Here is a 112,505-nt window from a genome sequence, read left to right as displayed (position 1 = left end):
ACGACCAGCACCCGGGCGCCCGGGGCGAGCTGACCGACCTCGAGCTCAAGGCAGGCGGAGCCGTATTCCAGGTCATACTCCTCGCTCAACACGGTGCCGGGGAGCTTGCCGCCCTTGCGCACGGCCAGAACGGCGACATCCGCCGCGTAGCCGATGGCCGCGGCCAGCAGGAACCCGCGCGCTTCGATGCCCGCCACGGCGTCGAACTCACCCCGGAACCGCCCGGTGAGCTCATCGATCAGCGAGCGGAATGCGCTCGCGTCGGCGAACACCGGGTTGAGGTCGCGGAACAGGATGCCCGCTTGCGGGAAGTCCGGGTAGGACGCGAGGAGAGAGTTGACATGGGCTGCAGCGGGTGTTGGCACCCCTTGAGTTTAAGCGCTCGACCGAGGGCTGCCGGACGAGCCTCCCGAAGGGCGGGAATGGACGGTTCGGACAGGCCTCCGTGCTAGCCTCGATTTAGCTAATAAGGTTAGGTACTTTATCCGGTATCGTGACTGCATCACCGAAGGGATGGCTAATGCGGCCGGTCGAAGTGCTCGAAGAACTGGTGGTCCTGCTGGACGAGTCCGGCCGCGAAATCGGCACGGCCCCGAAGCTCAGCGTGCACGATACGGACACCGCGCTGCACCTCGCTTTCTCCTGCCACGTGCTGAACTCGGCCGGCGAGGTTCTCGTCACCCGACGTGCCCTCGCGAAGAAGACCTGGCCGGGCGTTTGGACCAATTCCTTCTGCGGACATCCGCTGCCCGGTGAGTCGTTCACGGACGCCATCGAACGCCGCGCCCGGTACGAGCTGGGCCTTCAGATCACGAACCTCCGCGTCACTCTGCCGGACTTCCGCTATCGCGCCGTCGACAGCAGCGGCATCGTCGAGAACGAGATCTGCCCGGTGTACGTCGCCAACGCCGCCACTGACCCGCAGCCCAATCCAAACGAGGTCATGGAGTTCGCCTGGGTCGAGCCTGCCGCCCTGCAACGGTCCGTGCGAGACGCCCCGTGGGCATTCAGCCCCTGGCTGGGGCTGCAGCTCCAGGAATTGACCAGCTTCAATGCATGAAATCCAGACGGTCGGGGTAGGGACGGAGCTGCAGCGTTTCTTTGCTGCCGCCCGCCTGCGTGCCAGTGACTACGGCGATCACTATGTCGCGCTCTGGGACTCCCTCGAGCACGCCAGCAGTGGCGGCAAGCGCGTGCGCCCAGCGCTGGTCCTGGCTGCGTTCACCGGCCTTGGCGGCACCGATCTCACTCTGGCCACCCCGGTCGCAGTCAGCTTCGAGCTGCTGCACACGGCCTTCGTGATTCACGACGACGTGATCGACCACGATCTCGCCCGCCGCGGCGTGGCCAACATCGCCGGGCGGTTCGCCGAGCGAGCCCTCGCCCACGGCGCCGGCGACCAGGCCGGGGCGTGGGCCGCGACGGCCGCGATCCTGGCCGGAGACCTCGCGCTGAGCGAGGCCCACCGCGCCCTCGCGATGCTCCCCGTCGAGCTCGAACTGCGCGGCCGACTGCTCGACCTCCTCGACCGCGCCGTCTTCATCTCGGCCGCAGGGGAACTGGCCGACGTCACCAATGCCGCATCGAAGCATCCGCTCACGGTGGCCCAGGTCGTCTCCACCCTGGAGCAGAAGACCGCGGTCTACTCGTTCGAGGCGCCCCTGCAGGCCGGAGCCATCCTGGCCGGCGGCTCGGACGAGGCGATCGGCGTGCTCGGCTCTTACGGCCGCCTGATCGGCGTGGCCTTCCAGCTGACCGACGACATCCTCGGAGTGTTCGGCGACCCGGAGAAGACCGGCAAGAGCGTGCTCACCGACCTCCGCGAGGGCAAGCAGACCACCCTGATCGCCCACGCGGGCACCACCACCGGCTGGCCCGAAATCGCACCCTACATCGGCAAGCCCGACCTCACCGAGGCGGAGGCGGCAACCGTGCGGGGCCTGCTGCGGGCCTGCGGCGCCCTGCAAGCAGCGGATGAGCTGGCCACCGACCACCTCAATCGCGCCGTGGCCGCGCTCGACACGGCCGCCGTGCCGGCTCCACTGCGCGAGATGCTCACCGTTCTGGCCGGCACCGCCGTGAATCGCACCCGATGAAGCGCGACCGCCCAACCGATCACACCGGAATCGCCAAGTACAACGCCGCGGCGCGCGCCAGCTCCGCCACGGTCATCGGTCACTACTCCACCTCCTTCGGTCTCGCCGCCCGGCTCCTCGAGCCGCGCGTGCGCAGCCAGGTGCGCACGATCTATGCCCTTGTCAGGGTGGCCGACGAGATCGTCGACGGTGCCGCCAGCCAGGCCGGGGTCAGTCTTGACGGCCAACGGGAACTCCTCGACGGCCTCGAACGGGAGACCGTCCAGGCCATCGTCACCGGTTTCAGTACCAACCTGGTCGTGCACGCCTTCGCAGCGACCGCCCGGGAAGCCGGAATCGACACCAGCCTGACCGCCCCTTTCTTCGCCTCGATGCGCCGGGACCTCGACCCGGCACCGTTCGACGCGGCCGGCGTGGCCGAGTACATCTACGGTTCGGCCGAGGTCATCGGGCTGATGTGCCTGCGCTGCTTCGTGCAGGACACGCACCGCAGCGCCGACGAACTCCAGGTGTTGGAAACCGGCGCGCGGAGCCTCGGCGCGGCCTTTCAGAAGGTCAATTTTTTGCGCGACCTCGCCGCCGACCGCGACGCCCTCGGCCGCAACTACTTTCCCGGCGTGAACCTGCTGACCATGACCGAGACCCAGAAGAACGAGCTCCTCGACGACATGGACGCCGACCTCGACGCGGCCGCCCGCGTGCTGCCCATGCTTCCGGTGGGGAGCCGCCGCGCGGTCACCGCCGCACACCACCTCTTCGCCCGACTGTCGGCGAAGCTGCGAGTCACCCCTGCACGAGCATTGATGAGCGCCCGGGTACGGGTGCCGGATCCGGAGAAAATCATGATTGCACTCACCGCGTCGTTCGGTCCCGGAGCGTGGAAGCGATGAGCACCCCCGCCAAGCACACCGTCGTCATCGGCGGCGGCATCGCGGGGCTGGCCAGCGCCGCCCTGCTGGCGCGGGACGGCCACCAGGTCACCCTGCTCGAGAAGCATGCCACCCTCGGCGGCCGCGCCGGCTTCTGGGAGGTCGACGGGTTCCGGTTCGAGACCGGGCCGTCCTGGTACCTGATGCCGCAGGTCTTCGACCACTTCTACCGCCTGTTCGGCACGTCCTCCGCGGAGCAGCTCGACCTGACCCGCCTCGACCCCGGCTACCGCGTGTTCTTCGAGGGCATCACGGCGCCGGTGGACGTGGCGGCCGAGCGGGCCGACAACATCCGTCTGTTCGAAAGCCTCGAGCCCGGTGCGGGCGCGGCCCTGGACCGCTACCTCGTCTCGGCCAAAGAGACCTACGACATGGCCGTCAAGCGGTTCCTCTACACCAGCTTCGCCTCCTTCAAGCCGTTGCTGGTTCCGGATGTCCTCAAGCGGCTCGGCCGGCTGGCCCGCCTGCTGCTGCAGCCGCTCGACAAGTTCGTGGCCGGCTACGTCAAGGACCACCGGCTGCGCCAGATCCTCGGCTACCCGGCGGTTTTCCTGGGCTCCTCCCCCGACCAGACCCCGTCGATGTACCACCTGATGAGCCACCTCGACATGGCCGACGGCGTGCTCTACCCGCAGGGCGGGTTCACCCGGCTGATCGACAGCATCGCCGACATCGCGAAGGCCCAGGGCGTGACCGTGATCACCGAGGCGAGCGTCACGGCGATCCACACCACTCCGGGCGCCGCGACCGCCGTCGCCGGCGTCAGCTACCGCACCGCAGACGGCACCATCGTCACCCTTGACGCCGACACGGTCGTCTCGGCCGCCGACCTGCACCACACGGAGACCGAACTTCTGCCGGCATCCGCGCAGACCTACCCGGAGAGCTACTGGCAGAAGCGCGTGTCCGGCCCCGGCGCCGTGCTCGTGCTGCTCGGCATCAAGGGCGACCTGCCCGCGCTGCAGCACCACAGCCTGTTCTTCACGAAGGACTGGTCCGAGAACTTCGGCCGCATCTTCGGCAAGAAGACCAGTGTGCCCTCCCCGGCCTCCTTCTACGCCTGCATGCCCAGTGCCACCGACCCGGGCGTCGCCCCCGACGGCTACACGAACATGTTCCTGCTGGTGCCGATCCCCGCCGATCCGGGCCTCGGCCACGGCGGCATCAATGGGACGGGCTCGGCCGCGATCGAGAAGGTCGCGGACGACACCATCAAGCAGCTCAGCGACTGGGCCGGCATCCCCGACCTCGCCGAGCGGATCGTGGTGCGCCGCACCGTGGGACCCGGCGACTTCGCCGACGGCCTGAACTCCTGGCGCGGCGGGGCCCTCGGCCCCGCACACACCCTGCGTCAGAGCGCGTTCCTGCGCGGCTCCAACGCCTCCGCGAAGGTCGACGGCCTGTTCTACGCCGGTGGCACCACGATCCCGGGCATCGGCCTGCCGATGTGCCTGATCAGCGCTGAAATCCTGCTGAAGCGCATCAACGGTGACACCTCCACCGGCCCGCTGGCGGAACCATTGCCGAACTCCGTGCGGGCACCGCTGCCGGAAGCACTGTGACGTTCGCCTACCTGCTGACGCTGCTATTGAGCCTGGGGGCGATGGTTCTGCTCGACCATCGCTTCCGGCTGTTCTTTTGGCGGAACCCCGGGCGGGGTGCCATCGTGCTCGCCGCCGGGCTCGTGTTCTTCCTGGCCTGGGACCTCTTCGGTATCGGCCTGGGCATCTTCTACCGCGGCGAGACCACGCTGATGACCGGACTGCTGCTGGCCCCGGAGCTGCCCGTGGAGGAGTTCTTCTTCCTCACCTTCCTCTGCTATCTCACAATGAATGCCGTGCAGGGAGCGCACCTCCTCCTCGCGGCCAGGGCAACCCGGGGCGGCGTCGACGAGGGGAGCGACGGATGACGTACCTGCTCCTGAACACCGTCTTTCTCGTGCTCGCCGGGGGCGTGTTCCTCGTGGCCGTGCGCCGCGGCCGGCTGTCCCGGCGCCGTATCGCCGCCGCCGCGATCGCCCTGGCTGCCGTGCTGGTGCTCACAGCTGTTTTCGACAGCATTATGATCGGGGTCGGGCTGGTCGACTACGACCCGAGTCGCATCTTCGGACTGCGGATCGGGCTGGCCCCGATCGAAGACTTCGCCTATCCCGTTGCGGCGGCGCTCCTGCTGCCGGCGCTCTGGGCACTGTTAGGAAAGAAAACCGAATGACTGAGACCCGCACCCCGCCGTTCTGGAAGACCCGGCAGGTGCTGCTCTCGTCGCGGCCGCTGAGCTGGATCAACACGGCCTTCCCCTTCGCCGCCGCGTATGTGGTGACCACCGGACGAGTGGACGCCCTGCTCGTGGTGGGCACCCTGTTCTTCCTGATCCCGTACAACCTCCTGATGTACGGCATCAACGACGTCTTCGACTACGAATCCGACCTGCGCAACCCGCGCAAGGGCGGCGTCGAGGGAGCCATGCTCGACCCGGGCCTGCACCGCACGGTGCTGGTCTCCGGGATCGTGACGGCACTTCCCCTGCTGGTGGCGATGCTCGTGCTGGCCGGCGCGGAGCATCCGTCGTCGTGGTTCATCCTGGCGGTGAGCCTGTTCGCCGTGGCTGCGTATTCGGTTCCGGGACTGCGGTTCAAGGAACGCCCGATCGTGGACTCGATCACCTCGAGCACGCACTTCGTGAGCCCCGCCGTCTACGGGCTCGCGGTGGCCGGTGCCGTCGTCACCCCCGGCCTGGCGGCCCTGCTCGCCGCCTTCTTCCTGTGGGGCATGGCCAGCCACGCGTTCGGTGCGGTGCAGGATGTCGTGCCCGACCGGGAAGGCGGCATCGCCTCGATCGCGACCGCCCTCGGTGCCGCCCGCACCGTGCGCCTCGCGATCACGTTCTGGGCTCTGGCCGGCGTGCTCATGCTCTTCACCGGCTGGCCCGGGTTGCTGGCCTCGGTGCTCGCGGTACCGTACATCCTGGCAGCCTGGCCATTCCGATCGGTCAGCGACGAGCTGGCCGAGACCGCCAACGCCGGTTGGAAGCGCTTTCTGTGGCTCAACTTCCTGACCGGCTTCCTGGTCACCATGCTGCTGATCGCCTGGGTGCTGCTCGGACCGTTCTAGCCTGCGGGCCGTTCCCGCCAGCGGGCCGTAGAGTCGAGGGATGGAACCGTTGACCTCCGCCCGCGTCGACAGCTGGACCTGGGCCGTGCGGATGTTCAAGACCCGCTCCCAGGCCACCGCCGCCTGCCGGGCCGGTCACGTGAAGGTGAACGGCGAGCGGGCCAAGTCCGCGCAGACCGTGCGGATCGGCGACGAGGTGCGGGTGCGGATCAGCGGTTTCGACCGCATCCTGATCGTGGCGAAGATCATGGTCAAGCGGGTCAGCGCGCCCGTCGCCGCGGAGTGCTTCGTTGACAAGACTCCCCCGCCGCCGCCGCGCGAGGAGGTTGCACTGCTTCCGATGCGGGACCGCGGCGCCGGCCGCCCCACCAAACGCGAACGCCGCGAGATCGACAAGCTTCGGGCGCCCGCGGCGCTGCCGCCGGACCCCGACGAGGAGTAGCCGGTCGGGCCGCCCTGACGTCCGTGGGTCCGCGTTGGCCGCCCAGGGGGGTGCATTGGCCGCCCACCGGCGTGCATAACTCCTGCACATTCTGCCGGTGCCATCGGACTCCCCCGTGATTCCGGGCCTAACACGGCCGCCGTCGGCGAATTGCAGGAGTTATGCACAAGGCGGGGCCCCAACCTGGCCAGATCGCCGGCTCCTGCGTTCGGCACTGGCTGGGCAGCGCGGGACGGTCAGGCCAGCGCGGCGTCGGGCGCGGGACGGTCAGGCCAGCGCGGCGTCGGGCGCGAGGCTCGGCAGCGACTCGATGCCGAACTCGTCGCGCAGGACCAGGGTGGCGGCGTACCAGCCGTTCATGCCGTGCACCGCCGGCCCCGGGGGCGTCGACGCGGAGCACAGGTAGAGTCCCGTGACCGGGGTCTTCCAGGGAGTCGGCGACAGCACCGGTCGCTTGACCAGCTGGCGCAGCGTGACGGCACCACCGAGGATGTCGCCGCCGACGAGGTTCGGATCGAGAGCCGCCAGACCGCGCGCGCTCTGCGCCGAGCTGGCCAGCACGGTCTGCCGGAAGCCCGGCGCGAAGCGTTCGATCTGCCGCACGACTGCCTCGGTCGGGTCCTGGTCGGAACCGGCGGGCACGTGGATGTACGCCCAGAGCGTCTGCCGTCCGTGTGGCGCCCGGCTGAGGTCGAGCACGCCGGGCTGAGTCAGGAGCACGAACGGATACGGCGCCAGACGGCCCCGGGCCACCAGGCGCTCCGCCGCGCGCACCTCGGCCCGGCTGCCGCCGAGGTGCACCGTGGGAGCGAGGCCCACCTCCGGGTTCGCCCACGGCACCGGCCCGGACAGTGCGAAATCGACCTTCGCCGCGCCGCTGCCGTAGCGGTAGCGGCGGAGGCCCCGGCGGTAACGGGCCGGCAGGGACGCCCCCGCGAACCGCTCGAGGAACACCGGGGAGGTGTCGAGCACGGTGACCCGGGACGGCTCCAGATCGGTCGGGGACTGTACCTCCGTGCCCAGCCGCAGGGTTCCGCCGTGGGCGAGCAGGTCGGCGACGAGGGCGTCAGCGATGGCCTGCGACCCGCCGACCGGGTACGCCCAGCCGCCGGCGTGGGCGTGCGCGGCGAGCAGAAGACCGGCGCCGGCCGTGGCGAGGGAGGGCTGCCGGCCGGGTGCGTGGGCCGCCACGCCCGCGAAGAGGGCTGCGGCCTCCTCGCCGCGGAAGACCAGGCGCCCCAGCGCGGTGCCGAGGGCGACCGCCCGGGTGCCGTAATCGAGCACCGCGCGCGGGTCGTCCGGCCAGCGCAGCAGCTGGTTGCCGGTGAACGCCACGACGCCGTCGAGCCGGTTCAGCAGCGGCTGGAACACCTCGGCCCAGGCCCGGGAGTCCCGGCCCAGCCCGTCGGCCGTGCGGTCGACGCTGCGCCAGGCGAGAACGGCGCGTCCGTCGTCGAGCGGATGCGCATAGGAGATGTCCGGGGTGATGAACTGCACCCTGCTCGCGAGGCCGAACGCCTGGAAGAACGGGGACGCGAGGGCCGCCGGATGCACCGCGGAGCCCACGTCGTGCCGGAACCCGGGCAGGGTCAGCTGCTCGGTGCGCAGAGCGCCGCCGGCCCGGCTCTCCCGCTCGGTGACGTGCACGCTCAGACCGGCCCGGGCCAGCACGACCGCCGCCGCGAGCCCGTTGGGTCCCGCTCCGACCACATTCACATCAGGCACGGGACCTCCAGGACAGGGTGATCGGGGCCACGAGCAGGCCCACGTCCGTGCGCACCCACCACTCGCCGGTCTCGCGGCGCTCGGCCGGAGTGGAGAAGCGGTAGCGGTAGAGCCGGGCACGCACGTACCGGGGAGGAGCCTGCGGGAACGGATTGGCCCGCAGCATCCGGAGCGTGGGCCGGTCACCCTCGAGGAGGCGGACCAGGAGCATTTCGAACCACCGGGTGTCGCGGGCGCCGAGAGCCAGGAACCACATCAGCCAGTCGAGCCGCAGGTGGTACGGCGCGAACTGGCGGGGCCGGCGCACAGGGTCGCCCGGCTTGCCGCGGAACTCGTAGGCGCGCCAGCCCGTCTCATCGGCCGGGTCGGCGGCGTCGCTTCCCTCGACGACCACCTCGTGACGCTGCCGGGTGACCGTGCCGAAGGCGCCGTAGGCGTTCACCAGGTGGTACCGGTTGAAGCTCGCATTCATCAGCTGCCGGCGGGCGAACAGGTTGCGCAGCGGCCAGTAGCTGAGCACGACCAGCAGCCCCGTGGCCAGGCTGACCACGAGAACGAACCAGAGGGGGGCATCCGGTGCGGCCTGCCCGGCCGGGAGCCACGTCAGTAGGGCGCGCAGCGCGCCGTCGTCGACCGCCGAGAAGGCCAGCACGATGGTGACCGCGTTCAGCCAGGCGAAGTTGCCGGTGAGCACCAGCCAGAACTGGCTCAGGATCACGATCAGGGCGGCGACGGATGCGATGGGCTGGGGTGCGAAGAGGAAGAACGGCACGACCAGCTGTGCGAAGTGGTTGCCGACGACCTCGGACCGATGGAACCAGCGGGGCAGGTGGTGAGCGAACCAACTGAGCGGATTCGGCATCGGCTGCGTCTCGTGATGGTAATAGAGGGCGGTCAGGTCGCGCCACTCCCGTCCGCCGCGGATCTTGATCAGGCCGGCGCCGAATTCCAGCCGGAAGAGCAGCCAGCGGCAGAACAGGATCACGAACAGTGGCGGGGCCACCTGCTCGGAGCCGAGGAAGGCCACCACGAACCCTGCCTCCAGCAGCAGGCTCTCCCAGCCGAACGAGTAGAAGGTCTGACCGACGTTGACGATGGAGAGGTAACCCGCGAAGAGCAGGAGGAAGGCCAGCATCGGCAGCCAGGGCGGGCCCTGCTGGGGCAGTCCGGCCACAAGGGCGGCAGCGAGGGTGGCGCCGGTCCAGGCGAGGATGCGGAGTACCCGGTCGGAGTAGTACCAGTGGAAGACGCTCGGTGACTGACGGAAACGTACGTGCGCGGTGAAGCGGGAAACCGGAAGCAGCCCGTGGTCGCCCAGCAGGACCGGGAATTGATTGACCGCCGAGATGAAGGCGATCAGGTAGCAGGCTGCCACCCCGCGCTGCAGCACCTGCCGCGCAAACTCGTAGTCTGCGGCCCCGAACCACTCCATTCCGCTCAATCTAGGCCTCCCCCGGCTCGCCTTCAATCAGCGTGCCCGATCAGGTGCCCCGAGAAGTCCAGGGTCCGCTTGACGGCGGGGACTAAACCGGTATAGCCTTTTCTAAACCGGTTCAGTGGGAATCGGCTGTCAATGAGGAGGCCCGGTGAACATTCCCGCGAATTTTCCTGCCAGCACCGCCATGAAGTCCACCGCCCCGAAGGTCACCATCGAGGTGGTCGCGAAGAAAGCGGGCGTCAGCAAGGGTCTGGTCTCCTTCGCCCTGAACAACCGCCCCGGCGTCTCCCCGGAGACCAGGGTGCGCATCCTCGAGGTCGCGAAAGAACTCGGCTGGAAGCCGTCTCTTCGCGCTCGGTCACTCAGCACTCAGCGGTCCTACGCGCTCGGCCTCGTGATCGCCCGCAACCCGGATGTCCTCGCGTCCGACCCGTTCTTCCCCTCTTTCATCGCGGGCGTCGAAAGCATCCTCGCCCCGGAGGGCCGCGCCCTCGTGCTCAGCGTCGTCCCCGACGAGGAAACCGAGCTTCACACCTACCGCTCGCTCGTGGCCGACGGCCGGGTCGACGGGGTCTTCGTCAGCGACCTCCGCCACAATGACGCGCGCATCCCGCTCCTCGCCGAGCTGGGCCTGCCGGCGGTCACACTCGGACGCCCTGACGGCCCCAGCCCCTTCCCGGCGGTGACCGTGGACGACACCCCGGGCGTGATGGCATCCGTCACCCACCTGGCCACCTTGGGTCACCGCCGCATCGCGCATGTCGCGGGCAGCTCAACCCTCCTGCACGGTCTGCGTCGCCGGGCGGCCTTCGCCGCCGCCCTCGAGGCAGCCGGCCTGCCCGCAGGCCAGACCGTCGAGACGGACTTCTCCGTGGCCGCCGGATCGGACGCCACCCGCCGCCTGCTCACCCAGGACCACCCGCCGACCGCAATCGTCTATGCCAACGACCCGATGGCCATCGCCGGCCTCGGCATGGCGCACGAGCTGGGCGTTCGGGTGCCCGACGAGCTCTCCATCACCGGCTACGACGACATCGACTTCTGCCGGTACGTCTACCCGCCCCTGACCACGGTCAGCGCCGCCCCCATGGTGTGGGGCCGCTCGGCGGCGAGCACGCTCCTGACTCTGATGGAGAACGGCTCGGCGGACGACGTGGACCTCCCGGCCGCCCGCCTCGTGGTGCGCGGCTCGACCGCCCCGCCGAGCGACAGGTAACAGTCTTACCGCGGCAAAGCTGCTGCGGGTTTCAAGGAAATGGAGTACAACATGCACACAAACGGATTGGCGAGGCGCCTTCTCGTCGTCACGGCGGCATCCGCCACCGTCGTCCTGGCCCTCAGTGCCTGCGCGTCCGGCGGGACCTCAGGGGATGCCGCCACCAAGCGCGGGCCGATCACCATCTGGTACTCGAACAATGAGACCGAGATCGCCTGGGGCAAGCAGATGGTGGAAGCCTGGAACGCCGAGAACCCGGATGAAAAGGTGAAGGCCCAGGAGATCCCCGCCGGTAAGAGCAGCGAGGAAGTCATCGGAGCCGCCATCACGGCCGGCAACGCACCGTGCCTCGTCTTCAACACGGCTCCCGTCGCCGTGCCGCAGTTCGAGAAGCAGGGCGGTCTCGTCGACCTGTCCAGCTTCGAAGACGGCACCGCCTACATCGAAGAGCGCAGCGGAGCCACGGCCGAGCAGTACCAGAGCGCCGACGGCAAGTACTTCCAGATGCCGTGGAAGTCCAACCCCGTGATGATCTTCTACAACAAAGACATGTTCACCGCCGCCGGACTCGACGCCGAGAACCCGCAGCTCGCCACCTATGACGAATTCCTCGCCACCTCGCGCACCCTCGTCGAGAGCGGCGCAGCGCCGAACGCCATCTACCCGGCGCCCACCAGCCAGTTCTTCCAGAGCTGGTTCGACTTCTACCCGCTCTACGCCGCCGAAACCGGTGGCACGCAGCTGATCGAAGACGGCGAATCCACCTTCAACGACGAAAACGGCGAAAAGGTCGCCGAATTCTGGAAGACCCTCTACGCCGAGGGTCTCGCCGGCAAGGAGCAGTACCAGGGTGACTCGTTCGCCGATGGCCAGGCCGCCATGTCCATCGTCGGCCCGTGGGCCGTGTCGGTGTACAAGGACGCCGTCAACTGGGGTGCGGTTCCCGTTCCCACCAGCGATGGAATCGCCGCCGAGGAGACCTACACGTTCAGCGACGCCAAGAACGTCGGAATGTTCACGGCCTGCGAGAACCAGGCCACGGCCTGGGACGTGCTGAAATTCGCCACCAGCGAGGAGCAGGACGGCCAGCTGCTCGACCTGACCGGGCAGATGCCGCTCCGCCAGGACCTCCCCACGGTCTACTCGGAGTACTTCGCGGCGAACCCCGCCTACGAACAGTTCGGCGACCAGGCATCCCGCATGGTCGAGGTGCCGAACGTCTCCAGCTCGGTCGCCGCCTGGCAGGCATTCCGTGATGCGTACACGAAGGCGGTCATCACCGGCGAGGGTGACATCCCCGCCGCCCTCGACTCCGCCGCCGAGAAGATCAACACCCTGATCGCCAAGCCGTAACCAATGGCTTTCGCAACCAAGAGCCGGACCGCCGCCGGGAGGAGCACGACTCCTCCCGGCGGGGGCTCCCCCCGACGCAAACGACCGCTTCTGGGCAAGAACCCGTTCGGGCTCCTGCTCAGCGCCCCGTACCTCATCTTCGTCCTGGCGGTCTTCGCCTACCCGCTGGTCTTCGCCTTCTGGATGTCGTTCCACGACTACTTCTTCGCCGCCCCCGGCGCAGACGTGGACCGGCCCTTCGTCGGCCTGGACAATTTCCGGGAAGTGCTGGCCGACCCGGCCATCATCCGTTCGTTCGGCAATGTGGGAATCTTCCTGCTGATCAACGTGCCTCTGACCGTCGTGCTCTCGCTCGTGCTCGCGACGGCTCTGAACAAGGCCGTCCGGTTCCGCACCTTCCTTCGCGTGGCCTACTACGTGCCGTATGTGACCGCGAGTGTCGCCGTCGTCGGCGTCTGGATCTTCCTGTTCAGCGGCAACGGCCTCGTGAACCAGATTCTCGGGCCGCTCGCCCCCGATCCGGCCTGGTTGATCAACGAGGACTGGGCCATGCCCACCATCGCGATCTTCGTCACCTGGAAGGGCCTCGGATTCTTCATCCTGCTCTATCTGGCCGCCCTGCAGAACGTCTCGGAGGAGCTCTACGAGGCTGCGTCGACGGATGGCGCGGGCAAGATCCGCAGTTTCTTCTCGGTCACCGTTCCGGGCGTGCGCCCGGCGACCGTGCTCGTGCTGCTGCTCTCAACGGTCACCGGCGCCAACCTCTTCACGGAGCCGTACCTGCTCACCGGCGGCGGCGGCCCCAACGGGGCATCCTCATCGCCCGTGCTGATGATGTATCAGCGCGGGATCGAACAGGGTTCCCCCGACACGGCGGCCGCGATCGGCGTCATCCTCGTGATCGGAGTCCTGATTCTCGCGTTCATCCAGCGGAAGCTTGCGGGCGGTGACGAATCATGAGCCGCGGGCAGAACATCCTGCGGGGCGTGGTGCTCACGGTCGGGGCCCTCGTGTTCCTTTTCCCCTTCTACTACATGGTCATCGGCTCGCTGCAGGCGACACCGGACCCGACCGTCGCCGGCGCGTTCCCGAACCCCGCCAACCTGACGCTCGACAACTACGGTGACATCAACAGCCGGATCAACCTGCTGCAGGGGCTGCTCAACTCCGGGATCTTCACGGGCGGCGTCATCCTCTGCACCGTGGTCTTCGGTGTTCTGGTGGGCTACGCCCTCGCCCAGCTGCAGTGGCGCGGACGCGGAGTCACCTTCGCTCTCGCCCTGCTGGTGCAGGTCGTGCCGTTCCAGCTGCTGATGATCCCGCTCTACGTGATGATCGCCAGGGACTACGGCCTCGCCGACAACTACCTGGGCATGATCCTGCCGTTCGCCATCAACTCGACGGCCGTCATCATCTTCCGGCAGTACTTCCTGCAGATCCCCAAGGAGCTGTTCGACGCCGCCCGCATCGACGGTGCCGGTGAACTGCGGATCCTGCGGCGGATCGCCCTCCCGCTCGTGCGGCCGGCCCTGCTGACCGTCGTACTGCTGACCTTCATCGGCCCGTGGAACGAGTTCCTCTGGCCGTTCCTGATCACCAAGGAGGCGTCCCTCCAGCCGCTCGCGGTGTCCCTGGCCAACTACCTCAGCAACGTCGCGGCCACCGCGGCGAACCCGTTCGGGGCGGTCCTTGCCGGGGCCTGCGTCCTGGCCGGTCCTGCTGTGATCCTGTTCATCCTCTTCCAGCGACACTTCGTGTCGAACAATATCGGTTCCGGCGTGAAAGGTTAGAAATGCCCAACCCCACCGAATTCCCGTACACCCTGACCCGAATGGGCGTCATCATGACACCCGAAGAGGGCAACGACCTCGAGGCCGAAGGGGTGCTGAACCCCGGCACCGGCCACACTGCGGATGGGACGCTGTATCTGCTTCCGCGCCTCGTCGCCACCGGCAACGTCTCCCGCGTCGGAATCGCGAAGGTCATCATCACCGACGGTGTTCCCACCGGCGTCGAACGCGAGGGAATCGTGCTCGAGCCCGACCGCGGCTGGGAACGCGGCGCCAACAACGCCGGTGTCGAAGACCCCCGGGTGACCTTCATCCCCCGGCTCGGACTGCACGTGATGACGTACGTCGCGTACGGACCCCTCGGCCCCCGCACGGCCGTGGCCGTGTCCTCGGACCTGCGCGAGTGGCGCCGGCTCGGCCCGGCGCTGTTCGCCTTCGACGACGCCCTGGACATGGACCTGAACCTGTTCCACAACAAGGACACCGTGTTCTTCCCCGAGCCGGTCGCCGGCCCGAACGGAGTGGAGAGCTTCGCCGTGCTGCACCGTCCGATGTGGGATCTGGGCGAGGTCAAGCCGGGTGAGGGCATCCGTGTTCCCGCCGGCGTGACCGACACCCGGCAGAGCATCTGGATCAGCTACGTGCCGGTCGCCGATGTGCTCGCCGACATCACGAAGCTCACCTTCTGGAGCGGCCACCGCTTCTTCGCGGGGCCGGAATTCCCCTTCGAGGAGCTGAAGATCGGCGGCGGCCCTGCACCGCTGCGCGTACCGGAGGGCTGGCTGCTGATGCATCACGGCGTCACCGGAACCATCAACGGTGCGTTCTCTCAGCAGCAGAAGGTGAACTACTCGGCCGGGGCGATGATCCTGGACGCGAACGACCCCACCATCGTGCTGCAGCGCACCTCGGAGCCCCTGTTGAAGGCGGAGACGCCCGACGAGATCAGCGGAATCGTGCCGAACGTGGTGTTCCCGACCGCGATCGAGGAGATCGAGGGGCAGCTCTTCGTGTTCTACGGCATGGCTGACTCGAAGATCGGTGTCGCGCGCCTGGATCGCGTGGGAGCGTAGGCCCTCGGGCCTTCTCGTTGCACGGGCGGTCGTGCCGGGGTCGTTCCCGGCGGGACCGCCTCGTGCGTTCGCGGCGCAGGCCGTGGAAGCGGGCGCACGCTAGAACGTGCGCCCGCTTCCACTCACTGCGCCGCGAGGACGGGCCCAGCTGAGGCGCTCGATCCGAGCGAGGTGTACTCGCATATGTCTTCGATAATCCTTCGACAATTAGGTGACCAACTCTCGACTACGCGTACTAGTTCTGGTATCCTCGACGCATGACCAACACCGCAGACGACCTCAGAACGGCAACGGATGCCGTCGCCCGCCTGGGCTCCTCCTGCGCCGACTACGAGGCCCTGCCCGACGCCGAGGTGCTGGCCGGTCAGAGGCAGATCGCGGCCGCGCGCCGCCTCTTGGATACCCGCTCCGCCTGGATGGCGGCAACCATCGCCCATCGCTCCCGGCCCGAGCTCGGCCACTCCGGTCTCGCCGCGCAGCAGGGGTTCCTCTCGCCCGAGGCTCTCATCCAGACCGTGACCGGCTCGACCAAGAACGACGCGTTCAAGCTCGTCGCGGTCGGCACGATGATGGCTGACGCCGAGGCGGCGGAGAAGCTGGTCGAGGCGGCCGTGGAGTCGCCCGACACCGATCCCGGTCTTGTCGCGGCGTTCGTGGCGAAGGTTCCGTGGCAGGCGCCGATCGCCCGGGCCGTCACCGACGGCACCCTCTCGGTCGATGCGGCCGAGTCGATCCGCGCGGGTTTGGGCGAGATCGACGCCGCGGTCACCGCCGAGAAACTCGGTACCGCCCTCGAGGCGCTCCTCGTTGAGGCGGCGTCACTGAACGCAGATCAGGTCTTCAAGCTCGCCCGCCGCTTCCGTGACCAGCTCGACGAGGCCGGTATCGCCGCCCGGGAGAAGCAGGCCCACGATGACCGGTTCCTGCGGGTCTACCGGCTGGGAAACGGCAAGGTTCGCCTGAATGGCCTCTTCGCTCCCGAAGACGGCGAGTTCGTGCTCTCTGTGTTCGACTCCGTGACCAGCCCCCGCCGCGGCGGGGTGCGCTTCGTCGACAAAGACAAGGCCGCCTGGGCGAAACGTGTGCAGGACGACCCGCGCACCACGGAGCAGATCGCCGCCGACGCCCTCGTGCAGCTGCTGAAGATCGCCGGTGAGGCCGACCAGGGCCGCGTCTTCGGCGGCCGCCGCCCCTCGGTGCGGGTCATCGTCACCGAGAAGGCCCTGAAGTCGGGCCAGCCGGGCCAGCCGGCCGGTCAGACGGGCCAGCCGGCCCCCGGCCAGGCTGCCCAGGGTGGCCCGGTTTCCCCCGAATCCGCCGCCCACGGGCAGATCGAGGGCAACCCTGTTCCCATCTCACAGGAAACCATCGACCGGTTGCTCTGCGATACCGGAACCCGCGGCTTCCAGGTCGACGACACCGGGCAGATCATCAACGTCGGCCGTGACCAACGCCTCTTCACCGAGGCACAACGCGCCGCGATGGGAGTGCGGGACGGCGGCTGCCGTTGGGTCGACTGCGATAGATCACCCGCCTGGTCAGAAGCCCACCACATCAACGAATGGCTCGCGGACAACGGCTACACCGACCTCGCCGACGGGGTGTTGCTGTGCCATCCGCATCACCTGTTGCTGCATAACCAGCACTGGAGCATCATTCGCACCGGAAACGACTATTGGCTCCGGCCACCGGTCGACGTCGACCCGGAACAAACCCTGATCGCGCTGCCCAGCAAGCGGGCCACTTCGTAGGCGTGGCCCCTGGTCTCGACAGGCTCGACCAGCGTCGTGGGTGCCTCTGGAGGGCGGTCGCCGGGTCTCGACAGGCTCGACCACCGGGGCGGGAAACCTCGGGCGGGTGGGTTGCCGGGTCTCGACAGGCTCGACCACCGTCGCGGGAGCCTCTGGAGGGCGGGTCACCGGGTCTCGACAGGCTCGACCACCGCGGGTCTCGACAGGCTCGACCACCGGGGCTCGACCGCCGTGGCTCGACCGCCGTGGGCTTTGCTGTTGAGGGGCTACGGGGCGGGCGTTGGCGGAACGGGAAGAAGACCCAGGGTGGCCTTGAGGCGGGCCTCGGCATCGTCGTGACCCTGACCGGACTCGCTCGCCGCGATATTCGCCTCGGTCACGGCGCGGAGCACTTCATCACGCTGGATGCGCACTCCTCGCGGAGCGTCGACGCCGATCCGGATACTGTCGCCACGCACGTCGAGGACGGTGATGACGATGTCGTCACCAATGAGGATCTTCTCCCCCTGCTTCCGCGTTAGTACCAGCACCCGTTCAGCCTAGCTTGAGGCTCTGCCGCATTGCGGCCACCGTGCCGGCCGGCGCCGGGACACCGTCGACCCACCCCACCGGGATGCCCAGCTCGTCAACGGTCTCCGGTGAACCGGTCGTGGCATACCCGGTGACCGCCAGCGCATCGATGTCCAGGCTCCGCGCGACTTCGGCGACCCAGCGTGCGGTATCCGCGGGCTTGCGGCCGGCATCCACAACGACCCAGACCTGATCCGGGCGAATCAACCCGAGAAGAGACGCGTGAATGGCGGCCGTCGCCGGATTCTTGTCAAACCCGAAGGCGACGAAACTGGTCTGGCCGAGCTCCACTCCCCTGGCCCGGGCCTCGAGCGCGGTACGTCGATCCAGGACGCGGTCCAGCCCGGCCTCCGCGGCCAGCCCGCCATCGATGGCGCCGGCCACGAGAACCACGGCCGTACCGTTTGCCGGGGCGAGTTCCCGCGTCACGGGCAGCGCGGCATCCTGCCAGCCGACGACGATGACAAGATCCCCCGCGCCGGTGAGCGCACGGGGGACGGCGGCGTCCGCGCCCGCTCGGGTCATTTGCCTGCGGGCGGCTCGGCGCCCACTCGCCCGCGGGGCAGCTGTGCCCTCGGACAGCAAATCCGCGGCCCGTTCAGTGAAGGTCGGCGCGGCAGAGACGCCAGCCATGGCCGGGGTCTGCTCCTCGGCCGTCGTCTCGCCGCCCATGGGAGCAGCCGGGGACGCGACCGTCGGCGCGACGGGGGTGAGCAGCACCGGGTCCGGCATTTCGCGCGTTGCGAAGGTGAGTTCATCCATCAGATCGGCGAACCCCTCGGACACGGTCGACATGCGCGGCTCGGCCGCGGTGTACAGGCTGGCCTCCTCCGCGTCGGCGTCGTCGAGAAGCGCGGCGATGCCGAGCCGCACCTGCACATCGCTCCGGGAGTGGGCCGCTCGCCTCCGACGGGCGGGCACCTCCACGGTGACCTCGATGTGCCGCCTCGCGAAGAAACCCCGGATGCCACCGACGGTCACCTGCTCCGCGGCGACGATGCGCGCCTCCGCGCCGTGCTCGGCCAGGATGCGCGCCTTCAGCTCCGGCAGCGACGAACCCTCAAGCAGAAATCGATTCGGTTCCACGCACCACCCCCACCGTCTCGATGGCCACGTTCGCGGACGTGACCTCCTGATAGGACAACACGGCGATGCCGCCGGACTGCGCGGAGACCAGGCGGCGGACGGCAGGGCGAAGCGCCGGCGCGCAGACCAGCACCGCGCTCAACCCGGCCGCCTCGACGTTCGCGAGAGCCTCCTTGAGCGAACCCAGGATGGCCTCGACCCGATTCGGATCCAGCATGATCTGCGTGCCCTGGTCGGACGGACGCATCCCCTCGAGCATGGACTGCTCGAGGCCGGGCTCGATCATGATGACCCGGAGCAGCCCCTCGTCGAGGTACTGGGCGGTGAGGGCCGGGCCCAGAGCCTGACGGGCCGCCTCGATCAGTCCCTCCGGGTCGTTGGACACCTTCGCCCGCAGCGAGAGCGACTCGTAGATGCGGGGCAGGTCGTTGATCGGGATCATCTCCACCAGCAGACCCTGCAGCACGCGCTGCACCTCGGCGAGGGACAACAGTCCGGGGATGAGGTCCTCGACGGCCGACGGGTTGACCAGCCGCACGCCGTCGGTGAGCACGCGCACATCCTCCCGGGTGAGCAGCCGCGCCGCATTTCCGGTGATGATCGAGGACAGGTGGGTGACCAGAACGGAAACCCGGTCGATGACCGTGGCCCCGGTCATCTCCGCGCTGTGCCGCATCTCGCTCGGCACCCATTTGCCGACGAGGCCGAACACGGGCTCCACCGTGGCCTGACCCGGCAGCGAATCGAGCGCGTCACCAAGCGCGAGCACCTTGCCGGACGGCGCCATCCCGCGGCCGGCCTCCACCCCGGCGATCCGGATCGAATACGTCGACGAGGGCAGGTCGACGCTGTCCCGGGTGCGCACGGGCGGAACGACCACACCGAGGTCCACGGCCACCTTGCGACGCAGGGCGCGCACGCGGGCCAGGAGGTCGTCCTGCACCCCGGAGACGAGATCCACGAGGTCGGGAGCGAGAAGGATCTCCAGCGCGTGCACCCGCATGGTCTCGATCAGGTCTTCCGGGGTATCGGAGCGGGGTGCCATCGCCTCGGCGGCGACGCCGGCATCCCGACCGGCCTGGTCCCGGGTCTCCCCCGCCTTGATCCGGCGGGCGAAGAGGATCAGGCCCAGCCCGATCACCACGAACGGCAGGATCGGCATACCCGGGATCAGCGCCATCAGGAGGGCGGCACTGCCGGCGATGGTCAGGGCCATGCGGGACTGGGTGAGCTGACCCGAGGCGGCCGCACCGATGTCGGACTCCGCGTTGGAACGGGTCACGATCATGCCCGTTGAGACCGCCATCAGCAGGGCCGGGATCTGCGTCACGAGGCCGTCGCCGATGGTCAGCAGCGAGTAGGTGGTCATGGCCTCGGAGACCGACAGCCCGCGCTGGATCATGCCGATCGCGATACCGCCGACCAGGTTGATGATGATGATGATGATCCCGGCGATCGCGTCACCCTTGACGAACTTCGACGCGCCGTCCATGGCACCGTAGAAGTCCGCCTCGGCGGACACCTCGGCACGGCGCTCCCTGGCCTGCACATCGGTGATCAGGCCGGCGTTCAGGTCGGCGTCGATTGCCATCTGCTTGCCGGGCATGGCATCCAGGGTGAACCGCGCGCCCACCTCGGCGACACGCTCGGCACCCTTGGTGACCACCACGAACTGGATCACGACCAGGATCAGGAAGATGACGGCGCCGATGATGATCGACCCACCGACGGCCACGTGGCCGAACGCGGCGATCACCTGCCCGGCATAGCCCTCGCCCAGCACGAGCCGGGTCGACGCGACGTTCAGGCCCAGCCGGAACAGGGTGGCGACGAGCAGCAGCGACGGGAACACCGAGAAGTCGAGGGGCTTCTTGACGAACATCGTGGTCAGCAGCGTGACCAGCGCCAAAAGGATGTTCACGATGATCAGCACATCGAGCATCACGGCGGGCACCGGCACGACGAGCAGCAGGATGATGCCGACCACTCCGACCGGCACCGCGAGTTTGGCGAGATTGCTGTTCATCGGTGGCCTCCGGCCGTCAGGACGCGATCGTTCATGATGTGCACACCCGAGCCGGCACCGGAGCCGCGGGTCTTCAGGGCGAGCACGAAGGCGAGCACCTGGGCCACGGCGTTGTACAGCTCGACCGGGATCTCGTCGCCCAGCTTGCAGGCGCTGTGCAGGGCACGGGTGAGCGGAATGTCGCGCACGATCGGCACCCGGTCGGTCTCGGCCTGTTCCCGGATGCGCGCCGCGATCACGCCGGCCCCCGTGGCCACCACCCGCGGTGCGGACTTGCCCGGCTCGTAGCGCAGCGCGACGGCGAAGTGCGTGGGGTTGACCATGACCACGTCGGCGGTGGCGACGGCGGCGATCATCCGGTTGCGGCTCATCGCGAGCTGCCGGGCCCGGCGCTGCTGCTTCACCATCGGGTCGCCCTCGGAACTCTTGTTCTCGTCGGTGACTTCCTTCTTCGTCATGCGCGTGCGCTTGCGGTTGCGCCGCATCACCACGAACACGTCTGCGGCGGCGAGCACCAGGCCGGCGATCACCGCCGACTGCACCAGCGCGGTCGCCCCTCCGCTGGCCGCACCGATCAGCACGGAGACGGGCAGCCCCCCGGCCGTCATCAGCAGGGGCGTGAGCCCCTGCACCACGAGCACCAGAACGAGCCCCACGGCGATGGTCTTGAGCAGGGCCTTGACGCCCTGCCACACGGCCTGGCCGCCGAAGGTGCGGCCGAGACCGGTCACGAGGTTGAACTGATCGTATTTGCCGGCGACCTTCTTGAAGTGAACCCCACCCTGCACGACGGCGCCCACCAGAACAACGACGAAGACGGTGGCGAGCATGGGGGTCAGGATGGCACCCATCGAGGCCAGTGAGTCCACCAGCATTTGCACGGCCAGGTCCGGCTGCGGGTTGGCGACCAGTGAACGGATGCTGATCATCTGGTCGGTTCCGGCCTTCGCGGCCAGTCCGATCGTGACCGGGGTCATCGCGGCGGCGGCGCCGATGCCGATCCACGCCGTCAGGTCCTGGGACTTGGAGAGCTGGCCCTTGGACCGCACCTCGCGCATCCGTTTATCGGTCGCCTGTTCGGTCTTCTCACCGGAGTCGGACATCTATTTCACCCCCAGCATGGTGGCGACGGCGTCATCGGTCAGTGACGCGACGATGCGCGGCAGCGCAACGAAGCCGGCTGCGCCGAGCGTGAAGGTGATCAGGATCTTGAGCGGGAAGCCGAGCGCGAAGGCGTTCAGGGCCGGGGCCACCCGGGTGAGGAGGCCGAGGCCCGCGTCGGCGAGGAACAACACGACGATCAATGGGCCGGCGATCTGCACAGCCGCGAGCAGCATCTGGCCGACCGCCGCCGTGACGGTCTGCATCGGTATGGCGAGATCGATCCCCCCGCCGATCGGCAGGGCCGAGAATGCGCGCGTCACGCCGCCGATGATCAGCTGGTAGCCGCCGGAGGCGAACAGGAGGGCCAACGCGGTCATCTGGTAGAGCCGGGTGAACTGGGCGCCGTTGACCATGGCCTGCGGGTCGAAGCCCTGGGCGAGCTGGAAGCCGCCGAACATGTCGATCAGGTTGCCGGCGGACTGGATGGCGGAGAACACCACGAGCACCAGGAAACCCAGCAACCCGCCGACCACGATCTCGAGGATCAGGACCGTGATGAAGCCGCCCGTGTCGGGCGAGAGGTAGCCGGGCGTGACCCGCGGGGAGACCGCGAGGGCCAGGCCGAGGGCGAGCATGCCTTTGATCCGCAGCGGGAACGCGTTGTAGGAGAACGGCGGCGCCACGACAAGGAACGCCACCATGCGCACGCCGGCCAGCATTGTTGCTTCGATCCAGGCGAAATCGAGGGTGATATTCATGTCAGCCGCCGCCGATGAGGCCGGGGATCTTGTCGAACAGCATGTGCGTGAAGGAGACCATCTCGGAGATCATCCAGTGTCCGGAGATGATCATGGCCACGGCCACGGCGATCGCCTTGGGCACGAACGACAGCGTGACCTCCTGGATCTGGGTGATCGACTGCAGCAGGGAGATCGCGAAACCGACGACCAGGGCCGTGATCAGGATGGGTGCGGAGAGTTTGCCGGCGATCAGGATGCCCTGCAGCCCGATGTCGAGGACGGCGTTGGTATCCATCAGCCACCCCGGTAACTGGAGACGAGGGTCGTGATGATCAGACCCCAGCCGTCGACGAGCACGAACAGGAGGATTTTGAACGGCAGCGAGATCATCACCGGGGGAAGCATCATCATGCCCATCGACATCAGGGCCGCGGACACGACGAGGTCGATCACGAGGAACGGCACGAAGATCACGAAGCCGATGATGAACGCGGCGCGAAGCTCGGAGATCATGAACGCGGGGATCAGGGTGAGCAGCGACACCGCGTCACGGGTTTCCGGGTTCGCCTGGTCCGCGGCCCGGGTCATCAGGGCCAGGTCCTCCTCCCGGGTGTGCGCGAGCATGAAGGTGCGGAGCGGCGCGGAGCCGAGCGTGACCGCGTCGTCGAAGTTCATCGTTCCGTTCAGGTACGGCTGCAGGGCGCCGTCGTTGATCTCGGTCAGGATGGGCGCCATGATGAACAGCGACAGGAACAGGGCCAGCCCGGCCAGAACCTGGTTCGGCGGGATCGACGGCAGTGCGAGCGCGTTCCGGGTCATCGCGAGAACGACGAAGATCTTCGTGAAGCTCGTCATCATGAGCAGCAGGGCCGGCGCCACCGAGAGCAGGGTGATCCCGATCAGGGTCACGATCGCCGAGGACGGCTCGCCGTTCGGGCCGTTGATCTGCACGTTGAGCCCGCCGCCGCCCGGATCCGTCGGCGTGACCGGGTCGGTCGGACCGACCGGATCGGTCGGTGCGGCATGGCCGGCAGGCGCCACCAGCATCAGAACGGCGATGACGATCACCAGCACGAGGGCCGCCATCACCAGGTACCGGGCCAGCTCTCGCCGCCGATCCGGGCGCACGGCCGGGCGCACGGCCGACGTGGTCACCGGCCCTGCCGCAGTGCGGCGGCGGTCTGCTGCCAGGTGGCGGGCGAGAGGATCGACCCGCCGATCCGGCCCGACGTGGTCCGGTCCCGCCGCGGCCGGAGGATGAGGGGCGGCGTGAGCACCTCGCCGCCGGTGCCGGAATCGGCGTGCACGGCCTCGTCGAGCTCGCGGGCGAAGTCGTCCCCGGCGTGCGGGGCCGCTGCATCCGTGGGTGCGTCGCCACCGTGCAGAACGCTGACGGACTGCTCGGTCACGCCGAGCACGAAGCGCCGGCCGTCGATGTCGACGACGACGACGGATGCCTTCTGACCCACACCCTGCCGGCCCACCACGGTGACCAGGTTCGGGGTGCGCGCGCCGAGGGAGCCCTTCGTCAGCTTGCGCTGCAGCACCCAGAGCAGCCCCAGCACGGCGGCCAGGGACAGCGCCACCCGGAGCGCGACGAGGACGGTGTCCACCTAGGTCAGGCTCTCGGCCACGTCGAGGATCTGGGTGATCCGCACCCCGTAGTCCTGGTCCACCACGACGATCTCGCCGTGCGCGATCAGCCGGCCGTTCAGCAGCACATCGGCGGGAGCCCCGGCGGAACGGTCGAGTTCGATGACGGCACCCGGTTCGAGGGTGAGCACGTCGCGCACGGACATCCGGGTGCGCCCGATCTCCACGGTCAGGGCCATCTGCACGCTGTTGATCCGTCCGAGTTTGCCGGCCACGGACTTCGGAGAGCGCGGCGCGCCGGCAGACACGCCGTTGTCGCGCAGCCGCACGGCGAACCAGCCCGTGACGTGTCCGTCACCGGTCAGCTCGAAAACGCTGGTGGCGTCATCCGCGAACAGGGCCGTGGCATCGCCCGACCGCGTCTCCCCGAGGACCCCGACGCCGAACACGCTCGCGGCGCTCTCCAGGGCGGGGCGCAGCACATCCTGGCGGGAGACGAGGGCGGAATCAGTGCCGGAGGCGGAATCCAGTGAAGCCGGGTCGGCGAGCACCAGGGCCAGATCGGCGGAGGAGACCCCCACGAAGGACGCCAGCGCGGCATCCCCGACCCGACCGGCGAGGGCGGCCCCGGAGCAGACCTGCGCGCGGAGGCGGGTCGTGGTGGGGAGAAGATCCAGCAGGGCCTCGACGGCGGCGGTCTGCGCGGCGGTGGGGGTGGTGATCATGGGGAGGACTCCTCGGTGTCGGTGACGATGCAGGCCAGGCGGGAGCCGTTGGAACCGACGGCGGCCCGAGCGAGAGTGTGGCCGTCGACCACCACGTCGAGAGGCCGGTGCTGAGGGTGCGGCAGGGGCAGAACGTCGCCGACGGCCAGACCCAGCACGACGCTGGGCAGCACGAGTGCCGGCGTCAGGCGAACGGACACGTCCACCGGCACCTGGGACAGCTGGGCGCGCAGCAGGTCGGCAGAATCGGCGCTCCCGGTCGGCGGAACGGCCTCGACCAGCTGCGGCAGGAGCGCCTCCGCCGGGAGAGCGACGGTGGCGGCGGCGGTGCCCTCACCGATACGCAGGGTGAAGCTGGCGACGATCATCAGGTCGGCGGTGGCCGCGGCCTGGGCGAACTGCGAGTTGTACTGGATCGCGCCGACGGCAATGGAATGAACCAACAGGGAACCGAGCGAGTAGCGCAGGTCCTCGAGGGCGTCATCCATCAGGCGACGCACGAGAGCGAGTTCGATCTGGGTGAAGGCACGCTCCGGTAACGTGGTGCCGGCGGTGCCGCCCAGCATGTGGCTGACCCAGGACAGGGCCGCGGAGGTGGGGAACTGCACGACGGCTTTGGCCGTGATGCCGCCCACGGGGCACAGCACCATGGCGGTCGTGGCCGGCAGCGAGGATGCGTACTCGTCGTAGGTTCGCATGATCACGTGATCGCATTTCACCTGCGACATGACCCGCACCTTGGCGGTGAGCTGAGTGCCCCACTGACGGGCGAAGGTTTCGAAGGCAAGCTCGAGCACCCGGGAGTGCTCGCGCGCGAGCGTTGTCGGGCGACGAAAGTCGTACACCTCGACCGTGCGCTCCGCCGAAGCGGGCACACCAATCACTGCTTGTTCCTGGACCGTCACGGTGAGGACTATCGGTCAGAGCGAGCCGATGGTTAGCAGCTCAGTGACCTTTCTTTTCCTCTTTGACCACGGCGGTCACGGGAGACTCCGCGGTCTGGGCCTTCACCGCCGGCTCCGGGCTGACGGGCGTCACCCCCGCGACGATGTCGGGAATCAGCTGGCGCACCGCTTCCGGCTGGCTGGAGAGGAGCACGACGTCGACCCGTCGGTTCTGCGCCTGCGCCGCCAGATCGGCACCCTCGGCCACGGGTCGGGCCGAACCGTAGCCGACCGCCGAGACGCGTTCCTGTCCGACACCGCCGGACTCGACCAGCCGGCGGAGCACCGCCGTTGCCCGGCCCGAGGACAGCTCCCAGTCGGTGGGGTAATTCGTGGTCACGCCGTGCCGGTCGGCGTGGCCCTCCACCTTGATCTCCCGGGTGTTGCCGGACAGGATCGGGGCGACGGCATCCAGGACCTGCACGGCCTGGCTGCTCAGATTGGCGAGGTTGGGTTCGAAGAAGGCCTCGGAGCCGATCAGCCCGATGATCAGGCCGCGCTCGTCGATCGTGAACTGCACCTGCTGGGCCACGCCCTTGGCATCCACCGCGGCCTGCAGGGCATCCTTCACCGCTGTGAGGTCCTTGACCTCCGCGGCGGCGACCTGGATGTCGGTGAACCCGGTCATCTCGGACTGGGCGACCTTGTCCGCGGTGACGACGACACCCTTGGCCGTGTCGATCTTGCCGACATCCGTGACGCCGAAACCCGTCGCGAGGGAGTTCTTCAGTTGCAGGAACTTCTCCTGGTCGACGGAGGACATCGCGAACAGGACGATGAACATGCACATCAGCACGGTGACCATGTCCATGTAGGACGCCATCCACCGCTCGTCGACGTGCTCGACGTGCTCCTCCTCCAGCCCCCGTCCCCGCGTGCGGCCACGGCCGTGCCCGCTCATGCTGCCTCCGACAGGGACTTGTCCGCCTTACCGGCCTTTCCCGGCTTGCCTGCCTTGCCGGCCTTGGCCGTCGCCGGCGCGGGAACCATGGCGCGCAATCTCTCTCCGAGGAGTCGGGGCTGGCTGCCTGCCTGGACTGCCAGCGCGCCCTCCAGGAGCAGGGTCATCCGTTCGACCTCGATGTCGCTGAGCCGCTTGAGACGGTTGCCGATCGGCAGCCAGAGGAAGTTGGCCGTGAGCAGCCCCCAGAGAGTGGCGACGAAGGCGGCGGCGATCATCGGGCCGAGGGTGGACGGCGTGTCGAGGTTCTCCAGCACGTGCGTCAGCGAGACGACCGTTCCGATGATGCCGACCGTGGGCGCGTAGCCGCCGAGGGTGGTGAAGAACTTGGCGGCGTTGCGGCTCTCCTTGGTGGCGGTCGCGAGCTCGTCTTCCAGCAGGATCCGAAGTTCGTCGCCGTCGGTGCCGTCGGCGATGTTCTGCAGGGCGCCGCGCAGGAACGGGTCGGAAACGTTGTCGGCCTCTTGCTCGAGGGCCAGCAGTCCAGAGCTGCGCGCTTTCTCGGCGAGTCCGACGACCTGGTCGATGACCTGCTGCGGCGGCACGGTCTTGCCGATGAAAGCCCCGGGTACGGCCTTGAACGCCGAGATCGCGTCCCGGATGGTGCCGCCCGCGATCCCGACCGCGATGGTGGCGCCGAAGACGAGGATCATCGGGGCCGGCAGGAGGATCGACTGGATGTGGCCGCCCTCGATGGTGATCATGGCGAAGAGGGAGCCGAAGGCGATTGCGATCCCGACCAGGGTTGCCGGATCCATCAGATTCTCCGCGGGCGGGACGGAACCGTGCTGCCGGGCTCGATGATCTCGTCGATCGCATGCGGACCGTCGACGATTTCAAGCGAGCGGAGGCCGGGCCGATAGTCGGCATCCCGCGTCAGGTACGCCAGTGAGATGACATGGGCCCGGAAGCGGGCGATCTTCTCGATGATCTCGCTGAGGCTTTCCGTCACGATGAACTTGGCGCCGTCGACCATGACCAGGGTGGTGTCGGGGCTCGCATGGATGCGTTCGATCAGGTCCGGGTTGATCGCGAACTGGCTGTCGTTCAGCCTCGTCACAACGATCATGGCGTCCACCCTGGGTTCAGAACGATTCGAGTAACCGTCACGCCCCACTGTCGGCCGCGAGGCCGGGTGCGTTAGCTGCCGGCGGGAACAGACCCCCCTTCCCGGTCACGCCGCGCGCACCACGATCTCGCCCGGCTCGGCCGCGTCGCTGCCGAAGACCAGGTGCCGGGTGGCGATTTTGTCGGTGAAGAACCGGTCGTGGCTGACCACGACCACGGCACCGGGGAAGTGGATCAGCGCGCGCTCCATCACCTGGGTGCTGGCCATGTCCAGGTGGTTGGTCGGTTCGTCCAGCAACAGCACCGCTGCGCCGGACAGCAGGCACTGTGCCATGGCGACGCGGGCGCGCTGCCCGCCGGAGAGGTTTCCGATCTTCTGCTTGAGGTCGGCCTCGGAGAATTGGAACATCGCGAGGAAGCGGTTGACCGATTTGCGGGTCGCGGTGAAGGCGAGGCTGCCCGGCATGGCATTGACGGAGTGGCTGACGGTGTCGTCGTCGTCGAGGCCGTCGAGCACCTGGTTGTAGGAGACCACGGCGGCGCCGGCCGCCCAGGCCACGGTGCCGAAATCGGCCGTCTCCTCCCCTGCCAGCACCCGCAGCAGCGTGGTCTTACCGCTGCCGTTGGAGCCCAGCACGACGATGCGGTTGCCGCGGCGGATCTCGAAGGTGAGGTCGGTGAACAGGGCCTTGTCGCCGTAGGACTTGCTGAGCGACTCGATCCGGCAGAGCGAGTCCTTCACGTGCAGTCCGCCGTAGATCTCGGTGATGATCGTGTCGACGGGCCGCGGGCTGCGGGTCTTCTTGATGTGGGCGAGCTGGTTGTCGAGGCTGCGGCTGGCGGCCTTCGCGGCTTCACGGCGGTCGCTGATTCCCTCGGACTCGAACGCGAGCAGCTCGGACTCGTGCAGGAACTGCTGCTCGAGGGTTTTCAGGCGGAATTGCTTCTGCACCACGTATTCGCCGAAGTTGCCGGGGTACTCGTGCAGGTGGTAGTTCTCGACCTCGATGATGCGGGTGACAACCCCGTCGAGGAACCGTCGGTCGTGCGAGACGATGATGGCCGCGCCGCGGAAGCTGCGGAACCACGCCTCGAGCCACTCGACGCCGGCCACGTCGAGGTAGTTGGTGGGCTCGTCGAGCAACAGCACATCGGGCTGTTCGAGCAGGATCTTGGCCAGCGCGGCCCGGTTGCGCCAGCCTCCGGACAGCTCGTCGATGGCGCAGACGCGGTGGGCCTCGTCGAACCCGAGGGTGGTCAGCGCGGTGTCGATGCGCCGGGGATAGTCCCACCCGTCGAGGCGGTCCATGTCCTCGAACAGTTCGGCCTGGCGGTGGATCAGCCGGTCCAGTTCGGCGCTCTGCGAGGAATCCGCCGCGATCCGGGCGTCGATCGACGAAAGCTCCGCTTCGATGGCCTTGATCGGGGCGAACAGGCCGTCGAGCACCTCGGTGATGGTGGATTCCCCGTTCAGCTCGGAGAACTGGGAGAAGTAGCCCACCCGGATCCCGGGGTCGAGGGTGACGGTGCCGGCATCCGCTGTCACCTGGCCGAGGGCCAGTTTCAGGATGGTCGACTTGCCGGACCCGTTGCGGCCGATCAGGCCCACCCGGTCCCCCGGTTCGAGCCGGAAGAAGGCCTCGCGCAGGATCTGGGTGTTCTCGAAACGGATGCTGACGTCGTTCAGCCTGATCAGGCTCATTGCGGCCGTCCTCTCGGGTGGGGGTTCAAGCCCCGGGCGAGGCGGATCGCCAACTTTACCGTGCCGGCCGCCGGTTCACGGCATGGGCTCGTCACCCATGGCAGAGGCACCCTTGTGTTCGTCCAACCGACCGAATTCGGTCTCGAGAACGCTGACCAGCTTGTGGAGTGCCCCGTTGACGGCCGCGTTCACGCTCTCCGCATTGCCGGTTGCCGCGAGCGGATTCCCTCCGGCGGGACGCGCCTCGAGCACGCAACGGATGTCGTCGGTCGTCTCCCGGCCCGCACTCTGGTCGCTGAGGTGAACCACCACTCGCGTCAACCGGGAGTCGAACCGGGCCAGGACCGTTTCGACCGACGATTCAACCTCCTGGCGGATGGTTTCCGTGCCCTTGATGTTGTTGTCGGTGTTGACCAGGATTTGCATCTTTGCTCCTCAGTTGAACGTCGGTCATTCCAGTATGCGCGCAGAAATCTGGCGCCTGACACGATGCCGACGCTGATCATCCGCCCGGCGGCTACCGCTTCAGGTTGGTGAGCTCCTGAAGCACCTCGTCGGAGGTGGTGATGATGCGCGCGTTCGCCTGGAAGCCGCGCTGGGCGACGATCAGATTGGTGAACTCCTGCGACAGGTCCACGTTGGACATTTCCAGGGTTCCGCCGCTGAGCGAGCCGAAGCCGCCGTCGCCGGGGGCGCCGAGGGCAGCGTTCCCCGAGTTGAACGTGGCCCGGTAGGCCGACGAGCCGGCCTTCTCCAGGCCCCCCGGGTTGGTGAAGGTCGCGAGGGCGATGCGGGCGATGGATGCCTGGCTTCCGTTGCTGAACAGGCCCACCAGGGTGCCGTCCTTGCCGAGCGTGAACGACTGCAGCGTTCCGGCGGCGGAGCCGTTCTGGCTGCTGGCGGTCGCCGTGGTGAGACCGGCCTGTCCGGTCAGCTCGGTCAGGTCGACGTTGACCCCGTTCACCGTCAGCGCTCCGGTCGGCGTGAGGTTTCCCGCCGCGTCGAGCGTCAGGGCGGTGGAACCGGTGCCGATTCCGTCGCTGCCGGCGACGTCCCAACCGGAGCCCGAGCGGGTGAAGGTCAGGGAGAGCGTGCGCGCGGCGCCCACAGCGTCGTAGATCTTGATGTCGCGCACGAGGGATTCCCCCGCCGCGGCGTCGGCCGGCAGGTTGCCCACCATGGTCGCCGTGTTCGTCGCTGCTGCGGGGATCATGGCCTGCAGCGGCAGAGTGATGTTGCCCACCGGGCCACCCTCGTTGATCTGTCCGTTGACGCCGTTCCAGCCCTGCACGATCGCGCCGTCCGGCGAGACCAGGCGACCCTCGGCGTCGAAGTCGAAGGCGCCCGCACGGCTGTACAGCGTCTCGCCGCCGAGTTGGGTGACGAAGAACCCGTCACCGGAGATTGCGACGTCGGTGGCCCGACCCGTCGACTGCGCGGAGCCCTGGGAGAAATTGGTCGAGATGCCGGCCACCTGCACGCCGAGTCCGATCTGGGCCGGGTTTGTGCCGCCGACCTCCGCCTGCGGTCCGCCGGCACCCTGCTTGAGCTGCGACAGGGTGTCCTGGAACTGAACGGCGGACGCCTTGAACGCCGTGGTGTTGACGTTGGCGATGTTGTTGCCGGTGACGTCGAGCATGGTCTGGTGCGAACGGAGGCCGGAGATTCCGGAGTACAGGGAGCGAAGCATGGGTGCTGCCTTTCGGTGGATGCGAGACGGGCGGAGAAGCAGGATTTACGCGGAGAGGCCGGGAGTGGTGCCGGAGGTGACGCCGGGCGTGACGCCGGGCGTGGTGACGGGCGTGGTGCCGGAGGTGACGCCGGTCACCAGGTCGAGCGCGATGGTCGTGCCGCCCACGGTGACCTGGGGCACGGCCCCGGCATAGGAGACACTCGATGCGGTGCCGGTGCCGGTCGTGCCGTCGGCCCGGGTGTAGGTGACGTCCTGGCCGACCAGTGCGGCCGCGGCGACGCGCATCTGCAGGGAGAAGTTCTCGTCGGCGGTGGTCGACAGCGCCGCCATCTTCTCCATCATGGCCAGCTGCGTGGTCTGCGAGATCATCTGGTTGGTGTCCATGGGAGAGCTGGGGTCCTGGTTGCGCAGCTGGGTCACCAGCAGCGACATGAAGGCCTCGGAGTCCAGGGACTGTTTCGGGGTGCGCACGGGAGTGGTCGAGTACATCCCGGCCGGGGCGGCTGCTGCCACTGCGTCGATGGTCACAAGGTTCTCTCTTCTGGTGGTGGCGGGTCGGGGGCTGCGGGTCAGGGTGTGCGGGTCAGGCGAAGACGTCGATGGTGTGCGAGCCGGCGGTCCGCAGCACGGCGGTCCGAGATCCGGCAGCGGACGCGTCGGGTCGGGTTTCCCCGGTTTCGCCGGCTTCCCGATCACGCCCGGCACCGGTGCGGTCGTGCCACTGCGCGGCGGAGTCGGACGCCTGGTCGTCGGCCGACAGGGTGAGCTGGGCGTTCAGCCCGCCGCCGGTCAGATCCCGGCGCAGGTCCGGCAGGATGGCACGGAGCGCGTCTCGGGCCAGGTCGGTGGGGGCGAACAGTTCGACCCGGATGCCGTCACCGCTCACATGGGCGCGCACGGTGACCGGTCCCAGGTTGTCGGGGCTGACGCTGATGGTCATCACATGGTCGCCGTTGGCCGCACCCACCAGGGTGAACAGGGGGCGGGAGACCTGGCCGGTGAGGGGAACGTGCGGGGTGGGCACGACCGCCGCCGGTGCCGGAATGCCGGCGACGGGCGCCGCAGCCGGTGCCGGAGTGCCGACCGGGACGAGCAGGCCGACGGGGGCCGTCACGTCGGTGGCGGAGTCCCCGGGGCGGACGGTGACCGGAACGCCGGGCCCGGGCCGCGCGGCTCCGCCGGCGGCGGCGACCGCAGCCGGGAGTGCGACAGGCGGCTGCGTGGACACGACCGGCGCGTTCCCGAGCTGCTCGGCGGGCGCCGGCAAGGCGGCAGGCACGGTCGCCGGTCCCCCGGCGGCGGGCGTCGCCGGGGTTCCCGGGACGGCACCCGGGACTGCACCCGGGATGACACCCTGAATGCCGGCGGCGGGAGCCGCGCCCTCGAGGGCAGAAGCGGCGGCGGACACAGGAACCGTCCCGGCGTCGGCCGCGGCAGGATCCGCCACGACCGTGCCGGTGCCGGTGCCGGTGCCGGACAGCATCGCCGACAGAGCCGTTCCGGCGGGCGCGAGCAGGGCGGTCAGCGGGTGCGCCGCCGGGTTCTGCACCGAGTGCGGCTCCGTGCCCGGCTCGGTGCCCGGTTCTGGCTCCCCCGCGACAGAACCTGCGTCGAGAACGCGGTCCGTCCCCGCATCCGTCGTCGGCTCGGCCGGCCCCGTGGGCTTCTCGGCAGGCACAGCCGGCCTCTCGGCCGGTGCGGCGTCGAGCGTGCCCTGCAGCACAGCGGCGAACGACCCCGCTCCGGACACGCCGGACGTGTCGGAGCGGCCGGTGCGGGGAGCCGGCGCGACGGCGTGGGCCGGGCCCGCCGGCATCGTGGCGGCCATCCGGCCGAGCAGGGCGTTCACCGGGCTGCTCCGTTCATGAAGGAGGCCAGTGCGGCGCTGAGCTGGCTGCCGGCGGCCGTGCTTGCGGTGGCTGCCGGAGCATCCGGGATCACGCGGCGGATGGTGGTGATCTCGGAGTCGTCCATGTAGGCCTCGACCAGGGAGACCGTGCGTCCCTCGTAGGGGGCGTGGATGACCTTGTTGTCGCCGGCGTAGATCAGGATGTGGTCGCCACCAGCAGTGACGATGAGGTCGCCGGGCCTGGCCTCGGCGAGGGAGCCGACCTCGGTGCCGATCTTCATCTGTCCGGAGACGAGGCGCGGCACGTCTATGCCGAGTTCGGCATACACGGTCTGGACGAGCCCGGAGCAATCCATGCCGCTGGCGTCTTCGCCGCCGAAGACGTAGGGCACACCGAGGTACTTCTTCGCGCCGTCGACAACGTCGGTGCCGGTGGCACCGCCGGTCGACGGGGCCGCCGGCGTGACGGCGGCGGCACCCGAGGCAGCGCTCGACGCGGTGGCGAGAGCGTCGGCGAAGGTGTTCGCCGACGCCGCTGTCGTCGTCGCAGCCGTCTTCTGGGAGCTCGCCCCGGCCGAGAGCTGCACCAGCGTCGCCTGGATCTCGCTGACCCGGCTCATCGCCGCGATCATCGTCATCGCGGGCCACCGTCCACTGAACGGTTACGGTGCCAGCCCGCCCCGGCGATCTCGTCGAGCACGGTCTGTTCCCGGTGCAGATCCTCGGCGACGACCAGGGCTCCGTGCCGCCCCTCGAGCTTTTCGAGCCGCACCGAGTCGGCTCGTGTCGCATCGAAGGCGACCTGGGCCTCGCCCACGGCAACCTGGTAGTTGCGGCCGAGAGCCTCCATGTCGGCGAGCATGCTGCGGGCCGAGGCGCGGGCCGCGGCGATGGTGGAGAGCATGTCGGCTCCGTTCGCTGTGCTGGGCATCCGCTGGAGGCCTGCCCGGGCATCCGCGCGTCGGGCCGCGTTCGCCTGGGCGACGGCGTTGGCCGCTGCCAGGTCTCCGGCCGCCTGGTCCTGTTGCAGGTGCCGCAGGCGCAACAGGCCGGCGAGAGCGAAAGTGCGTGCCATCAGAGGGCCCCCAGCGTTCGAGTGAGTGTGGTCAGGTGGTCCCAGGCGTGCCGGGATGAGGTCTGGTCGTCCATGCGCTGCTGGAGGAATGCGTTGATGGCGCCCTCATGGTCGACTGCCGCGTCGACCAGCGGGTTGGTGCCCCGGCGGTAGGCTCCCACGTCGAGCAGGTCCTGCGCGTTGCGGCGGGCGGCGAGCACCCGGCGCAGCAGTCCGGCGACCTGGTTCTGCGCGGGGCTGTTGACCCGGGACGCCACCCGGGAAATCGAGGAGAGCGCGTCGACGGATGGGAAATGGCCGAGGACGGCCAGTTTGCGGTCGAGAACGACGTGTCCGTCCAGAATCGAACGGGCGGCATCCGCGATGGGCTCGTTGTGGTCGTCGCCGTCGACGAGCACCGTGTAGATGCCCGTGATCGACCCGGTTTCATCGGTGCCGGCCCGCTCGAGCAGTCGGGCGAGCAGGGAGAAGGTCGACGGCGGATAGCCTCGGGTGGCCGGGGGCTCGCCCACCGACAGCCCGATCTCCCGCTGCGCCATCGCCACCCGGGTGAGCGAATCCATCATCAGCATGACGTCGGCGCCGTCGTCGCGGAAGGACTCCGCGATCCGGGTGGCCAGGAAGGCGGCCCGCAGGCGCATCATCGCCGGTTCGTCGGAGGTGGACACGACCACGATCGAGCGGGCGAGCCCGGCAGGGCCGAGGTCGTCCTCCAGGAATTCACGCACTTCACGGCCGCGCTCCCCCACCAGGGCGATCACCGACACCTCCGCTTCGGTGCCGCGGGCGATCATCGACAGCAGCGAGGACTTGCCCACGCCGGAACCGGCGAACAGGCCCATCCGCTGCCCCTTGCCGACGGTGGTGAGGGTGTCGAGCACACGCACGCCGAGCTGCAGCGGTTCCAGGATCCGGGCGCGGGCCATGGCCGACGGGCTGTCGTGATCGATGCCGACGAACCGTTCGACGATCAGTGGCCCCTTACCGTCGATGGGACGACCCAGACCGTCGATGACGCGTCCGAACAGGCCCGCACCGGTGGGGACGAGGTGCGGGGCTCCGCCGGAGCGCACGGGGGCTCCGACCCGGATGCCGGTCATCCGGCCGAGGGGCATGCACCGGATGCCGTCGCGCGTCGTGGCGACGACCTCGGCGTCGACCTCCCCGCCGTCGCCGACCGTGACGAGATCGCCGATCGCGGAGTTCAGCCCGCGCACCTCGAGGCCGAGTCCGACGATCGAGGACACCACGCCGACCCGTTCGGGCCGGGACGCGGCCACCGCGGAACGGATTTTCCCGGCCTGCGGGCGCCAGCCCGGAGCGCGGGTAGCAGTGGCCGTGGCGGAGGCGGACGGGGTCTGCAGCAGGGTCATGAGGCTGCGCTCCCGAGCGCGGCCTTCGCGCGGGCCAGGGCCGTGCCGATCCGGGCGTCGAGGAACCCGTCCGGGAATTCGGCGATCGCGTCGCCGCGGGCGAGGCCCGCGTCGGCGATGAGGTCGACGCCGGCATCCGTTCGGGTGATCTGGTCGATCAGGGCAAGGTCGGCCGGGTGCATCCGAACCGCATGCGGGCGACCGCTGCCGGCGATGGCGTCAGTGCCGGGGATCAGGGCCCGGCTCAGGGCGGCGCGGGCGGAGGTCTCCGTGTCGCCGAGTTCGTGCCCGAGGATGGCTTCAGCCAGTTCCACGGCGGTGGCGACGAGGGTGTCCTCCACGTCCTGGAGCACAGGGAGGGTGCGCTGGTGCAGTGCGGCGGCGGCGGCACCGAGGAGGGCGACCGCCCGGTCCACCCGTGTCTGCTGGTGCAGCATCGCGGCGGCGTGCTCGGCATCGTGGAGGGCGATCCGGGCGTCGATTTCGGCGGCTGCCGCCCGCAGACCCGCGGTGTACCCGGCGGCGTGGCCGCGGGCCCGCGAGGACTCGTCCCCGGCGCCTCGCTCGTTGCGCAGACTGGGGAAGCTCACGGCGGAGAACGGCATCGACTGCGCACTAGACGACATAGTCGTCCTCCTCGGCACGCTGCACGGTGATGCTGCCCTGAGCCTCGAGGTCGCGGATGGCGCGCACGATCGTGGCGCGCGCCTCCTCGACCTGCGACACCCGCACGGGCGCCAGGGCCTTGACCTCGTCGTCGAGGATCTCGCGGTTGCGTTCGGAGAGATTGGTGCGGATGGTGGTGACCACGCCGTCGGTCGAGCCTTTGAGGGCGATGGCCAGGACCGCCGCGTCGATGCCGCGGAGGACCTGCTGCACATCACGGTTCTCGAGCTTGACGATGTCGGCGAAGGTCAGCATCCGTGACCGCACGTCCTCGGCCAGCGCGGGGTCGCGCGCGTCGAGGGCCTCCAGGAGGGCACGTTCGGTGGCCACATCGGCCCGGTTGATGATCTCGACCAGCGGCTGGATGCCGCCGACCGTTTCGACGGAGTCGCGGGTCGAGGAGACGGCGCCGACCCGGGCCTTGAGCGTCTCGGTGACCACGCGAACGGCTTCCGGGGTGGTGGTGCCCATGCCGGCGATGCGCTGGGCTACCTCGGCGCGGAGATCGGTGTCCAGTCCGCCGAGCACGGCTGAGGCGTGCCCGGGGCGCAGGTGCGCCAGCACCAGGGCGATGGTCTGCGGCAACTCGCCGTCGAGCAGGGTGAGGATCTGCAGCGGCTCGGTGGCGTCCAGGAACTCGAAGGCCTTGCCGGCCATCGAGGAGGCCACCTTGACCATGACCCCGGCGGCTTTCTCCGCCCCGAAGGATGCCTCCAGCAGGCCGATCGCGTAGGCGTGCCCGCCGCGGCCGGCCCGGTTGCCCTTGACCGTGAGTTCGTGGAACTCGAGCACGGTGGTCTCGGTCACGTCGGGGTCGACCCGGCGCAACTGCACCATTTCTGCGGCGATGTCGGCCGCCTCGGCTTCGGTGAACTGCTTCATCACCTCGGTGGCACGCTGATGTTCCATGCTCATCAGAACGACCGCCACCTTCTGCGTGCCGGTCAGGGCCGGCTGGGCGTCGATCATGCGGGCTGCCGGTCATCCATCAGGCCGCGCAGGAGCTCCGCTGTTTTCGCAGGGTCGCGCTGGGCGAGGGAATCGATCTCGACGCGCATCCGGTCGGCCGCGGGCGGCTGGTAGGCCACCGTCGGCGTGGGATCGATCATGATCGGTGCGATCGGCGCGGTCAGCGGGAACGGCATCCCGGGCGCGTTCAACGCGGGCCGCACCTCCATCAGCTCGTCGAGCTCGATCGCTTCGCGGCTCTGGCGGCGGGAACGGCGCGCATACAGGATGAGGCCCAGCACGAGGGTGATGACGATTCCCGCGGTGATGATGGCGATGCGCACGATCTCGGCGAACCGATCGGCGGCGGCCTCCGCCTCCGCCGCAGCGAGGGCGGCAGCGGCATCCGCTGCCGCGCCACCGTTGAAACCGACGACCTCGACGGTGACGGCGTCGCCGCGCTGGGCGTCGATGCCGGCTGCGGAGGCCACGAGCGAGGTGATGTCGGCGACGTTGAGATTGCCGACGACGTCGGCGTTCACGGCCACGGACACCGTCTGCCGGTTGATCTCCCCTGCCGGGATGGTGCGGGTTTCGGTGACCTTGTTGACGGCGTTGTTCTTGGTGGTGTCCTCCGACGTGAAGGTGCCGTCTCCTTCGGCGGCGGCCGGAACGGCGATGTTGTCCGGGCCGAGAACCCCGGCGGCACCGCCGGCGCCGCCGGCTCCCGAGTACGACTCGGTCTTGACGGCCTCGTTGAGGGCGGGGGCGTCCTCGGGGGTGGTGAAGGATTCCTCGACCCGCTGGGCCGACTGGTAGCTCATGTCGGCGGCCACCACGACGGTGGCGTTTCCGGGCCCGACGACCTTGTCCAGCATGGCCTGCACGGCTCCGCGCACGCGGTCCTCATAGGCGCCGGCCTGCTGGTCGGCAGAACCGGTGGCACCCACTCCGACGGCCGACAGTACGACGCCGGCGGAGTCGATGACGGCCACATCGGTGGGGGCCATACCCTCGATCGAAGCGGAGGTCAGGTGCACGATGGCCTGCACCTGTTCGGTGTTGAGGGTGCTGCCGGTGGCCGTTTCCACGAAGACGGATGCCGTGGGGTCGCTCTGCTCCGACGCGAACACGGTCTCCTCGGGGATCGCCAGGCGTACCGAGGCGTTCTTGACGCCCTTCATGGCCTTGACAGTGTTGGCGATCTCGCCCTCGAGCGCCCGCTTGTAGGTGACCGACTGCTGGAACTCGCTGGAGGTGACGCCCATGCTGTCGAGCAGCCCGTAGCCGCTCGTGCTGGAGGACGGCAGGCCGGCCGCGGCGGCCTTGAGGCGCTCGTCGTAGACGTGCTCCTGCGGAACCAGGATGGTGCCGCCGCCGTCGCTGAGCTCGTAGGCGACGCCGTCGGTGCGGAGTTGCTCGACGATGGTGCTCGCGTCCGAACCGCTGAGGCCGGAGAACAGGGGCGTGAAGGCCGGTTTGGTGGCCCACATGCTGAGGGCGGCGATGCCCAGGGCGAGCACGGCGACCCCGATGATGGCGACTGTGCGCTGCGCGACGGAGAACGAGCTGATGCCGCGGCCGAGGCGTTCGAACGCCGACGTGATCGGACGGGGCATCAGGCCTGCATCCTCATGATCTCGTTGAACGCGTCGACACCCTTATTACGCACGGCGGCGACGAGTTCGAGGGTGACCTGCGCGCGGGTGGACGCCAGGGTGGCGGAGTGGATGTCGGTCAGGTTACCGGTGACGGCCTGCACCGCGAGAGTGTTGGACGTGGCCTGCAGCTGCTGCAGGTTGTCGACCGCACCGACGAGCGCGCTGCCGAAGCCCGAGCCGTCGGTGCCCTGCACGCCCGGTGCACCCTGCACGCCCTGCACGCCCTGCACGCCGGAGAGGTAGCCTGTTCCGCTCACGGCCTGGAGCGGGTTGATCGATCCGATCGTCATCAGGAGCGTCCAATCTGGAGTGCGGCTTCATAGGATGTCTTGGCCCGGTCGACGACGGCGGCGTTGGCCTGGTAGCCGCGCTGCGCCATGATCAGCGCACTCATCTGCTCGGCCAGGTCGATGTCCGGACGGCGCACATAGCCGGCTTCGTCGGCGAGAGGGTTGCTCGGGTCGAAGGTCAGGATCCCCTCGGCGTCGCCGAGAGCGGCGCCGGCGACGTAGGCGCCCGTGGTGCCCTGGCCGGCCTGGGCCACGATGTAGCGCGCCTGGAAGGCATCCCCGTCGGTGGCGGTGACCGTGTTGACGTTGGCGATGTTGTCCGCGACGGCGTCGAGCCACTTGCGGTGCAGGGTGAGGCCGGAGCCGGCGATCCCGATCGCGTCGAAGGTCATCAGCTGGTCCGCATCGCGGAGCGCAGTGAGGTGAACGGACCGTTGGCGGCCTGCGTCGCGAACTGGTACCGCAGCACGGTGTCGATGTTGGAGAGGGTCTCGGTGTCGAGATTCACGTTATTGCCGTCGAGGCGGGTGGGCTCGAGCGAGCTCGCCGTGGTGGCGACGGTGCTGCCGCTGCCGGCTTCGACCGATTTGGCCAGGGCCTCCTCGAACGCCACGCGCTTGGCCTGGTAGTTGGGGGTGTTGACGTTCGCGATGTTGTTCGCGATGGTGCGCTGGCGCAGCGCCAGGCCGTCCAGGGCACTGACAATGGCGGTGGCGGTCACGGATTGGAACACGGATACCCGATTCGTCGGCAAAACGAGGGCGGCCGATCCGTGGCCTGTGGTCGAGCAATCCCTGCTCGTTCCTAGCTATCGGCCGGTGGCCGCGCTGCGTTAGAAGTTTCTCGCGAAACTTTCTCCCGCACGCCCTGCCGCACGCCGCCGGCCCGAACCCCGCAACTGTCGCCGAATCGGACGAGTGTCGCCCGCGCACGGGCAACACTTGTCCGATCGGGGAACAGTTGGAACGTGGTTACGGTCGCGGGCGAGGGTCAGCCGGCCACGTCGAGGTAGACGGCCTGGTCGGTGTGCTGCGCCGAGATGATGGTGTGCACGGCGGCGAGGTGCAGACCGGCGGAGCGCCGGGCATCCTCGATCGTGGCGATCAGGGCGATCTGGCCGGCGATCAGGCTCCGGGCGCGCTTCTCCAGATCGGCAGGCAACTGGCCCAGGTGATCGGGGGCGCGCCACTGCACCCCGGTGGAGAACCGCTCCCCCGGTGCGGCCAGCACGGCGTCGCGGGCACCGGAGCCGAGGCTGGACTCGAGCTGGTCGAGAACCTCCAGCCACGCCCGGCGTGCGTTCGTCCCTTCGCCGATCTGCACCACCTGCCTAGGCAAGTCCGTACTCCCCGCCGGCACGCTGCATGGGCTGGGCCGGCAGCAGGCCGGCAGCTTCGTGCCAGGTCTGCCGCAGCGGCTCGAGCAGGGCGATCGCCTCGCGGGTGCGGGCGACATCCCGATGGATGTTGGCGCTCATCAACGCGTTCGAGGCGTAGGTGTACAGGGCGAACAGACCTTCGCCGCCCTCCCAGGCGTCCACGTTGAGCGAGGTCGACAGTTCGGCAACGATCGCCTGGGCGTGCAGCAGGTTCTCGGAGGCGACCGCCCAGTCCTCGATGTTCTGCGCGATCTCGGCGCGGCCGAGGTCGAGCAGCAGCCGGTCGTACAGCATCGTCAGCAGGCGCACCGGCGTGGCCGAGAGCACTGCTTCGCGGTTCAACTGTGCGCGTCGGGCCTGGGCCCCACCCATCATGCTCATCACTGCCATCATCATCCTGTGCTCGAGGTCGGGAGCCCGGCAACCTGGGCGCTCAGCCACGAGGACTGGGCTTTCAGGGCGGCGAGCTGGGTTTCCAGTGCGGTGTAGGTGCTCTGCAGGGTTGCCCGGCGGGTGGCCAGGCTGCGGTCCCAGTCGGCGATGCGGTCGCCGAGGTTGCGCACGGTGGACTGCTGCCCGGTGATCTTCTGGGTGAGCTGCCCGTCGTATTTGTCGGAGGCCGCAGTCGCGGCGGCGGCTACCCGGCTGGCGATCTCCGTCACGGCGGCCTTCACCGTGGATGGGTCTTTGGCCAGGGCGGCCGCGAACTTGGCCGCGTCGAACTCCATGGTGCCCGAGCGGGTGATGCTGATGCCGTACTCCGACGGGGAGCGCCCGTTAACGGGCATCGACGCCGCCGAGAGGATGCGCTGCCTGGTGTCGCGGATGGTGCTGTCGCCGGAGAAGATCCCGGCGGTCGTGCTGGTCACCCCGGAGGAGTTGGTGGTGGTGCTCACGGCCGAGCGATTCGTGATCACCGCGAAGATGCCGTTGAGCGAGGTGACAAGGTCCGAGGCTGTGGTGCTGATCCTGGCGTCGTCGCGGGCCACGGTCACGCTCACCGGGTCGACCGACACGGCCGAGACCGTGAGCGTCATACCGGGCAGGATGCCGGCGAACGTGTTGGTCGCGGAGCTGATCTTCTGCTCGGCCGCGGTTCCGGCCCAGAGCGTGACCTCGGCATCCTGGGCGGCATTGGTCGGGGTCATCGGCACGGTCGTACCGGAGATCGCGACGCCCGCGGCGGCACCGGGTGCGGTGGCCGTGAACTGCAGCCGGAAGCCGTCGGCGCCCACGGCGACCTTGGTGGCGGTGACGCCGGCGCCGGCTTTATTGACGGCGGAGACCATGTCGTCGAGCGAGGTCGAGGCCCCGGTGACTGTGGTGACGGTGCCGTCGGCCTTGGTGAAGGTGAGGTTGGTGTCGGGCCAGACCGTGACCGGGCCGGAGACCGTGACCTGGGTCTGGGCGAGCTTGCCGACGACGAGGTCGAGCTGGCCGGCGGCTGCGCCGGCCGAGGTGGCCACGGTGACGCCGGTGGAGCTGCTGGTGGCGGAGTAGACGTCGAGGGCGGCCGGTTTGGCGGCCTTCGTGGCCAAGTCGGCGAGGGTGGCGATTTGGGTGTTCAGCCCCTGGAGTGCCGAGATCATGGTCTGGGCCGACGAGACCTTGGCCTTGAGCTGGGTCTGCGGAACCGCCTCGACCTGCATCAGCGAGTTGATCAGGCTGGTGGTGTCGAGGCCGCTGACGAGGCCGTCGATCGCTGTGACCATGTCGTCACCTCCTTCTCGTGCCGGGTCGTGCTGGATACTGCTGGGTCAGGCTGGGTGTGGCTGGTGAAACGTGAATGGCTGGTGGCGCCCGAGGGATGAGGTCCAGTTCATCTCTCGCTCACCACCAGCCATAGTTCACCGCGCGGTTTCCCGAAAGGTTCAGCTCACCGGTTTAGCGGAGGAGCTGCAGCACGCCCTGGTTGGACTGGTTGGCCTGCGCGAGCATGGCGGTACCGGCCTGCGAGAGGATGCTGGAACGGGTGTACTTGACCATTTCCTCGGCCATGTCGGTGTCGCGGATACGCGAGCCGGCTGCCGACAGGTTCTCCTTGGAGACGGCCAGGTTCTTGATGACGGACTCGAACCGGTTCTGGTTGGCACCCAGCTCGGCGCGTGCAGTCGACACAGCACCGATTTGCGTATCGAGCGCGGCAATCGAGAGCAAGGCGTTGGCAGAAGTGTCAAACGTGAGGCCGGCCACGACAGCGTTCACGCCGGTGGTTGCCGTTGTCAAGTTCATGAACTTGACGTCGATCTGGTCTGCGGCCGCGTCGCTACCTGCGCCAACCTGGAAGGTCAGCGTGCCGGTTGTTCCACCAGTTCCATCAAGCAGGTTCGTTCCGTTGAAGTTGGTGGACTTGGCGATTCTCGTGAGTTCGTCGGACAGCGCGGTGACTTCAGTCTGGATCGCTCCGCGGGACTCGGCGTTGTTCGAGTCGTTACCGGCCTGAACGGCGAGGTCACGAACGCGCTGCAGGATCGACTGCACCTCGTTCAAGGAACCTTCTGCGGTCTGGATGACCGAGATGCCGTCCTGGGCGTTGCGGCTGGCGACCGTGAGGCCACCGACCTGCGACTTGAGGCCCTCGGAGATGGCCAGGCCGGCCGCGTCATCCGCTGCGCGGTTGATGCGGAGGCCGCTGGACAGCTTCTCCAGGGACTTGGACATGTCGTTCTGCGTGGCGGCCAGGTTGCGGTACGTGTTGTTGGCCGCGAGGTTGGTGTTGATCTGCATACCCATGATGAAATCCTCCGTGATTGGGTGGTGAGCGTCTGGCCATCCATGGCCTGACGTTGAGAGCTATCGGCCTCTGACGAGACCGCGTTAGCCGTTGACCGAAAAAACTTTGCGGGTTTCCGAACCGGCGGAATCGACGCCCTCGGAATCGGCGTACGCCGCCCCGCTCGCGGTGGCCAGGCCGAGCATGGCCTGGTCGGCGAGCCTGGCCAGGTAGGCGCTGCGGCGGGCCGGCGCGATGCGGGACTCGGGCACGTACTCCACCTCGGCGTCGTCGGCGTAGTGCGTGCCGAGACCGTCGCGAAGCAGACGGATGGCCTCCGCCCGCTGCTGAGACACCGCCGAGTGGGTGATCCCCAGCTCGGCAGCGATCTCCTTGACCGTGCGGTCGTCGAAGTACACCTGCTGCACGATCACGCGCATCTTCTCCGGCAGCGCCGCGATGGCGGCGTGCAGGTAGGCGAGGCGCTCGGCGGAGAGCAGCGAGTCGCCGGGAAGTTCGGCGTCGGAGACCAGGAACTCGGCGGTGGCGTCGTCGAGGGTCGACACGGTGCGCTCGGAGTCGGTGAGACCGGCGATGGCGGTCTCCCGGTCCACGCCGAGGGCGGCGGCGACCTCATCGACGGATGCCGCCCGGCCGAGGGCGCCGGCCAGCGTCTGCTGCACGGCGCGGGTCTCCTTGATGCGGCGGCGGGCCATCCGGGTGGCCCAGTCGTTGGAGCGCATCTCGTCGGCGAAAGCGCCGATGATGCGGCGGCGTGCGAACGCGCCGAAGGGCACGCCGAGGTCGGCGTTGAAGGCATCCGCGGAGGTGACCAGGGCGAGAGCTCCGGCCGAGGCCAGGTCGTCGCGGGAGAGATGGCGGGCCTTGGCCCAGGTCTCGGAGACGAGGTAGCCCACGAGCGGGAGATTCTCGATCACCAGCTGATTGCGTTCTGCCCGATTCACTGCGAACTCCCTGGGTGCTTGATACCTACGTTGTGCCGACAGTGAGGCGGGGGCCTCGACTCTCGGAATTGCCGGGTAAGCACGGGAACGCATGAACAGAAAACAGGGAGGTGTGACGGGGTTTCGGGGCCCCAGGCAAAAAACTTACTTATCTGCCTGAGTTAAAAATAGAGGCCCCTCCGGGAGCGGTCAGCGCCGGATCGCCCCCACAACGGGGCAAATGAACCCCCAGAACGGGGCAAACCCGCGATTTTCGTCGAACGACCGCGAATCTGCACCGATTTCTGTCCCCCTTTCAGTGGACACGCACAGGCCCGGCTGACAGGCTGAATCGATACGGCCCCTTACCGGGCGCGCTCACCGGTCGATAGTCATGCTGTGAACCGGTGGCGTGCGCGTTCCGCGCGAGAGGCCGCCGCACCAGACGAAGGGCAGGTGGAGGACACATGGGCGCCAATGAACTATCAGCGTTGCTGTGGCGCGAGCGAGAGCTTCTCGAACTGCTCGTCTTCAAACTCGACGAGGAACAGCTGCTCCTGACCAACGGCAAGACCCGCTGGCTGCAGCAGGGCACCCGCGAGGTGGAGCAGGTGCTCGGCCATGTGCGCGAGGCCGGCCTGGCCCGTTCGGTCGAGGTGGCCGCCGTCGCCCTCGGCTGGGGCACCACTGAAGACGCCACGCTGCGCGAACTCGTGGCCCACGCCCCCGCCGGCCCCTGGACCGAGATCATGGCGGCCCACCTCAAGGCCATGGGCGAACTCACCAGCCAGATCAAGGAGCTGCGCGACGCCAACGAGCAGCTGCTGCGTTCCGCCGCGCGTTCCAGCCAGGAGACCCTGGCCGACGTGCGCACGAACTCCCACACCTACGACGCCCACGGCACCGCCGACCTGCGCACGACCGGGTCCCGACTGTTCGACCAGACGGTGTAGCGCCCCCATGAGCACCTTCGGAGGACTCAACACCGCGTACACCGGCCTGGTTGCCGCCCGCCAGGGGCTCGAGGTCGTGGGCCAGAACATCGCCAACGCCAACACCGACGGCTACACGCGGCAGCGCGTGACGACATCCGCCGTGGATGCCGCGGCCCGGCTCGGCCTGATGAGCGCCGGCGTGCGCCCCGGCCAGGGTGTCTCCGTCGACGGGATCGCCCGCCTCGGCAGCGCCTCGCTGGACGCCCAGGTGCGCTCCAGCGCCGCCGTCGCCGGCTACTCCGCGGTGCGGGCCAACGCGCTGAGCGCGGTCGAGGTCTCGATGAACGAACCCGGCGAGAACGGGCTCTCCGCCCAACTGCAGGAGTTCTGGGCCGGCTGGCAGGGCGTGGCGAACTCCGCCGACGACTCCGCCCCGGCCGGGGTGCTGCTCGGCCAGGCCGGGCTCCTCACCGCGCAGATCCGCACGGGCTATCAGGCGGTCGCAGCCCAGTGGTCCGCCGAGCGCGGCAGCGCCGACACCATGGTCGCCGAGATCAACGGAGCCGCCGGGCAGGTGGCCGAGCTGAATGCGCGCATCCGTCAGACGGTCGCCGGCGGCGGCAACGCCAACGAGCTCATCGACCAGCGCAGCCTGCTCACCACGACCCTCGCGGCCCTCACCGGCGGCAGCGTCGTCGACCGTTCCGACGGAACCGTCGACGTGCTCATGGGCGGCAACGCCCTGGTCGCCGGGGATTCCGCCCGGGCCCTGGTGGCCCGCGGTCCGCGCACCCTCGACGGCCCGAACGGGCTCACCGACCCGGCCGCAACCTCCGGCGCGGTGCGCGTGGAGTGGGCCGACCGCGCCGGTGCGATCGGTATCGACGGCGGCGAGCTCGCCGGGTCGCTCTCCCTGCTGGCCCGAGCGGATGCCGGCGGCACCGGCGGCGCCCTCGCCGAAGCCGCGACGGCCTACAACACCTTCGCGACGAACCTGGCGGCGAAGGTCAACACGATCTACTCCGCCGGCGACAACTCCTCCCTTCCGGGCGCCTTCTTCGGCACGGCAGCCACCGGTCCGGCCGCGCTCGGCCTGTCCGTCATCCCGACGACCGCCGCCGAACTCACGACCGGGGTCAGCGCGAACGGAGCCCTCGACGGCTCCATCGCCGACCAGATCGCCCAGCTCGGCGCCGGCAAGGCCGTGGACGGCACCGGCAACCCGGTGCGGTCCCCCAGCACCGACTGGGCGAACTTCGTCACCTCGCTGGCCGTGAAGACCAAGAGCGAACTGCGCCAGGCATCCCTCGCCGATGTCACCGCGACCACCGCGGTGAACGCGCAGCTGGCGAACTCCTCGGTCGACCTCGACGAGGAGAACGTGAACCTGCTGATGTTCCAGCACGCCTACCAGGGTGCCGCCCGGGTACTCACGGCCGTGGACGAGATGCTCGACACCCTGATCAACCGCACCGGACTGGTCGGAAGGTAACCATGTTGAACCGAGTCACCACCCACACGCAGATGCGCACCGCGCAGGCCAACCTGCAGACCAACCTGGCCCGGATGGCCGAGCTGCAGGAGCGGGCCACGTCGCTGAAGGCCATCAACCGGCCCTCCGACGACCCGGCGCGCACGGCCGACTCCCTCACGGTGCGGGCCGAGCAGCGGGCGCTCACGCAGTACATCAGCAACGCCGACAACGCCGACGGCTGGCTGACCACGGCCGACACGGCCCTGTCCGCAGTCACCGACCTGCTCAACCAGGTGCGCGACGTGACCGTGCAGGGTGCCAACACGGGCACCCTCTCCCCCGCCGCGACGGAGGCCCTCGCGATTCGCCTCGACAGCCTCAAGGACAGCATGCTCGCCCAGGCGAACGCCCGTTTCCTCGGTCGCACCGTCTTCGCCGGCAACTCGGATGCCGGTGTCGCCTTCACCCCCGGCTTCACGTTCACCGGCACCCCGACCGCCAGCGTCGACCGCCGCATCGGCGCCGACACCACCGTGAAGGTCGACGCCGACGGTGCCGCCGTCTTCGGCCAGGGCGCCGCCTCGGTCTTCGCCCTGATCGACACCATCGCCGGGGACCTGCGCTCGGGAGCCCAGAACGTCGGCACCCACCTCGCCGCCCTAGACTTGCGAATGAAAACCGTGCTCACGGCGCAGACCGATGTCGGTGTGCGCCAGGCCCAGATCCAGAAAGCCGGGGACACTCTCGTGCAGCACAAAGGAAACCTCGAGGCCCAGCGGGCCGGAATCGAGGATGTGGACCTCGGCCAGGCCATCCTGGACCTGAAAATTCAGGAGGTCAGCTACCAGGCGGCCCTCTCGGTCACCGCCCGGGTGCTGCAGCCGACACTGATGGACTTCCTCCGATGACGGCCGCCGTGTCCACCGGTCCGGTTTCCGTCGCCCTGAGCTTCGTGTCCCCGCCGCCCGGTCTCGACCCGCTGACCGAGTTCGCGCTCACCGAGATTTCCGGCGCGGACGGCCTGTTCACCCTCGAGTCCGCCGACAACCAGCGCACCCGGATGTTCGTGCTCGACGCCTCCGTCTACCTGCCCGACTACTCCCCCGTGATCAGTGACGACCATGCGGCGGCCCTCGACCTGGCCGGTCCGGAGGACGCCCTGCTGCTCGTGGTGACGAACCCCGGCGAAGACGGCACCACCGTGAACCTGATGGCCCCGATCGTGGTCAACTCCGGCACCGGCCGTTGCGCCCAGATCATCCTCGACGGCCAGGACTGGCCGCTGCGTGCCGAGCTGGGTGCCCGCTCGGCCTGAGCCGGCTGTCGGCGGTCGACTCGGCCGATCAGAGGTCCGGGCGATGCTCACGCACCGCCCGGAACCGGCCCTGGCCGGCCGCATCCGTTGTCAGATCGTCTGCGAAATGCAGATGAAGTTTCCTTCGGTGTCGCGGAACCAGGCCGATTTCATGTCCTCGGCCGTGACCACCCCGTTCTCGGTCTTCATTCCCGGGATGTCGAACTCTTCGAACACGACCCCGCGTTCGCGGAGCCCGCTCATCTCGGCATCGAGGTCATCCGTGATCCAGCCCATCTGGGTGTTCTGGGCCGTGCCGGCGTTGCTGGTCTCGTAGATCTCGAAGACCGAACCCGACCCGACGTGGTAGACGAGGGTACCCTCGTGGATTTCGTCCGGGTCGAGGCCGAGCGCGTCATGGTAGAACGACTGGGCTCGCTTGAGGTCCGCCGCCGGTAACACAGTGTGCAGTTCCTTGAGCATTGTGAAACGCCTCCTTGTAGGCGCTGGTGGAGTGCAGATCTGGAAGCGGCCAGGGTCGAGGATCCCGCGCCCGACGGATGACGATCTGGACTGCTTCCGAGGCGGAGTGCCGACCGCAGGCGAAGCGGTGGGCGCGATTCGTGGCCGGAACTCCTCGGTGACTATTCGCTTTTTACACGTCGAATATACGCCTCACCACCTCGCGGCGCACCCTGTGGAAGCGGGCGCATGTTGTACCGTGCGCCGGCTTCCATAAGGTGCGCCGCGGCGCGTGGCGCGGGGCGCACGCCGCGGGGCGCACGGCACCGGAGGTCAGTGCGAGGCGTCGACGAATTTCAGACCGACGACGCAGCCCACCAGGCCGACGATGAGCAGCACCTTGATCAGAGAGGCCGGCTCCGCACCGAAGACCATGGCGTAGAGCACGGTAAGCGCCGCGCCGATCCCGACCCACACGGCATAGGCGGTGCCGGTCGAGATGTCCCGCATGGCGAAGGCGAGCCCGCCCATGCTGAGCACGAGCGCCACCGCGAAAACGACGGATGGCCACAGTCGCGTGAACCCTTCCGACTTGCCCAGGGCGGTGGCCCAGACGGCTTCCAGAACCCCGGACAGAATGAGAATGATCCACGACATGACTACGACTCCCGTGGCCAGTCTTGTCGCGTGCCGGGTACTGAACCGTCGTCCGGAGCCGCCTCTGGCGACTTGCCCCCACCGTAGCGGTCGATCCTGAGCAAGACCTCAGCAGCCCGACTCCAGGACCCCACCCCCCGCGAGAGCGCACAATCTGCCCCTTCGGCGCACGCCAAGGGGCAGATTGTGCGCTCTCGCGAGATAGCGGAACTCGCGGAACTCGCGGAACTCGCGGACGGGCCGCGGGAGGGAACCGCGTCGGCTACTCCGCGAGCAGGGCCGCCTCGAACGCCACCCAGGCGAGCATGGCGCATTTGACGCGAGCCGGGTAACGGGAGACACCGGCGAAGGCGGCGGCGTCGCCGAGAACCTCCTCGTCGGGTTCGATGGTGCCGCGGGAGCGCAGCATCTCGCGGTAGGTGTCCAGCAGTGCCCGCGCCGTGGCGACGCTCTCGCCCCGCACGGTGTCGTGCAGCACGGATGCCGAGGCCATGGAAATCGAGCATCCGTCGCCGGCCCAGGCGAACTCTTCGATCACGGCGTCGCCGGCCTCGTCACCGACCGCGTCACCGATCGCGTCACCGGCTGACTCTCCGACCGACTTGCCGGCGGCGCGCAGGCCGATACGCACGGTCACCTCGTCGCCGCAGGTCGTGTTCACCTGGTGCGACTCGGTCACCCGCAGGCCGGCAGCGGCCGGATCGACCCTGCCGGCCGCCTCCAGCGGCGGCAGACCCTCCGCCGGGGCGCCGTGGCGGGCCTTGGCGTGGTCCAGGATGATCTGCTGGTACAGCTGCTGCATGGCGGTCGAGGTCATGTCGTCACTCCGAAGAACGGGGCTACCTCGGCCAGGGTGGCGAGGAACCGGTCCACCTCGTCGGTGGTCGTGTAGAGGTAGGTGCTCGCGCGGGTCGACGCGGTCACGCCGAGGCGGCGGTGCAGCGGCTGGGCGCAGTGGTGTCCGATGCGCACCGCGATGCCGGCCTCGTCGAGGTACTGACCCACGTCATGGGCATGCACCCCGGCCAGGTCGAAGCTGGCCAGCCCGATGCGTTCCACTCCGGCGGGCGGCCCGAGCAGGCGCACACCGGGGATCTGGTCCAGCCCTTCCACGAGGCGCTGCCCCAGTTCGGCCTCGCGCGCGGCAATGCGCGCCATGCCGGTCTCGGTCAGGTAGTCGACGGCGGCGGCGAGGGCGATCGCCTGGGAGATGCGCTGGGTGCCGGCCTCGAACCGCTGCGGCGGGGCGAGGAACTCGGCGGTGTGCATGTCCACGGTGGTGATCATGGATCCGCCGGTGAGGAACGGGGGCATGTCGGCGAGCAGTTCGGCCTTGCCGAAGAGCACGCCGATTCCGGTGGGGCCGAGCATCTTGTGGCCCGAGAAGACGGCGAAGTCCACATCGAGGGCGGCCACGTCCACGGGCAGGTGCGGCACGGACTGGCAGGCGTCCAGCAGCACGAGGGCGCCCACCCCGCGGGCCAGGGCCACGAGTTCGGCGACCGGGTTGATCGTGCCCAGCACATTGGACGCGTGGGTGACCGCGAGCAGGCGGGTGCGGGCTCCGATGACACCCGCCGCCGCGGCCAGGTCGAGCGTGCCGTCGTCCTGCACCGGGATGAACCGCAGGGTCGCGCCGGTGCGCAGGGCGAGCTGCTGCCACGGGATCAGGTTGGCGTGGTGCTCCATCTCGGTGACGACGATCTCGTCCCCCGCGCCGAGCGCGAACCGCCGCGCGGCCGGGCCGCCGAGCCCCAGGGAGGCGTTGGAGAACGAATAGGCAACGAGGTTGATGCCCTCGGTCGCGTTCGAGGTCCAGACGATCTCGTCGGCCTCGGCTCCGATGAACGCGGCCACGGTGGCCCGCGCCGCCTCGAACGTCTCGGTGGCGCCGAAGGCGAGCGTGTGCGCCCCGCGGTGCACGGCCGAGTTGCGCTGCTCGTAGAACTCCTGCTCGGCCTCCATCACGCTGAGCGGGTTCTGCGAGGTGGCACCCGAGTCGAGGTAGTTGAGCGGATGCCCGTTCACCAGCTGATCCAGGATCGGGAAGTCGTTGCGGATGCGAGCGACTTCCTCGTCCGTCAGCGGGCGAGCGATCGCACGGGTGGACGATGAACCGGGAGACGTCATTGATCCAGCGTATTCCCTCCCCCGGGCGTTGCCCACCGGCCGCGTCACACACCGGCGCGCAGCCCGCAGTGCGGCAGGATGGAGCGCGTGAGTGCCGCAGCGAACCATCCGTCGAATCCGTCCCACCCCGGCGAACCGCACCGGGCGACCGAGACGACCGAGACGAGCCCGCCGACCGGGCCATCCGCTCCGAACGGGCCGCGTGCGCCCCGCACCGCGCAGGTCATCGTGGCCTCCACGCGAGCCGCGGCCGGCGTCTACCCCGACCGCACCGGGCCGGTCATCGACGCGTGGCTCGGCGAGCGCGGCTTCACCCTCGGCGAGCGCCGCGTGGTGCCCGACGGCGACCCGGTCGGCGCCGCCCTGCGGACGGCCCTCGACGCGGGCGTCGACCTGGTGATCACCACGGGCGGCACGGGCGTCAGCCCCCACGACCTCACCCCCGAGCAGACCCTCCCACACCTCGACCGGCTCCTTCCCGGGTTGATGGAGGAGTTCCGTCGCCGCGGCGCCGCCTCCACGCCCCTGGCCCTCATCTCCCGCGGCCACGCCGGCATCGCCCGCGAGCGCACCCTGGTGATCAACCTCCCCGGCTCCCCCAACGGCGTGAAGGATGGCCTGGGTCTCCTTGACGAGGTCGTCAACCACATCCTCGACCAGCTCCACGGCGTGGACCACTAGCTCCGCCCGAACCACTTCGACTTGCCGTGAGGATGCCGCGAGCGAGCGCGTCGACTCGCGGGGCGACCCCGGTACGCGGATAATTTGTGGTGCGACCTGCACCGGGCGGTCGAGTGAGGGAAACAATGGACCTCAACACCGTGCTCACGATCACCGCCGCCCGTCACCGGGACGACCTGGCACTGCTCGGCCCCCAGGTAGCCCCGCTCGCGGGCGGTTCCGACCTGTTCGGCGACCCGCAGACGCACCTCACCGGCCTGGTCGACCTGCAGACGCTCGGCTGGCCTGCCCTGACCCTGACCGAGACGCTGACCGAGACGCTGACCGAGAGCCTGACCGCGGATGCCGGCACGACCGCCGTCCCCGGCCTCTCGATCGCCGCCACCTGCACCATCGCCGAACTTTCCCGGCTGCCGGCCGCGCCCGGCTGGGCGGCGCATCCGCTGTTCTTCCAGTGCGCCACCGCCCTCTACGGCTCGTTCAAGATCTGGAACGTCGCCACCGTCGGCGGCAACCTCTGCGCGTCCCTGCCGGCCGGCCCGATGACCAGCCTGGCCGCCGCCCTCGACGCGGAGGTGCTGATCTGGCGCCGCGACGGCAGCGACGAACGGATGCCCGCGAGCGCCTTCGTCACCGGCAACACCACCAACGTGCTCGGCCCGGGCGATGTGCTGCGGTCGATCGAGGTTCCCGCGTCGTCGTTGGCGGCCCGCACGGCGTACCGCAAGATCTCCCTCTCCCCGCTGGGCCGCTCCGGCGCTGTGCTGATCGGCCGGCTCGACCGGGATCTCCGCTTCGTGCTCACCGTCACCGCCGGCACGGTTCGCCCGGTACAGCTGCGCTACGGTTCCGTGCCCGACGCGGGCACCCTGGCCCGGGACGTGGCCGGCATCGACTGCTGGTTCACGGATGCCCACGGCGCCGCCGACTGGCGCCGCGCCGTGAGCGGCGTGCTCGGCGAGGAGATCCGGACCGAACTCGAACCCACCGCACTCGACGCCACCGAACACCCGACCGGAGACCTCTGATGAGACTGCAGATCAACGGCGAACCGATCGACGCCTCCCCGGCCCCCGGGCAGTGCCTGCGTTCCTTCATCCGCGACCAGGAGCATTTCGAGGTCAAGAAGGGCTGCGACACCGGCGACTGCGGCGCCTGCTCCGTGTTGGTCGACGGCACCCCCGTGCACTCCTGCATCTACCCGGCGTTCCGGGCCGAGGGCACGCAGGTCACCACGGTGGCCGGGATCGGCCTCCCCGGCGACCTGGCCCCTATTCAGCAGCGATTCGTCGACGCCGCGGGATTCCAGTGCGGGTTCTGCACCGCCGGCATGATCGTGACCGCCTCCACCCTGACCGAGACCGACCTGGACGACCTCCCCCGCCTGCTCAAGGGCAACCTGTGCCGTTGCACGGGCTACCGTTCCATCGCGGACGCCATCCGGGGCACGCACACCCCGCAGGACGGCTCGGCCGGCTCCGACGCCTGCCGCACGGGCATGGGGCCGGTCGTCACGACGTCGCCCAGGACATCACCCAGGACAGCGCCGCGAACGACCCCGCGCCCGGGCACGGTCGGCACCTCCCTGGCGGCCCCGGCGAGCGAACGCGTGGTGAGCGGGCAGGAGCCGTACACCCTCGACGTCGAGGTGCCGGGCCTCCTGCACCTCAGTGTGCTGCAGAGCACGCAGGCGCACGCGCGCATCCGTTCCATGAAGACCGACTTGGCCGCCGCCCTGCCCGGGGTGCACAGCGTGCTCACCCACGCCGACTCCCCCGCCACGCTGTACTCCACCGCCCGACACGAGGACCGCCTCGACGACCCCGACGACACCCTCGTGTTCGATTCGGTCGTGCGCTTCCGTGGTCAGCGGGTCGCGGCCGTCGTCGCCGACACCCTCGCCATCGCCGAGGCCGCCTGCCGGCTGATCGAGATCGACTACGAACCGCTGCCCGCCGTCTTCGACCCGCACGACGCCCTCCGGCCCGGCGCTCCCCTCGTGCACGGCGACAAGGATGCGGCCGCGAGCCGGCTGGCCGACCCGTCCCGCAACCTGGTGGCCGAGCTGCACGGTGAATACGGCGATGTCGCGGCCGGGCTGGCCGAGGCAACCCACGTCGTGACCGGCAGCTGGCAGACCCAGCGGGTGGCGCACACCCACCTGGAGACGCACGCCACCATCGGCTGGCTGGAGCCCGGCACCAAGAATGGCGCAGAGAATGGCACCGACAATGGCGCAGAAACCGGAGAGCGGCTCATCCTGCGCACCAGCTCTCAGGTGCCCTTCCTGGTGCACCGGGAGATCTGCCGCCTGTTCGACCTCGACCCGGCCAGGCTGCGCGTGTTCACGGCGCGGGTCGGCGGCGGCTTCGGCGGCAAGCAGGAGATCCTGACCGAGGATGTCGTCGCCCTCGCCGTGCTGAAGACCGGGCGCCCTGTGCAGTACGAGTTCAGCCGCTCCGACGAGTTCACCCTCTCCCCCGCCCGGCACCCCATGCAGATCCAGGTCACCCTCGGCGCCGACGACGCCGGACGCCTCACCGCGCTGAAGCTCGGCGTGCTCGCCGATACCGGCGCCTACGGCAACCACGCACCCGGGGTGATGTTCCACGGCAGCTCCGAGTCGGTCAGCCTGTACCGGGTGCCCAACAAGCGGGTGGATGCCCAGAGCGTCTACACGAACAACCTCCCGTCGGGCGCCTTCCGCGGCTATGGTCTCGGCCAGGTCATCTTCGGCATCGAATCCGCGCTCGACGAGCTCGCCCGCACGGTCGGGCAGAACCCGTTCGACCTGCGCCGGCTCAACTCGGTCGGGCCGACCGACCCGCTCGTGGTCACCCACGAGGAGGGCCCGGACCTGATCTTCGGCAGCTACGGCCTCGACCAGTGCCTCGACCTCGCCCAGGCTGCCCTGGCCCGCGGCAACGACGCCCCCGTGCCGCCGGGCGCGCACTGGACGGTGGGCGAGGGCATGGCCACCGCCATGATCGCCACCACCCCGCCGCGCGGGCACTACGCTCAGGCCTCCGTCACCCTGGACACCGCGACCCTGCACACCGCGGCCCTGCACACCGCGGCCCTGCACAATGCCGATGCGCGCTACACCGTGCGCGTCGGCACGGCCGAGTTCGGCAACGGCACCACCACCGTGCACGCGCAGTTGGCCGCCACGGCCCTGAACACGACCCCCGACCGGATCACGATCCTGCAATCCGACACGGATGCGATCGGCTACGACACCGGCGCGTTCGGCTCCGCGGGCGTCGTCATCGCCGGCAAGGCCGTGCTCGCGGCGGCCAACGACCTCGCCGACACGCTGCGGCAGGCCGCCACGGAGAGGCACGGGGAGATCCCCGCCGGCTCCTGGACGCTGGAACCCGACGGTCTCCGCAGCGCGGAGACGTTCGTGACGCTGGCGGAGCTGGCCGAGGCATCCGTTCTGCGCGGTGTCGGCGCGGAAGACGGCGCCCGCCGCTCGGTGGCGTTCAACGTGCACGCCTTCCGGGTGGCCGTGAACACGCAGACCGGCGAGGTGCGCATCCTGCAATCGATCCAGGCCGCGGATGCCGGGGTCGTGATGAACCCGGAGCAGTGCCGCGGGCAGATCGAGGGTGGGGTCGCTCAGGCGATCGGCACCGCGCTCTACGAGGAGGTCATCCTCGACGGCGCGGGCACCGTGACCACGAGTGTGCTGCGCAACTACCACATCCCTCTTCTGGCCGACCTGCCCGTGACCGAGGTGTATTTCGCCCAGACGAGCGATGTGCTCGGCCCGTTCGGGGCGAAGTCGATGAGCGAGTCACCCTACAACCCGGTGGCGCCGGCGCTGGCTAACGCGGTGCGCGACGCCATCGGCATCCGTCCCACCGAGCTGCCCATGTCCCGCGACCGGATCTGGCGGCTGCTGCACCCCGCTGGGCAGAGTTCAAGCCCGGCGGCACCGACGAAGGAACCTGACCAGTCGTGACACCGTCCAGCCGGGTCTACCGCGGCCACATCTTCCACATTGCCGGCTCCCCCACCGTGGCGACCGCCCACCGGCACCTCGTGTCCCTTCCCGATGGCGCCCTCGTCACCACCGCGGCCGGCCAGATCGCCTGGGTCGGGTCGTTCGCCGACCTCCCGGCCATCTACCCGGGCCTGCCGGTCGTCGACAACCGGGGCGGGTTCATCCTGCCTGGCTTCGTCGACACGCACGTGCACTTCCCGCAGACCTATTCCACGGACGCCTACGGCGGCGGCCAGCTGCTCGAGTGGCTGGACAACTGCGTCTTCCCGGCCGAGTCCCGGTTGCACGACCCCGAATTCGGTGAGCGGATCGCCCGGGACTTCACCCGCCGCCGGGTTGCCGCGGGCACGACCAGCGCCCTGGTCTTCGGTTCGGCGTTCCCGCACGCGCAGGACGCCCTGTTCGAGGAGTCGCAGCGGGCCGGGCTGCGCCTGGTCAGCGGGCGCGGCATCCAGACCGTCGGTTCGGAGCCGTCGCATCCACTGCTCACCACTGAGGCCCGGGCTCTGGAGCTGGTGGCAGCCGAGATCGACCGCTGGCACGCGGTGGACACCGGCGACCCCGCGACCGCGCTGCTCCAGGTGGCCGTGGTGCCGCGGTTCAGCCTGTCGGTCACCCCGACGACCCTGGCGGGTCTCGGCGAGCTCTATGACGACGTGCGCGACCGGGGGGTCTACTTCCACAGTCATCTGAACGAGAACAACCGGCCCGGCACGGGCGAGATCGACGCCGTGAAATCGGTCTACCAGGTCGACACTTACCTCGACACCTACGACGGGCGCTTCCTGCCGGGGTCGACCCGGGGCGGGTCGAGCCTGCTGGGGCGGCGCAGCATCCTCGCCCACGCCGTGCACTGCGAGGACAGCGAGCTGGCCCGCCTGGCCGAGACGGGAACGAGTGTGGCGCACTGCCCCACCTCGCAGCAGTTCCTGGGGTCGGGCACCATGCCGTGGCTGCGAACGACGTCGTCCGGCGTGAACGTGGCGATCGGGTCGGATGTCGGCGCGGGCGACGAGTGGCTCATCTCCCGGGTGCTCAACGACTGCTTCAAGGTGCACCTCTCCGAGCCCGGAGACGCCGGCCTCTCGCTGGACCCGGCCGCCCTGCTGTTCACCGGCACCCTGGCCGGGGCGCGCGCCCTCGACATGGAGGCCCGGTTCGGCAACTTCGACGTAGGCAAGGATGCCGACTTCCTGCTGATCGAGCCGGACCGCTGGGAGCCCCTAGCCACCGTTCTCGAGCGCGGCATCCGGGCCGATGACGAGGAGATGGCGACCGACCAGACCCTCTTCGCGCTGCTGTTGGCCCTCCGTCAGCCCGCGATCTCCGCCGTGTTCGTGCGCGGCCGCCGGGTGCTCGCCCCCGCCGGCGGTTGAGCCCGCCGAACCCGGCGGTTGAGCCCGTCGAAACCGGTGGTTGAGCTTGTCGAAACCCGGTGGTTGAGCCCGCCGAAACCGGTGGTTGAGCCCGCCGAAACCGGCGGTTGAGCTTGTCGAAACCCGGCGGTTGAGCCCGCCGAAACCGGTGGTTGAGCCCGCCGAAACCCGGCGCGCCATCGCCTGAACCCGCGCCGCGGCATCCGTGCCCGTCGCTAACTGCGGAGTTTTTCGCGACACGCCGTGTCCGTCGTCAGTAATCCCGGTGTGTCCCGAAAATCTCCTCGGTAGCGTGAGGCTCGACCACCGTCAACGTGTCCAACCCGGGGGTCGGTCGCCCGGGTTGGCCACCGGCGACCCACACCGCCCTACGATGGCAGGCATGCACACCTCTTCCGCGCCGATCGCCGGCCTGGTGCTCGCGGCCGGTGCCGGATCCCGTTACGGCATGCCCAAGGCACTCGCTCGCGACGACGACGGCACCCCCTGGCTGGTGCGCACGATCGGTACCCTCACGGATGCCGGATGCACCCCCGTGATCGTCGTGCTCGGCGCCCAGGCCGCTGAAGCTCGAGCCCTGCTCGACGACTTCGGCCTCACCCCGTCGGTCGTCATCGCCCTCGCCGAAGACTGGACCGAAGGGCTCTCGGCCTCCCTGCGTGCGGGCCTCCGCCAGGCCACTGCACTCCCCACCACCGGACTGCCGCCGGCTCCCATCGCTGTGGCGATTGTTCCCGTCGATGTGCCGGGCCTGCGCACGAGCACTGTCGCGCGACTGATCGGCAGTGTGTCCGGCGCGGCAGGTTCCGGCGCGACGGGTTCCGACACGTCATCCGTCGGCCCGCACACGCTGCGGCAGGCGAGCTTCCATGCACGTCCGGGACACCCGGTGGTGATCGGGCGAGAACACTGGGCCGCGCTCATCGACTCCGCCGCCGGCGATACCGGCGCACGTCCCTACCTGCAAGCCCATGACACCCGGCTGGTCGACTGCACCGACCTTGAAACCGGGCTCGACGTCGACACCCGCGACTGACCGAGGAGCAAGCCCGAGCCTGCGCCGTCGCGACCGGCATCCGTGGAATCATGGACCAACGTGCCCGGCACCCGGGTAAGCACCACCACCTGCCCCCACGCAGCACCACATCGCAGTCGTGCCCTCCGTTAGGACCCCCGTGCTCGAGTTCCTCCGCCGCCATCCCGCGAACCTGCACCTGGGCCTGATGCTGGCCCTCACCTTCTCTACGGGCGTGGCGGATGCCGTGGGCTACCTCGGCCTGGACAAGGTCTTCACCGGCAACATGACCGGCAACGTCGTCATCCTCGGCATGGCCATCGCCGGCGCCCCCGGACTCCCCGTGGTCGGCCCCCTGCTGGCTCTGTTCACCTTCATGCTCGGTGCCGCCGTCGGCGGACGCGTGCTGCGCCCGGTCGCCATCGGCTGGACCACGCACGCCACCGTTCTGTTCGGCGCCCAGGGCCTGATCATGCTGGCGCTGGCGCTCGTGCTCTTCGCGGGAGGCGGCGTGCCGCCCGCACCGTTCGACCTCGCGATCACCGGTTCGCTGGCGGCCGTGATGGGGCTGCAGGCATCCGTGGCCCGCCATATCGGAGTGAAGGATGTCACGACGGTCGTCGTGACCTCGACCATCACGGGCTTCGCCGCGGATTCCCGGCTCGGCGGCGGCAAGGGCCAGCCCTGGTTTCGCAGACTGGCCGCGATTGTGCTCATCTCGGTGGGAGCCGGTGTGGGGGCGCTGCTGCTGACGCAGGGCGTGGCCTGGGGTGTGGCCCTCTCGGCAGTGATCACCCTCTGCGTGACCGCCATCGGCCACGCGGCGGGGCGACCGCACCACGCGCCCTGACCCGGCGCCCGGCACCCGGCACACGGTTGGAATTGTGCCGACTCCATGTGAGGCTTGATCCGTGCCCAAGACTGACGAACGACTCGATCTGCGGGACGCCGTGTCCCTGGATCGCCCCTGGATCACCATCGTCTGGGACGACCCGGTGAATCTGATGTCCTACGTCTCCTACGTGTTCCGCAGCTACTTCGGTGTCTCCGCCGAGCAGGCCGAGCGGCTGATGCTGCAGGTGCACAACAACGGCAAGGCTGTCGTCGCCACCGGCAACCGGGAAGCGATGGAACGCCACGTCGAGGCCATGCACGGCTACGGGCTGTGGGCCACCCTCGCCAAGGCCGACTCGTGATGCAGTTCGAGCGCGCGGGCGCGGGCAGCGAAGGTGCGGGCAGCGAAGGTGCGGGCAGCGAAAGCGCCGGCACCGTGAGCGCACAGTTCGAACATGTGGAGATCGGTCTGCTGCGCCTGGCCGCGAGCCAGCTGATCGACCTGCTCGAAGCCGCGGAGACGCACGCGCTCGGCACCTCCGACGACCCGGCCCTGCGCCGGCTGCTGCCGGACGCCTACACGGATGACCCGGCGGCCGCCGCGGAATTCCGTCGGTTCACGGCCGACGACCTGCTCGAGCGCAAGGTGCGAAACGCACGGTGCGTGCTCGCCAGCCTCGGCGAGGAACCGCTCGACGAGATCGCCGACGAGCCCGGAGACGCGGAGCTGCGCGCGGCCGCGGCCGCCGAGCAGCCGGTGACCATCGCGCTCGACCCCGACGACGTGCAATCCTGGCTGCGCACGCTCACCGACCTGCGCCTCACGCTCGCCGAGCGGCTCGAGATCGGGCCCGACGGTGTGCCGCGGCTCAGCGACGACGAGGCGCCGTTCCTGCACGACGTCTACGACTGGTTCGGCATGGTGCAGGAATCACTCGTCTACGCCATCGACGTCTGACCACCCCGCCTGCCGAAACCGGCGCCCTACAACTCGACCGGCACCGCCAGAAGGGCCGCGTAGGCCCGCTTCGGCCCGGCGCCGCCCTGCAGCGATGCACCCAGCCGGTCCAGGCTCTGCCGGGCATCGCCGCCGAGGGCGAGCAGCGCGGCCATGGCCACGCGCAGTTCGGCGGCCGTGGCGGTGTTCGGCGCGAGGGACAGCCCGAAACCGGCCGTTTCGACCGCGGCTGCTCCGGCGAACTGGTCAGTGGAGAAGGGCAGCAGCAGCAGCGGCACCCCGTGGGTCATCGCCTCGGTGACACTGTTGTTGCCACCGTGCGAGACGGCCAGGACGGACCTCTCCAGCACGGTCACCTGCGGCAGGAACGCGCGCACCAGCCAGGAGTCGGGGATCGTGCCGAGCTCGGCCGGGTCGGTGGCCCCGGTGGCGATGGCGACCCGCACGTCGAGTCCGCGCAGGGCCTCGGCGACCCGGGCCAGCACGTCCCCGCGCACCGACAGGAAGCTGCCGAAGCTGACATAGACGATGGGCAGGTCACTGCCGTCGGCCAGCCAACGGTCGACGTCGGCGTCGGCGGCCTCGTCGCGCACCGCCGAGCCGAGGAAGGCGTGCGGGGGAAGCAGCTCGCCGCGCGCCGCGTCGTGAAGTTCCGCCGGGTAATTGAGCAGCAGGATGTCCCCGCACTCCATGAACGCGTCCGCGCTCGGCGTGGCGGTCGGGTCCAGAACCTGCAGGGCGGCGTTCCACTGGCCGGTGAAGGAGTCGCGCACGTTCTCGCAGATCCCCATCAGGGCGACCAGGTCGTCTCCGGCGGGCGCGAACGCATCCGGCCAGTCGGGCGGGTAGCCGTAGACCTCCAGGCCCACCGGAAGGGCCGACGGGTGACCGAGCACCACATCGGCGTGACGGATGCCGGCACTGATCAGCGCCAGCCGCGCACTGAACGCGAGATGGTCGACGATCACGTGGTCGGGTTGCACGTCGGCCACGATCTGCTGCACCGCGCGGGCCACCTCCACCGGGTTCCAGAGCAGGTCATTGCTGCGGGCCTCGGCCTGGAACGTGAGGGTCTCGACCATGCCCAGCCGGGTGGCGTCGAAGAACCCGCGGAGGGCGTCGTCCTCTCCCGTCGGCTGGTCCTCGGCCCGGATCGTGCCGGGGTTGGACCCGCGGCCCAGCTGCAGGTTGACCCGTTCGAATCCGAAGGCGGCGACGATGTCGGCGGTGGCGGGGCCGCTGGCCACGACGACGCGTTCCCCCGCTTCCAGCCAGGCGGTGCCGAGCGTCGCGAGCGGGAACAGGTGCGACGCATAGTCGGGGCTGATGATCAACAGGGTCATCAGACGCTCACCATCCACGCGCTGGTCTCGTTCGCGCTGGCGACGTCGCGGTAGACCCGGGTCAGGGTGTTCGCCATGGCCTGGATGGTGAAGGATCGCGCCACCATCTCCCCCGCCCGCTCGGCGTAGTCCGGGCCGAGCGGCCCGGAGGCCAGATCCAGAGCGGCGCTGATCCCCCCGGCCAGGGCTGCCCGGTTGCCGGTGTCGACGAGGAAGCCCGTCACTCCGTGCTCCACATAGGTGGCCGGTCCCCCGGAGTTCGGTGCGACGACCGTGAGCCCGGTCGCCATGGCCTCGAGCAGGGCGATCCCGAATTCCTCTTTCATGCTCGCGCAGACATACGCGCCGCTCGGGGCCGCCAGACCGGGCCGACCGTACCGGGCCGCCGCGAGCCAGTGGGCGACGGTGTCGTTGGTGCGGTGCCCGGCGAGCAGCAGCCCCTCGTTCGCGGCGTCGTCGAGTTTGACGGCCTGCGCCATCTGGTCGAGTTGGCTCTTTTCGTCGAGGGAGGGGCTCAGCAGGTCCCCACCGAGGATGAGCAGATTGCAGCGGGCGCGCAGGCCGGCATCCGCTGCCCAGGCCTGAGTGAGCGCCGCCATGCCTTTCACCCGGTGCAGCCGTCCCACCGTGACGGCGAGCGGCAGTCCGCGCCGGCTCGGCGGGAGCGTGGCGAGCAGGGCGTCGAGTTCGGCCAGCGCCACGGCGCCGGTCGGGCTGATCTCTGCTGCAGGCTCGGTCGGCTCGGCGCCGGACGTCGCGCGCGCATCCGCCAGGGCCCGCTCGATCACGGCCAGGTCGATGCCCTCCGCGATCACGGAGTGGCGTTCCGGGTGCTGCTCGATGTCGATGCCCACGAGATCGCGCATGTCGCGCTGCAGGTCGGGGCGTGGGAAGAGCACGGTGTGCGCGGCATCCGCGGCCAGCCGTTGCACCAGCCGGGCCCGGAACCAGAAGTGCTCGGTCTCGTCGACCGTGCCGAAGTTCTCCCGGGTGAGCGCCCTCGAGGTGTCCAGGGAGTGGATGACGCTGTGCGGGTCGGGAGCCACCGTGAACACGATCGGAATGTCGAGCTCGCGGGCCACCGTGGAGGCGGCGAGAGTGCCGATGTCGGCCATGCGCAGGTGGATCGCGTCGACCGTTCCCGCGGCACGCAGAATGCGACGGATGCCGCGCTGCGTCGCAATGCGCCTCGGCCACGCGTCGACCGACGCCACCGGATCGCCGAGGAAGGGCACGGTCGCGAAGGCATGCCCCGCGAGGGTGGACCCGACCTCGGGCAGGCAGGTCAGCGCCCCGGCGAAGCTGCCCCGGGAGAGGGTCAGCACGCGCTCCACGCTGCCGCTGGCGCTCGCGCTCGCGCCGCTGCCGGCGACGAGCGCGTCGCCCAGCCGCACCAGCAGTGTGGCGATGCCGCCGTTGTCGCCGGCCCCGACCTGGCTGAGTTCGCGGTCGATGTCGGCGTGCAGGAAGAGCTGGGCCACCGTGAGTCCCTGGCTCCACGGCGGGCGCGGATAGGTAGGCACGGTCAGGTCGATCAGGGCCAGACGGGCCACGTCGGCGAGCACGCCGGCCTCCTGTGCCAGATCGCTCACGATCCGGATGCTGGCGTCGTTCGGCCCGAGATCGCCGAGGGCCGCGATCGCGGCCGCGCGAACCTCGACCGCCTCGGCCTCGTCGACGGCGACGCGGCGCAGCAGCCGCTCGGGGATGCGGCCGGGGATGATCCCCATCGTCTCCACCAGTCGGGCGCGGGCGCCGCACTCGTGCACGCCGATCAGGGCACCCTCGATGGCCAGCGCCACATGATCGGGCACCGACGAGCTCCACTGCTCGAGGGTGCGCTGGGCGATCATCCCGGAGAAGCCTCCGTCGACGACCATGCTCAGAAGCCCGGAGAGCGCCTCGAACCGGGGCAGTCGGGCGCCGAAGGCCCAGGCCGCGTGCTCCCTGATGAAGAGTGAGCCGTGGGTGAGCAGCGACACGAGCACGTCGTCCGCGGACTCGTCGAACACCTGCCCCAGCGAGTGGATGGCGGCGATCGCAGTCAGCTGGTCACCCGGGTCGGTCGCCGCCTGGGCAAGCAGGCGCACGGCGCGCACGCCGCCGTCGCGGCTCGCCGCGATCGTCAGGTCGTCGGCGCAACGGATGCCGTCCAGAATCGATCGGGTCTGCCGCATCGTGTCCAGCGTCGTGTGAGTTCCCACGGTGCCCTCTCTGTAGTGAATCAAGCAGTTGTCCATCGTGAAGTCTTCTGCGTCGAGCACGGCATCGTGCCCTCTCATCCAACGCCATATCCCTGACCAACAGCGAAGTATCCGGCTGGGAATCCACCGGGCATCCACCGGGCATCCGCCGGCGTCCACTCGGAACATACACTCGCCCCGTGTCGGCAGGCCCGGCCAAAGGGAGCAGGATGGGGGTATGACACGACGCGCTCCGATCAAGGACATCAACGAAGACAATCTGGTCGTCACGAAGCCGAAGAAGTCCGCGGCCGGTGTGGAGGCCGTTCTGGTGGCTCTCGATCGCGGGTTCGCGCAGGCCGGCGTCGCCCGCACCGCGAAGGCGCTGCTGCGCCTCAACCAGCGCGACGGCACCGACTGCCCCGGATGCGCGTGGCCGGAGTCGCAGGGGCACCGCAAGGCGGCCGAGTTCTGTGAGAACGGCGCCAAGGCCGTCGCCGAGGAGAGCACCAAGCGCACCGTGACCCCGGCGTTCTGGGCCGAGCACTCGATCGAGGAGCTGGCCACCAAGACCGAGTACTGGCTCGGCAACCAGGGACGCATCACGCATCCGGTGGTCATCCGTCCCGGCGACACGCACTATTCCCAGATCTCCTGGAACGACGCCTTCGAGCTGATCGGTGAGCAGATCCGCGCGACCGTTCCCGACCGCACGGTGTTCTACACCTCGGGCCGCACCGCCAACGAGTCGGCCTTCCTGTACCAGCTGTTCGCCCGCTCGATCGGCACGAACAACCTGCCCGACTGCTCGAACATGTGCCACGAGTCCTCGGGCTCGGCCATGAACGCCACCATCGGCATCGGCAAGGGCACCGTCTCGCTCGAAGACATCCACCAGGCCGAGCTGATCCTGGTCGTCGGCCAGAACCCGGGCACCAACCACCCGCGGATGCTGTCCGCCCTCAAGGAATGCAAGGACAACGGCGGCCGGGTCGTCGCCGTCAACCCGCTGCCTGAGGCCGGGCTGTTCAATTTCAAGGACCCGCAGTCGGTGTCCGGCGTGCTCGGCGACGGCACCGCCCTCGCCGACGAGTACCTGCAGATCAAGGTCGGCGGCGACCTTGCCCTGTTCCAGGCCCTCGGTCACCTGCTGCTCGAGGAGGAGGAGCGCGTTCCCGGCTCCGTCGTCGACGCGGAGTTCGTCGAGAAGAACACCCAGGGACTCGACGAGTACCGCGCCGCCCGCAAGACCATCGACTGGGCCGAGACCGAGAAGGCCACCGGGCTCACTCCGCTGGAGATCTCCACCGTCGCCCGGATGATGGTCGACTCCAAGGCCACCATCATCTGCTGGGCGCTCGGCCTCACGCAGCAGCCGCACTCGGTGAACACGCTCAAGGAGATCATCAACCTGCTCCTGCTGCAGGGCAACTTTGGCAAGCCCGGCGCGGGCGCCTGCCCGGTGCGCGGCCACTCCAACGTGCAGGGCGACCGCACCATGGGCGTCTGGGAGAAGCCCAAGGAGCCGATGCTCGCCGCCCTCGACAAGGAATTCGGAATCGAGTCCCCCCGCAAGCACGGCCTCGACTCGGTGGACACCGTCGAGGCGTTCGAGAACGACGACGTCGACGTGTTCGTCTCGATGGGCGGCAATTTCGCCCTCGCCTGCTCCGACACCGTGGCACTCGAGGCCGCCATGCAGCGCGTCGGCCTGACCGTGCACGTGTCGACCAAGCCCAACCGCTCCCATGTGATGCACGGCAAGATCTCGCTGATCCTGCCCACACTCGGGCGCACCGACACCGACGACAAGCACCCGGGCGGCCGCCAGGTGCTCTCGGTCGAGGACTCCATGTCGGTCGTGCGCACCACGCAGGGGCGTCTGGACCCGGTCTCCGAGCACCTGCTCGCCGAGCCCGTCATCGTCGCCCGGATGGCCGCCGCCACTCTCGGCGACGACCACGTGATCGACTGGAAGGCCATGGCCGACGACTACGACGTCATCCGTGACCGGATCTCGCGCGTGCTGCCGGGCTTCACCGATTTCAACACGCGCCTGAAGACGAAGAACGGTTTCGTGCTGCCCAACCCGCCCCGGGACACCCGCAGCTTCGCCACCGACATCGGCCGGGCCCGGTTCACGGTCAGCCCGCTCGAATACCTCACCCCGCCGGCCGGCCACCTGATTCTGCAGACCATGCGCAGCCACGACCAGTACAACACCACGTTCTACGGGCTGGACGACCGCTACCGCGGCATCTCCGGCGGCCGCCGGGTCATCCTGATCCACCAGGACGACGCCACCGAGCTGGGCTTCGCGGACCGCGACATGGTCGACGTGATCAGCACCTTCCAGGGTGAAGAGCGTCGCGCCGACGAGTTCCGCCTGGTGGTCTACCCCACCCCGCGGGGCTGCGCGGCCGCGTACTTCCCCGAGGCGAACGCGCTGATGCACCGTGAGCTCGTGGCACGGGAGTCGAACACTCCCGGCTACAAGGCCATGGCGGTGCGATTCATCCCGCACGAGACCGTGAATCCAGCACCGCTGACGTGAGCCGGGGTGTGAAACCGGGCGCCGCGTTGCGGCGCGTCACGCGCTGGTGGCCGCTACTCAGTGGCCTGGTCGCCGTGGTGCTCGCGGTCGGTCTGGGGGCGATCATCGCCAGGAACGGCCAGCCGTTCGCCCTCGACACGCGGTGGCTGACACTGGTGTCCGGAAACCGGGCACCGGTGTGGGATTCCCTCGCCCTGGTGATGAACAGCCTGGGCGGCGGTCTCGTCGCCTCCGTCGTCGTGCCCGGTCTGCTCATCGGCCTGCTCCTGTTCCTGAAGCGCCCCTGGGCCGCGGGGTACGCCCTCTTGGTGATCGTCCTGTCCGGGGCCGCCGTGCGCCTGCTCAAGTGGCTGTTCGGCCGGGCACGCCCACAGGACCTCGAAGACCTCCTGGTCAGTGTTGACTTCGGGTCGTTCCCCTCCGGCCATGTCGCCAATGCGGCGGTGCTGGCGATGGTTCTGGCGGTGCTCTTCCCGTTCTGGTGGGTGTGGCTGGCGGGGGCCCTCTACACGGTCACCATGATGCTCAGCCGCACCTATCTGGGCGCGCACTGGCTGACCGACACGATTGGGGCGGCACTACTGGTGATCGGCATCGCGGTGGCGGTCTGGGCTCCCCTGGCCGCGAGACTCGCGGCGGAACGCCGACGGAGCCGCGCGGCGCATCCGTGGCGCACGTTCCACGACCGGTACGTCGTGGAGACGCGGGAGCTGGATGCCGGTTCCCGCCGCCGGTTTCGAGTCATCGCGATCGCCTGCGTTGGATCCGGTGCCGTCGTCTTCACGCTCATGCTGGTCAGTGTGCTCAGCGATAGCGGTGTGACCGCGATCGACCTTCCCGTGCTGGAGTGGCTGCTGGAGTCCCGTTCCCCCGTTCTGACGACCGTGATGATCGTGCTGGCGGTCGTGTTCGGGCCGATCGCTCTGCCCGTGATCGTGCTGGCGGTCTGCGTCGGCTGGGGCTTCGGCGCCCGGCACGCCTGGCGTCCGCTGCTCCTCGCCGGCGCCATGGCCACCGGCGTGGTTCTGGCCCAGCTGATCGGGCGCACGGTCGGCCGTGAGCGGCCGCCGATCGACCTGATGCTCCACGGCACGGACCTCACGTTCTCCTTCCCGTCCGGCCACGTGCTGGGCGCGTCCGATTTCCTGCTGGTGACCGCCTACCTCGTGCTCTCGCGCCGTCTCAGCGCGCGCGACACCGCCGTCGGCCTCATTCTGGCCGTGGTCGGCATCGTGCTGGCCGCCATCAGCCGCCTGTACCTCGGCTACCACTTCGCCACGGATGCCCTGGCCTCCGTTTCGATCTCCCTGGTGGTCGTGGGTAGCGTGATCGCGGTCGACACCTGGCACGCCGGACGGGTGGTCGAGCCCCAGGCACGCGTCAGCCCGTGACGCCGGCCAGGCTCGGTTCGCTCGGTTCGCCGCTCTCGATGCGCTCGGCCCCGGCGTAAACCACCATGGAGTCGCCGCGCAGGAAACCGACCAGCGTCATGCCTACCTCGTCCGCGAACTCGGCAGCCAGCGACGACGGCGCCGACACGGCGGCCAGCACCGGGATCCCGGCCATCAGTGCCTTCTGCGCCAGCTCGAAGCTCGCCCGGCTGGACACCATCAGCACCGTGCCGGCCAGCGGCAGCAGGTCTTCCTTCACCGCCCAGCCGATCACCTTGTCCACCGCGTTGTGCCGGCCGACGTCTTCGCGCAGCACCAGCATCCGCCCGGTGGCGCCGTCGAAGAGGGCGGCCGCGTGGATGCCGCCGGTCTTCTCGAACACGGCCTGGGCGTCGCGCAGGGTGTCGGGGAAGGTCGACAGGAGCGCCGCATCAACCCGCACCGGGTCGTCCACGACCGGGAACGCCGATTTGGTGCGCACGGCGTCGATGCTCGCCTTACCGCAGAGGCCGCAGGAACTCGTCGTCAGGAACGACCGTTCCAGGCTCGGGTCGGGCGGCGTGACGCCGGGGGCAAGCGACACGTCGAGCACGTTGTAGGTGTTCAGCCCCTCGACGGTCGCGCCCGCACAGTACCGGGCCGCGAAGAAGTGCTCGCCCCGGGTGATCACGCCCTCGGACACCAGGAACCCGGCGGCCAGGTCGTAATCGTTGCCGGGCGTGCGCATCGTGACGGCGAGAGAACGCCCGTTCACGCGGATTTCGAGGGGCTCTTCCACTGCCAGAACGTCTTCCCGGGTGGTGGGCGCCCTGCCCACCGTCATCCGCACGACCTTGCGTCGCGCCGTGATCCTGCTCATCTCGATTCACCCACCGATGTACGACATCTCGATTTTCTTCTTCCCGGATGCCCGCAGCTTGCCGGTCTCAATGCTGCGCAGTTCGGAGTACCGGTCCGTGCGCTCGCTCCAGATCCGGGCCATCACGGCGGACAGCTGCTCGTCGGTGCAGCCGCCGCGCATCAGGGCGCGCAGGTCGTGCCCCTCGGTCGCGAACAGGCAGGTGAACAGCTTGCCGTCGGTGGACACCCTGGCCCGCGAACAGGAGTGGCAGAACGACTGGGTGACGCTGGAGATGACGCCGATCTCCCCGTCGCCGTCGCGGTACCGCCACCGGCGGCTGGTCTCGCCATTGTAGTTGGGGGCCACCTCGTCGAGAGGCAGTTCGGCGTTGATGCGCGCCACGACCTCGCTCGAGGGCACGACGTCCGCCATCTCCCAGCCGTTGCTCGATCCCACGTCCATGTACTCGATGAACCGGAGGATGTACGGCGTGCCCTTGAAGTGACGCGCCATGGCCACCACGTCCTGATCGTTCTGCCCGCGCTTGAGCACCATGTTGATCTTGATCGGGCCGAGCCCCACCGAGTGGGCCACGTCGAGGCTGTTCAGCACCTTCGAGACCGGGAACTTCACGTCATTCATGGCCTGGAACGTGGCGTCGTCGAGCGAGTCCAGCGACACCGTGACGCGCTTCAGCCCCGCGTCTTTCAGAGCCTGCGCCTTCAGTGCCAGCACCGAACCGTTGGTGGTCATCGCGATGTCGATCGGACGGCCGTCCGGGGTGCGGAGTGCGGCCAGCATCGCCACGAGTTCTTCGATCCCCTTGCGCAGCAGCGGCTCACCGCCGGTGAGGCGGATCTTCTCCACCCCGTGCGCCACGCTGATCCGCGCCAGCCGGGCGATCTCCTCGAACGAGAGCAGCTCATCACGCTCCATGAACGCGAAGTCCTTGCCGAACACCTCTTTGGGCATGCAGTAGACGCAGCGGAAGTTGCAGCGGTCGGTGACCGAGATGCGCAGATCGTGCAGCGGGCGTTGGAACTGATCAATCATCTCTCCACACTAACCGCCGCCCCGCGCGGCAAAAGTCCCGGGGACGGTGACAAATGCCGAGGCCCCTGGGAGAACAGCACACCCGGCCGGGGCGAACCGCCGGCCGGGTGTGCTGTTACTGGTCGAATTCGGCTACTTGACGTACTTGTTCGGGTTCAACACGTACTTGACCGACTTGCCCGCGTCGAACTCCGCGTACCCGCGCGGGGCATCCTCGAGGCTGATCGCCTGGGCGTTGACGGCCTTGGCGATCTGCACCTTGTCGTGCAGGATCGCCATCATCAGCCCCCGGTTGTACTTCATCACCGGGCACTGACCGGTGGTGAAGGAGAGGGACTTGGCCCAGCCGAGTCCCAGCCGGATGGACAGCGAGCCGACCTTCGCCGCCTCGTCGACCCCGCCCGGGTCACCGGTGACGTAGAGCCCCGGGATACCCAGTCCTCCACCGGCGGCCGTGACCGTCATCAGCGAGTTCAGCACCGTGGCCGGGCGCTCCTGACCGGCGTCCTTGCCGTGGCCGCGGGCTTCGAAGCCGACCGCATCCACGCCGCAGTCGACGGTGGGCTCACCGAGGATCTGCTCGATCTGGTCCTGCGGTTCGCCGTTTCGCAGGTCGATGGTCTCGCAGCCGAAGCTGCGGGCCTGCGCCAGCCGCTCCTCGTTCAGGTCGGCCACGATGACGACGGCCGCCCCGAGCAACTGAGCGGATGCCGCCGCAGCCAAACCCACCGGGCCGGCTCCGGCGACGTAGACGGTCGATCCGACGCCGACGCCGGCACTGTACGCTCCGTGGAAGCCGGTCGGGAAGATGTCGGAGAGCATGGTCAGATCCATGATCTTCTCCAGCGCCTGGTCCCGGTCCGGGAACTTCAGGAGGTTCCAGTCCGCATACGGCACCAGCACGTACTCCGCCTGGCCGCCCACCCAGCCACCCATGTCGACGTAGCCGTAGGCACTGCCCGGGCGGTCGGGGTTGACGTTGAGACAGATCCCGGTCTTGCGCTCCTTACAGTTGCGGCACCGGCCGCAGGAGATGTTGAACGGCACCGAGACGATGTCGCCGACCTTGATGAATTCGACGTCGGGCCCGCATTCGACCACCTCGCCGGTGATCTCGTGGCCCAGCACCAGGTCCGACGGTGCGGTCGTGCGCCCCCGGACCATGTGCTGGTCCGAGCCGCAGATATTGGTCGTCACGGTTCTGAGGATGACCCCGTGCGGCACCTTGCGGCCCACGTTCGCCGGGTTCACACCCGGCCCGTCCTTCAGCTCGAACGTCGGGTAGTCGATGTCGATGACCTCGACGACGCCCGGGCTCTTGTAGGCAACTGCCCTGTTCCCTGTCATGAAAGTACCTTCCTAGTTCCTGATTGCGTTCCTCAAAGCGCGGCCGATCCGGCCGCGCGAGACTGCATGGATTTCTCTAGTTGGTTCCTTGGTGCGTTCCTACTGGACTACATTCCGGCTGGGAATTCAAGGGGCACTCCGGGATGGGTACCCGCCGGACCCCACCAGCGCCTAGCGTGGTAACCATGGCCATTCCCCCTCTCGTCGAGCCCATCGACCGCCTCAGCGGCGCCGAATCCATTCGCACCGCACGCCAGCGCCGCCTGCCCCAGCTCAACGAGCTCGGCCAACGCCGCCTCGCCAATGCCCGGGTGCTCGTGCTCGGCGCCGGCGGCCTGGGCTCGCCGGCCCTGGTCTACCTGGCCGCGGCCGGCGTCGGAACGATCGGCATCGTCGACAGCGACGACGTGGAGCCGAGCAACCTGCAGCGACAGATCGTGCACGGCCAGGCGGATGTCGGCCGGCCCAAGGTGGTCAGCGCCGCCGAGACGATCGCCGGGATCGCGCCCGAAGCCGTTGTCGTGCAGCACGCGGAACGCCTCGATGCGGGCAACGCCGCCGCGATCCTCGGCGGGTACGACGTCATCATCGACGGCACGGACAACTTCCCCACCCGGTTCCTGGTCAACGACACCTGCGCGACCCTCGGCCTGCCGCTGGTGTGGGCATCCGTTCTGCGCTTCGACGCGCAGCTGTCGGTGTTCTGGGCCGACCCGCCCGCCGGAAGCGGAGTGACGGGGGTGCACCTGCGCGACCTGTTCCCGACCCCGCCCGCCGAGGGCGAGGTGCCCAACTGCGCCGAGGCCGGCGTGCTCGGTGCGCTCTGCGGTCAGGTGGGCTCGCTGATGGCCACCGAGGCGATCAAGCTGATCGCCGGGATCGGCACCCCGCTGATCGGGCGCATCCTCGTGATCGACGCCCTCTCGGGCCGGTTCACCGAGGTTCCCCTGATCGGCACCGGCGTGGCCGCCACCGACCCGAACCCGGCCGCGACGCTCGCCGCGGCGCAGACACACGCGCAGGCACAGGCGTGGCCGTCGCTCACCCCGGTGCAGCTTGTCACGCGCCTCACCGCCCGCGCCGCGGGCACCGACCCGTTCGTGGTCGTCGACGTGCGCGAGCCCGACGAGCATGCCGAGAGTGCGATCCCGGATGCCGTGCTGTTGCCTCTGGGCGAGCTCCTCACCGAGGCCGGAACGGCGACCCTGCCGCGTGATCTGCCGCTGGTCCTGCACTGCCACGTGGGCCCGCGGGCCGAACGCGCCGCGGCGGCCCTCACCGCCGCCGGGTTCACCGACCTCACCCTGCTCGACGGCGGCATGATCGCCTGGGACGCCGCCGTAGCCGACGGCACCGCTCCCGGAGTGGGCCGTAAATGGCACGGTGACGCCGTCACCAGCGAATCGACGACCACAGCGAGGACGTGACCATGACGGGGACGACGCACCAGCAGGAGCACCGGCACGAATCCGAGCCCGGGACGGCCGCTGACGCCTGCGCCCCACCCGTCTCGGCCCGCAGCGTCGCCGACCAGCTCGCCTTCGTGCTGGCCGCGGTCGCCCCGCTGCCGCCCGTGCTGGTGTCGCTCGACGCGGCCCTCGGCCTCGTTCTCGCCGACGACGTGCGGAGCGCCACGGACACTCCCCCCTTCGACAACTCGGCCATGGACGGCTACGCCGTGATGCGCGCCGACCTGCTCGAGGCTGCTCCGGATCATCCGGTCACGCTGACGGTGGTCGCCGACCTGGCGGCCGGAACCAGCCAGAATCCGCACCTGGAGACCGGTCAGGTCGCCCGGATCATGACGGGCGCGCCGCTGCCCGACGGGGCGGACGCCGTGGTGCCGATCGAGGACACCGATCAGGGCACCGTCACGGTCACCATCCTCCGGGCACCGGCTCCGGCAGCGCACATCCGTCGTTCCGGCGAAGACGCCCACGCCGGCGACACCGTGCTCGCCCGCGGCTGCGTGCTCTGGCCGACCCGGGTGGCCGCCGCTGCCAGCGCCGGCACGTCGAGGCTGCTGGCGCATCCGGCCCCCCGCGTGGCCGTCATCTCCACCGGCAGCGAGCTCGTCACCCCCGGTGAGCCCACCCGGCGCGGCCAGATCCCCGACTCCAACTCGTATCTCCTCGCCGCGGCCGTCGCCGCCGCCGGCGGGGTGCCGATCCGGCTCGGCGCCGTTCCCGACGATGAGAGCACGCTCCGCAGCCTGCTGGCCGGCCTGGCCGGCACCGTCGACGCCATCGTGCTCTCCGGCGGGGTGAGCGTCGGAGCCTACGACGTGGTCAAGGCCGTGCTCGCCCCGCTCGGCACCGTACGGTTCGGCCCCGTGAAGATGCAACCGGGCAAGCCCCAGGGCTTCGGCCGGTGGCCGGCCGCCCCGGCCACCGCCGACGGTGCTCCGGCAGTCGACGGGCCACTCATCTTCGCCCTTCCCGGCAACCCGGTCAGTGCCTTCGTCTCGTTCGAGGTCTTCGTGCGGCCGGCCCTGCGCCGGCTCGGCGGCCACACCGACCTGTTCCGCACCACCATCTCCGCGACCACCGCGGAGAGCTGGAACTCCCCGCTCGGACGCGCCCAGTACATGCCGGTGACCCTCGAGGGCGAGGGCACCCGGAGCGTGGTGCGCCGCGCCGCGGCGGGCGGCTCGGGATCGCATCTCGTCGCGGGCCTCGGCCAGGCGGTCGGGTTGGCCATCGTGCCGGAGAACGTGACCCGGATTGCCGAGGGCGACCGGGTCACTGTCATGCTGTTGTCATGACCGCTCCCGACCCGACCGCACACCCCTTCACGCACCTCGATTCCGCCGGCCAGGCTCGCATGGTCGACGTGACCGAGAAGCAGCCCACCGTGCGCAGCGCCACGGCGGCCGGCTTCGTGGCCTGCGGCCCGAAGGTCATCGCCGCGCTCCGCGACGGCAGCACCCCCAAGGGCGATGTGCTGGCCGTGGCCCGGATCGCCGGCATCCAGGGTGCCAAGAAGTGCGCCGACCTGCTCCCCCTCGCGCATGTGATCGGGGTGCACGGCGCCGCCGTCGACCTCGTCATCGAGGACACCGGCGTGCGCGTCACGGCCACCGTGCGCACCGCCGACCGCACGGGCGTCGAGATGGAGGCACTGACTGCGGTGTCGGTGGCCGCCCTCGCCGTCGTCGACATGGTGAAGGGTCTCGACAAGTCCGTCATGATCGAGAACGTGCGCCTGATCACCAAGACGGGCGGCAAGTCCGGCGACTGGCACCGCCCGAACGCGTAGCCGTGGTCGTGGCCACCGAACTGATCGACCCGATCGAGCCGATCGACCCGATCGACCTGATCGACCTGATCGTGCTGGCCGGCGGCCGCGCCCGGAGGCTCGACGGCGCGGTCAAACCCGCGGTCGAGGTGGCCGGCCGCACCCTGCTGTCCCGCGTGCTGGACGCCCGGAGCCTCGCCCGGCACGTCGTCGTGGTCGGGCCGGAGGAGGCCCGGGCGGCCGTCCCGGCCGGCCACCGGGCCGAGCCGACCTGGACCCTCGAGGACCCGCCGTTCGGCGGCCCGGTCGCCGGGATCGTAGCGGGGCTCGCCGCGCTCGAGCGCGTCTCTGCCTCCGACGCCCCGGCCGGCTGGGTGCTGGTACTGGCCTGCGACCTTCCCTGGGCAGCGGATGCCGCCCGTCTGCTGGTGCCGGCGGCGACCGACCCGGCGCTGCCGGCATCCGTTGACGGCCTGCACCTGATCGATACGGGGGGCCGCGCGCAGTGGCTCGCGGGGATCTATCGGCAGGCACCCCTCGGCGCGGCCGCCCGACGACTCGGGGCCGACGCTCACGGCGCCAGCATGCGCGCGCTGCTCGCCCCGCTCGAGCTGCGCGGCGTCACCGACGAAGGCGGCACCGGCGCCGACGTGGACACATGGCAGGATGTGGAGAGGAGTTCCGCACTGCTGACCAGCACCCCACCGCGGAGCATCCCCCCGAGGAGTGATACCGAATGAGCACCTCAACCCCGCTTCCCCCCGAGGCTCTCGACGAGTGGCTTGCCGCCCTCGCCGCCGCACTCGGCCTCGATCCGGCCGACGTGCCCGTGGGCACCCTGCTCGACGTGGCTCGCGACGTGGCCCACAACGTGGCCCGGCCCGCCGCCCCGCTGAGCACGTTTCTGGTCGGGCTGGCCGCGGCCCGCAACGGCGGCACGGCCGCCGACATCGAGGCTGCCAGCGCACTGGCCACCCAGCTCGCGCTCAGCTGGCCGCCCGACCAGCCGGTGGAGGTCCGCTGATGGCGACCATCCGTTTCTTCGCCGCGGCCGCCGAGGCCGCCGCCGCCGACGCGGCCGCGATCGACGCGACCAGCGTCGGCGACCTGCGCGCCCAGCTCACCGGCCTCTACGGCGCCGAGTTCGAGCGCATCCTCGGCCGGTGCTCCCTGCTCGTGAACGGCACGCGGGCGACGGATGACACGGTAACCCTCTCCGGCGGCGACACCGTCGACGTGCTGCCGCCCTTCGCCGGCGGCTGATCCTTACCGGCTGAGCCCGGCGGTTCGGGTTCGAATCCAGCCGATTCATTTGTCACGGCGTTCGCGCGTTGTCGCAATCCGGCCGCACCGCGAGGGTGGAAGCTACGCGGGCCGTGTGCCCGGCAGCCCACCCAGGCCAAGGAAACACAATGTCAGTCGACACGACACCGCAGTTCGCCTCGAAGCTCAAGCCGGATCTGTCCAACTGGGATCCGGAGAACGACGAGACCTGGGATCCGAAGCTCGCCTGGCGCACCCTGTGGATCACCACCTTCAGCCTGACGCTCAGCTTCGCCGCCTGGTACCTCGTCAGTGCGATCGCGCCGCGCCTGAACGACATCGGCTATTCCCTCGAGCCCAGCCAGCTGTACTGGCTCGTCGCCCTCCCCGGCCTCGCGGGTGGGCTGCTGCGCCTGGTCTTCATGTTCCTGCCGCCGATCATGGGCACCCGATCGCTCGTCGCCATGTCGTCGGCCCTCCTCGTGATCCCCATGCTCGGCTGGACCCTCGCCGCCCGGGACACGTCCACGCCCTACTGGGTGCTCCTCGCCCTGGCTTTCGCGGCCGGCATCGGCGGCGGCACATTCTCCGGTTTCATGGCCTCGACCAGCTACTTCTTTCCCAAGCGCCTCGCCGGAACGGCCCTGGGCCTGCAGGCTGGCCTCGGCAACTTCGGCATCGGCCTGATGCAGCTGATCCTGCCCTGGGTGGTCGGATTCGGTCTGCTCGGCACCGCCGCCCTCACCCCGCAGAGCAGCGCCGAGGGTGACCTCGTCTGGCTGCACAACGGCGGTCTGGTGCTCATCCCCTGGGCCCTGCTGGCCGTGGTCCTGGCCGTCGTCTACCTGCGCCGGGTTCCCATCACGGCGAATTTCCGCCAGCAGATGGACATCTTCCGGGTCAAGCACACCTGGATCATGACGGCCATCTACCTGATGAGCTTCGGCGCCTACAGCGGCCTGGCCGCGCAGATGGGCCTGATCATCCTCAACGTCTACGGCGACTTCCCGGATGCCCCGAACCCGCTGGCCTTCGCCTTCATCGGCCCCGTCCTCGGCGCCCTGGTGCGAGCGGCGAGCGGCCCGTTCTGCGACAAGTGGGGCGGTGCGATCTTCACCTTCATCGGCGGGCTCGGCATGGTGGCAGGCACGACCCTCACCGCGTTCTTCCTCACCCCGACCAGCGTGGATGAGTTCTGGGGCTTCCTCACCGGGATGCTGATCATCTTCTTCTTCGCCGGGCTGGCCAACGCCGGCACGTTCAAGCAGATGCCGATGATCTTCCCGAAGCGCCAGGCCGGCGGCGCCATCGCCTGGACATCCGCGATCGCCGCCTTCGGACCGTTCGTGGTGGGAATCTCGCTCACCGTCATCAGCCCGACCGCGTTCTTCGCCGGCTGCGCCGTGTTCTGCGTCTTCTGCACCTGGCTCGCCTGGTTCTACTACGCCCGCAAGGATGCACCCTTCCCCAGCTAGTTGTACGATCCCGGCATGGACAAGCTGCACTTCACGACCCGGATCGACGCTCCGGTGCACACGGTCTGGACCACCATGCTGGACCAGTCGACCTACCGGGAATGGACCCGGCTGTTCCACGACGGTTCCCACTTCGTCGGCAGCTGGAACCCGGGGCAGGTGATTCGTTTCCTCGCCCCGGGCGACGACGGCACCCTCAGCGGGCTGGTGGCGAGGGTCGTCGACCTCCGGCCGGACGAGTTCATCTCTCTGGAATACCTGGGCGAAGTCTCCGGGGGCATCAACGACACCACGAGCGCACACGCGCAGCGATTCGCGGGCGCCCACGAGGATTACTCCTTCAGGGAGTCCGACGGGGTGACGACCCTGGTGGTGGAGGTCGACACCGACGAAGAGTTCACGGCCATGTTCGCCGCGCAATGGCCTCGTGCCCTCGCCCGGCTCACCGAACTCGCCGAGGAACGCGCCTCGACCGCCGACTAGAGCTTTCTCCGTCAGCCTCGTCGACGTACTCTGGGTCGAAAAGCCGGAGGTCGTCATGCGTGCACTCGTGGTCTACGAATCCCAATGGGGCAACACGGAGAAGGTCGCCCAGGCGATCGCCGCGGAACTCGGCACCACGATGGAGGTGGAGATCGTCGATTCCGACGCCGCACCGGCATCCGTCGACGGCTTCGATCTCGTGCTGGTGGGCGGTCCGACACATGCCTTCTCGATGACGCGGCCGGGTACCCGGGAGGATGCCGTGCGCCAGCACGACGCACCCCGGATACCGACCCACGGCATCCGGGAATGGCTGAACGAGCTCGCCCCGGCACCGGGCGTCAAGGCCGCGACCTTCGACACCCGCACGAACGCGCCGCGCCTGCCGGGCTCGGCGGCGCGGGCGGCGAAGCAGGAGCTGAAGAGCCTCGGCTTCGAGATCGTGACCAGGCAGAGGAGCTTCCACGTGCACGGCTACGGCGGCCCGCTGGTGGACGGCGAACTCGAACGGGCGGCCGAGTGGGCCCGCGAGGTCGCCACCGGTCTGGGCACCGGCAGCTCCGTGACCGACTGAGCTCAGCGCGGCCCGGTGCTCGTCTTAGTCCTCGTCTCCGCCGTCCGTGGGCGCCGGCACTCCCCCGACCTCGGACCAGACGGAGGCAGCCCCGCTGTGTCCGATCCGGACGGCCTGCACGGTCGTGCCGGTGGCGGCGACCAGCGCGGCCACGGCCAGCACGATGGCAACCCATTTCGGGGCGCGGGCAACGGATGAGCGGCCGACGATCTCCCGGTAATTCCACCAGAGCAGCACGGCGGCGACAACGACCAGTCCGGCCACCCAGGGCAGCAGCCCCTCGGCCATCTCGGTGTGGGTCTCGACGAGGGCGGTCTCGGCGACCCGCTCTTCGAGCGCCTCTCCGGATTCGGTGGCCAGCGGCACGAGCACGACGGCGGCCAGGGCGAGGAGCAGCGGCAGGAATTTGGCCCACTTTCGGAACCGGGGCCAGAGGGCGGCGACGACGACGACGAGGGCTGCGGTGGGAACGACGACCTCGGTCGCGTGCACCACGAGCGGGTGCACGGGCAGGCCTGCAATGGTGTCGAGTAACGCTTCGAACATGGGACTCCCTGCGAGGGTATACCGGGCAGACACGGAGGTGAGCCTGCATATTTGCAATGCTAGGCACCGTTACCGCACCCCGCCACGAAGTGCAGCCTTCCCTCATCGGCTCGTTTAAACGCCCTCGACCGCCTGCAGGCGGCCGGAACGCACCGCCTCGGCGAACCGGGCATAGTCCCGGTCGTTCTGGTCGGCGTAGCGCTCGGAGAAGTCGGTGACCGACGTGTCGAACTTGTCGCTCTTGCCGAGGTACGCCGCGATCGCGATCGGGTCGCCCGAGCGGGCGTGCGCCCGGGCGAGCGTCCAGCCGCAGGCGTGGGCGTAGAGCGACAGCCCGGCCGGTTTCATCGACTCGACCTCGGCAGACCCCTTCATGTCGCGCAGTTGCCGCCAGTACATGAAGCGGTTCTCCTGCACGCCCTTCGTCCAGCCCAGGTAGATGTCGCTGGCGGCCTGCATCAGCCGTTGGCCCTGTACGACCCGCTCCCCCGGTTGCTTGTAACGACTCTTCGGCAGGTGGTCTTCCAGAACGGATGCCGTGGCCTCCTTGATCTGCAGGAAGAGCGGGTCCTGTTGATCTCGCCCCTGGAGCAGGGCGATGAAGGAGCGGGTGCCGACACTGCCGACACCCACCACCTTGCGGGCCACGTCGACCAGCTGGAACTGCTCGAGCAGATGACGGCGGTCGTCCGGAAGGGTGGCCCGGTAGGCGCGCAACTGGTCGAGGATAGCGCGCCGGGTCTCCTCGGCTGACATCCCGAACGCGTCGAGGAGTTCTCGGGCGGGGATCACGATCGGCGGCTGACTCACGATCCGGTACTGCCCGTCGTCGAACTCGGCGAGTTTGGAGAGAGCCTGCAGGCTGTCCCTGGTGCGGGCCTTCGCCGAGTTGCGCTTCATCGTCTTCTCGATGGTCCGGTTCAGTTTCCGCTGCTTGCCGGTCCCGGTGCCCACAGACTGCTGGAGGGCCTTCGTCAGGTCCTCCTGGGACAACCTTGCGTACCAGATGTCCATGGTGCGCATCTGGGCGAACGAGGCCATGGTCTCCCGATACGCGCGGACCGCCGCGAGGGTCACATCCCGTGCGTCCGACGCGCTGAACCCGTTGTTCCGGGACGCGATCGTGAAACTGGCGGTCATCCGCAGCACGTCGTACTCGAACGGACCGGGGAGCGTCTCATCGAAGTCGTTGAGGTCGAAGAGGAGCAGCCGCTCGGGTGACGCGAATATGCCGAAATTCGACAGGTGGGCGTCACCGCAGAGCTGGGTGATCAGGCCCGCCCGCGGGGTGTCCTTCAGGTCGGTCGCCATCACCTTGGCCGATCCCCGATAGAAGGTGAAGGGTGAGACCAGCATCCGGCCGTGGCGCACCGGCACCAGGTCCTGCTCCCGGGTGATGTTCTGGGCCTCCAGCACGGTGACCGGGTCGGGGCGGTCGGCGGCGGGGACCCAGCCTCGGTGGCTGGTGAGGGGCGTGTGTTCGCGCGCGCCCTTGCCGCGCGCCTTCCGCTCCGCGACGCTGAGGTGCTGGACCTTGGGTGCGGTCATGATCGGCGACCTTTCTGCTGCGGGGCAAGCGAGGAGTGAGGACGCCTCCACGATTGCCCGGCCGCGCGCCGGAGTCAACGTCTCCGGGCCGGGCTTCTACCGGCGGCTGCCCTCCTTGTCACGGGTGCCGCGCGGCAACTCGCTCTTCTCCCAGCCCCGGCGTGCCTTCACGGCGCCGGTGCCGCGGTGGCCGTCGCGCGAGCGGTAGACGATGTAGGGCCGCACGAAGTAGCCGAGCGGCGCCGAGAAGACGTGCACCAGGCGGGTGAACGGCCACAGCAGGAACAGGCTGGTCGCACAGAGCACGTGCAGCTGGAAGAAGAACGGCACGTCGCTCATCAGCGCCGGGTCCGGCTGGAAGCCGTAGAGGCTGCGGATCCACGGTGAGATCGACCCGCGGTAGTCGTAACCGGCCCCAAGCACCTGGTAGAGCACGGTCGCGGTCGTGCCGAACGCGATCGTGCCGGTGAGGAACAGGTACATGACCTTGTCCATCACGGTTGTGACCAGTTTGACCCGGGCGACCAGGCGGCGACGGACCAGCAGGATGACCAGGCCGGCGATGGTCAGCACCGCGGCGATGCTACCCAGCCAGGTGGCCCCGAGGTGGTAGATGTGCTCGGTGACGCCGAAGAATTCGAGCCACGGCTTGGGGATGAAGAGTCCGACGATGTGCCCGCCGAAGACCATCAGGATGCCGTAGTGGAACAGGGGCGAGCCCCAGCGGAGCCACTTGTTCTCGTAGGTCTGGCTCGACCGGGACGTCCAGCCGAACTGGTCGAACCGGTAGCGCAGCAGGTGGCCGACGATGAAGACCCCGGCGGCGGCGTAGGGGAACGCCACCCAGAGCAGAATGTCGAGCGGATTCATACTCGTACGTCCTCTGTGTTCGCGCCGGAGGGCGAGAACGGTTTGAGATTGCCGAGGAAGGTCATGCCGACCGTCTCGGTCGGCGGACCTTCGTTCACCAGGTTGAGGTAGCGCTGACGCGTTTCCTCGTCGATCTTCGGCAGCGACAGGGAGACCGCCTCGACGACATGGGAGTAGGGACTCGGCACGGCCTCGAGTGCCGTGCGGAGCACCTCGATCCCGTCCCGGTGTGCGGCGAGCAGCTCCTGGGCGATGGGTGAGTCACTCAACGCGGAGAATTCGAGCACCATCGGCAGGTAGTCGGGCAGTTCATCGGCCGCGACCTCCCAGCCGGCAGCGCGGTAGGCCTCGACGAAGCGCACCAGCGCCATGCCGCGACGGCGGGTGTCGCCCGCCGCGTAGTAGCTCAGGTACGGGCAGCACTTGCGCTTGAGGTCGAACGTGGCCGTGAAGTGGATCTCCAGCTCCTGCTGCGTCATCGCATCCGCTGCGCTGAGGAACGCCTCGAAGGCGTGGCGGAGCGGATCCGGCAGCAGAGCCACCGACGCGGCGACGGCCGCGAAGCGCGACCGTCGTTCCTCGTTGGGGTAGTCGAGCAGAATGGACGCCGCCATATGCGCCAGGCGGCCGTCCTCCGCGGACAGGGGCAGTGCGGTGATCTTCCGGGTCGGGAGCTTCAGTCTCATGCGGGACTCCCGGTGGCGCCATCGATGGTCCGGGGCGGGAACATGCCGTCGGGCACGCCTCCGCCGGTCCAGTTGAGCAGGTTGACCCGGCCCGGGGTGGTGGGTTTGGTGCGTTCGCCGCCCTTGCCGACCATCTGGTTGTAGTTGTCGACGGTCGCGTTCAGCGGCATCCCGGGGGTCTTCCCGTAGGGGCCGGCCGCCGTGGCGGCGGTGGGGCCGCCCATACCGGGGCCGCCGTCGGTGTCGAGCGAGCAGGCGAGTTCTTCCAGTTCACGCGCCGTCTCGACGTGCGCCTTGGGGATGACGTACCGGTCCTCGTACTTGGCGATGGCCAGCAGCCGGTACATGGCCTCGATCTCGGTGCCGGTCATGCCGACCGCTTCCGGGATGGACTCGTCACGGTCGCGGCCCAGGTTGATGTCGCGCATGTAGGACCGCATGGCGGCGAGCTTCCGCAGCGAGTCCTCGACGGGCACGACGTCCCCGGCCGAGAACAGTCCGGCGAGGTACTCCACCGGGATGCGGAGCTTGTCGATCGCGGCGAACAGGGTGCGGGCATCCTCACCGTCGTTGTTGGTGGTCGAGATGACGTCGACCACCGGGGACAGCGGGGGGATGTACCAGACCATGGGCATGGTGCGGTACTCCGGGTGCAGCGGCAGAGCCACCTTGTACTCGGAGATGAGCTTGTAGATCGGGCTGTTCTGGGCGGCGAGGATCCAGTCGTCCTCCATGCCTTCGGCCTTCGCCGCGGCGATGACCTCCGGGTCGAACGGGTCGAGGAAGCAGGCGCGCTGGGCGTCCAGCAGGTCGTGCTCGTTCTCGACCGAGGCCTGCGCGAGAACCGCATCGGCGTCGTAGAGCATCAGGCCGAGGTAGCGGAGCCGGCCGACGCAGGTCTCCGAGCAGATGGTGGGCTTGCCCTGCTCGATCAGCGGGTAGCAGAGCGTGCACTTCTCCGCTTTGCCCGTCTTGTGGTTGAAGTAGACCTTCTTGTAGGGGCAGGCGGAGACGCACATGCGCCAGCCGCGGCATCCGTCTTCGTCGACGAGGACGATGCCGTCCTCCTCGCGCTTGTACATGGCGCCCGAGGGGCAGGCCGCGACGCAGGCAGGGTTCAGGCAGTGCTCGCAGATGCGCGGCAGGTAGAACATGAAGGTGTTCTCGAACTCCATCTTCACGTGCTCGCTCATGGTGGCGAGGATGGGGTCGTCGGCCGCGGTCTCCTGGGAGCCGCCGAGGTCGTCGTCCCAGTTGCCGGACCATTTGATGTCCATGTTCTGGCCGGTGAGCAGCGACTTGGGCCGGGCGACGGGGCTCTCCGTGCTCAGCGGAGCCTTGGTCAGCATGTCGTAGTCGTAGGTCCACGGCTCGTAGTAGTCGTCGATCACCGGGAGGTCCGGGTTGTTGAAGATGGTGGCGAGGCGCTTGATCCGGCCGCCGGAGCGCAGTTTCAGGCGTCCGCGCTTGTTGCGCTGCCAACCGCCCTTCCACTTCTCCTGGTCTTCGTAACGGCGCGGGTAGCCGACGCCGGGCTTGGTCTCCACGTTGTTGAACCAGACGTATTCGACGCCGGTGCGGTTGGTCCACACCTGCTTGCAGGTCACCGAACAGGTGTGGCAGCCGATGCACTTGTCGAGATTCATGATCATCGACATCTGAGCCATTACGCGCATTTAGTACTCAACCTCCTGGCTGCGTCGACGGATCACGGTGACCTCGTCGCGTTGGTTCCCGGTCGGGCCGAGGTAATTGAAAGCGAAGGACAACTGCGCGTAGCCACCGATCAGGTGGCTCGGCTTCAGCAGGATGCGGGTGAGCGAATTGTTCGTTCCACCGCGCATGCCGCTCGTCTCCGCGATGGGCACGTTGATGGTGCGGTCCTTCGCGTGGTACATGTACACGGTGCCCTCGGGCATCCGGTGCGACACGACCGCCCGGGCCACGACGACGCCGTTGCGGTTGTAGGACTCGATCCACTCGTTGTCGCGCACGCCGATCTTGTCGGCGTCGAGTGGGGACATCCAGATGGTGGGTCCGCCGCGGGACAGCGACAGCATCATCAGGTTGTCCTGGTACTCGGAGTGGATCGACCACTTGGAGTGCGGGGTGAGGTAGCGCACGGCCACCTCGGCGCGGCCCTTCGACCCGGTCGCCCCGGTGGCGGAGGTCGACCCGACGATGGAATCCTCGAACAAACGGTGCATGTCCAGCGGCGGCCGGAAGATCGGCAGGGTCTCCCCCAGCTCGATCATCCAGTCATGGTCGAGGTAGAAGTGCTGCCGCCCGGTGAGCGTGTGCCACGGCTTCAGATGCTCCACGTTGATCGTGAACGCGCTGTAGCGGCGGCCTCCGTGCTCGCTGCCGGACCACTCCGGGGAGGTGAGCACCGGCACCGGGGCTCCCTGCACATCCGGGTAGGAGAAGCGGCGGCCCTCGTTGTCGCTGGCCAGGTGCGCCAGCTTCATGCCGGTGCGCTCCTCCATCTGGCGGAAGCCCTGCGTGCCGAGTCGGCCGTTGGTCGTTCCGGAGAGCGCCAGCACCATCTCGCAGGCCTGGATGGCGGTCTTCAGCTGCGGCCGGCCCGCGGCGGGGCCGCTCTCGACCAGCCCGTTCTTCTTCGCCAGGTAGGCCACCTCGACGTCGGGGTTGAACTTGACGCCCTTGGTGACCATGCCGAGCTTCTCGGTCAGCGGCCCGAGGGCCCCGAGCCGCGCGGCGAAGGCCGGATAGTCGCGTTCGACCACGACGAGCTTGGGCATGGTCACGCCGGGCACCAGCACCTGGTCGTACTCGACGATGCCGTGCGGGGCGCTCATCGCATCCGGGGTGTCGTGCAGCAGCGGCACGGCGACGAGGTCGCTCCGCACCCCGAGGTGCTCCACGCTCATCTCGGAGATCTTCTCGGCGAGGATGTGGAAGATGTCGAAGTCGGTCTTCGCCTGCCACGGCGGGGCGATCGCCGGGTTGAACGAGTGGATGAATGGATGCATGTCGGTCGTCGACAGGTCGTTCTTCTCGTACCAGGTGGCCGGCGGCAGCACCACGTCGCTGAAGATGGTGGTGCTCGTCATGCGGAAATCGCTGGTGACCATGAGGTCGAGCTTGCCCTCGGGCGCGGTCTCGTGCCACTTCATGGTCTTCGGTCGCTTCTCCGGCGGCGATTCGGGGGCACGCACGGCGTTCTTGGTGCCGAGCAGGTGCTTGAGGAAGTACTCGTTGCCCTTGCCGGACGAGCCGATCACGTTGGCCCGCCAGACCACGAGCACCCGCGGGAAGTTCTCCGGCGCGTCCGGGTCTTCGATGGCGTATTCCAGGGTGCCGTCGCCGAGGGACTCGACCACGTACTGGGCCGGGTCGACGCCCGCGGCCACCGCGTCGTCGACGAGGTCGAGCGAGTTGCGGTTGAAGGTGGGGTAGCCGGGCATCCAGCCGCGCTTGGTCGACTCGACCAGGCAGTCGGCGGTGGTGCGGTCCTTGAAGGTACCCACGCCGAGCGGGCTGGACAGGGTGTCGGCGGAGAGGCCGTCGTAACGCCACTGGTCGGTGGCGAGGTAGAAGAAACCCGTGCCGATCATCTGGCGGGGCGGGCGCACCCAGTCCAGGCCGAATGCGTACTGGCCGTACCCGGTCAGCGGGCGCACCTTCTCCTGACCGACGTAGTGGGCCCAGCCGCCGCCGTTGACGCCCTGGCAACCGGTCATGGTGGTCAGGGCGAGGAAGGCCCGGTAGATGGTGTCGGAGTGGAACCAGTGGTTGGTTCCGGCGCCCATCAGGATCATCGAGCGCCCACCGGAGTCTTCCGCGTTCTGCGCGAACTCGCGGCCGATCCGCTCGGCGGCCTGCATCGGCACCGAGGTGATGCCCTCCTGCCAGGCCGGGGTTCCGGGCGAGGTGGCGTCGTCGTAGCCGGTGGGCCAGACGCCGGGCAGGCCCGGCCGGCCCACGCCGTACTGCGCGAGCAGCAGGTCGAACACGGTGGTGACCAGCCGGCCGGCCACCATCCGCACGGGCACGCCGCGACGGATGACGCCCGCGCCGCCGGCGTGCTGCTCGCCGATCTCGTCGCTCTCCGGTGCCACGTCGAACCGGGGCATGTCGATGGCGACGGAGGCCTGGTCGTAGTCGGGGGCGTCCGCGATGGACAGGAGCGGGTCGACTCCCTCGAGGTCGAGGTTCCACTTGCCGGCGTCGGTCTCGGAGAAGCGGTGCCCGATCGAACCGTTGGGCACGACCACCTGGCCGTTCTGGTCGAGAAGCACCGGCTTGAACGCGGCGCTGGCGACCGTCGGGTCGAGGCCGGGCAGGGCATCCGCGGTCACGAACTTGCCGGGCACGTACGCGTCGCCGCGCTTGGTGAGGCTGATCAGGTAGGCAGAGTCGCTGTAGCGCTTCATGTAGTCGACGAAGCGGGGCGTGCGGCGGTCGACGAGGAATTCCTTGAGCACGACGTGGCCCATGGCCAGCGCGAGAGCGCCGTCGGTGCCGGGGTGCACGGCCAGCCACTCGTCGGCGAACTTGGAGTTGTCGGCGTAGTCGGGTGAGACGGTGATGACCTTCTGGCCCTTGTACCGAGCCTCGACCATGAAGTGCGCATCGGGCGTGCGGGTGACGGGCACGTTGGAGCCCCACATGATCAGGTAGGACGAGTTCCACCAGTCGGCCGATTCGGGCACGTCGGTCTGGTCGCCGAACACCTGCGGGGAGGCGACGGGCAGGTCGGCGTACCAGTCGTAGAACGAGAGCATGGTGCCGCCGAGCATGGAGATGAACCGGTTGCCCACCCCCTGCGAGACGATCGACATGGCGGGGATCGGCGAGAAGCCGGCGATGCGGTCGGGGCCGTACTTCTTGATGGTGTGCACGTGGGCGGCCGCGACGATCTCGGCGGCCTCGTCCCAGCTGGCACGCACCAGACCGCCCTTGCCGCGGGCGCTCTTGTAGGCGCGTGCGCTCTCGGGGTCACCGGTGACCTCGGCCCAGGCGAGCACCGGGTCGCCCGTGCGGGCCTTCGCGGCACGGTACAGGTCGAGCAGCACCCCGCGGACGTAGGGGTATTTCACGCGCGTCGGCGAGTAGGTGTACCAGCTGAAGGCGGCGCCGCGGGGGCAGCCGCGGGGCTCGTATTCGGGTGAGTCGGGGCCGACGGAGGGGTAGTCGGTCTGCTGGGTCTCCCAGGTGATGATGCCGTCCTTGACGTACACCTTCCAGGAGCAGGAGCCGGTGCAGTTCACTCCGTGGGTGGACCGCACCTCTTTGTCGTGGGTCCAGCGGTCACGGTAGAACGAGTCGGCGTCGCGGCCGCCCTCAAGGAACACGGAGCGCAGGTCGGGCGACGCCTTGCCGCGGCGCAGGAAGCGCCCGAGTTTCAGGATCGTGTCGTCGATCGGGCCGTCGATGCCGGGCTTGGCCGGCACGGTCTTAGACGGCTTCGAGAAGGCCGAATTCTTGAGTGTCTTCACAACGTGCCCCTTGCACTGCCCGGGGTCGCCATGGCCGGCAACCACCCTCGCAGTCCAGTCTCAGGGGCGGGAAAAAACGCTACAAGCCGGAAACACCGTGACAAATGATTGCCGACTGAGGCTGCACGTCGGGGGTGGGTTCGGCGTCGGAGCGGTGCAGGTCGAGGACACAGGTGTTGGGTTCGACCAGCGGATGCAGCGCGTCGGCGCTCAGCGGGCCCTCGGTCGCTTCGAGCAGGCTCTTCAGCAGCCCGAAGTGCACCCGGCAGACCTCCGGGTGCGCCTTGACCATCTCGCTGTACGGGCACTCGTGCAGGTGCACGTGGTCCCCTTCGGCACCGTCGATCTCGAGCCGCGCGTCGAAGCCGGACCCGTCGAGGTGGTCGTCGAGGGCGTCCAGTTGCCGCTGCAGCGGCGAGTGGATGACGGCCTCGACCCGCAGCATCCGTCGCACCTGATCGCCGTGGCGCTCGGCGGCCTCCGCCTTCGCCGCCCGGATGGAACCGTCGGCGTAGTCCGGGCCGGCGGCGGCGCTGTACAGCATCCGGGGCCGGCCCTTGGAGTCCTTTCGTTCCGGCCGGCAGGTGACGAAACCATCCCCGATCAGGCGTTGCAGATGCTCGCGGGCCGTGTTGTGGTGCAGACCGGTGGCCTCCGCCAGGTCTCCAACCGTCATCGTCCCGCGTTGCTGCAGGAAGTACAGCAGCTGGATCCTGCTGAACGACGCGAGCGTGCGGTAGCTCGATGAGGGGTAGGAAGACGTCATCAGGCCATCATCTCTCTTCTCTCTGACTTATCTGACTTATCCAGCATTTTTAGTTGTGCGCGCTGCCCGGGCCGGCGCAGCAGGCGCATCGCGTTCACGATCACGATCAGCACGGAGGCCTCGTGCACGAGCATGCCGACAGCCATCGTCACGCCGCCCAGCAGCACCCCGGCCAGCAGCAGGGCCACCGTGATCAGGGCGAGGGCCACGTTCTGGTGCATCACGCGCACCGTGCGGCGGGCCAGGTCGATGGCGGCGGGGAGCATCAGCAGATTGTCGCCCATCAGCGCGATGTCGGCGGTCTCGACCGCCACGGCCGAACCGGCCGCGCCCATCGCGATGCCGATGTGCGCGGTGGCCAGGGCCGGGGCGTCGTTGACGCCGTCCCCCACCATCGCCACGACGTGGCCGTCCCGCCGGAGTCCGGCGACGACGTGGAGTTTGTCCTCCGGCAGCAGCGACGAGCGCAGCTCGTCGATCCCGACGGCGTCGCCCACGGCCTGCGCCACCAGTGGACCGTCGCCGGTGAGCATGACGACCCGGGTGACCCCGGCCGCGTGCAGCCGGGTGACCATGTCGGCGGCGTCGGGGCGCACCTCGTCGGCCACGGCCAGGACACCGGCGATGATGCCGTCGAGAACGACGATCAGCGGCGTGCGCCCGCGGGCGGCGAGTCCGGCAGCCACCGTCGCGGCGGCATCCGTGCCCGCGATGGAGTGGGCGCGGAGCAGGGCCGGGTTGCCGATCAGCACGGTGCGGCCGGCCACGCCGGCCACGATGCCCTGGCCGGGCACGTTCAGCACGTGTTCGGGCAGAGGGACGAGCCCCGATGATCCCTCGCGCGCGGCGGCCTGCACGATCGCTCCGGCCAGCGGATGCTCCGAGCCGGCCTCCGCCCGGGAGGCCCAGTCGAGCAGCTCGGCCCGGGTCAGGGCGGGGTCGAGCACCACGACGTCCGTCAGGACCGGGCGGCCGCGGGTGAGGGTGCCGGTCTTGTCGACCGCGACGACCGTGATCTTCGCGGCGGTCTCGAGGAACTCGCCGCCCTTGATCAGGATTCCGAGCTGCGCGGCACGGCCGATCCCGGCGACGATCGCGACCGGGATCGAGATGACCAGGGCACCAGGGCAGCCGATCACGAGCAGGGTCAGCGCCAGGAACACGTCGCCCGTCACCAGGCCGACCACGAGGGCGAGCACCAGGATGCCGGGGGTGTACCAGGCCGAGAACCGGTCCATGAAGACCTGGGTCGGGGCCGTGGCCTCCTGGGCCTCCTCGACCCGGTGCACGATGTGGGCCAGGGTGGTGGCGGCGCCGACCGCGGTGGCCCGCACCTGCAGCAAGCCGCCGGTGGAGATCGTGCCGGCGAAGACGCGGTCTCCGACGGTCTTCTCGGCCGGGAGGGACTCCCCCGTGATCGAGGCTTCGTCGAGGGTGCCGGCACCCTGCGCCACGGTACCGTCGACGGGTACCCGGGCGCCGTTCTTGATCAGCACGGTCTCCCCGGTCAGCACCGACCCGGCCGGGACCTCGAGCTGCTCATTGTTCCGCAGCACGAGGGCGACGTCCGGGGCCAGGGCCACGAGCGCGGTCAGGGCGGAGCGGGTGCGGTTGAGGGTGGCCGTTTCGAGGGCGTGCCCGATCGCGAACAGGAAGGTCACGGCGGCGGCCTCCCAGTATTCGCCGAGCACGATCGCGCCGACCGCAGCGACCGAGACGAGCAGGTCGATGCCGACCACCCGGGCGAGCAGCGCCCGCCCGGCGGTCCGCAGGATCGGAGTCCCGGCCACGACCGCGGCCGCCACCATCGCCGCGTCGGCGACGATGGGCGGCACCGGCAGGAGGCCGAGCAGCCAGGCGACGGCGATCAAACCGCCGGAGGCGATGGGGATCAGGTAGCGGCGCAGGATGGTCATGTCACTCCCCCGGGACCGGCGGTCAGAACGCGGCCAGGCGGGCGGTGTAGCCGGCCTTGCCGACGGCGGTGATGAGGGCATCCGTGCTGACGACGGCCGGGTCGTGGTCGATCTCGATCCGGGCGGTGGCGAAGAACACGGTCACGCCGGTGACTCCGGCGAGGCGGCCGATCTGCTTCTCGATCTTGGCGACGCAGGACGGGCAGGAGAAGCCGTCGGCACGCAGGATGGTGTGCACGGTGGCCGGGGTGGATGTCGGGGTGGATGTCGGGGTGGATGCCGGGGTTGCAGTGTGTGTTGTCATGTCTACGACGTTACGAACCCGGGGCGCAGGCAACCATGACGCGCGTCACTTTGCCGCAAGCAGGCCGGGACGGTCGAGCACGGCGGTCCACCGCCGCCCGGACTCGATGAGCCCGTGCCGGCGAAGGCCGCTCATGGCACGGGACACCGACTCGGCGCTCGTGCCGGTCATGGCGGCCAGGTCGGCGCGGGTCAGGGGCAGCTGGATCAGGGTCGTTCCAACGCTGTCCCCCGGCACACCGAAGGTGTCGGCGAGGCGCAGCAGGGTGGCTGCCACCCGCGTGGTGACGGTGACGGAGGCCTGCTCGGCCTCCATCGACCGGGCCCGGTGCAGACGCTCGACGACGACGTCGAGCACGCGCAGCGCCACCGATGGATGCGTGAGCAGCAGTTCCCGGAAGGCAGCCGATTCGAGGCGCAGGGCGCAGGTGGTGACCAGCGCGACGGCCGTCTCGGGGTACCGGCCCTCGTCGAGCGCCGTCAGGGAACCCAGCACGTCTCCCGGGCCGAGGAAGTCGAGACTGGTGGACTGCCCGGTCGACGTCGATCGGAACGCCTTCGCCTGGCCGGCCGCGAGCAGGTACACGTGCTCGGCCGGCTCACCGGCGGCGAACAGGGTGTCCCCGGGGCCCCAGGAGAGCGACAGCATCCGGTCGGCCAGGTCGGCCAGCGCTTCGGCCGAGAGATCCTGGAAGATCGGGATCTGGCCCAGGATGGTGAGCCGCATGGCGGCACCGCACGGATGCGGCTGCGCACAGGTGCTGCGCAACGGCACGGTGCGCCGGGCACCGGTCACGATGCCTCCACCGCGCGGGTGAGATGCGCCAGACACACGCCGGGCCGGGCGAACGGCTCGAGTCTGACGCTGACAGCAGGCGCGTGCAGGCGCTCGAGGGCACCCTCCATGAGTCCGCGATGCACCGAGCAGACGACGTCGCTGTTCTCCGTCGCCACGTCGAGGAACGGGCAGCGGTGGAGTTCGATCACGGTATGAGCGGGGTCTGTTCCGGCCGTGTGCCCAGGCCCCGGCACCTGGAGCTTCGGCGCGAACCCGATCTCGTCGAGAATCTCCACGACGCGCAGGGTCGCGGTGCCGCCGTCCACCGGCGCGGCCGGCCCGGAGTCTGCGGCGGAGCCTGCGGCGGAGTCTGCGGCAGGGCGCGCGTCACCGCGCTGGACCAACTCGCTTCCCCAGTTGCGCCCGGCAGCCGTCGCCGCCGTGACGCCCGAGTTCCCGCTCGCCGCCAGGCTGCCCGCGAGGACGCCGGCCAGCAGACGGTAGGAGTCGTCGGGGACCTCGCCCACGGGCGCGGCGGCACTGTACAACAGTCTCGGGCGGCCCGGTCGGGACCGTGCCTCGACGGATTCGACGGCCAGTCCGACCGCCACCAGGCGATCCAGATGCGAACGCACCGTGCTCGGATGCAACCCCACCCGCGCGGCAAGGGCGGGAACGTCCAGAGGCTCATCGCTGGAACGGAGCAGTTCGAGGATGGCGACCCGGCTGATGCCGGACAGGGCGTGGTGGGTTCGGGCGTCGAGCGATTCGGTGGGCACGAGACTAGTTTTCCTTATCAATGTCGTAAAAACAACCGCACCGGGAGCGGGACCGGGAGCGGGACCGGACGGCCGCTCCGATCTCAGGGCACCACCCGGACGACCCCCCGGGCGCCCTTCTCGGCGTCGGACATGACGTGGCTGACGAAGGGGTAGTTGCCGGCCTCGGGGAACGTCAGCTCAACGAAGCCGCCCTGCGCCACGGCCAGGTCTAGCACCTGGGAACCACCCGTCCCGGTGCTGCCGCCGTCCCGCAGCAGGTAGTCGCCCTCCTTGTAGACGGTGTCGAACTGGCCGCCCACGATGTGGAAGGAACTGCCCACGTTCGGCCCGGCATCGAGCACCCAGATGCGCACCTTCTCGCCGACCTTCGCCGCGAGCGGGCGGGCGCCGTACTGGTTGGCGATGCCGTTGAACACCACCAGGTCGGGGAACTGCGCCGCCACCTTGTCGGCGTCTGCCTCCCCGCCCTGCACACCGAGGTAGAACTCGGACTGCACCAGCACGTACTCCCGGTCGACCGGGGTGAGCCCGGGTGGATCGATGATCACGGCCCCGAACATGCCGTTCGCGATGTGCACCGACATGGGCATCGTGCTGCAGTGGTAGAGCCAGATCCCCGACCGGGTCGCGGTGAAGCGGTAGGTCAGGCTCTCCCCCGGGTTGATGCTGCGCATGGGTCGGTCGGGCGCGAGGGCACCCGCATGGAAGTCGATGGAGTGCTGGATCGACCCGTCGTTGACGAAGGTCACGTCGAAGACGTCGCCGACCTTCCCCCGCAGAGTGGGGCCGGGAGCCGTGCCGTTGAACGTCCACAGGGTCTGGGTGACGCCGGGCGACACCTCGATTTCGACGTCCTCCACCCGCATGGTCAGGGTGTGCACGGTCTCTGCGCCCGCCGCTCCGAGCGCCGCCTCCCGCGCCGTGAAGTCGGCGTCGGGTTCCCGCATCAGGTTGAGGTCGTCCGCCGCGCCGGCCGAGCCGGCGGGGGCCGCGGAGCCGTGGCCCGTATCCCCGTGGTCGGCAGACTCTCCCCCGACGGCCACGACCGTGAGCACCATGCCCAGGAGCTTGTGTCCGGCGATCGAACACCAACCCTCGACGTCGGCCGCCACGACCCCGACGTCAACCTGCGCGCTGGCGCCGGGGGCGATGGAACCGGAGACCACGCCGGTGGCGAGCACGAGGTTGTGCACCATGTCATCGGCGTTGGTCAGGTTGATCACCAGGGTGTCCCCGGCGGGCACCTCGATGGTGTCGGGGCTGAACAGGGTGTCCTTCATGACGACGTCGACCGTGGTCGTCCTGCCGGTCGCCGCCACGTCGACGGATGCCGCGGCGCCGGTGGCCCCGATGCTCGGGATGCCGGCGGCGGACGGGTCCAGGGCGATCCCGAGGGTCACGGCCAGGAGCAGGGCGCCGACGGCCGTGACGGTCGGGCCGGTGCGTCGTGGCGGTGACACGGCGACCGGCGGCGACGCCGGGCTCGGCGGAACCGTCGCATCCGTCGCCCGGCGCAGCCGACGATTCTGCCGTAGGGCCCTCGTCATCAGCACCAGGAAGGAGGCGAGCGCACCGACGACCAGGAGGGAGACGGTGACCTTCACCAGGCTGGGCACCGGCAGCAGGTACAGGACCAGTCCACCGTTGACGACGATCGCCCGGAACAGGCCGCCGCGCTCGAGTTCACGGGTCGTGGCCTTGGACACCCGCGGCCCCCCGCCGAGTACGACCGGCAGCAGGTAGGTCAGGGCGCCGAGCAGGATCTGAGCCGCGAAACCGACCGCGAACACCGGCACGAGCTGCTCGAGCCGGTCCGCCGCGAGAACCCAGCTGGGCGCGAACGCGACGAGAAGGCCGAACCCGAGCACACAACCGAAGAACCAGGCCAGGGCGGCGCCGAGGCTCCAGCCGGCGAAGGTGACGGCCGGCGACTGCCTGGCCAGGCGCACGGCCTCCGCCAGCACCAGGCCGAGCGCGACCAGATAGAGCAGCACGCCCGCGGCGGCGACCAGCCTCTGATCGATCAGCGAGCCGAGCCCGAGCACGGTCAGGCCGGCCAGGAACAGGGGCAGGGTGCCCTGGTTCGAGGCGCGGGTCGTCTGCACCCGGGCGTGCAGCACGGTCGGCCAGAGCAGGGCCACCGTACCGATGACGGTCAGGCCGACCCAGCCGAGCAGGTTGAGCCCGATATGGGCGATGAACAGGCGCTCGTAGGTCTCGCTCCCCGAGTCCGTGCGGGCCATCAGCACACCCAGGGCCACGCCGATCGCCAGCGAGACTCCGGCCGCCATGTAGTACCGCACGAGCGGCGCGAACCGGCCGGGCAGCGCACCGCGCGACTGCCGGAACAGCAGCAGCGCGTGCACGAGCGCATTCGCGCCGACCAGGATGCCGCCGGCCAGCACGACGGGCCACCAGCCGCCGACGATCCCCACGACCACGAGCACCGCGCCCACGGTGTGCGCGCCGAGCCGCACGCCGAGCCCGGTCCGCCCCCCGGGAGCCGGCTGCCGGAGCAGGGTGTCGGCGAAGTGCTGGCTCCAGATCAGGATCGCGGTGCTCACGGCCCCCAGGAACAGCAGGTGCACCATGAGCCAGGGCGCGACCGGCAGGAAACGGTGGATCAGCACGGCGACGAGGGTGAGCAGGAGCCAGGCCGGAACCAGAAGTCCGGTGAGAATGTGCCACAGCCGACGGCTCATGGTTTGACTTTCGGTTCGAGGGTGAGCGGGCGGCGCGGGGTGAGCGGGCGGGGCGGGGTGAGCGGGCGGGGCGGGGCCTGGCGTCGCGGCGTTCCGCGGAGTACCGAGACAACGGCCAGCAGAACGAACAGCAGCACGGCGACGATATTGGCCACGCCGCCCCACTGCACCAGGGCCGGCAGGCCGCGTGCGTCACCGAGCAGGATGCGCACCAGCAGGGAGACGTGCAGCAGCACGACGGGCAGGTAGAGCACGGGCCGGTAGGGCAGCGGCCGGCGCAGCACGGCCGGCAGAATCGTGGGGGCGTGCGCCATGATCATCGACATCACGAACCCCAGGAAGACGGCGTGCAGCACGGCGTCGTAGCCGGGACCGGAAAAACTCGGGCCGACGATGACCCAGCTCGCGCCCACCGAGAGCAACCAGCCGTAGCCGGCCAGCAGGCACGCGGCCATGTACCGCGGCAGACCGGTGCTGCGGATGAGACGGGACGCCACATCGTGCCGGAACAGCCAGGCGACGAGCCCGAGCAGCCCGAGCCCGAGAACGGGGTAGCCGAGCGCCGGCCAGAGAAGAGCGAGAACGGTGCCGAGGGTCAGGACCAGGCCGGCGACCAGCATCCGGATTTCGGCCCGGTGATCGACGGAGGGCGAGATGCGGGCGAGTTCGAGGCGTTCGCCGGCGATCGTGAGCACGAGGTAGAGCGTCATCGCGGGCACCAGTCGTGGAACGGGCACACCGCCGAGCCAGAGCACGGTGGCTGTGAGGCCGAGCAGGGCGCCGAGCGCCTGCACGGCGGTGGACGTGGAGGGCTGCCGGAGCCAGATCGCCCGGTAGATGACCGGCAGCACGGCCGACCCGGCCACGAAGGCAACCTGACCGACCAGCAGGGGAAGCGGAGACACGAGAGCCAGACCGCCCAGGCCCAGGAGCCCCGGTGAGAGGTAGGCCCAGGTCTTCCTCACCGCGACGGCCCGCTCGAGCACGACGACGGTGCCCACGAACCCGAAGACCATCAGGGGTCCGTGCACATCCGCGAGTCGCGCAGTGAGAACCGGCGCCGAGAGACCCAGCAGGAGCAGCGCCCCATCGAGGCCGGCCAGCAGGGCGAGCCCGCCGAGCAGCAGAAACGCCAGTCGCCCATTGCCGTGCACGGTTGGTCTGATCTCGGGTGGCTAGGCGACGCGGGTGAAGCGGATGCGCCAGGCCTCCGGGCCACGCTCCACGTACGACACGGTGAACGCGCCGGGTCGGGCCTTCTCCAACTGCGCCAGCAGCGGCAGCGGGTCGTGCGGGGCGATCAGGTCGAGCGAGAAGCCGGGCTGGATGGATTCCAGGGCACCGAAGATGGCCGCGTGACGAACCGCGTGCGGGATGGTGCGGCCGTCGAGCACGATGGTCTCGGCCTCGTCATGGTTGCAGGTGCACGTGTGCGCGGTGGTCAGGGTGATGGGTTCGGCGGTCATGGAATGGATCCTCCTCAGGGGCACGACCGAGCCGTGCGCTAATAAAAAGGATACACGTCCGTTTTATTAATCCGTACGCCGGTTCAGGTCAGCCCGACCCAGGCGGTGGACCCGTCGACCTCGTATTGCTTCTTCCAGATCGGCACCTCGAGCTTGACGGTTTCCACCAGGCGCTCGCAGGCCTCGAAGGCGACGGCGCGGTGGGCGCTCGCCGCGGCCGCGACCAGGGCCAGGTCACCCACGTCGAGGTGGCCGATCCGATGGCTGACCGACAGGTTCACCTGCGGGTATTCCGCGGCGACCCGGGCGAGAATCTCGGACAGGATGCGGCCGGCATCCGGATGCGCGCTGTAATCGAGGCCGGTCACCTGCCCGGCGGCGTCGGGATCGTGGTCGCGCACCTGGCCGATGAAGGTCACGACGGCCCCGCAGGATCCCGTCGACACGTCCGCGACGTGCGCGGCCAGGTCGAGCGGCGCCACGGTCACCTGGTTGATGGTGCTCGAGTCACGGTTCGCGTCGCGTCGGTCGGTCGTTCCTTCAGAATTCACACGTTCAGAGTACGCGCGGATGCGGGAAAGGTTGCGACGGCCGCTCGTTACACCCGTTCGAAGATCGCGGCGAGTCCCTGACCGCCGCCGATGCACATGGTCTCGAGCAGGTAGCGCCCACCGGTGCGGTGCAGGTGCCGGGCGCCGGTGGCGAGGATGCGCGCCCCGGTCGCTCCCACCGGATGCCCGAGCGAGATGCCCGACCCGTTCACATTGGTGCGTGCCCAGTCCGCCTCGGCGAATTCCCATTCCCGGCTGACCGCCAGAACCTGCGCGGCGAAGGCCTCGTTGAGTTCGATCAGGTCCATGTCGGCCAGGCTCAGCCCCGCACGCTGCAGCGCCCGGGCCGTGGCCGGCACCGGCCCGATCCCCATCCGCGACGGTTCCACCCCGGCACGCGCCCACGTGACCAGCCGCACCAGCGGGGTCAGCCCGAGCTCGGCCGCCCGTTCCGGGGTGGTCACGATGCACGCGGCCGCGGCGTCGTTCTGGCCGCTGGCGTTTCCGGCGGTGACGGTGGCGTCGGCATCCGTCTGAAGCAGGATCGGGCGGAGGCCCGCCAGCACCTCGAGGCTGCTGTCGGCCCGCGGGGTCTCGTCGGCGGAGACCACGACCGGTCCCTTCCGGCCCGGCACCGTCACCGGCACGATCTCGTCGTCGAACCGGCCCTCGGCCACGGCGACGGATGCCCGCGCCTGCGACCGGAGAGCCAGGTCATCCTGCTCGGCGCGGCCGATGCCGTATTCGCGGCGCAGGTTCTCGGCGGTTTCGAGCATGCCCCCGGGCACCGGGTAGCGGCGACCGCCCGCGGTCTCGCGGCCGCGGCTGAGAGCGTCCCGCAGCAGGATTCCGGCGCCGCCGCCCACGCCGAAGCGGGAGTCGACGGTGTAGAACGGGGCCTGGCTCATCGATTCGACGCCGCCGGCGACGACGACGTCGCTGACGCCGGTCTGCACCTGCATGGCCGCGTCGAGGATGGCCTGCAGCCCCGAGCCGCAGCGCCGGTCCACCTGCACGCCGCCGACGGTCACGGGCAGGCCGGCGTTCAGGGCGGCGACACGTGCCACGGAGGCCGCCTCCGCGGTCGGGTAGCCCTGACCGAGGATCACGTCGTCGACCACGGCCCCGTCGATTCCGGTTCGCTCCAGCAGCGCCGCGATCACCGTCGCAGCAAGGTCGGCGGGCGCGACGGCCGCGAAGACACCGCCGAACCGGCCGATCGGGGTGCGAAGCGGTTCGCAGATGACGACTTCCCTCATGACGCGGGACCGGAGCCGGGTTCGGGTTCGGGTTCGGACGCAGCGAGACGCGTGTGGATGAGCGTGGGCGTCTCCGGCACGAGCAACGGCACCTCGGTGGCAGCCTGCACCTCGGCCACGGTGAGGCCGGGCGCGATCTCCCGCAGCACGAGCCCCTCCGGCGTCACGTCGATCACGGCCAGATCGGTGATGATGCGGGTGACGACGCGTTTGCCGGTCAGTGGCAGCGTGCACTCGTTCACGATCTTGAAGTCGCCGTTCTTCGCGGTGTGCTCCATAACGACGATGACGGTGTCGGCGCCGTGCACGAGGTCCATGGCGCCGCCCATGCCCTTGATCATCTTGCCGGGCACGGCCCAGTTGGCGATGTCGCCGGACCGGGAGACCTGCATCGCGCCGAGCACGGCCACGTCGATCAGGCCGCCGCGGATCATGCCGAAACTCTGCGCCGAGTCGAAGTAGCTGGCCCCGGGGTTGACCGTGATGGTCTCCTTGCCGGCGTTGATCAGCTTCGGGTCCTCCTCGCCCTCCCACGGGTACGGGCCCACACCGAGCACCCCGTTCTCGGAGTGCAGGATGACGTGCACCCCCTCCGGCAGGAAGTTGGGGATCAGCGTGGGCAGCCCGATCCCGAGGTTGACGTAGCTGTCGGGGGTGAGTTCCTGCGCGGCGCGCGCGGCCATCTCATTGCGGGTCAACGGCATGATCAGCGGTCCTTTGCGACGGATGCGGCGGGCCGCGGCCGGGTGGTGGTCTTCTCGATCGGCAGGTCGGCGGCCAGGGCGCCGGAGAGCTCGACGATGCGGTGCACGTAGATGCCGGCGAGGTGGATGGCGTCCGGGTCGAGCTCCCCCGGCTCGACCAGTTCGTCGACCTCGGCGATGGTGAGGCGTCCGGCCATGCCGGCGACCGGGTTGAAGTTGCGGGCGGATTTCTCGAACACGAGGTTGCCGTGCCGGTCGCCCTTCGCGGCGCGCACGAGGGCGTAGTCGGTGACGATCGCCTCCTCGAGCACATACTCCTTCTCCCCGCCGCGGAGCGAGGCGAAGGTGCGCGTCTCCTTGGGCGGCGACGACACCGTCACCTGGCCGTCGGGCCCGTAGCGCCAGGGCAGTCCGCCCTCGGCGACCATGGTGCCGACGCCGCTGGCGGTGAAGAAGGCGGGGATGCCGCTGCCGCCGGCCCGGAGCCGCTCGGCGAGGGTGCCCTGCGGGGTCAGTTCGACCTCGAGCTCGCCGCCGAGGTAGCGGCGGGCGAAGTCCCTGTTCTCGCCGATGTAGGAGGCGATCACCCGGCTGATCCGCCCCTCCCGCAGCAGTTCGCCGAGGCCCCAGCCGTCGACGCCGCAGTTGTTGGAGACCACACGGAGGTCGGTGGTGCCCTGCGCGAGGAGAGCGCGGATCAGCACGATCGGCACGCCGACCAGGCCGAACCCGCCGACGGCGAGGGAGGCGCCATCCGGGATGTCGGCGACGGCGGCCGCGGCAGAAGTGAACGTCTTATCCATGGAACAGTCCTTTGGTCCGTCAGTTCGAGCGCTGCGCGTCGATGGTCGTGAAGGTATCGCGCACCACGGTGAGCGCGGAATTCGCCGCCGGCACCCCTGCGTAGATCGCGGTGTGCAGGATGGCCTCGCTGATCTCCCTGCGGGTCAGCCCGTTGGTCAGGGCCGCGCGCACGTGCATGCCCAGTTCGTTCTCGTGCCCGCCGCTCACCAGGCAGGCCAGGGTGAGGAAGCTGCGGGTGCGCCGGTCCAGGCCGGGCCGGCTCCAGATCTCCCCCCACGCGTAGCGGGTGATGAAGTCCTGGAAGTCGGCGGTCTCCGGGGTGATCGCGGCGGTCGCAGCGTCAACGTGCGCGTCACCGAGAACCGCGCGGCGCACGGCCATTCCCTCGGAGTAGGTCTCCGCCGCGGTGCGGGAGCGCGCCGCCTGACGGCCCAGGTGGGCCTCCAGCAGGGCTGCCGCCTCGGCAGGCCGCTCGAGCGGGGCCAGATGTGCCGCCCCGTCGATGGTCTCCAGCCGGGCCCCCGGGATGCGGCGGGCCAGGGCGGCCAGTTGGGCGGGCGGGGTGGACCGGTCGAACTCACCCGCGACGCAGAGGGTGGGAACACGGATGCCCGCCGCGGCATCCGTCACGTCGAACTCAGCGAGGGCCTCGCAGCAGAGCGCGTACGACTCGTCGTCGACGTCGAGGAGTTGGTCCAGCGCGGCGGAGCCGGCGGCCGGGTCGCGGTCGAGGAACCCGGGCGCGAACCACCGTTCGGCACTGCCCGCGATGATGGAGGGCGTTCCGCTGCCACGGATCCGGGCGGCCCGCTCGACCCAGCCGGCGACAGTGCCGATCCGGGCCGCGGAGCAGATGACGGCGAGGCTCTGCAGGCGCTCCGGGTGGCGCAGGGCCAGCTCGAGTCCGACGGCACCGCTGAACGACACCCCGGCGTAGTGGAAGGCTCCCCCGCCGACCGAGTCGACGAGGGCGATCACGGCATCGGCGACCTCCGCAACGGTGAACGGTTCCCGGGTGGCGGGGCTGACGCCGTGGCCGGGCAGGTCGAAGCAGAGCACCCTCCAGGAGGCGGAGAGCCGTGCGGCCACACCGTCCCAGAGCGCGGTGGTGGTGCCGAGCGACGGGCCGAGCACGAGCAGCGGCAGCGTGCCCGCGGCCGGCGCCGGTGCGACTGTGCCGCGGATGGTGGGCTGGGTCATGACGGTGTCCCCTTCGTCTCTGTGGCTCCACGGTACCGGGCGAGCACCCGGTCGATGCCGGCGTCGGTCTGCCCGAGGCTGAGGTCGTCGTCGAACGCGGTCCACACCCGCGACCGGAGCTCCTCGGGGTGACCGCCGGCGGTGATCAGGGCGGCCAGCACCACCCGCAGCGGGCGACGGGTGCGCTGGGCCTCCTCCGCCGCGCGCTGCACCAGGGCGAACGCCGCGGCCTTGCCGAGGGCCTCGGCGAGCAGGGTGGTCACCCGTTCGCTGTACACCAGGCCGTCGGTCAGGTCGAGGTTGCGCAGCATCCGTTCCGCGTCCACGTCGAGCCGGCCCGCCAGCGAGGCGGCGCCGGCGACCGCGCCGAGGGTCAGCCGCTCGAGCAGTCGCAGGCTCTGCCACTCGGCGTGCCAGGCTCCGCCGGGACGCTGGTCCTCGGCGAGCAGGCTGCCGAACAGGGTGGCGGCGAGCGCGGGAGTCTGCCGGGCGGCCGCCGTCACCAGCACGGCCGTCACCGGGTTGCGCTTGTGCGGCATCGCGGAGGATCCGCCCTGGCCGGCCGCCAGCCGCTCACCGACCTCGGCGATCTCGGTGCGGGAGAGCACGGTGACGTCGAGGGCGAAGGTGCCGACGCTCCCGGCCACGGCGGCGAGCGCCGCGGCCAGCCCGGTCACGTGCAACCGGTTGGTGTGCCAGCCGATTCCGGGCACGCGGAGTCCGAGCTCGGCGGCCAGGTGCGTCGTGACCGCATCGACCGTCTGCGTGGCCGGCACTGCGGGCAGGCGGGACCGGGCGATATCGCTCAGAACGGCACGGTTGCCGACGGCGCCGCCCAATTGCACGGGCAGGCTCGCCCGCACCCGATCGAGCTGCTCGGCGGCCGTCAGCACGGCGTCGAGCCAGCCGGCGGCGATGAAGCCGAAGCTGGTCGGGGAGGCCTGCTGGCCGAGGGTGCGCCCGGCCATCACCGTGCCGCGGTGCCGGTCGGCGAGCGCCGAGAGGCTGCCGGCCAGATCGAACAGCCCGGCCGCGAGCTCGCCGGCCACCCGGTGTGCGACGAGCATGGCGGCGGTGTCGAGGATGTCCTGGCTCGTCGCGCCCACGTGCAGGTGGTCGGATGCCCCGGGCCGGCGGCTCTCGGCGGCCGCCGCCAGGTGCGTCACCAGCGGGATCACGGGGTTGCCGCCACCCTGCCCCTCGACTGCGATCCGGGCCAGGTCGAGTCGTCCGGCATCCGACAGCTCGTCGCAGACCGTGGTCATCCAGTCCGGGGCCAGCCCGGCGGCGACCAGCCCGCGGGTCAGGGCCAGCTCGACGTCGACCATCGCCTGCAGCCAGGCTGCGTCGCCGGTCAGCTCGTCGGCGCGGCTGCCGGGGCCGAGCGGGTGCAGCAGGCCGACGTCGTAGGACCCGGCCCCCTCGCCGGCTCGCTCAGGCATCGAAGTCCAGGAACACGGTCTCGTCGGCGCCCTGCAGCCTCACGTCGAACCGGTAGGACGGTGTTCCGCCCGGGTGGCCGTCGGCCACGCAGACCAGGGTGGCCCGGCGGGCGGGGGGCACGGCGCCCAGCACCGCGTCGCGACGGTGCGCCTCGGCGTCTTCGGGGAAGTAGGCGCGGGTGAACAGGTGGTGGATCAGTCCCCGGGCGAAGACGGTGACGACGATGTACGGGGCACCCCCGCCGACGGAGCCGGGCTTCACGGTGGTGAAGGTGAAGTGGCCGGCCTGGTCCACCGCCGCACGTCCGAATCCGGTGAAGGTGAAGCCGTCGCGGTCGAGGGCTCCCTGTTCCCGGCTGATGGCGCCGGTCTCGTCGGCCTGCCACAGCTCGAGGATCGCATCCGGTACCGGGTCGCCCGCGCCATCCGTCACGGTGCCGTGCAGGCGGATCGCGTGCGGGTGCCGGCCCGGCACGAGCTCGGGGCCCCGCTCGTAGGGCAGCGCGAAACCGTAGAACGGACCCACGGTCTGCGACGGGGTCTGAATGAACTCCGTGGGCTTCGGCTCAGTCATGGGCTTCCTCGCTCTCCATCCAGGTGGCTTTGGGGCCGGTGAGCACGATGTCCCAGTTGTAGCCGAGCGACCATTCGGGAACGCTCAGGTCGTGGTCGTAGGTGCCCACCAGACGGGCGCGGGCGGCCGGATCGGTGATCGACTGGTAGATCGGGTCCAGCGCGAACAGGGGGTCCCCCGGGAAGTACATCTGGGTGATCAGGCGCTGGGTGAACGCGGTGCCGAACAGCGAGAAGTGGATGTGCGCGGGCCGCCAGGCGTTCAGGTGGTTGCGCCAGGGGTACGGTCCCGGCTTGATCGTGGTGAACGAGTACTCGCCGTTCTCGCCTGTGATCACGCGGCCGACACCGGTGAAGTTGGGGTCGAGCGGCGCCGGATGCTGGTCGCGCTTGTGCACGTAGCGTCCGCCCGCGTTCGCCTGCCAGATTTCGATCAGCTGCCGACGCACCGGGCGGCCTTCGCCGTCGAGCACCCGGCCCGAAACCGTCATGCGTTCGCCGAGGGGTTCGCCGCGGTGCTGGATCGTGAGGTCGCTCTCCAGCACGTTCACGTCGGTGTGGCCGAACGCCGGCGAGAACAGTTCGACTTCCTCCGGGTCGACGCGCACGAGTTCGTGGGTCGGGTGGCGCAGGATCGAGCTGCGGTACGGCGGGTAGTTGCGCCGCGGGTGCAGTTCGGGTGCTCCACCGTCGTCGACGCGGGCGCGCGCCTCCGCTTCGATGGCGCGCATCTCGTCGTTGATCTCGGACTGCGAGGTGTGGTCTTTCATGGTCATTCCTCTCTGTTCCTGGGCAGCTAGAACGGGAGGCCGGTGTACTGCTCGGCGAGTTCCCGCTGCGCGATCACGGAGTCGGTCAGGTAGTCGAGCCGGCCGAGCTGGCTGCGGTAGTTGAACGCCGCCGACTGCAGGTCGCTGGGGTCTCGGTGCAGCATCTCGGTCATCGACTGGGAGAACTGCTGCACCCGCCACTGGCGGCGGAGCGCGGTTTCCCCGTAGCCGGACAGAGGCGCGTCGTCCCCCGCGTAGTGGCTGACCAGGGCGGCGCCGAGCAGGGTCACGTCGGCGATGGCCGAGTTGAGACCCTTCGCGCCGGTGGGCGGCACGATGTGCCCGGAGTCCCCGGCAAGGAACAGGTTGCCGTAGGAGAGCCGGGAGGCGACGAAGCTGCGCATGGGGGTGATCGACTTGTCGGTGATGGCACCCTCGTTCAGCGTCCAGCCGGGAACGGCCAGCCGCGTCTGCAGCGCCTCCCAGATGCGCTCATCCGACCACTGGTCGATGGAGTCGGCGGTGTCGACCTGCAGGTACAGGCGGGACACCTGCGGCGAGCGCATCGAGTGCATGGCGAAGCCGTCCTCGTGCAGCGCGTAGATCAGCTCGTCGGTCGAGGGCGGAACGTCGGCGAGGATGCCCAGCCAGGCGAACGGGTAGCTGCGGTCGTAGAGGGTGAGCGCCGTCGGGGGGATGGACGCCCGGCAGACGCCGTGGAAACCGTCGGCGCCGATGATGAAGTCGGCCGCTATCGAGTGGGCTTCCCGGTCGTGGACGAACGTGACCCGGGGGGTCTTCGACTCGAGACCCAGCACCTGGACATCCGCCGCCTCGTAGTAGATCGTCGAGCCCGCGGCGGTGTGCGCCGTGATCAGGTCCTTGACGACCTCCTGCTGACCGTAGACCGTGACCGTGCGACCGATCAGCTCGTTGAAGTCGACGTTGCGGCGCTCGCCGGCGAATTGCAGGTAGATGCCGTCGTGCTCGAGCCCCTCGGCGTGGAGGCGCTCGCCGAGGCCGAGCCGGGTGAGGGTTTCGACGGCGCTCTGTTCGAGCACGCCGGCCCGGATGCGGGCGAGCACGTAGTCCTGGGAGCGGTTCTCGACCACGATCGAGTCGATGCCGGCGTCGCGCAGGGCCCAGGCCAGGAGAAGACCGGCAGGGCCGGCGCCGATGATGGCGACACGGGTGTTTTCTGGGGACACGGGTTTCTCCTAGCGACGGTGACAGGTGATGGTGTCATCCTGCGGGGTCACGGTGCCGACCGGGCCGGTTGTTCCCACTCAGTGGAAGGCAACCTGGCTGCGGCGGAGATGAGAGAGTTCTCATCCGACGCGTGCCTGAGTCTCATCCACACGGTCCAGACTGAACCGTATTCGTCGATCGGAGAAGACCATGAGCGATTCGCGCCCCTCCCGCCCGCGTCGGAGCTCGCTGCTGCTGATCGGAGCCGGCATCGGCGTCCTCCTGGCGTCGGCCGGCGCCCTCGCCCTGGTGAGCGGTCTTGCCATCGCGGATCAGCCGGGGCAGGCCGTGGACGTGCCGGCCCTGGTCGTGGAGGTGGACCCCGCACCGGGCCCGACCTCACCGGCTTCGCCCTCCACACCTGCTCCGGTCTCCCCCCCGTCAGAGCCCGGGTCGCCCGCGTTGGTGCCGGCCCCGGCGCCGCTGGTCGTCGACGACGACGGGGATGACGACGCGATCGATGGCGGCGATGACAACGGCGGAGACCGGCCCGACGACTGACGCAGCACCCCGGATGAGAGAGCTCTCACAACCCTCTGGTTCGGGCCTCATCTCCTCGCGGAAGAGTGAGAGCCAGGTGATTCCCACCGAAGCCCCCGCCGAAGTCGGCGCAGATGAAAGGTCAGGCCATGTTCCAGATCCGCACCAAGCACACCATCGCCCTTTCCGCCGTCGGTATCGCCGGTCTCCTGTCGATCGGACTTCTGGCTGCCCAGGCCGACACCGGGGTGACGCCCACGACGCCGGTCTCCGGCGTGTCGAGCGATGATACCGCCACGGATGTCCCCACTCCGCTCGTGTTCCCGGGAGTCACCGATGACGTGAGCGACGCGCCCGATGACAGCGACGGACGCGTCGGCGGAGGCAACGGCGCCGACGACGTCAACGATGCCCCCGACGACAGCGACGGACGCGTCGACGACTCAGGCCACGACGACTCCACCGACTCCGCCGACTCTGACGCCTACGACGACTCCGCCGACTCTGACGCCTCCGACGACTCTGACGACTCAGGTCACGACGACTCCGGCGACGACAGCCACGACGACGACAGCGACGACTGACTTCCACACCCCCACCGGGCTATCGGCCGCGCTCTCCCCTCAGCGCAGCCGGTAGCCCATACCTCTGACCGTTTCGATCCGAGCGGCGCCGAACTTCGCCCGAAGGTAACCCACGTAGACGTCGACGATGTTGGAGCCGGGGTCGAAGTCGTAGCCCCACACCCGGCTGAGCAGCTGTTCGCGGCTCAGCACCTGGTCCGGATTGCGCAGGAACTCCTCCGCGAGGGCGAACTCCCGGGCTGACAGGTCGACCTGCCGGTCACCCACGATGGCACGGCGGGTGCGCAGGTCGAGCTCGAGCCCCGGGACGGCGAGCAGGGCCGGGGCGACGCGCACGGCATCCGTGAGTCGCAACCGGATCCGCGCCAGCAGCTCGTCGAAGCGGAACGGCTTGGCCATGTAGTCGTTCGCCCCGCCCTGCAGGCTGGCGAGGGTGTCCTCGGCCGAGTCCCTGGCCGTGAGCACGATCACCGGCAGCGTCGACGGTTCGGCGCGCAGCCGGCGCAGCACCTCGTAGCCGTCGATGCCGGGCAGGCCGATGTCCAGCACCAGCAGGTCGAACCCGCCGGTCAGCGCGTAGTCCAGCGCGTCGAGCCCGGAGGAGACCGTGACGGTGGTGAAGCCGGCGGCGGCCAGGCCCTTCTCGATGAAGGAGGAGATGCGCAGTTCGTCTTCGGCGATGAGGATTCGGCTCACGGTCAGGTCTCCATCGTTTCGGGGCTGGTCTCGATCGGCAGCAGCGGCAACTCGATCGTGAAGGTGGCGCCGGCCCCGGGGGCCGAATCGACCGAGACGGTGCCGCCGTGGGCACGCGCGATGGCCAGTACGATCGCGAGGCCGAGCCCGGAGCCGGCCGTGCCGCGCCCGCCGCCGCCGCGGTGGAAGCGCTCGAAGAGGTGGTCCTGCGTGTCGACTTCGATCCCGGGGCCGTCGTCACGCACCCACAGGCGTAGCCGCGGGGCTCCGGCGGCGTCCCGGTCGGCGGAGCTGCCGACGTCGACCGTGCCGCCGGCCGCACCGTGGCTGGCGGCGTTCGCCGCGAGCTGCAGGAGGGCCTGCGTCAGTTTCTCCGCGTCGACCGGCGCCACGACGTGCGCCGTCCGGGTGCTCACCCAGCGCTGGCCTGACAGTGCGGCGGCCTTGGTGCGCACCTGCTCCGTGAGAGCCGCGATGTCCACGGGCGTGCGGGTCAGGCGCATCGGCCGCTGCAGCTCGGCCAGGGCGGAGATGTCGCGCACGAGACCGTTCATCCGGTCGAGTTCGTCGATCGCGAGGCTCCGGGTGGCCCGCACGTCGGCGGGGTCGTCGGCGTCCATCAGCTCGAGGTGCCCGCGCACGATCGTGATCGGGGTCTTGAGCTCGTGCCCCACGTCGTCGAGCAACCGGCGCTGCCCGGTCAGGGCACCTTCGAGCCGGTCGAGCATGTCGTTCACGGTGCGGGTCAGCTCGGACACATCGTCGCGGCCCTCCACCGGGATGCGCTCACTCACATCCGAGGCGGTGATCCGGGCCGCGGCCTCGCGCAGCGAACGGATGGGTGCGAGCAGCCGACCGGAGACGAACCAGCCCACCAGCCCCAGCACCACCAGGGCGAGGAGCGTGACCCGCAGGGAGGTGGACCAGGCATCCGTCACCGGCCCGAGCTCGGCGTCGAGGTCGAACGCGGCCACGAAGACCCCCTCGCCGGGATCGTTCGCGACACTGACCGGCGCGGCCACATAGCGCACGGTCTGCCCGGGGCTGCTGACGGTGCCGAGAACGACATTCCCGTCTCTGGTCTCCGCGGTGACCCGGGCGACGAACGCCGCATCGTCTTCGAGCCGGAAGTCCACGTCGCCGCCGGGCGCGAGGGCCGCGGAGCCGTCGATGATCGCGAGGGTCGTCTCGTTGGTTCCGGGACGGATGCTCTGCACGACCTGGCCGAGCACCCCGTTCAGCGTCGTCTCCCCCGCATCGGCGGCGACGAAGCGGGCGTCGTCGACGGCATCCGTCAGCGACGCGTCGACGGCGGCCAGCGTTCTCTCGCGCTGCACGACATAGGCGGTCGTGGCGGCGGCGAACATGCCTGCCGCCGCCACCAGCAGAATCGTCGCCAGGATGCGCACGCGCACCGACGGGACAGGAAGCCGCCGGGTACCCCCGGTCGCCCTGGCCTTCACCGGCTTCCCGCTCACGAGCACCACGCTACCCCGACACCCGGATACAGCGCTCTCCCATCATGGTCGAGCTCATCCACCTCGGCGAGGGCGTGCTGCACGCGTTCACGCACCCCGGCCCCGACGGGATCGTGATCGAAGAGGTCACCATCATGCTCGGCGTGCTCGGCCTGATCGACGTCGTCATGATCGCCAACCTGCTGATCATGGTCATCATCGGCGGTTACGAGACCTTCGTGTCGAAGATCGCCATCGACGGCCACCCCGACCAGCCCGAGTGGCTCTCCCACGTCAACGCGAACGTGCTCAAGGTCAAGCTCGCCATGGCCATCGTCGGCATCTCATCGATCCACCTGCTCAAGACGTTCATCGAGGTCGGCGACCTCGCCGCCCGCGGCTCCACGTCGACGGCGGGCCAGGAGAGCATCACCGGCGACGTCTACACCTGGGACGGCGTGCTCTGGCAGGTCATCATCCACATGGTGTTCATCGTCTCGGCCATCGCCCTGGCCGGGATCGACCGGATGTCGCAGGGTGCCGCCCACGCTCCGGCACCGATGCCCGAACTGCCCGCCGGTCCCGGCCCGGAGCCGCTCGTGCTCGAGGCTGCGCCGCGACCCGCTGCGGACACCCGCGCGATCGAGGCCGGACCCGTCGGCCAGCTGCTGCAGCTGGGCCGGCTGCGCGACGCGGGGATCGTCACCGACGCGGAATTCGATGCCAAGAAGACGGAGTTGCTCGCCCGTTTCTGAGTCGCCGCGGAGTGGCTTCCGAGCCGCTTCCGAGCGATCCGAGCCCGTGCCGGTAGCGTGGGGCCATGCTCGAGTTCATCGATGACCGGCCGGACCTGCTGTTGCGCCGTGACGGACGGCTCGCAGAGATCGTTCTGAACCGTCCGGCGGCATTGAACGCACTCACCCACGCGATGATCACACGGATGTCCGCGGTGCTGGCCGGCTGGGCCGCCGACGACCAGGTCGAGACTGTTCTCCTGACCGGCAGTGGCGACCGGGGGCTCTGCGCCGGGGGCGACATCGTGGCGATCTACCGCGGCGGCGGGGACGTGGCGGCGGACACGCGCGCGGACGCCGACGCCGAGGCCGCCCGCTTCTTCGCCGATGAGTACCACCTGAACGCAGAGATCCAGCGGTATCCCAAACCCTATGTGGCGGTGATGGACGGCGTCGTGCTCGGCGGCGGGGTCGGCGTCTCCGGCCACGCGAACACCCGGATCGTGACCGAGCGCACACGGCTGGGGATGCCGGAGACCGCGATCGGCTTCGTGCCTGACGTCGGCGGTACCTGGCTGTTGTCCCGGGCTCCCGGCGAGCTCGGCACCCACCTTGCCCTGACCGCCGCGACGGCCTCCGGGGCCGATGCCATCGCGCTGGGTCTGGCGGACCATTTCGTGCCGAGCGCCCGGCTCCCGGATCTCGCCCGCGCCCTGACCCGGACCGGCGCGGCCGAGGCGGTGCGCGCCCTCGCCGAGACTCCCCCGCCGTCCGCTCTCCTCGCCCAGCGGCACTGGATCGACGAGTGCTATGCGTTCGACGATGTGGGCGAGATCGTCGTGGCCCTGCAGAACTCTCCGGAGAAAGTAGCGCGGGACACCGCCGCCCTCATCCTCACGAGGTCGCCGACCGCCCTCACGGTCACGCTGGCGTCGCTCCGCCGAGCCCGGCGGCTCCCGAGCCTGGATGAGGTGCTCGACCAGGAATACCGAGTGACGCTGCGCTTCCTGCAGCGGAGCGAACTGCAGGAGGGCATCCGGGCCCAGGTGATCGACAAGGACCGCAGCCCCCGGTGGTCGCCGGCCGGCCTCGGCGAGGTGACGCGGGCATCCGTCGACGCCTTCTTCGCGCCCCTGGGTGAGCAGGAGCTCGGGCTCGGTGGCGGTCTCGGCCAGGGGCCGGTACCGGATCAGGCCCCACCCTACGTCGACGCCGACCTGATCTTCGTCACCGATCTGCTCACGCCGGATGAGCGCGAGCGGCTGGCCGCCGCACGGGCGTTCTACCAGACCGAGGTGCGCCCGCTCGCCGTGGACTATTGGAACCGGGCCGAGTTCCCGTTCGAGCTGCTGCCCCGCCTCGCCGCACAGAACCTCGCCGCGACCGGTGCTGCGCCGACCAGCCACCTGCTCACGGGGCTGCTGCAGATGGAGCTGACCCGGGCCGACACCTCGATCTCCACGTTCTACGGTGTGCACCACGAGCTGTTCGCCGCGGCCGTCGACGAGCTCGGCTCGCCCGAGCAGCGCGAGCGTCTGCTGCCGGGCCTCCTGGCATTGGAGAAGATCGGCGCCTTTGCCCTGACCGAACCGGAGCACGGCTCCGACATCTCCCGGATGATGGAGACCACGGCCACCCGGTGCGGCGACGAGTGGGTGCTCAACGGCACCAAACGCTGGATCGGCAACGGCGCCATGGCCGACTACGTGCTGGTCTGGGCCCGGGACACCGCTGACCGGCAGATCAAGGGATTCATCGTCGAGAAGGAGCGGCCCGGGTTCACGGCCACCCCGATCGAGAACAAGATCGCGGTGCGGATCGTGCAGAACGCCGACATCACCCTGACGGATGTCCGGATCCCGTTCACGAACTGGCTGCCGGGCAGCCGGAGCTTCCAGGACACGAACGTGCTGCTGCGCAACTCCCGGGTCTGGGTGTCGTGGCAGGCCGTCGGCCAGCAGTTCGCCGCCTTCGACGTGGCCCGCGCCTACGCCCTGGAGCGACGCCAGTTCGGCCGGCCCATCGCATCCTTTCAGCTGGTGCAGGAACAGCTCTCCCGCATGATCGGCAATGCGACCCTGTCGCTGTCGCTGATGGTGCAGCTGGCGCGGCTGCAGGAGAGCGGGCGGCTCACGATGGACCAGGCGGCCCTCGCGAAGGCCGCCTGCACGACCCGGATGCGCGAAACGGTGGCCCTGGGTCGCGGGCTGCTCGGCGGCAACGGCATCAGCACCCGGTACGAAATGGCCAAGATCTTCGCCGACGCCGAGGCGATCTATTCCTACGAGGGCAGTTACGAGATCAACGCCCTGCTGGTGGGCCGTGCCGTGACGGGCCTGTCCGCCTTCGACTGATCGCCCGGTGCGGGCGGCTAGACCGTCGCGCCGGCCGCCCCGATCGAGAGTCCAGGCGGGACGGATTCGGCCGACGCGACCGGCTGTACGGGAACGGGCGGCAGGGTGGGCGCGTTCCAGGCCTTGATGACGGCCCAGCCCACGGCGGCGATCGGCACGGAGATGATCGCGCCGACGATGCCGCCCAGGATCGTGCCGGCCGTCAGGGCCAGCAGAATGACAAGGCCGTGCAGGCGCAGCGACTTGCCGAGCACCACCGGGGAGAGGAAGTTGCCCTCGAGCTGGTTCACACCCACCACGATCGCGACCACGATGATGGCGGTGGTCAGGTCGTTCGTGACCAGGGCGACCAGGGCGGCCAGGATGCCGGCGGCCGTCGCCCCGACGATGGGGATGAAGGCGCCGACGAACACGATGACGGCGAGCGGCAGCGCGAGCGGAACCTGCAGGATCCACAGTCCGATCCCGATGAACAGGGCGTCGACGAAGGCGACGATCGCCGTGCCGCGCACATAGTTGCCGAACACCTCGACGCTGCGCAGGCCGATCCGAACGGCGCGCGCGTGCCGCGTGCCGGCGAGCGGCTGGATCAGGAAGCTCCAGATGTGGGGGCCGTCCTTGAGGAAGTAGAACAGCACGACGAGGCCGAGCACCAGGCCGGCCACGATCTCGGCGGCCACGGAGACCCCGGCCAGAGCACCGGACCCGAACTGGCTGCTGGTGGCGAACGCGATGACCGACTCCCGCACCGAATCGATCTGGGCGGAATCGATCGGCAGCGTGCCGCTGGTGAGGAGATCCTGCAGTGCGTCCAGGCCCTCATTGGCCGAGGTGAACAGGGTGTTCCACTCACCACGGATGCCGAACACGACGAGGGTGACGACGCCGCCGAAGACCGCGACGCTCCCGATCAGGGTGATCGCCGCGGCGAGGGACTCGTTCGCCCCGCGGGCCAGCAGGAACCTCATGACGGGGCGCAGCGCCGACGCCACGATCAGCGCGAGCAGAAGCGGGATGAAGACCAGCTTGAGCTGGGTGATCCCGAAGATCGCCACCACGAGCAGCGCGAGCACCAGAAGGGCCTGGCCGGATCGGATGGAAGCCCGGCCGAGGTAATCCGTCCAGGACGAAGTGGGGGTTGTCATGGGGATCTCCAAACGAGGCGATACACGAGGGCGGGGCAACCGGGAACGGCAACTGAGTTCCCCAGCCTATCCAGAGAGCCGGCTCAACCAGACTGACGGTGGCGCGTGTCGCCCGTGTGACGTACACTCCCTACATCGAACACTTGTTCTAAGTCGCGCATTCGACCAGGCTGCCAAAGGAGTACACACATGTTTTCGCACCTCCATGTCGCGAGCGCCTACTCCACCCACTTCGGGGTCACGCTCCCCGAGGCGCTGGCCGAGCAGACGCGGGAGCAGAACGGTTCCTTTCTCGCCCTCACCGACCGCGACGGCCTCTACGGCGCCGTCAAGCATGTGCGTGCGTGCGTGGCGGAGGGCATCCGGCCGGGGCTGGGCGCCGACCTCGCGGTGCACGACGACGACGGGCAGCCGCTGGGCCGGGTCGTCGTGCTCGCCCATGGCAACCTGGACGGCCGTGGCTACGCCGCCCTCTGCCGCGCGGTCAGCGCCGCCCACCGCTCACCGGGCCAGCCCAGCATCGCCCGCACCCGGCTGGCCGAGCTGGCCGGGCTCAGCTGCCTCACGGTGCTGCTCGGGCCTGCCTCCGATGTGGGCCAATCGGTCGAGCGCCGCGACACGGACGCAGCCGGATCCTGCCTCAGCACCTGGCTGCGCACCATGCCGCCGCAGTCGGTGGCCGGCGAGATCGTCTGCCACCTGGCCGAGCCGGGCACGACCGGCAGCGTGACGCCGGCCACCCGCATGCTCGCCCTCTTCGAGCACGCCGCCGTGCCTGCTGTGCTCACCAACGCCGTTCGGTACGGCACCCCCGACGAGGCCGTCACCGCCGACCTGGCCGACGCCGCCCGCACTCTGACGGCGTTGGCGGACCTCGAGCAGCTGCAGAGCAACGGGCAGGCCTGGCTGAAGCCCGAGGGCGCCATGCGGCAGGTGGCCCGCATGGTCGTCGATGCCGGGCTGCACGACGACGGCGCCGTGGACCGGCTCTTCCGCGACACGGAGTCGCTCGCCGACCGGTGCAGCCTCGACCCGGACTCCGACATCGGGCTCGGCCGGCCCCGCATGCCGGAGGCGC

Annotated in this window: 112 protein-coding genes and 1 riboswitch (2 of these 113 running past the window's edge); of the genes, 42 read left to right on the top strand and 70 right to left on the bottom strand. The window is 69.6% G+C overall.

The window, feature by feature from the left end; genetic code table 11:
• On the bottom strand, positions 1-365 hold the 5' portion of the coding sequence (locus AC0J5J_RS01555; RefSeq protein ID WP_134423033.1) for an adenine phosphoribosyltransferase. Its footprint begins 163 nt before the window's first position; 365 of the gene's 528 nt are visible here — the first part of the coding sequence; its start codon is at positions 363-365; its stop codon lies off the left edge, out of view.
• Positions 366-520: 155 nt separating this feature from the next.
• On the opposite strand from AC0J5J_RS01555, the gene idi reads away from it, so the two are divergent.
• From idi to AC0J5J_RS01515, 8 genes are read left to right on the top strand one after another with little or no spacing between them, the layout of a single operon-like run.
• Positions 521-1,060: an isopentenyl-diphosphate Delta-isomerase gene (gene idi, locus AC0J5J_RS01550; RefSeq protein WP_474899147.1), complete on the top strand. Its 540-nt coding sequence runs from the start codon at positions 521-523 to the stop codon at positions 1,058-1,060.
• Positions 1,053-2,096: a polyprenyl synthetase family protein gene (locus tag AC0J5J_RS01545; protein WP_134423029.1), complete on the top strand. Its 1,044-nt coding sequence runs from the start codon at positions 1,053-1,055 to the stop codon at positions 2,094-2,096. Before idi ends, AC0J5J_RS01545 begins: the two co-directional genes overlap by 8 nt.
• A complete protein-coding gene (locus AC0J5J_RS01540; protein ID WP_474899145.1) occupies positions 2,093-2,986 on the top strand; it encodes a phytoene/squalene synthase family protein in 894 nt (297 codons plus the stop codon). Before AC0J5J_RS01545 ends, AC0J5J_RS01540 begins: the two co-directional genes overlap by 4 nt.
• Positions 2,983-4,587: a phytoene desaturase family protein gene (gene crtI / locus AC0J5J_RS01535; RefSeq protein WP_474899144.1), complete on the top strand. Its 1,605-nt coding sequence runs from the start codon at positions 2,983-2,985 to the stop codon at positions 4,585-4,587. The genes AC0J5J_RS01540 and crtI overlap by 4 nt, the downstream gene beginning before the upstream one ends.
• Positions 4,584-4,934 (top strand): lycopene cyclase domain-containing protein, encoded by a 351-nt coding sequence (locus tag AC0J5J_RS01530; protein WP_474899143.1) that lies wholly within the window; start codon positions 4,584-4,586, stop codon positions 4,932-4,934. Before crtI ends, AC0J5J_RS01530 begins: the two co-directional genes overlap by 4 nt.
• Entirely contained in the window at positions 4,931-5,236 is a 306-nt protein-coding gene (locus tag AC0J5J_RS01525) for a lycopene cyclase domain-containing protein (protein WP_474899141.1), read from the top strand. The genes AC0J5J_RS01530 and AC0J5J_RS01525 overlap by 4 nt, the downstream gene beginning before the upstream one ends.
• A complete protein-coding gene (locus AC0J5J_RS01520; RefSeq protein ID WP_474899140.1) occupies positions 5,233-6,135 on the top strand; it encodes a prenyltransferase in 903 nt (300 codons plus the stop codon). The genes AC0J5J_RS01525 and AC0J5J_RS01520 overlap by 4 nt, the downstream gene beginning before the upstream one ends.
• Before the next feature lie 40 nt (positions 6,136-6,175).
• Positions 6,176-6,577, top strand: a complete 402-nt coding sequence (locus AC0J5J_RS01515; protein ID WP_474899138.1) for an RNA-binding S4 domain-containing protein — start codon at positions 6,176-6,178, stop codon at positions 6,575-6,577.
• A 267-nt stretch (positions 6,578-6,844) separates the two neighbouring features.
• Here the strand turns inward: AC0J5J_RS01515 and AC0J5J_RS01510 are convergent, their stop codons facing one another.
• The gene (locus AC0J5J_RS01510) at positions 6,845-8,302 is read right to left on the bottom strand and encodes a phytoene desaturase family protein (RefSeq protein ID WP_474899137.1); all 1,458 of its coding nucleotides are present in this window, start codon (positions 8,300-8,302) and stop codon (positions 6,845-6,847) included.
• Positions 8,295-9,734, bottom strand: a complete 1,440-nt coding sequence (locus tag AC0J5J_RS01505) for a lipase maturation factor family protein (protein WP_474899135.1) — start codon at positions 9,732-9,734, stop codon at positions 8,295-8,297. The genes AC0J5J_RS01510 and AC0J5J_RS01505 overlap by 8 nt, the downstream gene beginning before the upstream one ends.
• A gap of 154 nt (positions 9,735-9,888) precedes the next feature.
• Here AC0J5J_RS01505 and AC0J5J_RS01500 point away from each other — a divergent pair, with 154 nt between their 5' ends.
• The 6 genes from AC0J5J_RS01500 to AC0J5J_RS01475 all read left to right on the top strand — a co-directional run bounded on the left by AC0J5J_RS01500 (position 9,889) and on the right by AC0J5J_RS01475 (position 16,923).
• Positions 9,889-10,956, top strand: coding sequence for a LacI family DNA-binding transcriptional regulator (locus tag AC0J5J_RS01500; RefSeq protein ID WP_474899133.1), 1,068 nt, complete (start codon positions 9,889-9,891; stop codon positions 10,954-10,956).
• Between the two features lie 51 nt (positions 10,957-11,007).
• The gene (locus tag AC0J5J_RS01495; RefSeq protein WP_134423011.1) at positions 11,008-12,309 is read left to right on the top strand and encodes an extracellular solute-binding protein; all 1,302 of its coding nucleotides are present in this window, start codon (positions 11,008-11,010) and stop codon (positions 12,307-12,309) included.
• 3 nt (positions 12,310-12,312) lie between these two features.
• Positions 12,313-13,269, top strand: coding sequence for a carbohydrate ABC transporter permease (locus AC0J5J_RS01490; RefSeq protein ID WP_474899132.1), 957 nt, complete (start codon positions 12,313-12,315; stop codon positions 13,267-13,269).
• Positions 13,266-14,099, top strand: a complete 834-nt coding sequence (locus tag AC0J5J_RS01485; RefSeq protein WP_134423007.1) for a carbohydrate ABC transporter permease — start codon at positions 13,266-13,268, stop codon at positions 14,097-14,099. The genes AC0J5J_RS01490 and AC0J5J_RS01485 overlap by 4 nt, the downstream gene beginning before the upstream one ends.
• Positions 14,100-14,101: 2 nt before the next feature.
• Positions 14,102-15,172, top strand: a complete 1,071-nt coding sequence (locus tag AC0J5J_RS01480; protein WP_134423005.1) for a glycoside hydrolase family 130 protein — start codon at positions 14,102-14,104, stop codon at positions 15,170-15,172.
• Between the two features lie 257 nt (positions 15,173-15,429).
• Complete coding sequence (locus AC0J5J_RS01475) at positions 15,430-16,923, top strand: DUF222 domain-containing protein (RefSeq protein WP_474899130.1); 1,494 nt, start codon at positions 15,430-15,432, stop codon at positions 16,921-16,923.
• A gap of 266 nt (positions 16,924-17,189) precedes the next feature.
• On the opposite strand, the gene csrA is transcribed toward AC0J5J_RS01475, so the two are convergent.
• From csrA to AC0J5J_RS01315, 32 genes are all read right to left on the bottom strand, one after another.
• Complete coding sequence (gene csrA / locus AC0J5J_RS01470; protein ID WP_134423001.1) at positions 17,190-17,453, bottom strand: carbon storage regulator CsrA; 264 nt, start codon at positions 17,451-17,453, stop codon at positions 17,190-17,192.
• Between the two features lie 4 nt (positions 17,454-17,457).
• Positions 17,458-18,579 (bottom strand): hypothetical protein, encoded by a 1,122-nt coding sequence (locus tag AC0J5J_RS01465; RefSeq protein ID WP_474899128.1) that lies wholly within the window; start codon positions 18,577-18,579, stop codon positions 17,458-17,460.
• Positions 18,554-20,605, bottom strand: a complete 2,052-nt coding sequence (locus tag AC0J5J_RS01460) for a flagellar biosynthesis protein FlhA (RefSeq protein ID WP_474899126.1) — start codon at positions 20,603-20,605, stop codon at positions 18,554-18,556. The genes AC0J5J_RS01465 and AC0J5J_RS01460 overlap by 26 nt, the downstream gene beginning before the upstream one ends.
• Positions 20,602-21,708, bottom strand: a complete 1,107-nt coding sequence (locus AC0J5J_RS01455) for an EscU/YscU/HrcU family type III secretion system export apparatus switch protein (RefSeq protein ID WP_134422995.1) — start codon at positions 21,706-21,708, stop codon at positions 20,602-20,604. The genes AC0J5J_RS01460 and AC0J5J_RS01455 overlap by 4 nt, the downstream gene beginning before the upstream one ends.
• Positions 21,709-22,467, bottom strand: a complete 759-nt coding sequence (locus tag AC0J5J_RS01450) for a flagellar biosynthetic protein FliR (RefSeq protein ID WP_474899125.1) — start codon at positions 22,465-22,467, stop codon at positions 21,709-21,711.
• 1 nt (position 22,468) lies between these two features.
• Positions 22,469-22,744 (bottom strand): flagellar biosynthesis protein FliQ, encoded by a 276-nt coding sequence (gene fliQ / locus AC0J5J_RS01445; RefSeq protein WP_134364018.1) that lies wholly within the window; start codon positions 22,742-22,744, stop codon positions 22,469-22,471.
• Complete coding sequence (fliP, locus tag AC0J5J_RS01440) at positions 22,744-23,535, bottom strand: flagellar type III secretion system pore protein FliP (RefSeq protein WP_134423654.1); 792 nt, start codon at positions 23,533-23,535, stop codon at positions 22,744-22,746. Before fliP ends, fliQ begins: the two co-directional genes overlap by 1 nt.
• Positions 23,536-23,600: 65 nt before the next feature.
• The gene (locus tag AC0J5J_RS01435) at positions 23,601-24,062 is read right to left on the bottom strand and encodes a FliO/MopB family protein (protein ID WP_134422991.1); all 462 of its coding nucleotides are present in this window, start codon (positions 24,060-24,062) and stop codon (positions 23,601-23,603) included.
• The gene (gene fliN, locus AC0J5J_RS01430) at positions 24,063-24,767 is read right to left on the bottom strand and encodes a flagellar motor switch protein FliN (protein WP_474899123.1); all 705 of its coding nucleotides are present in this window, start codon (positions 24,765-24,767) and stop codon (positions 24,063-24,065) included. It lies immediately after the preceding gene.
• Complete coding sequence (locus AC0J5J_RS01425) at positions 24,764-25,642, bottom strand: flagellar motor switch protein FliM (RefSeq protein WP_474899121.1); 879 nt, start codon at positions 25,640-25,642, stop codon at positions 24,764-24,766. The genes fliN and AC0J5J_RS01425 overlap by 4 nt, the downstream gene beginning before the upstream one ends.
• Positions 25,643-25,712: 70 nt before the next feature.
• Complete coding sequence (locus AC0J5J_RS01420) at positions 25,713-26,612, bottom strand: OmpA/MotB family protein (protein ID WP_474899119.1); 900 nt, start codon at positions 26,610-26,612, stop codon at positions 25,713-25,715.
• Complete coding sequence (locus AC0J5J_RS01415) at positions 26,609-27,430, bottom strand: motility protein A (protein ID WP_474899118.1); 822 nt, start codon at positions 27,428-27,430, stop codon at positions 26,609-26,611. Before AC0J5J_RS01415 ends, AC0J5J_RS01420 begins: the two co-directional genes overlap by 4 nt.
• On the bottom strand, positions 27,430-27,741 hold the full coding sequence (locus AC0J5J_RS01410) for a flagellar FlbD family protein (RefSeq protein ID WP_474899116.1): 312 nt from the start codon (positions 27,739-27,741) through the stop codon (positions 27,430-27,432). Before AC0J5J_RS01410 ends, AC0J5J_RS01415 begins: the two co-directional genes overlap by 1 nt.
• Before the next feature lie 105 nt (positions 27,742-27,846).
• On the bottom strand, positions 27,847-29,442 hold the full coding sequence (locus AC0J5J_RS01405) for an ABC-F family ATP-binding cassette domain-containing protein (RefSeq protein WP_474899115.1): 1,596 nt from the start codon (positions 29,440-29,442) through the stop codon (positions 27,847-27,849).
• Between the two features lie 75 nt (positions 29,443-29,517).
• Positions 29,518-29,868 carry an HPF/RaiA family ribosome-associated protein gene (locus AC0J5J_RS01400; RefSeq protein WP_134422977.1) on the bottom strand — a complete coding sequence of 117 codons (351 nt, stop codon included), beginning with the start codon at positions 29,866-29,868 and terminating at the stop codon, positions 29,518-29,520.
• 91 nt (positions 29,869-29,959) lie between these two features.
• Complete coding sequence (locus AC0J5J_RS01395) at positions 29,960-31,132, bottom strand: flagellar hook protein FlgE (protein ID WP_134422975.1); 1,173 nt, start codon at positions 31,130-31,132, stop codon at positions 29,960-29,962.
• A 45-nt stretch (positions 31,133-31,177) separates the two neighbouring features.
• Entirely contained in the window at positions 31,178-31,663 is a 486-nt protein-coding gene (locus tag AC0J5J_RS01390) for a flagellar hook capping FlgD N-terminal domain-containing protein (RefSeq protein WP_474899114.1), read from the bottom strand.
• A 55-nt stretch (positions 31,664-31,718) separates the two neighbouring features.
• Complete coding sequence (locus AC0J5J_RS01385; protein WP_474899112.1) at positions 31,719-32,984, bottom strand: flagellar hook-length control protein FliK; 1,266 nt, start codon at positions 32,982-32,984, stop codon at positions 31,719-31,721.
• Complete coding sequence (locus AC0J5J_RS01380; protein ID WP_474899111.1) at positions 32,981-33,622, bottom strand: C40 family peptidase; 642 nt, start codon at positions 33,620-33,622, stop codon at positions 32,981-32,983. Before AC0J5J_RS01380 ends, AC0J5J_RS01385 begins: the two co-directional genes overlap by 4 nt.
• Complete coding sequence (locus AC0J5J_RS01375; RefSeq protein ID WP_134422969.1) at positions 33,619-34,059, bottom strand: hypothetical protein; 441 nt, start codon at positions 34,057-34,059, stop codon at positions 33,619-33,621. The genes AC0J5J_RS01380 and AC0J5J_RS01375 overlap by 4 nt, the downstream gene beginning before the upstream one ends.
• Positions 34,059-35,432, bottom strand: coding sequence for a FliI/YscN family ATPase (locus AC0J5J_RS01370; protein ID WP_474899109.1), 1,374 nt, complete (start codon positions 35,430-35,432; stop codon positions 34,059-34,061). The genes AC0J5J_RS01375 and AC0J5J_RS01370 overlap by 1 nt, the downstream gene beginning before the upstream one ends.
• A complete protein-coding gene (locus AC0J5J_RS01365) occupies positions 35,429-36,058 on the bottom strand; it encodes a FliH/SctL family protein (protein WP_134422965.1) in 630 nt (209 codons plus the stop codon). Before AC0J5J_RS01365 ends, AC0J5J_RS01370 begins: the two co-directional genes overlap by 4 nt.
• Positions 36,048-37,067: a flagellar motor switch protein FliG gene (gene fliG, locus AC0J5J_RS01360; RefSeq protein ID WP_134422963.1), complete on the bottom strand. Its 1,020-nt coding sequence runs from the start codon at positions 37,065-37,067 to the stop codon at positions 36,048-36,050. Before fliG ends, AC0J5J_RS01365 begins: the two co-directional genes overlap by 11 nt.
• Entirely contained in the window at positions 37,064-38,665 is a 1,602-nt protein-coding gene (fliF, locus tag AC0J5J_RS01355) for a flagellar basal-body MS-ring/collar protein FliF (RefSeq protein WP_134422961.1), read from the bottom strand. Before fliF ends, fliG begins: the two co-directional genes overlap by 4 nt.
• Positions 38,665-38,997, bottom strand: coding sequence for a flagellar hook-basal body complex protein FliE (gene fliE, locus AC0J5J_RS01350; RefSeq protein ID WP_474899108.1), 333 nt, complete (start codon positions 38,995-38,997; stop codon positions 38,665-38,667). Before fliE ends, fliF begins: the two co-directional genes overlap by 1 nt.
• The gene (locus tag AC0J5J_RS01345; RefSeq protein ID WP_134422957.1) at positions 38,997-39,389 is read right to left on the bottom strand and encodes a flagellar basal body rod protein FlgC; all 393 of its coding nucleotides are present in this window, start codon (positions 39,387-39,389) and stop codon (positions 38,997-38,999) included. The genes fliE and AC0J5J_RS01345 overlap by 1 nt, the downstream gene beginning before the upstream one ends.
• Entirely contained in the window at positions 39,389-39,730 is a 342-nt protein-coding gene (locus AC0J5J_RS01340; protein ID WP_134422955.1) for a flagellar basal body rod protein FlgB, read from the bottom strand. The genes AC0J5J_RS01345 and AC0J5J_RS01340 overlap by 1 nt, the downstream gene beginning before the upstream one ends.
• 257 nt (positions 39,731-39,987) lie before the next feature.
• Positions 39,988-40,335 (bottom strand): hypothetical protein, encoded by a 348-nt coding sequence (locus tag AC0J5J_RS01335; RefSeq protein ID WP_134422953.1) that lies wholly within the window; start codon positions 40,333-40,335, stop codon positions 39,988-39,990.
• Positions 40,328-40,765 carry a flagellar export chaperone FliS gene (gene fliS / locus AC0J5J_RS01330; RefSeq protein ID WP_338145413.1) on the bottom strand — a complete coding sequence of 146 codons (438 nt, stop codon included), beginning with the start codon at positions 40,763-40,765 and terminating at the stop codon, positions 40,328-40,330. The genes AC0J5J_RS01335 and fliS overlap by 8 nt, the downstream gene beginning before the upstream one ends.
• A 2-nt stretch (positions 40,766-40,767) precedes the next feature.
• Positions 40,768-42,087: a flagellar filament capping protein FliD gene (gene fliD, locus AC0J5J_RS01325; protein WP_474899107.1), complete on the bottom strand. Its 1,320-nt coding sequence runs from the start codon at positions 42,085-42,087 to the stop codon at positions 40,768-40,770.
• A 172-nt stretch (positions 42,088-42,259) separates the two neighbouring features.
• On the bottom strand, positions 42,260-43,108 hold the full coding sequence (locus AC0J5J_RS01320; protein WP_474899105.1) for a flagellin N-terminal helical domain-containing protein: 849 nt from the start codon (positions 43,106-43,108) through the stop codon (positions 42,260-42,262).
• An 84-nt stretch (positions 43,109-43,192) separates the two neighbouring features.
• A complete protein-coding gene (locus AC0J5J_RS01315) occupies positions 43,193-44,053 on the bottom strand; it encodes a sigma-70 family RNA polymerase sigma factor (RefSeq protein ID WP_134422949.1) in 861 nt (286 codons plus the stop codon).
• Positions 44,054-44,499: 446 nt separating this feature from the next.
• Between AC0J5J_RS01315 and AC0J5J_RS01310 the strand changes: the two genes are divergently transcribed.
• The 4 genes from AC0J5J_RS01310 to AC0J5J_RS01295 are packed head-to-tail and all read left to right on the top strand — an operon-like array spanning position 44,500 to position 47,756.
• A complete protein-coding gene (locus AC0J5J_RS01310; RefSeq protein ID WP_134422947.1) occupies positions 44,500-44,985 on the top strand; it encodes a flagellar protein FlgN in 486 nt (161 codons plus the stop codon).
• 7 nt (positions 44,986-44,992) lie between these two features.
• Positions 44,993-46,459, top strand: a complete 1,467-nt coding sequence (gene flgK / locus AC0J5J_RS01305) for a flagellar hook-associated protein FlgK (protein ID WP_474899103.1) — start codon at positions 44,993-44,995, stop codon at positions 46,457-46,459.
• Between the two features lie 2 nt (positions 46,460-46,461).
• Positions 46,462-47,349, top strand: coding sequence for a flagellar hook-associated protein FlgL (flgL, locus tag AC0J5J_RS01300; RefSeq protein ID WP_474899101.1), 888 nt, complete (start codon positions 46,462-46,464; stop codon positions 47,347-47,349).
• Complete coding sequence (locus AC0J5J_RS01295) at positions 47,346-47,756, top strand: flagellar assembly protein FliW (RefSeq protein WP_474899099.1); 411 nt, start codon at positions 47,346-47,348, stop codon at positions 47,754-47,756. Before flgL ends, AC0J5J_RS01295 begins: the two co-directional genes overlap by 4 nt.
• Before the next feature lie 90 nt (positions 47,757-47,846).
• Here the strand turns inward: AC0J5J_RS01295 and AC0J5J_RS01290 are convergent, their stop codons facing one another.
• From AC0J5J_RS01290 to AC0J5J_RS01275, 4 genes are all read right to left on the bottom strand, one after another.
• Positions 47,847-48,218 carry a VOC family protein gene (locus tag AC0J5J_RS01290; RefSeq protein WP_134422939.1) on the bottom strand — a complete coding sequence of 124 codons (372 nt, stop codon included), beginning with the start codon at positions 48,216-48,218 and terminating at the stop codon, positions 47,847-47,849.
• Positions 48,219-48,530: 312 nt separating this feature from the next.
• A complete protein-coding gene (locus AC0J5J_RS01285; protein ID WP_134422937.1) occupies positions 48,531-48,854 on the bottom strand; it encodes a DMT family transporter in 324 nt (107 codons plus the stop codon).
• Between the two features lie 12 nt (positions 48,855-48,866).
• Positions 48,867-48,930, bottom strand: a riboswitch (guanidine-III (ykkC-III) riboswitch).
• A 186-nt stretch (positions 48,931-49,116) separates the two neighbouring features.
• Entirely contained in the window at positions 49,117-49,671 is a 555-nt protein-coding gene (sufU, locus tag AC0J5J_RS01280) for a Fe-S cluster assembly sulfur transfer protein SufU (protein ID WP_474899097.1), read from the bottom strand.
• A complete protein-coding gene (locus AC0J5J_RS01275; protein ID WP_134422933.1) occupies positions 49,668-50,984 on the bottom strand; it encodes a cysteine desulfurase in 1,317 nt (438 codons plus the stop codon). Before AC0J5J_RS01275 ends, sufU begins: the two co-directional genes overlap by 4 nt.
• 87 nt (positions 50,985-51,071) lie before the next feature.
• Here AC0J5J_RS01275 and AC0J5J_RS01270 point away from each other — a divergent pair, with 87 nt between their 5' ends.
• From AC0J5J_RS01270 to AC0J5J_RS01235, 8 genes are all read left to right on the top strand, one after another.
• Positions 51,072-51,665 carry a MogA/MoaB family molybdenum cofactor biosynthesis protein gene (locus AC0J5J_RS01270; RefSeq protein ID WP_474899095.1) on the top strand — a complete coding sequence of 198 codons (594 nt, stop codon included), beginning with the start codon at positions 51,072-51,074 and terminating at the stop codon, positions 51,663-51,665.
• A 125-nt stretch (positions 51,666-51,790) separates the two neighbouring features.
• Positions 51,791-52,693 (top strand): FAD binding domain-containing protein, encoded by a 903-nt coding sequence (locus AC0J5J_RS01265; RefSeq protein ID WP_474899093.1) that lies wholly within the window; start codon positions 51,791-51,793, stop codon positions 52,691-52,693.
• Entirely contained in the window at positions 52,693-55,632 is a 2,940-nt protein-coding gene (locus AC0J5J_RS01260) for a molybdopterin-dependent oxidoreductase (protein ID WP_474899091.1), read from the top strand. Before AC0J5J_RS01265 ends, AC0J5J_RS01260 begins: the two co-directional genes overlap by 1 nt.
• Positions 55,629-57,050, top strand: a complete 1,422-nt coding sequence (locus tag AC0J5J_RS01255) for an amidohydrolase family protein (protein ID WP_474899089.1) — start codon at positions 55,629-55,631, stop codon at positions 57,048-57,050. The genes AC0J5J_RS01260 and AC0J5J_RS01255 overlap by 4 nt, the downstream gene beginning before the upstream one ends.
• Before the next feature lie 382 nt (positions 57,051-57,432).
• Entirely contained in the window at positions 57,433-58,086 is a 654-nt protein-coding gene (locus tag AC0J5J_RS01250) for a nucleotidyltransferase family protein (protein ID WP_474899087.1), read from the top strand.
• A 139-nt stretch (positions 58,087-58,225) separates the two neighbouring features.
• Positions 58,226-58,915 (top strand): YoaK family protein, encoded by a 690-nt coding sequence (locus AC0J5J_RS01245; protein WP_474899085.1) that lies wholly within the window; start codon positions 58,226-58,228, stop codon positions 58,913-58,915.
• A 61-nt stretch (positions 58,916-58,976) separates the two neighbouring features.
• Entirely contained in the window at positions 58,977-59,261 is a 285-nt protein-coding gene (gene clpS, locus AC0J5J_RS01240) for an ATP-dependent Clp protease adapter ClpS (protein WP_198414204.1), read from the top strand.
• Positions 59,261-59,857, top strand: coding sequence for a DUF2017 family protein (locus tag AC0J5J_RS01235; RefSeq protein WP_474900179.1), 597 nt, complete (start codon positions 59,261-59,263; stop codon positions 59,855-59,857). The genes clpS and AC0J5J_RS01235 overlap by 1 nt, the downstream gene beginning before the upstream one ends.
• 26 nt (positions 59,858-59,883) lie before the next feature.
• Here AC0J5J_RS01235 and AC0J5J_RS01230 read toward each other — a convergent pair whose 3' ends face one another.
• Together AC0J5J_RS01230 and AC0J5J_RS01225 are read right to left on the bottom strand one after the other, a co-directional pair.
• Positions 59,884-61,200, bottom strand: a complete 1,317-nt coding sequence (locus tag AC0J5J_RS01230; RefSeq protein ID WP_134422919.1) for a glycosyltransferase — start codon at positions 61,198-61,200, stop codon at positions 59,884-59,886.
• Entirely contained in the window at positions 61,200-63,482 is a 2,283-nt protein-coding gene (locus AC0J5J_RS01225; RefSeq protein WP_474899084.1) for a glycosyltransferase, read from the bottom strand. Before AC0J5J_RS01225 ends, AC0J5J_RS01230 begins: the two co-directional genes overlap by 1 nt.
• A 139-nt stretch (positions 63,483-63,621) precedes the next feature.
• Here AC0J5J_RS01225 and AC0J5J_RS01220 point away from each other — a divergent pair, with 139 nt between their 5' ends.
• Positions 63,622-65,937, top strand: coding sequence for an FdhF/YdeP family oxidoreductase (locus AC0J5J_RS01220; RefSeq protein ID WP_134422917.1), 2,316 nt, complete (start codon positions 63,622-63,624; stop codon positions 65,935-65,937).
• Between the two features lie 8 nt (positions 65,938-65,945).
• Entirely contained in the window at positions 65,946-67,328 is a 1,383-nt protein-coding gene (locus AC0J5J_RS01215; RefSeq protein WP_474899082.1) for a phosphatase PAP2 family protein, read from the top strand.
• On the opposite strand, the gene fdhD is transcribed toward AC0J5J_RS01215, so the two are convergent.
• The 3 genes from fdhD to fdhA all read right to left on the bottom strand — a co-directional run bounded on the left by fdhD (position 67,318) and on the right by fdhA (position 70,569).
• Positions 67,318-68,187, bottom strand: a complete 870-nt coding sequence (gene fdhD / locus AC0J5J_RS01210) for a formate dehydrogenase accessory sulfurtransferase FdhD (RefSeq protein ID WP_174722367.1) — start codon at positions 68,185-68,187, stop codon at positions 67,318-67,320. The genes AC0J5J_RS01215 and fdhD overlap by 11 nt on opposite strands.
• A 6-nt stretch (positions 68,188-68,193) precedes the next feature.
• Positions 68,194-69,222 carry a GTP 3',8-cyclase MoaA gene (gene moaA / locus AC0J5J_RS01205; protein WP_474899080.1) on the bottom strand — a complete coding sequence of 343 codons (1,029 nt, stop codon included), beginning with the start codon at positions 69,220-69,222 and terminating at the stop codon, positions 68,194-68,196.
• 132 nt (positions 69,223-69,354) lie between these two features.
• Entirely contained in the window at positions 69,355-70,569 is a 1,215-nt protein-coding gene (fdhA, locus tag AC0J5J_RS01200; RefSeq protein WP_134422911.1) for a formaldehyde dehydrogenase, glutathione-independent, read from the bottom strand.
• Between the two features lie 185 nt (positions 70,570-70,754).
• Here fdhA and AC0J5J_RS01195 point away from each other — a divergent pair, with 185 nt between their 5' ends.
• The 9 genes from AC0J5J_RS01195 (at position 70,755) to AC0J5J_RS01155 (ending at position 77,601) form a co-directional block, all read left to right on the top strand.
• On the top strand, positions 70,755-71,996 hold the full coding sequence (locus AC0J5J_RS01195) for a ThiF family adenylyltransferase (protein ID WP_474899078.1): 1,242 nt from the start codon (positions 70,755-70,757) through the stop codon (positions 71,994-71,996).
• A gap of 2 nt (positions 71,997-71,998) precedes the next feature.
• The gene (locus AC0J5J_RS01190) at positions 71,999-73,333 is read left to right on the top strand and encodes a molybdopterin molybdotransferase MoeA (RefSeq protein WP_474899076.1); all 1,335 of its coding nucleotides are present in this window, start codon (positions 71,999-72,001) and stop codon (positions 73,331-73,333) included.
• Positions 73,330-73,827, top strand: coding sequence for a cyclic pyranopterin monophosphate synthase MoaC (gene moaC / locus AC0J5J_RS01185; RefSeq protein WP_134422905.1), 498 nt, complete (start codon positions 73,330-73,332; stop codon positions 73,825-73,827). The genes AC0J5J_RS01190 and moaC overlap by 4 nt, the downstream gene beginning before the upstream one ends.
• 8 nt (positions 73,828-73,835) lie before the next feature.
• Positions 73,836-74,546: a molybdenum cofactor guanylyltransferase gene (mobA, locus tag AC0J5J_RS01180; RefSeq protein ID WP_474899074.1), complete on the top strand. Its 711-nt coding sequence runs from the start codon at positions 73,836-73,838 to the stop codon at positions 74,544-74,546.
• Positions 74,543-74,830: a DUF6457 domain-containing protein gene (locus tag AC0J5J_RS01175; protein ID WP_134422903.1), complete on the top strand. Its 288-nt coding sequence runs from the start codon at positions 74,543-74,545 to the stop codon at positions 74,828-74,830. The genes mobA and AC0J5J_RS01175 overlap by 4 nt, the downstream gene beginning before the upstream one ends.
• Entirely contained in the window at positions 74,830-75,069 is a 240-nt protein-coding gene (locus tag AC0J5J_RS01170; RefSeq protein WP_134422901.1) for a MoaD/ThiS family protein, read from the top strand. Before AC0J5J_RS01175 ends, AC0J5J_RS01170 begins: the two co-directional genes overlap by 1 nt.
• A 149-nt stretch (positions 75,070-75,218) precedes the next feature.
• On the top strand, positions 75,219-76,544 hold the full coding sequence (locus AC0J5J_RS01165; protein ID WP_134422899.1) for an MFS transporter: 1,326 nt from the start codon (positions 75,219-75,221) through the stop codon (positions 76,542-76,544).
• 15 nt (positions 76,545-76,559) lie between these two features.
• The gene (locus tag AC0J5J_RS01160; RefSeq protein ID WP_474899072.1) at positions 76,560-77,027 is read left to right on the top strand and encodes an SRPBCC domain-containing protein; all 468 of its coding nucleotides are present in this window, start codon (positions 76,560-76,562) and stop codon (positions 77,025-77,027) included.
• A gap of 55 nt (positions 77,028-77,082) precedes the next feature.
• Positions 77,083-77,601: a flavodoxin family protein gene (locus AC0J5J_RS01155; protein ID WP_474899070.1), complete on the top strand. Its 519-nt coding sequence runs from the start codon at positions 77,083-77,085 to the stop codon at positions 77,599-77,601.
• Between the two features lie 24 nt (positions 77,602-77,625).
• Here the strand turns inward: AC0J5J_RS01155 and AC0J5J_RS01150 are convergent, their stop codons facing one another.
• The 23 genes from AC0J5J_RS01150 to AC0J5J_RS01040 all read right to left on the bottom strand — a co-directional run bounded on the left by AC0J5J_RS01150 (position 77,626) and on the right by AC0J5J_RS01040 (position 103,937).
• Positions 77,626-78,147, bottom strand: coding sequence for a DUF2231 domain-containing protein (locus AC0J5J_RS01150; RefSeq protein WP_134422893.1), 522 nt, complete (start codon positions 78,145-78,147; stop codon positions 77,626-77,628).
• 114 nt (positions 78,148-78,261) lie between these two features.
• Positions 78,262-79,695 (bottom strand): DUF2252 domain-containing protein, encoded by a 1,434-nt coding sequence (locus AC0J5J_RS01145; RefSeq protein ID WP_474899069.1) that lies wholly within the window; start codon positions 79,693-79,695, stop codon positions 78,262-78,264.
• 96 nt (positions 79,696-79,791) lie between these two features.
• Positions 79,792-80,565, bottom strand: a complete 774-nt coding sequence (gene narI, locus AC0J5J_RS01140) for a respiratory nitrate reductase subunit gamma (protein WP_134422889.1) — start codon at positions 80,563-80,565, stop codon at positions 79,792-79,794.
• A complete protein-coding gene (gene narJ, locus AC0J5J_RS01135; RefSeq protein ID WP_474899067.1) occupies positions 80,562-81,251 on the bottom strand; it encodes a nitrate reductase molybdenum cofactor assembly chaperone in 690 nt (229 codons plus the stop codon). Before narJ ends, narI begins: the two co-directional genes overlap by 4 nt.
• Entirely contained in the window at positions 81,248-82,927 is a 1,680-nt protein-coding gene (narH, locus tag AC0J5J_RS01130; protein ID WP_134422885.1) for a nitrate reductase subunit beta, read from the bottom strand. Before narH ends, narJ begins: the two co-directional genes overlap by 4 nt.
• Positions 82,928-86,668, bottom strand: coding sequence for a nitrate reductase subunit alpha (locus AC0J5J_RS01125; RefSeq protein WP_474900178.1), 3,741 nt, complete (start codon positions 86,666-86,668; stop codon positions 82,928-82,930). It abuts the gene before it with no gap.
• Between the two features lie 124 nt (positions 86,669-86,792).
• Entirely contained in the window at positions 86,793-87,479 is a 687-nt protein-coding gene (locus AC0J5J_RS01120) for a helix-turn-helix transcriptional regulator (protein ID WP_474899065.1), read from the bottom strand.
• Complete coding sequence (locus tag AC0J5J_RS01115; RefSeq protein WP_474899063.1) at positions 87,479-89,395, bottom strand: heavy metal translocating P-type ATPase; 1,917 nt, start codon at positions 89,393-89,395, stop codon at positions 87,479-87,481. Before AC0J5J_RS01115 ends, AC0J5J_RS01120 begins: the two co-directional genes overlap by 1 nt.
• Positions 89,396-89,417: 22 nt before the next feature.
• Positions 89,418-89,699, bottom strand: a complete 282-nt coding sequence (locus AC0J5J_RS01110; RefSeq protein WP_474899061.1) for a heavy-metal-associated domain-containing protein — start codon at positions 89,697-89,699, stop codon at positions 89,418-89,420.
• Positions 89,700-89,744: 45 nt separating this feature from the next.
• On the bottom strand, positions 89,745-90,494 hold the full coding sequence (locus AC0J5J_RS01105; protein ID WP_474899060.1) for a Crp/Fnr family transcriptional regulator: 750 nt from the start codon (positions 90,492-90,494) through the stop codon (positions 89,745-89,747).
• Positions 90,491-91,255 carry a helix-turn-helix transcriptional regulator gene (locus tag AC0J5J_RS01100; RefSeq protein ID WP_474899058.1) on the bottom strand — a complete coding sequence of 255 codons (765 nt, stop codon included), beginning with the start codon at positions 91,253-91,255 and terminating at the stop codon, positions 90,491-90,493. The genes AC0J5J_RS01105 and AC0J5J_RS01100 overlap by 4 nt, the downstream gene beginning before the upstream one ends.
• An 83-nt stretch (positions 91,256-91,338) precedes the next feature.
• Positions 91,339-93,960 (bottom strand): multicopper oxidase domain-containing protein, encoded by a 2,622-nt coding sequence (locus tag AC0J5J_RS01095; protein ID WP_474899056.1) that lies wholly within the window; start codon positions 93,958-93,960, stop codon positions 91,339-91,341.
• A complete protein-coding gene (locus AC0J5J_RS01090) occupies positions 93,957-95,114 on the bottom strand; it encodes a hypothetical protein (RefSeq protein ID WP_474899054.1) in 1,158 nt (385 codons plus the stop codon). Before AC0J5J_RS01090 ends, AC0J5J_RS01095 begins: the two co-directional genes overlap by 4 nt.
• A gap of 21 nt (positions 95,115-95,135) precedes the next feature.
• On the bottom strand, positions 95,136-95,426 hold the full coding sequence (locus AC0J5J_RS01085; RefSeq protein ID WP_474899052.1) for a DUF2249 domain-containing protein: 291 nt from the start codon (positions 95,424-95,426) through the stop codon (positions 95,136-95,138).
• Positions 95,427-95,509: 83 nt separating this feature from the next.
• Positions 95,510-95,977 (bottom strand): molybdenum cofactor biosynthesis protein MoaE, encoded by a 468-nt coding sequence (locus AC0J5J_RS01080; protein WP_241972585.1) that lies wholly within the window; start codon positions 95,975-95,977, stop codon positions 95,510-95,512.
• Positions 95,978-96,024: 47 nt separating this feature from the next.
• Positions 96,025-97,236 (bottom strand): acetyl-CoA C-acetyltransferase, encoded by a 1,212-nt coding sequence (locus AC0J5J_RS01075; RefSeq protein ID WP_474899050.1) that lies wholly within the window; start codon positions 97,234-97,236, stop codon positions 96,025-96,027.
• Positions 97,233-97,940 (bottom strand): CoA transferase subunit B, encoded by a 708-nt coding sequence (locus AC0J5J_RS01070; protein WP_474899048.1) that lies wholly within the window; start codon positions 97,938-97,940, stop codon positions 97,233-97,235. The genes AC0J5J_RS01075 and AC0J5J_RS01070 overlap by 4 nt, the downstream gene beginning before the upstream one ends.
• 2 nt (positions 97,941-97,942) lie before the next feature.
• Positions 97,943-98,743, bottom strand: coding sequence for a CoA transferase subunit A (locus AC0J5J_RS01065; RefSeq protein WP_134422869.1), 801 nt, complete (start codon positions 98,741-98,743; stop codon positions 97,943-97,945).
• 19 nt (positions 98,744-98,762) lie between these two features.
• Positions 98,763-99,944 carry a bifunctional 3-oxoadipate enol-lactonase/4-carboxymuconolactone decarboxylase PcaDC gene (gene pcaDC, locus AC0J5J_RS01060; protein WP_134422867.1) on the bottom strand — a complete coding sequence of 394 codons (1,182 nt, stop codon included), beginning with the start codon at positions 99,942-99,944 and terminating at the stop codon, positions 98,763-98,765.
• Positions 99,941-101,386, bottom strand: a complete 1,446-nt coding sequence (locus AC0J5J_RS01055) for a lyase family protein (RefSeq protein ID WP_474899046.1) — start codon at positions 101,384-101,386, stop codon at positions 99,941-99,943. The genes pcaDC and AC0J5J_RS01055 overlap by 4 nt, the downstream gene beginning before the upstream one ends.
• Positions 101,379-101,960, bottom strand: a complete 582-nt coding sequence (gene pcaG, locus AC0J5J_RS01050; RefSeq protein ID WP_134422863.1) for a protocatechuate 3,4-dioxygenase subunit alpha — start codon at positions 101,958-101,960, stop codon at positions 101,379-101,381. Before pcaG ends, AC0J5J_RS01055 begins: the two co-directional genes overlap by 8 nt.
• Complete coding sequence (pcaH, locus tag AC0J5J_RS01045) at positions 101,953-102,735, bottom strand: protocatechuate 3,4-dioxygenase subunit beta (RefSeq protein ID WP_134422861.1); 783 nt, start codon at positions 102,733-102,735, stop codon at positions 101,953-101,955. Before pcaH ends, pcaG begins: the two co-directional genes overlap by 8 nt.
• Before the next feature lie 20 nt (positions 102,736-102,755).
• Entirely contained in the window at positions 102,756-103,937 is a 1,182-nt protein-coding gene (locus AC0J5J_RS01040; RefSeq protein WP_134422859.1) for a 4-hydroxybenzoate 3-monooxygenase, read from the bottom strand.
• Positions 103,938-104,127: 190 nt separating this feature from the next.
• Here AC0J5J_RS01040 and AC0J5J_RS01035 point away from each other — a divergent pair, with 190 nt between their 5' ends.
• A complete protein-coding gene (locus AC0J5J_RS01035; RefSeq protein WP_474899044.1) occupies positions 104,128-104,478 on the top strand; it encodes a hypothetical protein in 351 nt (116 codons plus the stop codon).
• Positions 104,479-104,606: 128 nt separating this feature from the next.
• Positions 104,607-105,041 carry a hypothetical protein gene (locus AC0J5J_RS01030; RefSeq protein WP_474899042.1) on the top strand — a complete coding sequence of 145 codons (435 nt, stop codon included), beginning with the start codon at positions 104,607-104,609 and terminating at the stop codon, positions 105,039-105,041.
• A 39-nt stretch (positions 105,042-105,080) separates the two neighbouring features.
• Here the strand turns inward: AC0J5J_RS01030 and AC0J5J_RS01025 are convergent, their stop codons facing one another.
• Both AC0J5J_RS01025 and AC0J5J_RS01020 read right to left on the bottom strand, forming a co-directional pair.
• Positions 105,081-105,737 carry a response regulator transcription factor gene (locus AC0J5J_RS01025; protein WP_134422855.1) on the bottom strand — a complete coding sequence of 219 codons (657 nt, stop codon included), beginning with the start codon at positions 105,735-105,737 and terminating at the stop codon, positions 105,081-105,083.
• 2 nt (positions 105,738-105,739) lie between these two features.
• Positions 105,740-107,215 carry a sensor histidine kinase gene (locus tag AC0J5J_RS01020; protein WP_474899040.1) on the bottom strand — a complete coding sequence of 492 codons (1,476 nt, stop codon included), beginning with the start codon at positions 107,213-107,215 and terminating at the stop codon, positions 105,740-105,742.
• A 44-nt stretch (positions 107,216-107,259) separates the two neighbouring features.
• Here AC0J5J_RS01020 and AC0J5J_RS01015 point away from each other — a divergent pair, with 44 nt between their 5' ends.
• Complete coding sequence (locus AC0J5J_RS01015) at positions 107,260-107,949, top strand: TIGR00645 family protein (protein WP_474899038.1); 690 nt, start codon at positions 107,260-107,262, stop codon at positions 107,947-107,949.
• A 65-nt stretch (positions 107,950-108,014) separates the two neighbouring features.
• Complete coding sequence (locus AC0J5J_RS01010) at positions 108,015-110,282, top strand: 3-hydroxyisobutyryl-CoA hydrolase (RefSeq protein ID WP_474899037.1); 2,268 nt, start codon at positions 108,015-108,017, stop codon at positions 110,280-110,282.
• Positions 110,283-110,299: 17 nt separating this feature from the next.
• Here AC0J5J_RS01010 and AC0J5J_RS01005 read toward each other — a convergent pair whose 3' ends face one another.
• Positions 110,300-111,427 carry an AI-2E family transporter gene (locus AC0J5J_RS01005; protein ID WP_134422847.1) on the bottom strand — a complete coding sequence of 376 codons (1,128 nt, stop codon included), beginning with the start codon at positions 111,425-111,427 and terminating at the stop codon, positions 110,300-110,302.
• A gap of 189 nt (positions 111,428-111,616) precedes the next feature.
• On the opposite strand from AC0J5J_RS01005, the gene AC0J5J_RS01000 reads away from it, so the two are divergent.
• On the top strand, positions 111,617-112,505 hold the start of the coding sequence (locus tag AC0J5J_RS01000; RefSeq protein WP_474899036.1) for a DNA polymerase III subunit alpha. Its footprint extends 2,474 nt past the window's final position; 889 of the gene's 3,363 nt are visible here — the first part of the coding sequence; the start codon lies at positions 111,617-111,619; the stop codon falls past the right edge of the window.

Source organism: Cryobacterium sp. TS_SC_7, assembly GCF_056156285.1.
The sequence above is the reverse complement of the archived record's forward strand: the minus strand, read 5'-3'. Positions and strand labels throughout refer to the sequence as shown.

Excerpts from the sequence above, each read along its gene's own strand:
- AC0J5J_RS01225 (WP_474899084.1), bottom strand. The coding sequence starts at position 63,482 with ATGAGAGGGCACGATGCCGTGCTCGACGCAGAAGACTTCACGATGGAC.
- fliS (WP_338145413.1), bottom strand. The coding sequence starts at position 40,765 with ATGGCAGTGATGAGCATGATGGGTGGGGCCCAGGCCCGACGCGCACAG.
- AC0J5J_RS01485 (WP_134423007.1), top strand. The coding sequence starts at position 13,266 with ATGAGCCGCGGGCAGAACATCCTGCGGGGCGTGGTGCTCACGGTCGGG.
- narI (WP_134422889.1), bottom strand. The coding sequence starts at position 80,565 with ATGAATCCGCTCGACATTCTGCTCTGGGTGGCGTTCCCCTACGCCGCC.
- AC0J5J_RS01375 (WP_134422969.1), bottom strand. The coding sequence starts at position 34,059 with ATGGCACGCACTTTCGCTCTCGCCGGCCTGTTGCGCCTGCGGCACCTG.
- pcaDC (WP_134422867.1), bottom strand. The coding sequence starts at position 99,944 with ATGACCCAGCCCACCATCCGCGGCACAGTCGCACCGGCGCCGGCCGCG.
- narH (WP_134422885.1), bottom strand. The coding sequence starts at position 82,927 with ATGCGCGTAATGGCTCAGATGTCGATGATCATGAATCTCGACAAGTGC.
- AC0J5J_RS01310 (WP_134422947.1), top strand. The coding sequence starts at position 44,500 with ATGGGCGCCAATGAACTATCAGCGTTGCTGTGGCGCGAGCGAGAGCTT.
- moaC (WP_134422905.1), top strand. The coding sequence starts at position 73,330 with ATGACCGCTCCCGACCCGACCGCACACCCCTTCACGCACCTCGATTCC.
- AC0J5J_RS01145 (WP_474899069.1), bottom strand. The coding sequence starts at position 79,695 with ATGACCGCACCCAAGGTCCAGCACCTCAGCGTCGCGGAGCGGAAGGCG.
- AC0J5J_RS01515 (WP_474899138.1), top strand. The coding sequence starts at position 6,176 with ATGGAACCGTTGACCTCCGCCCGCGTCGACAGCTGGACCTGGGCCGTG.
- AC0J5J_RS01075 (WP_474899050.1), bottom strand. The coding sequence starts at position 97,236 with ATGAGGGAAGTCGTCATCTGCGAACCGCTTCGCACCCCGATCGGCCGG.
- AC0J5J_RS01475 (WP_474899130.1), top strand. The coding sequence starts at position 15,430 with ATGACCAACACCGCAGACGACCTCAGAACGGCAACGGATGCCGTCGCC.
- AC0J5J_RS01345 (WP_134422957.1), bottom strand. The coding sequence starts at position 39,389 with ATGACCTTCGACGCGATCGGGATCGCCGGCTCCGGCCTCACCCTGCAC.
- AC0J5J_RS01545 (WP_134423029.1), top strand. The coding sequence starts at position 1,053 with ATGCATGAAATCCAGACGGTCGGGGTAGGGACGGAGCTGCAGCGTTTC.
- crtI (WP_474899144.1), top strand. The coding sequence starts at position 2,983 with ATGAGCACCCCCGCCAAGCACACCGTCGTCATCGGCGGCGGCATCGCG.
- AC0J5J_RS01490 (WP_474899132.1), top strand. The coding sequence starts at position 12,313 with ATGGCTTTCGCAACCAAGAGCCGGACCGCCGCCGGGAGGAGCACGACT.
- AC0J5J_RS01480 (WP_134423005.1), top strand. The coding sequence starts at position 14,102 with ATGCCCAACCCCACCGAATTCCCGTACACCCTGACCCGAATGGGCGTC.
- fliP (WP_134423654.1), bottom strand. The coding sequence starts at position 23,535 with ATGGCGGCCCTCGTGCTGGTGATCGTCATCGCCGTTCTGATGCTGGTG.
- fdhA (WP_134422911.1), bottom strand. The coding sequence starts at position 70,569 with ATGACAGGGAACAGGGCAGTTGCCTACAAGAGCCCGGGCGTCGTCGAG.
- pcaG (WP_134422863.1), bottom strand. The coding sequence starts at position 101,960 with ATGACTGAGCCGAAGCCCACGGAGTTCATTCAGACCCCGTCGCAGACC.
- AC0J5J_RS01170 (WP_134422901.1), top strand. The coding sequence starts at position 74,830 with ATGGCGACCATCCGTTTCTTCGCCGCGGCCGCCGAGGCCGCCGCCGCC.
- AC0J5J_RS01160 (WP_474899072.1), top strand. The coding sequence starts at position 76,560 with ATGGACAAGCTGCACTTCACGACCCGGATCGACGCTCCGGTGCACACG.
- sufU (WP_474899097.1), bottom strand. The coding sequence starts at position 49,671 with ATGACCTCGACCGCCATGCAGCAGCTGTACCAGCAGATCATCCTGGAC.
- AC0J5J_RS01085 (WP_474899052.1), bottom strand. The coding sequence starts at position 95,426 with ATGACCGCCGAACCCATCACCCTGACCACCGCGCACACGTGCACCTGC.
- fliD (WP_474899107.1), bottom strand. The coding sequence starts at position 42,087 with ATGGTCACAGCGATCGACGGCCTCGTCAGCGGCCTCGACACCACCAGC.
- AC0J5J_RS01070 (WP_474899048.1), bottom strand. The coding sequence starts at position 97,940 with ATGCCGTTGACCCGCAATGAGATGGCCGCGCGCGCCGCGCAGGAACTC.
- AC0J5J_RS01230 (WP_134422919.1), bottom strand. The coding sequence starts at position 61,200 with ATGACCCTGTTGATCATCAGCCCCGACTATGCGTCGCACCTGTTCCCG.
- AC0J5J_RS01505 (WP_474899135.1), bottom strand. The coding sequence starts at position 9,734 with ATGGAGTGGTTCGGGGCCGCAGACTACGAGTTTGCGCGGCAGGTGCTG.
- AC0J5J_RS01165 (WP_134422899.1), top strand. The coding sequence starts at position 75,219 with ATGTCAGTCGACACGACACCGCAGTTCGCCTCGAAGCTCAAGCCGGAT.
- AC0J5J_RS01525 (WP_474899141.1), top strand. The coding sequence starts at position 4,931 with ATGACGTACCTGCTCCTGAACACCGTCTTTCTCGTGCTCGCCGGGGGC.
- pcaH (WP_134422861.1), bottom strand. The coding sequence starts at position 102,735 with ATGACCATGAAAGACCACACCTCGCAGTCCGAGATCAACGACGAGATG.
- fdhD (WP_174722367.1), bottom strand. The coding sequence starts at position 68,187 with ATGAGCAGGATCACGGCGCGACGCAAGGTCGTGCGGATGACGGTGGGC.
- AC0J5J_RS01195 (WP_474899078.1), top strand. The coding sequence starts at position 70,755 with ATGGCCATTCCCCCTCTCGTCGAGCCCATCGACCGCCTCAGCGGCGCC.
- AC0J5J_RS01410 (WP_474899116.1), bottom strand. The coding sequence starts at position 27,741 with ATGATCGTTGTGACGAGGCTGAACGACAGCCAGTTCGCGATCAACCCG.
- AC0J5J_RS01095 (WP_474899056.1), bottom strand. The coding sequence starts at position 93,960 with ATGAGCCGTCGGCTGTGGCACATTCTCACCGGACTTCTGGTTCCGGCC.
- AC0J5J_RS01395 (WP_134422975.1), bottom strand. The coding sequence starts at position 31,132 with ATGCTTCGCTCCCTGTACTCCGGAATCTCCGGCCTCCGTTCGCACCAG.
- AC0J5J_RS01055 (WP_474899046.1), bottom strand. The coding sequence starts at position 101,386 with ATGCCTGAGCGAGCCGGCGAGGGGGCCGGGTCCTACGACGTCGGCCTG.
- idi (WP_474899147.1), top strand. The coding sequence starts at position 521 with ATGCGGCCGGTCGAAGTGCTCGAAGAACTGGTGGTCCTGCTGGACGAG.
- fliN (WP_474899123.1), bottom strand. The coding sequence starts at position 24,767 with ATGATCACCACCCCCACCGCCGCGCAGACCGCCGCCGTCGAGGCCCTG.
- AC0J5J_RS01290 (WP_134422939.1), bottom strand. The coding sequence starts at position 48,218 with ATGCTCAAGGAACTGCACACTGTGTTACCGGCGGCGGACCTCAAGCGA.
- AC0J5J_RS01285 (WP_134422937.1), bottom strand. The coding sequence starts at position 48,854 with ATGTCGTGGATCATTCTCATTCTGTCCGGGGTTCTGGAAGCCGTCTGG.
- AC0J5J_RS01320 (WP_474899105.1), bottom strand. The coding sequence starts at position 43,108 with ATGGGTATGCAGATCAACACCAACCTCGCGGCCAACAACACGTACCGC.
- AC0J5J_RS01420 (WP_474899119.1), bottom strand. The coding sequence starts at position 26,612 with ATGAGCGGGCACGGCCGTGGCCGCACGCGGGGACGGGGGCTGGAGGAG.
- AC0J5J_RS01175 (WP_134422903.1), top strand. The coding sequence starts at position 74,543 with ATGAGCACCTCAACCCCGCTTCCCCCCGAGGCTCTCGACGAGTGGCTT.
- AC0J5J_RS01010 (WP_474899037.1), top strand. The coding sequence starts at position 108,015 with ATGCTCGAGTTCATCGATGACCGGCCGGACCTGCTGTTGCGCCGTGAC.
- narJ (WP_474899067.1), bottom strand. The coding sequence starts at position 81,251 with ATGAGACTGAAGCTCCCGACCCGGAAGATCACCGCACTGCCCCTGTCC.
- AC0J5J_RS01260 (WP_474899091.1), top strand. The coding sequence starts at position 52,693 with ATGAGACTGCAGATCAACGGCGAACCGATCGACGCCTCCCCGGCCCCC.
- AC0J5J_RS01035 (WP_474899044.1), top strand. The coding sequence starts at position 104,128 with ATGAGCGATTCGCGCCCCTCCCGCCCGCGTCGGAGCTCGCTGCTGCTG.
- AC0J5J_RS01275 (WP_134422933.1), bottom strand. The coding sequence starts at position 50,984 with ATGACGTCTCCCGGTTCATCGTCCACCCGTGCGATCGCTCGCCCGCTG.
- AC0J5J_RS01455 (WP_134422995.1), bottom strand. The coding sequence starts at position 21,708 with ATGTCCGACTCCGGTGAGAAGACCGAACAGGCGACCGATAAACGGATG.
- fliF (WP_134422961.1), bottom strand. The coding sequence starts at position 38,665 with ATGCCCCGTCCGATCACGTCGGCGTTCGAACGCCTCGGCCGCGGCATC.
- flgL (WP_474899101.1), top strand. The coding sequence starts at position 46,462 with ATGTTGAACCGAGTCACCACCCACACGCAGATGCGCACCGCGCAGGCC.
- AC0J5J_RS01265 (WP_474899093.1), top strand. The coding sequence starts at position 51,791 with ATGGACCTCAACACCGTGCTCACGATCACCGCCGCCCGTCACCGGGAC.
- AC0J5J_RS01400 (WP_134422977.1), bottom strand. The coding sequence starts at position 29,868 with ATGCAAATCCTGGTCAACACCGACAACAACATCAAGGGCACGGAAACC.
- fliG (WP_134422963.1), bottom strand. The coding sequence starts at position 37,067 with ATGATCGACGCCCAGCCGGCCCTGACCGGCACGCAGAAGGTGGCGGTC.
- flgK (WP_474899103.1), top strand. The coding sequence starts at position 44,993 with ATGAGCACCTTCGGAGGACTCAACACCGCGTACACCGGCCTGGTTGCC.
- AC0J5J_RS01115 (WP_474899063.1), bottom strand. The coding sequence starts at position 89,395 with ATGACCATCCTGCGCCGCTACCTGATCCCCATCGCCTCCGGCGGTTTG.
- AC0J5J_RS01415 (WP_474899118.1), bottom strand. The coding sequence starts at position 27,430 with ATGGATCCGGCAACCCTGGTCGGGATCGCAATCGCCTTCGGCTCCCTC.
- moaA (WP_474899080.1), bottom strand. The coding sequence starts at position 69,222 with ATGATTGATCAGTTCCAACGCCCGCTGCACGATCTGCGCATCTCGGTC.
- AC0J5J_RS01235 (WP_474900179.1), top strand. The coding sequence starts at position 59,261 with ATGCAGTTCGAGCGCGCGGGCGCGGGCAGCGAAGGTGCGGGCAGCGAA.
- AC0J5J_RS01365 (WP_134422965.1), bottom strand. The coding sequence starts at position 36,058 with ATGTCGTCTAGTGCGCAGTCGATGCCGTTCTCCGCCGTGAGCTTCCCC.
- AC0J5J_RS01540 (WP_474899145.1), top strand. The coding sequence starts at position 2,093 with ATGAAGCGCGACCGCCCAACCGATCACACCGGAATCGCCAAGTACAAC.
- AC0J5J_RS01450 (WP_474899125.1), bottom strand. The coding sequence starts at position 22,467 with ATGAATATCACCCTCGATTTCGCCTGGATCGAAGCAACAATGCTGGCC.
- AC0J5J_RS01155 (WP_474899070.1), top strand. The coding sequence starts at position 77,083 with ATGCGTGCACTCGTGGTCTACGAATCCCAATGGGGCAACACGGAGAAG.
- AC0J5J_RS01520 (WP_474899140.1), top strand. The coding sequence starts at position 5,233 with ATGACTGAGACCCGCACCCCGCCGTTCTGGAAGACCCGGCAGGTGCTG.
- AC0J5J_RS01065 (WP_134422869.1), bottom strand. The coding sequence starts at position 98,743 with ATGGATAAGACGTTCACTTCTGCCGCGGCCGCCGTCGCCGACATCCCG.
- AC0J5J_RS01015 (WP_474899038.1), top strand. The coding sequence starts at position 107,260 with ATGGTCGAGCTCATCCACCTCGGCGAGGGCGTGCTGCACGCGTTCACG.
- AC0J5J_RS01030 (WP_474899042.1), top strand. The coding sequence starts at position 104,607 with ATGTTCCAGATCCGCACCAAGCACACCATCGCCCTTTCCGCCGTCGGT.
- fliE (WP_474899108.1), bottom strand. The coding sequence starts at position 38,997 with ATGACGATCGGATCGATCAACCCGCTCCAGGCCGTGAGCGGAACAGGC.
- AC0J5J_RS01405 (WP_474899115.1), bottom strand. The coding sequence starts at position 29,442 with ATGAGCCTGATCAGGCTGAACGACGTCAGCATCCGTTTCGAGAACACC.
- fliQ (WP_134364018.1), bottom strand. The coding sequence starts at position 22,744 with ATGGATACCAACGCCGTCCTCGACATCGGGCTGCAGGGCATCCTGATC.
- AC0J5J_RS01460 (WP_474899126.1), bottom strand. The coding sequence starts at position 20,605 with ATGAACAGCAATCTCGCCAAACTCGCGGTGCCGGTCGGAGTGGTCGGC.
- AC0J5J_RS01220 (WP_134422917.1), top strand. The coding sequence starts at position 63,622 with ATGACACGACGCGCTCCGATCAAGGACATCAACGAAGACAATCTGGTC.
- AC0J5J_RS01495 (WP_134423011.1), top strand. The coding sequence starts at position 11,008 with ATGCACACAAACGGATTGGCGAGGCGCCTTCTCGTCGTCACGGCGGCA.
- AC0J5J_RS01380 (WP_474899111.1), bottom strand. The coding sequence starts at position 33,622 with ATGACGATGATCGCGGCGATGAGCCGGGTCAGCGAGATCCAGGCGACG.
- AC0J5J_RS01120 (WP_474899065.1), bottom strand. The coding sequence starts at position 87,479 with ATGACGTCTTCCTACCCCTCATCGAGCTACCGCACGCTCGCGTCGTTC.
- AC0J5J_RS01005 (WP_134422847.1), bottom strand. The coding sequence starts at position 111,427 with ATGACAACCCCCACTTCGTCCTGGACGGATTACCTCGGCCGGGCTTCC.
- AC0J5J_RS01190 (WP_474899076.1), top strand. The coding sequence starts at position 71,999 with ATGACGGGGACGACGCACCAGCAGGAGCACCGGCACGAATCCGAGCCC.
- AC0J5J_RS01110 (WP_474899061.1), bottom strand. The coding sequence starts at position 89,699 with ATGACAACACACACTGCAACCCCGGCATCCACCCCGACATCCACCCCG.
- AC0J5J_RS01250 (WP_474899087.1), top strand. The coding sequence starts at position 57,433 with ATGCACACCTCTTCCGCGCCGATCGCCGGCCTGGTGCTCGCGGCCGGT.
- AC0J5J_RS01295 (WP_474899099.1), top strand. The coding sequence starts at position 47,346 with ATGACGGCCGCCGTGTCCACCGGTCCGGTTTCCGTCGCCCTGAGCTTC.
- AC0J5J_RS01150 (WP_134422893.1), bottom strand. The coding sequence starts at position 78,147 with ATGTTCGAAGCGTTACTCGACACCATTGCAGGCCTGCCCGTGCACCCG.
- AC0J5J_RS01370 (WP_474899109.1), bottom strand. The coding sequence starts at position 35,432 with ATGACCCTGCTGCAGACCCCGTCCGCCTCCGCCACGGCCACTGCTACC.